Here is a 113633-nt window from a genome sequence, read left to right on the forward strand (position 1 = left end):
ATCGCCGTCGATTTCCTGATCGATGTCGGGCCGAAGCCGTTGCGGCAGGTCTTGACCATCGTCATCGCCATCGCCTCGCTGACGTTCCTCGCCATGCTGATCTGGTACGGCACGGCCATGGCCCTGCGCGTGCAGCGGCAGAACCTTGCCGGCCTTGAGATCAGCATCGCCTGGGTCTATGCGGCATTGCCGGCCGGTGCGCTGCTGGCCGTACCCGGAGTGATCGCCCGGACCATCGTCAGCTTCACCGGCCAGGACGATGTGCGCTCCGACGACCTGAAGGATGTGGAGGGCCAGGTATGAACGCGGCTCTGGCCTTTTCGCTGCTGATTCTCTTTGCCGCCGCCGTTCCCATCGGCGTGTCGCTGGTTCTGGCCAGCGCCTTCGGCATCCAGTTCTTCTCGACGGTGCCGCTGCTGCTTGCCGTGCAGCGCATCTTCGCCAGCCTCGACTCCTTCCCGCTGCTGGCTGTTCCGCTGTTCATCCTGTCGGGCAACCTGATGGCGGCCGCCGGCATATCCGAGCGTCTGGTGGAGCTGGCCAAGTCGATGGTCGGCGGCATCCAGGGCGGCCTTGCCTGCACCTGCGTCGTCACCTGCATGATCTTCGCCTCGGTCTCCGGCTCCTCGGTTGCCACGACCTTCGCGATCGGCGTCATTCTCATTCCGGCCATGGTGCGCCATGGCTATCCGGTCGGCACCGCTGCCGCCATCCAGGCCTCCTCGGCCGAGCTCGGCGTGCTGATCCCGCCGTCGATCCCGCTCATCCTCTATGGCGTTGCGACGGAAACCTCCATCGGCCAGCTGTTCCTGGCCGGCATCGGCCCCGGCATCCTGGTTGCCAGTGCTCTCTTCATCTACCTGATCATCCTGTGCCGGGTGAAGGGCTACGGCAAGATGGACGGCGACGGGCGCAAGCCCTTCTTCGAGGCCTTGGTGCATGCCTTCTGGGCGCTGCTCATGCCGGTGATCGTGCTCGGCGGCATCTATGGCGGCATCTTCACGCCGACCGAGGCGTCCTCCATCGCGGTCGTCTATGCGCTGTTCGTCGGCCTCTTCGTCTATCGCTCGCTGACATTCGCCAAGATCTACACGGCGTTGCGCACCTCGGCGATCTCCAGCACGGTGATCATGATCATCATCGCCGGCGCGGGCCTGTTCTCGTTCCTCGTCACCCGTTCGGGCCTGCCGGCGATCATCGCCGAATGGGTGCAGCAGGTGTTCACCGACCGCATCAGCTTCCTGATGGCAGTGAACGTCTTCCTCTTCATCGTCGGCATGTTTGTCGAGACCTCGGCAGCCATCCTGGTGCTCGCGCCGCTCCTGGCGCCGATCGCCATCGCCTATGGCGTCGATCCGGTGCATTTCGGCCTGATCATCGTGGTCAACCTGGCGCTTGGCATGTTCACGCCGCCGGTCGGGGTCAACCTCTTCGCCGCCTGTGCGGTGGCAAAGATATCCATCCAGAAGATCATCCCGGCCCTGGTGCCGATGGTTCTGGTGGTGATGGGCTGCGTGCTGCTGGTGACGTACGTGCCGTTCATCTCGCTCGGCCTCGTCGAGCTGTTCTACAGGTAGCGATGGCGCTGCCTTTTTTCGGGAGACTGCAATGAAACTGAAGGACAAGGTGGCAATCGTCACCGGCGCTGGCGGCGGCTATGGCGAGGGCATTGCCCATTACTTCGCCGAGCAGGGTGCCAAGGTCGTCGTCGCCGACATTCGCGGCGATGCGGCGGAAAAGGTCGCCGGCGACATCGGCGCGTCTGCCGTGGCCTGCACGGCCGATGTCACCAGCAGCGAGTCCACCAAGGCGATGGTGCAGACCGCGCTCGACGCGTTCGGCAAGCTCGACATCCTCATCAACAATGCCGGCACCACCCACAAGAACCAGTCGATGCTGCTCGTCGACGAGGCCACCTTCGACAAGGTCTACGCGGTCAACGTCAAGTCGATCTACCACGCGGCGATCCACGCGGTGCCGGTGCTGGAGAAGAACGGCGGCGGCGTCATCATCAACATCGCCTCGACCGCCGGCGTGCGCCCGCGTCCGGGCCTGACCTGGTACAACGGCTCCAAGGGCGCCGCCATCGCCATCACCCGCTCGATGGCCGTGGAACTCGCCGACCGCAAGATCCGCGTGTGCGGCATCAACCCGGTGATGGGCGAAACCGGCCTGACCGGCCAGTTCCTGCCGGGCGACGACACGCCGGAGACCCGCGCGAAGATCATCGCCGGCATCCCGCTCGGCCGCATGTCGCGTCCGCTCGACATTGCCAAGGCCTGCGGCTTCCTCGCCTCCGACGAGGCCGAGTTCGTGACCGGTGTGCTGCTGGAAGTCGACGGCGGCCGCTGCATCTAAGGCTCCCATGAAAGACATCCGGCGCCCGCCCCTTCCGGGTGCGGCGCCGGATATCGCGCCCGGCCCAGCCGCCCGCAAGGAGAGAGTGACAATGACGACCTGCCTCATCATCGGTGGCGGCGGCATGCTCGGCCAGGGGCTGGCCGGGGCGCTGACCGCGCGCGGGACCCTTGCCGGTGCCGCGCTTTCGCACATGACCCTTTTCGATGTCGTCCCGGCCCGCGCGCCGGAGGGCGGCATTCCCGTCTCGGTCGAGACCGGCGACCTGTGCGCGCCCGGCGAGGCCGAGCGCCTTGTCTCCTCCCGTCCCGACGTCATCTATCACCTTGCCGCGATCGTCTCCGGCGAGGCGGAGCGCGATTTCGAGAAGGGCTACCGGATCAATCTCGACGGCACCCGCAACCTGTTCGAGGCGATCCGCGCCGAGAACGGGCGCTCGGGCTACTGCCCTCGTGTCGTGTTTACTTCGTCGCTGGCGGTGTTCGGCATTCCGTTGCCCGATGTGATCGGCGACGACTACGTGGTCACGCCGCTGTCGAGCTACGGCACCCAGAAGGCCATCGGCGAGCTGCTGCTTGCCGACTACAGCCGCCGTGGCTTCTTCGACGGTATCGGCCTGCGGCTGCCGACCATCGTCATCCGGCCGGGCAAGCCCAATGCGGCGGCCTCCGGTTTCTTCTCCTCCATCCTGCGCGAGCCGCTTGCCGGCAAGGAAGCCGTGCTGCCGGTCGGCACCGACGTGCGCCACTGGCTGGCCAGCCCGCGCGCGGCCGTCGGCTATCTCGTCCATGCCGGCGATCTCGACACCGCCGCGATGGGCGGGCGTCGCAACATCACCCTGCCCGGCGTCTCCGTGACCGTCGGCGAGCAGATCGAGGCGCTGCGCAAGGTGGCGGGCGATGAGGCGGTCGCCTTGATCCGCCACCAGCCCGATCCTGCCGTCGAGGCGATCATCTCCACCTGGCCGAAGGCATTCGACACGCGCCGCGCGCTCGATCTCGGCTTTGCCGGCGATGCCTCCATCGACGCGATCATCACCGCCTATCTCGAGGATCACGCGGGAGCCGCATCATGACCACCGCCCCCGGTCCGCTCGTCGTCATCGGCCTCGGTGCCATGGGGCTCGGCATGGCGCGCTCGCTGCTGCGCGCCGGCCTCGATGTCACCGGCATCGACCGGGAGCAGGCGGCCATGGCTGCCTTCGAGGCGGATGGCGGGCGCATTGCCTCCGACCGCGCCGCGCGCGATGCCGCCCTTCGCAAGGCCTCGGCTGTCGTGCTCGTCGTCGTCAATGCGGCCCAGACCGAGGCCGTGCTCTTCGGCGAGGACGGCATCGCGCCGCATCTTGCCCGCGGTACCGTGGTCGTCTCCTGCGCCACGTTCGCCCCCGAACATGCCGTGCGCTTCGAGGCGAAGCTTGCCGAAACCGGCCTGCTCTATCTCGATGCACCGATTTCCGGCGGCGCGGTCCGTGCCGCCGAGGGGCGCCTGTCGATCATGGCCTCCGGCACGGCGGACGCCTTCGCTGCCGCCCGTCCCGCGCTCGATGCGATGGCCGAGACGGTGTTCGAGCTCGGCGACCGCGCCGGTCCCGGCTCGGCCATGAAGGTGGTCAACCAGCTGCTGGCCGGCGTCCACATTGCCGCCACCGCCGAGGCGCTGACCTTCGGCGTCGGCCAGGGCATCGAAGTGGCGCGCATGGTGGAGGTGATCTCCCGCTGCGCCGGCTCGTCCTGGATGTTCGAGAACCGAGGCCCCTTCATCGCCGACGGCGACTATCGTCCGCATTCGGCAGTCGATATCTTCGTCAAGGACCTCGGCATCGTCGCCGAGGCGGCCTCCGCCGGCGGGCTCTCCGTTCCGCTGACGGAAACGGCGCTCGCCCGCTTCCGGTCTGCTCATGACGCGGGCCTTGGCCGCGAGGGCGACGTGGCGGTCGCCAAGATCTACGCCCGCGAGGGCAACATCGCCCTGCCGGGCGTTCCGGCATCAGGCGCGGACGTTTTGGGCGGGACTTCCAGCGACAAGGATTGACCATGCTGCTCGGCTGCATCGGCGACGACTTCACCGGCTCCTCTGACCTTGCCAACACGCTGGTCAAGGGCGGCATGGCGGTCACCCAGTATTGCGGCCTGCCGGACGGCCCGGCCGCGCCCGGCGTCGAGGCCGGCGTCGTTGCGCTGAAGACCCGCAGCGTTCCGGTGGCCGAGGCGGTGGAGCAGTCGCTGGCAGCGCTCGACTGGTTGCTGGCGCAGGGCTGCCGGCAGATCTTCTTCAAATACTGCTCGACATTCGATTCGACGCCGCAAGGCAATATCGGCCCGGTGATCGACGCGCTGATGGACCGGCTCGGCGCGAAGACCGCCATCGTCTGCCCGGCCTTTCCCGGCACAGGCCGCACGCTCTACCAGGGTCATCTCTTCGTCGGCGACCGGCTGCTCAGCGAGTCCGGCATGCAGGATCACCCGCTGACGCCGATGACCGATCCGGACATCCGCCGCTGGCTCTCCCTGCAGACGCCGCGCAAGGTCGGCCATGTCGCCCATGCCGACGTCGCCAAGGGGGCGGAAGGCATCGCCGCGGGCCTGGCCCGCGAGCTTGCGGCCGGTGCCGGCCCGGTGGTCGTCGATGCGATCGCGGATGCGGATCTTCACGCCATCGGCGCAGCTGCGGAAGGGCTGGTGCTGATCACCGGCGGCTCCGGCGTTGCGCTCGGCCTGCCGGAGAACTTCCGCCGTGCGGGAGAGCTTGCCGGTGGCAGCGACAGCTTTGCCGGGGTCGACGGTCCTGGCGTCGTGCTGTCGGGCTCCTGCTCGCGCGCGACCCGCGCGCAGGTGGCGCGCTACAAGGCGAACCATCCTTCGCTGGAAGTGACGGCCGACGATGTCATGTCCGGCAAGACCACCGTCGCGACCTTGCACGCGTTCGTGCTGGAGAACCAGGACGCGGCGCCGCTCGTCTATTCCTCGGCCGATCCGGAGGAGGTGCGGCGCGCCCAGGGCGTCTATGGAACGGAGACGCTGGCGGGCGCCATCGAAACCCTGTTCGCCGATCTTGCCGGCGAACTCGCGCGCTCCGGCATCCGCCGCATCGTGTCGGCCGGCGGCGAGACCTCGGGCGCGGTGGTGCGCGGCCTCGGCTGCGAGGCGCTGCGCATCGGGCCGGAAATCGATCCCGGGGTGCCGGCCCTGCGCGTTGAAGGGGCAGAGCTGGTTCTGGCGCTGAAGTCCGGTAATTTCGGCGGCGAGGACTTCTTCGAGCGCGCGCTGGCGATCCTGTCCGAAAAGGGTGCTGCATGAGCGAGGAAGCGCGGCTTCGCGAGCTTCTGTGCACGCTCGCCCGCTCCATGTTCGACCGCGGCCTGACGGGCGGGGCCTCGGGAAACGTCTCGCTGCGCCTGCCTGACGGCGGGTTGCTGGTCACGCCCACCGGCACCTCGCTCGGCCGCCTCGATCCCGGCCGCCTGTCGCGCTTCGATGCGCAGGGCCGGCATGTCGACGGCGATGCTCCGACCAAGGAAATGCCGCTGCATTCGGCGTTCTACGAGACGCGCGGTGCCAAGGCCGGGGCCATTGTCCACCTGCATTCCAGCCATTCGGTCGCCCTGTCGATGCTGCCGGAGGTGGACCCGGACAATGTGCTGCCGCCGCTCACGCCCTATTCGATCATGCGGCTTGGCAAGGTAAAGCTGCTGCCCTTCTTCCGCCCGGGCGATGCTGCCATGGGCGAGGCGATCCGCGGGCTTGCCGGTCGCCGCAGCGCCGTGCTGCTGGCCAATCACGGCCCGGTGGTGGCGGCGAAGGACCTTGAGGCGGCGGTCTACGCCATGGAGGAGCTGGAGGAGACCGCCCGTCTGGCACTCTTGCTGCGCGGGATGAACCCGCGTCTCCTGAGCGAGGGCGAGATCCGCTCGATTGTCGATCACTTCGATGTGGAATGGGACTGAGGCGCGATGACCGTGAACAAGACCTCCCTGCCGCTTTCGGCCAATCTCGGCTTCCTGTGGACCGATCTGGCGCTCCCGCAAGCGGTGCATGCGGCCGCTGCTGCCGGCTTCGGCGCGGTCGAGTTGCACTGGCCCTACGAGGTGCCGGCAGCCGAGCTCGCCGCCGCCCTCAAGGAGACCGGCTTGCCGGTGCTCGGGCTCAACACCGTGCGCGGCGATGTGGCGAAGGGCGAGTTCGGGCTTGCGGCCCTTGCCGGGCGCGAGGATGAGGCGCTCGCCGCCTTCACGCAGGCGCTCGACTACGCGGCGGTTATTGGCGCGGGCAACATCCATGTCATGGCCGGAAAGACGGACGGGGAGGCCGCGCGCCGCACCTTCGTCGCCAACCTGTGCCGCTTCCGCGATCTGGCCGCGCCCAAGGGGGTTGGCCTGCTGGTGGAGCCGATCAACACCCGCGACGTGCCCGGCTACTTCCTGTCGGACTGCGAGAGCGCCGCTTCGATCATTTCGGACTGCGGCGGCGAGGGCATCCGCATCATGTACGACTGCTACCACATGCAGATCATGCGCGGCGACCTGCTGCGCCAGGCCGAGCGCTGGATGGACGTGATCGGCCATATCCAGTTCGCCGCCGTGCCGGACCGGGGCGAGCCCGGCCGGGGCGAGGTCGACTACAACTGGCTGCTGCCGGCCCTGCGCGATGCCGGCTATCGGGGCCATTTCGGCGCGGAATACCGGCCGCGCGGCACGACCGGTGAGGGTCTTGGCTGGATGAAGGCGTTTGTGAGCGCCTGAGGCGCTCGCGTATCCCTCAGCCGAGCTCCAGCGTCGTCGTCGCCAGCACGCGGGACGCATCGCCCGGCGGTACGCCGTTGCGGTACATGCGCGCGGTGGCGAACCCTTGCGTGAAGCCGGCCTGCTCCAGCCACCTACCGAAGCCGTGCCCCGTGTCGGGCACGTCGAGATGCAGCTCCTCGCTGCCGGTCGCTGCGCCGAGGGCGGCAAGAAGAGCCGTCCCGTCCGCCAGCGTGTCGGCGAAGAGCGGCCCGACCTTCCACCCTTGAAGGCATTTTCGCGCCGCGCCATAGCCGACGACGCGCCCATCCCTGATCGCCATGCGCGCGACGCGCGGGCCCGAAATCCAGGCCGAAAGGAAGGCCTCGCGTGGGGCCGGGAAGACAGCCGCGTCATAGGCGGCAACGCCGGGATCGGCCGGGGCGATGCGTGTGCCGGCCGGCGGTGCGGCCTCCGGCGCCTGTCCCGAAAAGCGCAAGGTGCGATAGGCGACGGCAAAGCCCATGCTGCGGTAGTTGTCTTCCTGAGCCGGCACGCCGTCGAGGCCGATGCAGCGCTCGCCGAGCCTTGCCATGCCGGCATCCCAGACCCGGCGCCCCAGCCCTTGGCCGCGCAGGTCCGGCCGGCAGATGTAGAGCCCGATGAAGCCGAAGTCCGGCCCATAGGAGACGGCGGAAATCCCCGCTGCCATTTCGGTGCCGAGGAAGAGCCCCAGAAAGCCGCCGGGATCGGCTGCATGGAAGGCCGGTGCATCGTCGAGGCCGGGGTTCCAGCCCTCGCCGGCGGCCCAGTCGATCAGGAGGGGCAGTTCATCGGGGGCAAGCGCGCGCAGTGTCTGTTCGGTCATTCGGTCCCTGCCGGCATCGGAGCGAAGGAGGCCATGGCGCCGCTGTAGCGCTTCGGCGAGGGGGCAGCATAGGCGCCTCGCTTGGAGGTGAACAGCCCGAGCGAGGCAAGCGCCTCCGCCTGTTTCACCGCGGCACTCACTCCGTCGATTACCGGAACGCCGAACTCCTCGGACAGGCGGCGCGCAAGGTCGGCCATGCCTGCGCAGCCGAGGACGATCGCCTCCGCATGGTCTTGTGTCAGCGCCGCGCGGATCTCTGCCCGCAGCAGCTCGCCGGAACCCGATGCCGGGTCCTCCAGCGACAACACTGACATGCCGGCGGCGCGCACTTTCGCCCGTCCCGCCATGCCGTAGCGCGCGACCAGATCCTCGACCGGCACGCGCGCGGCCTCGGCCGTCGTCACCACGGTGAAGCGGCGGGCGACGAAGGCGGCGAGCGACAGCGCCGCCTCGCAGATGCCGAGCACGGGAATGCGTGCCATCGCCCGCGCCGCATCGAGCCCGGTATCGTCGAAGCAGGCGATCACCGCGGCCCGGGCGCCGGCCCGTTCGCCCTCGCGGATTTCGGCGAGCAGCCCTGGCACGGAGAGCGCCTCGTCGTAATAGCCCTCGATGGAGGCGGGGCCTGCCTGCGAAGTAGCGGCGATGATCCGCGTACCAGGAGCCGCGACGGCCTTGGCTGCGGCCTCGATGGTGCGGGTCATCGATGCGGTGCTGTTCGGGTTGACGATCAGGAGGTCCATTGTCTGCCGTCCGTCACGCGGTGCCCTGGCCGCGGGCGCGGCGGCGGCCGAGCCAGAGGATGGCACCGAGCGTTGCCACGATGACGAGGAAGGAGAACAGCGTCGTCACGGTGCCGAGCGCGTAGAGCACCGGCGTCGTGACGTTGGTGGTCATGCCGTAGATCTCCAGCGGCAGGGTGTTGTAGGTGCCCGAGGTCATCAGCGAGCGGGCGAACTCGTCATAGGACAGGGTGAAGCCGAACAGGCCGACGCCGACCAGCATCGGCGCGATCATCGGCAGCAGCACGTGCAGGAAGGTTTGCCAGGCGCTTGCGCCAAGGTCCCGCGCGGCTTCCTCGTAGGCGGGCGAGAAGCGGTTGAACACGGCGAACATGATCAGCACGCCGAAGGGCAGGGTCCAGGTCAGGTGCGCGCCGAAGGCGGAGCTGTACCAGGCCGGGCGCAGGCCCACCTGATGATACATCACGCCGATGCCGAGCGAGACGATGATCGAGGGCACCACCAGGCTGGCAACCGAGAGGTAGAACAGCGGCGTTGCGCCGAAGAAGCGGCGGCGGAACGCAAGGCCGGCCAGCAGCGACACCACGACGGTGACCAGCATGACGCCGATACCCAGCGCCAGCGAGCGGCGGAAGCTGCCGCCGAAATCGCCGACCGCCTGGCGCTCCGTCAGGTTGCGGAACCAGTGCAGCGAGGTGCCGTTGAGCGGGAAGGTCAGCCCGCCGTCCGGTCCCTGGAAGGACAGGATGACGATGGCCGACAGCGGCCCGTAGAGGAACACCACGAACAGCGCGAAGAACAGCGCCAGGATCCAGAACTCGAGGCCGCGGGTCTCGCTCATTTCACAGCTCCTTGCGGATGTCGACGACGCGCAGGATCGCGGCGACGAGCAGGAGGACGATGGCCAGCAGCACCACCGCATTGGCGGCGGCGGCCGGATATTGCAGCAAGGACATCTGGTTGCGCATCATCAGGGCGACCGAGGCGCTCTGCCCGCCCGACATCACCTGGACAGTGATGAAGTCGGCCATCACCAGCGTCACGACGAAGATCGTGCCGATCGCCATGCCGGGCTTGGCCAGCGGCAGGATCACGTTGGTGAGCACCTGGAGGCTGGAGGCGCCGGCATCGTGCGCCGCCTCGATGAGCGAACGGTCGATGCGCATCAACGTGTTGAAGATCGGCGTCACCATGAACAGCGTGTAGAGATGCACCATGGCCAGCACCACGGCGAAATCGGAATAGAGCAGCCATTCGACCGGGGCCGGCACGATGCCGAGATCGACGAGCGCCGTGTTGACCAGCCCGTTGCGTCCGAGCACCGGAATCCAAGAGATCATCCGGATGATATTGGAGGTCAGGAACGGCACTGTGCAGACCAGGAACAGCACCATCTGCATGGTCTGGCTGCGCACGTGGAAGGCGAGGAAATAGGCGACCCAGAAGCCGATGAAGAGGGTCAGCGCCCACACCATCGCGGCATATTTGAACGTGTTGAGATAGGTCCGCCAGGTCACCGCCGAGCCCAGCGTCTCGATGTAGTTGGTCAGCACGAAGTCGGGATAGAGCCGGGCGAAGTCGTAGTCCCAGAAGCTCACCGCGACGATCATCGCCAGCGGCGCCAGCAGAAAGGCGCCGAGGATCAGCGCCAGCGGGGCCGCCTGCAGATAGGCGGCGGCAGCCTTGCCGAAGCGGGCGAGACGGCGGGCGGGCGGCGTCCCGTCCGGTTCGCTCATCGGGGCGGCAGGCGGATTGGCGGCAGCGGTCATGCCTCGGCTCCGGTGCGGGGTTCGTAAGGGGCGGGAAACCGCTCTCCCGGGCGGCAAGCCGTTCCGGGAGAGCGGAAAGGCGCGCGTCAGGCGGCGATGAACTCGTTCCAGCGGCGGACCATGTAGCGGTCCTCGTCCATGACCGAGTTCCAGCAGGCGACCTTGCCCATGCGCTCAGTGAAGGAGCCGCCGTCGCGTACGGCACCGGCCTTTTCCATAACCTTGCCGTCCGGCGACAGGATGTCGCCCTGCGCCGGCTTGCCCTCGACCCAGAAGCCCCACTCGTCCTCGGACATGTACTCCTTCGCCGTCTCCATGGCGGCGGAGTAGTAGCCTTGGCGGTTGAGATAGGCGCCGACCCAGCCGGACAGGTACCAGTCGATATATTCGTAGGCCGCGTCGAGCTTGGCGCCCGATAGGTGCTTGGCAAGGCCGATGCCGCCGCCCCAGGCGCGGTAGCCTTCCTTGAGGGGCTGATAGACGCAGGGGATGCCGCGCGAGCGCACGGCGGCGACTGCGGGCGACCACATCGACTGGATCACCACCTCGCCCGAGGCCATCAGGTTGACGCTCTCGTCGAACGACTTCCAGAAGGCGCGGAACTGGCCGTCCTTCTTGGCCTTGATGAGGAAGTCGATGGTCTTGTCGATCTCCTCCTGGGTCATGTTGCCCTTGTCGGCATACTGGATCTCGCCCAGTGCCTCCATGATCATCGCCGCGTCCATGATGCCGATGGAGGGGATGTTGAGGATCGAGGTCTTGCCCTTGAAGGCCGGGTCCATGATGTCGGCCCAGCTGGTGATCTCGCGGCCGACCAGATCGGGGCGGATGCCCAGCGTGTCGGCGTTGTAGATCGTCGGCACCATGGTCAGCCAGTCGGTCGGAGCGCTGGCGAAGGTGGTGGAGTCCTTGCCGTCGACGAAGCCGACGGTGTGCGGCGCCGTGCCTTGCGCGATGACGCTGTCCGGCGCCAGCTTGCCGTCGATGAACAGCGGCACGATCTTGTCGTAATACTTCAGCCGCGAGACCTCCATCGGCTGCATGACGCCGGCCGGGAACACCTTCTTGGCGATCCAGTACTCGATATCGGCGATGTCGTAGCTGTCCGGCTGGGTGACGGCGCGCTGGGCGGCGGCATCGGAATCGGTCGCCGTCATTTCCAGCGTGATGCCGAGGTCTTCCTTGCACTTCTCGGCGATGGCATTGAGGTTCGATACGCCGGTGCCGAACTGGCGCAGGGTGATCGGGTTCTGCGCCCAGATGGTCGGGAAGCCGGTGATGGCGCCGCTGCCCGCGACAAGGCCGGCGGCGGCCGCGCCGGTCTTCAGCAGCGTGCGGCGGGAGAGCCCGCCGGTACCGGCGGCGGTCTTGCTGGTCGGTGTCGTCGTCATTGTCATTTCCCCTCTTTGTGATGGTCGGCCTTGGTTTTTCAGGAAGCGAGACGGCCGAGGACGATGGCGTCCTCCCGGTTCCACGCGAGCGGCGCCGCATCGCCGACCTTCACGGGCGCGGCGAAGAAATCGGTGTCGCTGACGATTGCTGTGAAGTCGTCCACGCCGGCTCCGGCGACGGTGAGCTTCACCGACGAGCCGCGATATTCGACGTTCTCGACGACGCCGGTGAAGCCGAGGCCAGGCGCCGAGGCCGGGCCGATCCGCACCCGGTCGGTGCGCACGGCAATGTCGATGGGCGCGTCCGCGTCGTGCGGCGCGCCTATGGCGGAAAACAGCCCGCCGCCCGCCGGGGCGATGCTGACGCCGCGCTCGTCACGGCCCGCAAGGCGCCCGGAAATGACATTGTGATCGCCCATGAAGCGGGCGACGAAGGCAGTGGCGGGCCGCTCGAACACGTCACGCGGCGGGGCCGCCTGCTCGATCCGCCCGGCATTCATCACGACGATCACGTCGGCGAGCGCCATCGCCTCTTCCTGCGAGTGGGTGACATGCACGAAGGTGATGCCGAGCGAGGCCTGCAGCCGCTTCAGCTCGGCGCGCATCTTCACCTTCAGGAACGGGTCGAGCGCCGACAGCGGCTCGTCGAGCAGCAAGGCTTGCGGATCGGTGATCAAGGCACGGGCGAGCGCCACACGCTGCTGCTGGCCGCCCGACAGCTGCGCCGGCCGGCGCGAGGCGTAGGGCTCCATATGCACCAGCTGCAGCATCTCCAGCGCACGCCGCCGCCGCTCTTCCCTGGCCACGCCCTTCATCTTCAGGCTGAAGGCGACATTGTCGGTGACGTCGAGATGCGGAAACAGCGCGTAGGACTGGAACATCATCGAGGTGCCGCGCCGCGCCGGCGGCAGGTCGGTCACCACCTGGTTGCCGAGCCGCACATCGCCTCCTGAGATGCTTTCGTGGCCTGCGATCATCCGCAGCGTCGTGCTCTTGCCGCAGCCCGACGGCCCCAGCAGGCAGCAATAGCTGCCGGCCGGGATCTTCAGGCTGATCGCATGCACGGCCGTGGTCGACCCGTAGACCTTGGTGACGGAGGCAATGTCGATGGCGGCAGCCTTGCTCATATGCGGTCCCCTCTGACGTGCATGCTGCAATGCATCATGCGTGCCAGTCGCATCGCGCGGGCGCTTCGTCAGGAATCGCAAGGGTTTCGGGGGAGGTTGCGGCAGCCCGCTGAATGAGCGGCTTGCTGCGCTGCACAGATTCTGTGCGATTGTCTGCAAAGCATGAAAAGATTGTATGCAATCTAGTCAGTGGGTCGTGTGCGGTCCCTGTGCGCGGCGAGCGAAACGCGCTACAAGAACGGCAGGGAATCACATGCCATGACCGCTCACGATCATGCCGCCGCCGGCGGCCAGCTCTCCGACGACCGCGCCGGTGCGATCCGCGACCGGCTGCGCCTGGCCATTGTCGGGCGCAAGCTGGCACCCGGCACCAAGCTGTCGGAGGCCGAGGTCGGCGCCCTGTTCGACGTCAGCCGCACGGTCGTGCGCGCGGCGCTGCAGATGCTGGCCTTCGAGGGGCTGGTGCGCAGCGAGCGCAATCGTGGCGCCTTCGTCGCCAATCCCTCGCCCGACGAGGCGCGGCAGATCTTCGCCTCCCGCCGCCTGATCGAGCCGGGCATCGCCCGCGAGGCCTGCGCCCGCGTCGATGCGGCCACGCTGGAGCGTTTCGCCGCGCTGATCGCCGAGGAAGCGAGCCAGATCGCCGCTGCCGGACCGCAGGCGCGCCAGGCGGAGATCAAGGCATCCGGAGATTTCCACCTGCTGCTGGCCGAGGTGGCGGGCAACGCCATCCTGCACCGCTTCATGGAGGAGCTGGTGGCCCGCTCCTCGCTGGTGATTGCGCTGTACGGGCGCTCGGATGCTTCCAGCTGCGCCCATGCCGAGCATCGCGGCATCCTCGACGCGCTGGCCGCGGGCGATGCGGACCGGCTCGCCCGGCTGGTCGGCGAACATATCGACCATATCGAGGCCGATCTCGACCTTGCCCCGCAGGGGCGGGCGCCGGCGCTGAAGGATGCGCTCGGTCTCTAGGTCTTCGGTTTCGTCTCGCGCGCCTCGGCCGCCCGCTCCGCCTCGAACATGTAGTCCCGGGTGATCGGCACCGTGTCGATCCGCTTTGCCAGCTGCAGCTGGAACACCATGTTGGTGCGCCGCCGGAAGCCGACCTCGCACAGCGCCAGATAGAATTCCCACATCCTGAGGAAACGCGCGTCGTAGATCTTCAGAACCTCGTCGCTGCGGGCGAGGAACCGCTCACGCCAGTGGCGCAGCGTCTCCGCATAGTGCAGCCGCAGGATCTCGACATCGGTGGCATACAGCCCGGTCTTCTCCACTTCGGTGAACACTTCCGACATCGCCGGCAGGTCGGCGCCGGGAAAAATGTACTTGCGGATGAAAGGGTTGATCGGAGCAGGCACGTCCGAATAGCCGATGGCGTGGATCAGCGCGACGCCGTCCTCGGCAAGCAGCTCGCGCAGCTTGGAGAAGTATTCCAGGTAATGCCGCTTGCCGACATGCTCGAACATGCCGACCGAGACGATCCGGTCGAACGGGCCCTGCTGCTCGCGGTAGTCCTTGAGGTGAAACGAGACCCGCTCGCCAGCCGGCGAGCGGGCAGCGCGTGCGCTTGCGTGGGCATACTGCTCCTCGCTCAGCGTCACGCCGGTCACCTCGGCGCCGTGCTCCTCGGCAAGGTAGAGCGCCAGCCCGCCCCAGCCCGAGCCGATGTCGAGGACCTTCAGGCCCGGCCGGTCGAGCATCAGCTTGGCCGCGATATGCCGCTTCTTGTTGAGCTGCGCCTCTTCCAGCGTGTCGTCGGGCGAGCGGAAATAGGCGCAGGAATACTGGCGGTCGCTGTCGAGAAAGAGATCGTAGAGTGCCGGCGACAGGTCGTAGTGATGGGCGACGTTGCGCCGGGCCCGCCCCATCGGATTGGACTGTTTCAGCCGGGCGGTGGCGCGCTCCAGCAGCGACATCCAGGGATGGCTGGCCTCGGTACCGTAGTTGCGGGCAAGCAGGTCGAGAAACTCGTACAGCCTGCCGTCGTCGACCGACAGGCTGCCGTCCATATAGGCTTCGCCGATGCCGAGCACCGGGTTGCGGACCAACTGCCAGTCGGAGGCCTGCGGCGACAGGCGGACGGTTGCGACCGGCTCCGAGCCGTCACCGAGAAGATGGCGGCGGCCGGTCCTGTCGATCACGGCAAGGCTGCCGCGGCGAAGGATGGTGCGAAGGATGCGCAGGAAGATCATGGGTGGGGCTCGCGCTCATGTGGGTCCGGGTCGGGCCGCCGGGGAGGCGGTCCACATGCACAGGCGAGCGGCGGGAAGACCCGCCGCAGGGCGAGCCTAGCACGCTATCGTTGCCGAGCGAAAGGCGGCCGATGCAGGCCTAGAAACTGGGCGGCGTGCAGGCGCTGACCACGATGCAGGGCTCCGGCCCGACGGCGCGAAAGCGGTGCGGCTCGGTGCTGTCGAAGGCATAGGCATCGCCCGGCCCCAGGATCTTGCGCTGGTCGCCGACCGTCACCTCCAGCCGGCCGGAGATCACCACGCCGCCCTCCTCGCCATCATGCGACAGCGGCGCGCGCCCGGTATCGGCGCCGGGCTCGTAGCGTTCATGCAGGATCTGCAACCGCCGGCCGAACAGGTTACCCCCGACCTGGCGGTAGGAAATCCTCCCCTTGCCGATTTCCTTGAGCTCTTCCGCCTGGAAGAACACCTGCCGCTCGGCGCCGGGCTCGAAGGCGAAGAAGTCGGTGAGGCTGACGGGGATCCCGTCGAGCACCCGCTTCAGCGCGCCGACGGACGGGTTCATGCGGCCGGACTCGATCAGCGAGATCGTCGCGTTGGTGACGCCGGCCCGTTTGGCCAGCGTCCTCTGGGACAGGCCGTGCGCGGCGCGCAGCGTCCGCAACCTGCCGCCGATATCGAGTTCCGCATCGCCGCCGTTAGACATGTTTACGATCCCGAACGTTTTTCTGCTCGGGCTAGTAAAAACAATGGCTTGCGAAAATCAAGAAACAGACTGTTTCAGGATGGAAAAAGGGCGCAGGCTGCACGCTGACAAAAAACCGCCAGAGAGGCCGCCATGGACATGCTGGACGACACGCCCCGGGGCAAGAGCAATCGCAAGCTCGACGCCTACTGGATGCCCTTTACCGCCAACCGCCAGTTCAAGGCGTCGCCGCGCATGCTGGTCGGTGCCAAGGGGCTGCACTACACCAGCGACGACGGGCGCGAGATCCTCGACGGCACCGCCGGCCTGTGGTGCTGCAATGCCGGCCACGGCCACACCGAGATCGCCGATGCGGTGCATCGCCAGCTGCTGGAGATGGACTACGCGCCGTCCTTCCAGATGGGCCATCCGCTGGCGTTCGAATTCGCCGAGCGGCTCAAGGATCTGGCGCCGGACGGCTTCGAGCACGTCTTCTTCACCGGTTCGGGTTCCGAATCCGTCGACACGGCGCTGAAGATCGCGCTGGCCTGGCACCGGGCTCGCGGCGAGGGCTCGCGCACCCGCCTGATCGGCCGCGAGCGCGGCTATCACGGCGTCGGCTTCGGCGGCATCTCCGTCGGCGGCCTCGTCAACAACCGTCGTCATTTCGGCACGCTACTGACCGGCGTCGACCACCTGCCGCATACCCATGCGCCGGAGCACAACGCCTTCTCGCGCGGCCAGCCGGAATGGGGCGCGCATCTTGCCGATGATCTGGAGCGCCTCGTCGGCCTGCACGGCGCGGAGACCATCGCCGCCGTGATCGTCGAGCCGGTCGCCGGATCCACCGGCGTTCTGGTGCCGCCGAAGGGCTACCTGCAGCGCCTGCGCGAGATCTGCGACAAGCACGGCATCCTGTTGATCTTCGACGAGGTGATCACCGGGTTCGGCCGCCTCGGCACGCCCTTCGCCTCGCAGTTCTTCGGCGTCATGCCGGACATCTTCACCACGGCCAAGGGCCTGACCAACGGCGCGGTGCCGATGGGCGCGGTCTTCACCACCGACCGCATCCACGATGCCTTCATGAACGGGCCGGAAGGCACGATCGAGCTGTTCCACGGCTACACCTATTCGGGCCACCCGATCGCCTGTGCCGCCGGCCTTGCCACGCTCGACATCTACGAGCGCGACGGGCTGCTGACCCGCGCCGCCTCCATCGCTCCGGCCTGGGAAGAGGCGCTGCACGGGTTGAAGGACGCGCCGCATGTGATCGACATCCGCAATCTCGGCCTGATCGGCGGCATCGAGCTCGCCTCGCGCCCCGGCGCGCCGGGCGCGCGCGCCTACGACGTGTTCACGGCCTGCTTCCAGGAAGGCTGCATGATCCGCGTCACCGGCGATGTCATCGCCATGTCGCCGCCGCTCTCCATCGGCGAGGCGGAGATCGCTCAGCTGATCGGCACGCTGCGCAAGGTGCTCGAGCGCACGCAGTAAAGCGCAGGCGGGGCGTCAGCCCTAGGACACAGCAGTCGGCCCGGGCACCTCGTCCGGGCCGCCGGCCTCGGCCCATAGCCGCGCCAGCTTGTCCGGATTGCGGACCAGATAGATCGCCTGCACGCGGCCATCCGCGACCTCGACGGCTGTCGCCTGCCGGGTGCCGTCCGCTTCCAGGGCAAGTTCCCCGGGCAGTCCGTTGAGCTGCACCCGGCAGCGCCAGGCGGGCGGGCGGCCGAACTTGCGCGCCACGCCGGCAAAGAAACGGGCAATGCGCAGGGCGCCGCGGATCAGGTTGCGGGCCGCGATCTTCTGCCCGCCGCCGTCCGAATGCAGCACCGCGCCTTCGGCCAGCAAGCGGCTCAGCTCCTCGACATCGTTCTGCCGTGCCGCGTTCAGGAAGGCGGACGCCACGGCTTCGTGCTCCTGTTCATCGACGGAAAAACGCGGCCGCGCCTTGCGGATATTGTCGCGGGCCCGGCTGGCGAGCTGCCGGCAGGCGGCCTCGCTGCGCCCCAGCGAGGCGGCGATCTCGCCGAAGCCGATATCGAAGACGTCGTGGAGCAGGAAAGCCGCCCGTTCCAGCGGCGAAAGCCGCTCCAGCGCCAGCATCAGCGCGAAGGAAATGTCGGAGGCGAAGGTCTCTTCCGGCGGCTCGGCAGGTGCGCCGCCGGCCGCGCCGAGCATCGGTTCCGGCAACCAGGGGCCGTCATAGGCCGCCTGTTCGCGCCGGCGCCGCCGCAGCCGGTCGAGGCAAAGGCGGGTGACGACGGTGGACAGGAACGCCTCCGGCTCCTCGACCTTGCTGCGGTCCGTGCGCTGCCAGCGCAGCCAGGCGTCCTGGACCACGTCTTCGGCATCGGCGCGCAGGCCGGTCATCCGGTAGGCGAGGCCGGTAAGCCGGCCCCGCACCTTCTCGAACGTGTCTACCGCGTCGCTCGCGGCGTCATGCTGCATCGGCCTTGCTCGTTCCCTTCGGGTGTTCGCTGCGAAAACCCACCGCCAGCCGGTTCCAGGCGTTGATGGTGCAGATCAGCATCGACAGTTGTACCCGCTCCGCCTCGTCGAAATGCTCGGCGATGCCGGCGTAATCCTCGTCCGGCGCGCCGGTCTGCGCAAGCAGGGTCAGCGCCTCTGTCCACGCAAGCGCGGCCCGCTCGCGCGGCGAGTAGAGCGAGGATTCGCGCCAGGCCGGCAGCAGGTCGAGCCGGGTCTGGTCCATGCCGCCGGCCCGCGCGTCGCGCGAATGCATGTGGAGGCAGTAGGCGCAGCCGTTGATCTGCGAGGCGCGCAGCTTCACCAGCTCGACGAGCTCGCGTTCCAGCGTGCCGCCGCGCGCGGCCGCGTCGAGCGCGAGCATCTGTTTCAGCATGTCGGGGGCGATATTGTAGTAGTCGAGACGGGCAGTCATGGGAGGTCTCCAGTGCGTTGGTGTCACTCCTTAGACGCTCGGGCTCCGCCTGCTGTGACATGGCGCGTAAAAAAAATCTGCCCTCTCGTGCGGGGGCCGCTTCCCGCCGATTTCGAGCGCCTGTCCCCGTCCTTTGCCTTTTGCGGAAATCGAGACGGATTTTGCAAAATTCCGTCTCGAAATCGCGAAATTTCGAGAATGGCCTCTCGAAGTCGCTGAACCATCGCCTCCGGGCCGTCGATCCGAATTCGGGCCGAGTGAGGGGCGGTTCGGGCGCCCGCACGAGCGCGCCTCGGGTCAGCGATGGAAAAATGCGATGTCAGACAAGCGAAGATTTCGGTTGATCGGGATCCTGGGGGATTAGTTTCTGGCCCTGGCCATTTCCGCGCGCATCCAGCTGGAATCGCCCCAGGTCGAAAGCCAGATCATCAGGTCGGTCAGGCCACTGACGAGCGGCAGCAGCAGGGCGCGGGAAAGGCCGCGCGCCTGCTGGTTGTTCTCGGCCTCGCGCAGATGCGTCAGCTCCTCTTGCTGGATCGAGGCGATGAGGGCGTGCAGCTGCGGATCACGGTCGGCAAGGAAGGCGAGCTGGTCCTCCAGGTGGCGGTGGACGGTGCTTTCCACGGCCTCGGTGCAGATCCAGACCGTGTTGCGCCCGCCGAGCGCGGTCAGGGCGCCGAGCACATAGCCGCCGAGGCTCCAGAGCGACATGATCCGGCACGGCCGGGCGCCGCGCGCGGGCATCGCCTCACGAAACAGGCGGCAATGGTCGATCTCGTCGGCGCGCATCTCTTCCAGGGCCGGCACGATGTCGGGATAGAGGCGCCGGGCGACCGCGATCTGGGCACCGTAGATCCGGATCGCGCCGAACTCGCCCGCGTGGTTGACCTTGAGAATGCGGCGGATAGTGAGCTGCGGATCGCGGACGCGGGTGTCGGGCGCGACTGGCAGACTGGTCTTCATCGATGTCGCTCGCCCCTTGCCGCCGATCAACGCAGCGACCAGTACAGAAAGAGCGGCGGCAACTCGTCAAGAGGAGGGGAGCACGCTTTTCGGATGCGTGGACCGAAAACGGCGGCACCCGGCACCGCAGGCTGTGCTGCGGCGCCGGGTGCCATGTTGCGGCGATGGGGCGCCGTGCTCTGGCTTCCCGGTGCAGCCGGGAGCCCCGGCTTCCGGGCGCGGGGGTCTCCTTGCTGGCTTGGGTGCCAGTTTTGGGGTGGCGGGCATCAGCCCGGACGTCAGGCGAGCATTTTCGCGATGACGCGCTCGACCTCGGCGGCGATGCGCAGCAGCTGCTCGTCGCTGCCGAAGGCGCCGGCAAGCTGGACGCCGATGGGCAGGCCGGCCGAATTGACGCCGCAGGGCAGGGTGATCGCCGGCAGGCCGGACTGGTTGAACGGCGTTGTGAAGCGGGTCAGCGCCGGATGCAGCGGCCGCTCGGCGCCGTCGATGATCACACTGGTCGCGCCGATCTTCGGGGCGGTGGTCGCGATGGTCGGGGTGATCAGCACGTCGACATCGGCGAATGCGGCCTGCAGCGCCTCGCGCTGCACCGTGCGCAGGCGCTGGGCCTTGACGTAATCGACGGCGGCGAGGAACTGCCCGACCTCGAGCCGCACCCGCACATCCTCGCCGAGCAGCTCGGGATGCTCCGCCAGCGCTTGCCAATAGGCCTGCGAGGCCTCGGCGCTGACCGTCTGGACGTGGATCGGCAGGCAGTTCTCGACCGCGCTCAGGGGCGTGGGGACGATGGCATGGCCTTCGCCGGCAAGCAGGGTGATCAGGGTCTCCAGGCGCGCAAGGATCTCGCCGTCGACCTCGTCGTAGAAGTGGTTGGTCGGCTTGCCGAAGCGCAGGCGCCCGATCTTCAGGTCGGACGGGGGGACGCAGGTCTCCGGCGCACGCCCCGCCATGACGGCGAAGAGGAGCGCGGCATCGCGCACGTTGCCGGCAATCGGGCCGACATGGTCGAGCGACCAGGCGAGCGGCATCACGCCCTCGCGGCTGATGCTCTCGTAGCTCGGCTTGAAGCCGGTCGCCCCGCACAGCGCGGAGGGAAGGCGGATCGAGCCGGACGTGTCGGTGCCGACCGCTACCGGCGCAAGGCCGGCCACGACCGCACCGGCCGAGCCGGAGCTGGAGCCGCCGATGATGTGGCCGGGATGGCCGGGATTGGCGACGGCGCCGAAATGCGGGTTGATGCCGGTCGCGCCATAGGCGAGCTCGTGCAGGTTGGTCATGCCGCCGATCAGGGCGCCCGCCTTGCGCAGGTTGGCGACGACCGGCGCGTCGTCGTGGTCGAGGCTCGCCGGCATGGCCTTCGTGCCGCCGGTGCGCGGATAGCCGCGCACGAACATGTAATCCTTGACCGGCACCGGCACGCCGGCGAGCGGGCCGAGATCCTCGCCCTTCGCCGCGCGGTCGTCGAGATCGCGTGCCTCCTTGCGCACCAGGCCGGCGTCGAAGGCGGTGAAGAGGTTCATGTCGGCGACGGCTTCCGCGCGGGCGATATAGGCCTCGGCGATCTCCGACACCGAGACCTCGCCCCGCCGCACGCTGGCGGCAATGGCAAGGGCGGTGCCCGGCGCGCCGTCGCTCAAGGGCAGGGCGGCGGGCTTTTCGGCGGCGGCAGGAAGGCCGGCGGTAAACTGCGGCTGAGCGTCCTCATGCGGCAGGGCGGCGAACTGGCGCAGCTCCAGTTCGTTGACGCGCAGGCGCTCTTCCCACTGCGGGATGCGGTCCAGATGGCCGTAGTCGCGGTACTGCGCGACGGCGCGAAGCAGTTCCGGCAGGTCCTTGCTCTTCCACATGGGGCGGCTCCTCTCAGCTGGCGGCGGCGGCGGGGGACGTCATCCGGCCTTCGACCAGGAAGTCGTGCAGGTGACGATGGTAGAGGTCCGGCTGGGTCTGCGGGCAGAAATGCCCGCCGGTCGGCAGCGTGGTCAGGACCGCGTTCGGAATGTTCTGCGCCAGCTCGTTCCACAGGTAGCGCGGGGTGATCGCGTCATCCTCGGCGCCGATCACCAGGGTGCGCGAGGAAATGCGCGGCAGCTCTGCGCGGGAATCGAAGTCGAGCAGCACGCCGATGCGGCTGGCGATGATCTCCTCGCTGCCGCTTTCCCCGACCGTCGGGGTCAGGGCCTCGGGCTCCTCGCCGAAATACCAGGGCGGGTAGCGGAACAGCCGGCCGAACTGCTCGTACGCCTCGAGCCCCAGTCCCTTGAGGACGGCGAGGCGCAGGCCGAACAGGCTGCGGAAATAGGCATCGCCATGCGCCCAGGAGGCGCTGAGCACCAGGTCGCCGACCCGCTCGGGACGGGTGAGGGCCATGGTCTGGGCGATGATGCCGCCGGTCGAATGGCCGACGATGGACGCGCGCTCGACGCCGAGATGGTCCATCAGGGCCAGCACGTCGTTCGCCATCAGCTCGACCGTATAGTCGCTGGTCTGCGTCTCGCTGCGGCCGGTGCCGCGGTGATCATGCAGGACGACCTGGAAGTCGCGCGCCAGACGCTCGGCCTGGGCGCGCCAGAACTCGCCGACGCCGCCGAGACCGGAGACGAGGAACAGGGGGCGTCCGTGCCCGAGCACCTCGTAGTGGAGCCGCCCGTTTTCGATATCTGCAAAGGCCAATACACACTTCCCGGTCTTGAGATGCCGGGAGCAGCCCGGCGCAATGCTTGCAAGGAACGGCAGCCTCGCGGCCGGGGGTGCCGGCCGCGGGGAGCGCCTACCGAAGCAGGTTCGGCAGGAACAGCACGAGCGAGGGAAACAGGATCATCACGGCGATGCGGACGATGTCGGCGAGAATGAACGGCGCGACGCCCTTGTAGATTTCCCAGATGTCGGTGTTCTTCGATATGCCCTTGATGACGAAGACGTTCAGGCCGAAGGGCGGACTGATCATGCCGATCTCGACGGTCATGGTGACGATGACGCCGAACCAGATCGGGTCGAAGCCGAGCTGGGTGATGATCGGATAGACGATCGGCACGGTGAGGATGACGACGGCGGCCGAGTCCATCACGCAGCCGAGCACCAGCATCACGGCGAGGATGACCAGCAGCGTGCCATAGGCGCCGAGATCGGCATCCAGCAGCACCTGCGCCACCTTCTGCGGCGTCTGGGTGATCGTCAGGAAGTAGCCGAACAGCAGGGCGCCGGCGAGGATCGTCAGGATCGCGGCCGCCGTGCGCACGCTCTCGGTCAGCGAGATGAACAGGCGCTCGAAGGAGAAGCGGCGCGAGGCGAAGGCGATGACGATGGCGCCGGTGGCGCCGACCGCGCCCGCTTCGGTCGGCGTGAAGATGCCGCCGTAGATGCCGCCGATCACGGTGAGGCAGAGCAGAATGATCGGGCTGAGCCGGGTGAGGCTGACGACGCGCTCGCGCAAGGGCGGCACGATGCCGGCCGGCGCGTCCTCGGGACGGCGCATCAGCCACAGCCGCGCGGTCAGCATGTAGAAGGCGATGGCAATGATGCCCGGCACCACGCCGGCCATGAACAGCAGGCCGATGCTCTGCTGCGTCAGGAGCCCGTAGATGGCGAGCGCGATGGACGGCGGAATGAGCACGCCGAGCGTGCCGCCGGCGGCGATGACGCCGGTGGCCAGGCGCTCGGAATAGCCGTAGCGCTTCATCTCCGGCAGGGCGAGGCGGGTCATGGTGGCGGCGGTCGCAGCCGACGAGCCGCAGATCGCGGCAAAGCCGCCGCAGGAGGCGATGGTCGCCGCCGCGAGCCCGCCGCGGAATCCGCCGAACCACAGCTGGGCGGCGCGGAAGAGGTCGGCGCTGATGCCCGACGCGACCGCGACCGCACCCATCAGGATGAACAGCGGGATCAGGCCCATCGTGTAGTCGGAAAAGGTCGAGATGACCGAATGGGAGACGAGGCGGAAGGCCGGCTCGAACCCGGTCAGCAGTCCGAAGCCGATGATGCCCGAGCTGCCCATGGCAAGGCCGATGGGCACGCGCAGCGCGCACAGCAGCAAGGTCAGACCGAACCCGAGGAACATCACGAGGTTGGTGTCCAGCATGTCTTGTCTCTCAGGGTCTGAAGTCGGGATCCGAAGTCGGGGACGGCAGGTGGGCGCGGCCGCCGGATTACAGCGCCGGGTCGATGGGCTGTTCGTCGACGAGATGGGCGGGCGGCCAGATGGTCTGGGCGAGCAGCACGGCGACGGAGGCGAGCGTCCCGAGCCAGGCGGCGAACTGGAACCCCCAGACCGACAGGCCGAGGTCGATGGTCAGGAGTCCGGCCTTCATCGTGTCGAGCACCTTGAAGAACAGGGCGACCGAATAGATGCCGACGATCACGAGGCTGAGAACGGTGCCGGTGCGCGACAGGATCCTGCGGGCGAGCGGGCCGGCGCGGCCCCAGAACACGTCCAGGCGGATATGGTCGTTGTAGTAGAAGGCGGCGGCCATGCCCCAGCACACGACGATGCTGAGCAGCATGCGCGAGATCTCGAACTCGTCGGGAACCGGCGTGTTGATCAGGTAGCGCGTCGCGGCCGACACGGAGGTGAGAAGCGCCATGGCGAGCAGCAGAACCGCTGGCACAGCTTCCAGGATGGTCTTCAGAATTCGCATGGCGCTTCTCGTTTTTCAGGTAGAGCCCGAAGCGGGCAGGCGTCAGTAGGCGGCGTCGTACTTTTCGAGCAGCGCCTTCAGGTCGCCGAACACCTTCTCGCCGTCGACGCCCTTGACCGCGACATCGGCGGCCCACTTGGCCTGGACGCCCTTCGCCAGTTCCTTCCACTCGCCGAGCTGCTCGTCGGTGAGCTTGTAGACGTCATGCTCCGGCTTGCCGAGCAGGACCTCGCGGCCCTCGTTCTCGAAGTCGGTCCAGGCGACGGGCAGCTTTTCCGACCAGTCGGCGCTGCAATGGCTGTCGATCACGGCCTTCTGCGCGTCGGACAGGCGCTCGTAGGACGACTTGTTGATCAGGATCGCGGTCGCCAGCGAGTAGAGCGTCGTGTCCATGTGGTAGTGCAGGGTGCGGTCGGCGCCGAGCGCCTGGAGCAGCTTCCACGGGAAGGAGATCGCATCGACGACGCCGCGCTCGACGGCCTCGGCCGCATCGTTCGCCGACATCTGGATCGGCGAAGCACCGCCGAGACGGTAGAGCTCGGCCGCCATCACGTTGGGAGAGCGGATCTTCAGGCCAGCAAGGTCGGCCGGGCGCTCGATCTTCTTCTTGGCGTGGACGGTGCCGCCGCCGTCATAGAAGGTGTTGCAGACCTTGACGTCGGACATCTCGGTCTCGGCATAGGGCATGTACCACTCGTAGAGCGCACGCGAGCCGCGGTCGTTGGCCGAGACGAGGAACGGGATTTCCGCCGCCGAGACGATGGGGAAACGGCCCGGCTCGATGCCGACCAGGTAGAAGGCGATGTCGACGATGCCGTCGCGCGCCATGTTGTAGTGGTCCTTGGCCGGACCCATCTGCTGCGCCGGGAAAATGTCGATGGCGATGGAGCCGTTCGACGCCTCGCCGATGGACTTCGCCCAGGGCTCCAGCACGCCGTAATGCAGCGCATTGTTGGTCGGCAGGTTGTGCGACAGGCGCAGCCGGACCTGCGCGTCTTCCGCCATGCTCGACGTGGTCAGGGCGCAGGCCCCCATCAGCGCGACAGCCAGCGCGCCGGTGAACTTCTTGAACTTCCTCATAAGACCCACTTCCCTCTGGTTTGTTGGAAGGCACTCGAACCCTGGTTGTTCCACCCTTGGTTCCGCCAGGCGGGAGTTCCGTCAGGCGAAACAAGTTCCGTTTAGTGGAACTTTTGTATTGCAATGTGGAACAAATTTGTGATGATGAGAGTGCGGACGTCAAGCGCTTTTTGAACGGGCGCCTTGCCAGGGGGAGAAACAGGTGTCGGAGAAGACAGGCGAAGGTCGCGACCTTCTGGAGCGCCAGCTGCAGCTGCTGGAACTGGTCGCGCGCAATCCCGACGGGCTGGGCTTCAGCGGTCTGCAAAACGCGCTGGGCCTGCCGAAAGCCTCCGTGCACCGGCTGATCGCCGGGCTGGTGAAGGCCGACTGCATCGCCGTCGGCGGGCCCGACGGGGATGGCGAGGGCGAGAGCGGCGAGGGCACGGGGCGCGGGCGCAAGGTCTACATGCTCGGCAACCGCATCCGCCGCCTGCTCGGCAGCGCTGTCGACCCGCAGCAGATCGTCGCCCTGTCGCAGACGGTGCTGCATCGCCTTGCCGAGGAGTTCAAGGAATCCGCCTTCCTGTCGGTGCTGCGCGGCGACCGCGTGGAGACCGCGGTGCTTGTGACCCCGGCCAAGGACGCGCACGGCTTCGTCAATCCCGGACGGATCATGCCGGCCCATGCCGCTGCCTCCGCCAAGGCGATCTTCGCCTATCGCGACGAGGCCGAATGGGACCGCATCCTCAAGCAGGAGCTCACCCCCCTGACCGACCTGACGCTGACCTCGCCGGCGGCGGTGAAGAAGGAGTACCGGGCGGTGCGCGAGAGCGGCATCGCCTATTGCCGCGAGGAGATCGACCGCGGGCTGATGGGCATCGCCGCGCCGCTGCACCTGCCGCAGATCGGCGTGATCTACGCCGTCTCCATCGTCGGCCCGAGCAACCGCATCCGCGAACACGACGAAAAGCAGCTGGAAGCCTCGCTCATCAGGGCGGCCGGCGAGCTGTCAGAGATTTTCACCGCCAATTTGAGGATCGACAGGGCGTGACGGCAAACATTGCGATCATCGGTTTCGGGGGCATCACCCGGACGCTGCTGGCCTCGCTCGCCGGCAACAAGGCCGTGCGCGTCAAGAACATCGTGGTCCGCCCCGAGCGCATCGGCGCGCCGGACCACAGCTGGCAGGACGCCCGCTTCGTCGGCTCCATAGGGGAGCTGGATGCGGATGTGGACACGGTGATCGAGGCGGCCGGCCATGCCGGCCTGAGGCAGCATGCGGGCGACGTGGTGGCGAGCGGCGGCCGCCTGGTGCTGGCCTCGTCCGGTGCTCTGGCGGACGATGCGTTCCGAAAGGGGCTGGAGGCGACGGCGCGTGAAACCGGTGCGGAGATCCATGTGGTCAGCGGCGCCATCGGCGCGCTCGATGCCCTGGCGACGGCGCAGATCGCCGGCCGGCAGGCGGTCCGCTATACCGGCATCAAGCCGAGCCGCGCCTGGCGCGGTACGCCGGCCGAGCAGTGCGTCGATCTCGATGCGCTGTCCGCTCCGACGACCTTCTTCACCGGCTCGGCGCGCGAGGTGGCGCAGCTCTACCCGGCCAATGCCAATGTCGCCGCGACTGTCGCCCTTGCCGGCCCTGGTTTCGACGAAACGACCGTCTCGCTGATCGCCGACCCGGGCGCGGTGATCAACCGACACGTGGTGGAGGCGGACGGCGTGCTCGGCAGCTTCCGCTTCGAGACGACCGCAACCCCCTTGAGCATCAACCCGCGCACCTCCGGCACGACGGTCTTCAGCATCCTGTCGTTCCTGAACAGCGGCTCCAACTCGGTGCGGCTGGTGTAGGGGGGGCTTCTAAAGGACTAGACTATTTAGAAAATTACGAACACACTATTCTCGCATTAGAGCTTTGGTTCGATCATATTTTTAAGGTTTTGCAGATGCCCAAACACTTGATGATCGCTGTCGACTGGTTCGGCCCCTATGACTTGGACAGTGCTCGCGAAGCGGCCAAGTCCGACTATGGGCATGCCCTCTATATGTGCCTTGGGCGTAGGCCCTATCAGCGCTCAAGAACACTTCAGTATGTCGGTATTGGAAATGCTGTGCATACTCGCCTCACCGAAGAGCACCACAAGCTCCAACAAGTGACTCGTGAACGCCAGATCTGGCTGGGAGAGATCGTGACGGCCGAACCGTCTGGTAAGAAGCTGAAGGTCACCAGAGCAACCTTGGACTATGCTGAGTGGTTGCACGCTCGATTTCTTCAGCTTCCTTTAAATGAGAAAAAAACCAAGACCTTGCCTCCCCGCAGCGTTACGGTAATGAATCGCTGGTTCAAAACCGATTATGAGACAAAATATGAGAGGCGTCCCCATGCGGACTGGCCGGATCTTATAGATTATCCGGATTACGATCTTCCTGCTCGTCTTGTTTGGTTTGGGAATAGGCAGAGAATATTCCAGGCTCCAGGCTATGCAGATCCGTAATGTTATTTTTGTGTAGAGTTTACTGAAATATCGTCAGGAAACGATTAAGATTTATTTGTTATAGTCTAGGCAGGACTTTGCTGGTGAAAGATCCGCTTGGGCACGGCAGGCGGAATGCTCCTTCCGATGGTTGCACGCGTTGCATCAATATCGGCCGACGTTCGAGATCTTTTGGGAAAGACAACACGTCGCTTCCGCTCGGTATTAGAAATCGATGGTGACCGAGGGCACGTTGCGCTGGGCCTCGCCCTGGTAGACCGCCTCGATATTGTTCCCGTCCGGGTCGAGCAGGAAGGCGGCGTAGTAGCCTGGGTGATAGGCCCGCAGGCCGGGGGCGCCGTTGTCGCGGCCGCCATTCGCCAGCCCGGCGCGGTGGAAGGCGTCGACGCTCTCGCGGTCCTTCGCCTGGAAAGCGATGTGGTGCCGCCCGGTCAGGCTGCCCGATGCCGTGACGCTGTCGGGAGAGGAGACGACGAGTTCGTCCGCCATGAAGTAGCCGTTGCCCGTGCTGACCACAGGGATATCCAGCACCGACAGGACCGCCGTGTAGAAGGTTTCGCTCGCCTTCAGATCGTGCACCACAAGCTGGATGTGATCGATCAGGCGGCCGCGATGCAGTCGGGTGGTTTCCATGGGCGTTCCTTCTGTGGCGGTGGGCCGGGCGGTGCTGTGCCCCTCGCCGGATCTCGAGGAAACATCGGAGCGCGGCCCGGACGCAATGGCTCGCAACGTCGCGGGTGGGCGGGAAGGGCGCGTCTTTACCCGGCCCTCTGTCCAGCCGCTGCGCGATAGGCGGTCGCCAGCTTGCGGACCGCGGTCTCGATCTCGGCCGGCGTGTAGGCGGCAAAGCCCATCAGGACCCCCGTTTCGGGTTTGCCGAGGGCATGCAGGGCGGACAGTCCCAGAAGCTCGATCCCGACACGCCGCGCCGCGCCGATGGCGGCGCGTTCCGACAGGGCGCCAGTCAGGGCGCAGGGCATCTGCAATCCGCCGATGGGGACGCGCGGCTCGATGAACTCAGCCAGATGCGTGCGCACAAGGCGCGCCAGAACCTCGAGCCGTTCGGCATAGATGCCGCGCATGGTGCGCACATGGGCGCCGAAATGCCCGCCTTCCATGAAACGGGCCAGCGTCAGCTGCGGCAGCGGCGCGGAATGCCCGTCGAGCAGCGTGCGCGCCACCGTCATCGGCGTCACCAGCTGCGGCGGCAGCACGACATAGCCAATCCGCAGGCCCGGAAAGAGCGACTTGGTGAAGGTGCCGATATAGATGGTGCGCTCGTGCGGATCGAGCCCCTGCACGCAGGCGGTCGGCTTGCCGGCATAGCGGAACTCGCTGTCGTAATCGTCCTCGATGATCCACGCCCGGTGCCGGGCGGCCCACTCGATCAGCGCCAGGCGGCGGTCCAGCGCCAGCGTCGCGCCGGTCGGGAACTGATGGGACGGCGTCAGGAACACCGCCTTGACCTCGCGCGGCTCGGCCGTGATCTGCTCGACGGCAATGCCCTGCCGGTCGACGCGAACGGGCACGCAGTCGAGCCCCGCCGCGTCGAACGCCTTGCGCGCACCGTAATAGGCCGGGTCCTCGATGAAGATGCGGTCGCCGGGATCGAGCAGCATGGTGGCGCATAGCGACATGGCCTGCTGCGAGCTGGTGAGGACCAGTACCCGCTCGGCGGTGGCGCGCGCCCCGCGCTCCAGGTTCACATAGTCGGCGATGGCTCGGCGCAGCGGCTCGCACCCTTGCGGATCGCCATGGGCCAGGGCCTGCGTCCGGGCCTCCTTGACCACCTGCCGCTCCAGCCGCTCCCACAGCGCCAGGGGAAAGGTGCGGGTTTCCGGCACGCCGGGCGCGAAGGGGCGCGGGACCAGCATCTCGCGCACTCCGCCGCCGCGGAACATGGCAGCCCCGCGCTGGCTGAGGTTCGGCGCCCGCTGGCGTGCGCGCGCGTCGCGGCGGGACTGGCTGTGCCCGGGCGTGAACTCGCTCATCTGCGAGACGAAGCTGCCGCTGCCGACCCGGCGGTCGATGAAACCCTCCGCATGCAGCCGCCCGTAGGCCGCCTCCACCGTGTCGCGCGACACACCGAGCGAGGCGGCAAGCGCCCGAGAGGCCGGCAGCGGCTTGCCCGGACCCAGCGCGCCATCGACGATCAGTTGGCGGATCGCCCGCTGGATCCGCGCATGAAGCGGCATCGCCGCATGGGCGGGGTGGGCGATCCATGCCTTCACCGATTCCAGTTGGGAGTGCTTGAACAAATGGTCTGGTCCATTCGCGAAAAGTGGCGGGGTGTATCAGGCCATTGACCGGATATTTGTCAAGCCGGCCCGTCGGCCGCCCGTCCCAACGTCCGGAGACCATTGCAGATCATGTCGTCCCGCATCTCCCCGTCCTCCCTCCGTCTCAGCGATCTGACGCATCCGGTCGTGGCGGGCCTGATCTCCGTCATCGTCAACTATGGCGGCACGTTCATCCTGGTGTTCCAGGCCGCCAAGGTCGCGGGGCTGAGCCCCGAACTGACGGCCTCCTGGGTCTGGTCGGTCTCCATCGGCGTCGGCCTGACGGGGCTTTTCCTGAGCTGGCGCTACCGCGAGCCGATCATCACCGCCTGGTCGACGCCGGCGGCGGCCTTCCTCGTCGCGGCGCTGGCAACGACGCCCTATCCGCAAGCCATCGGCGCCTACATGATCTCGGCCGCGGCCTTCGTCGTGCTCGGGCTTTCGGGCTGCTTCGAGAAGGTCATCCGGCTGATCCCGCCGGGCATCGCCTCGGGCCTGCTCGCCGGCATCCTGCTGCAATTCGGCATCGGCGCCTTCGGCGGGGCGAATGTCGATCCGCTGCTGGTGGGTCTGCTGGTCGTCGCCTATGTGGTGCTGAAGCGCTTTTCCGCCCGCTATGCCGTGGTCGGCATCCTCGCCCTGGGGCTGGTCTTCCTGCTGACGCAGGGCCGGGTCGACCTGTCGGGGCTGAGGCTGGAGCTCGCAGCGCCCGTCTTCACCATGCCGGAATTCTCGCTGAACGCGCTGCTTTCGGTCGCGCTGCCGCTGTTCCTCATCACCTTGAGCGGCCAGTACATGCCGGGCATGCTGGTGCTGCGCAACGACGGCTTCAAGACCAGCGCCAACCCCATCGTCACCGTGACCGGGCTCGGCTCGCTCCTCATGGCCCCCTTCGGCTCGCATGCCTTCAACATCGCGGCGATCACGGCGGCGATCGCCACCGGCCGGGAAGCCCATGAGGACCCGGCCAAGCGGTGGATCGCCGGTATCGCGGCCGGCTGCTTCTATGTGCTGGTCGGCGTGTTCGGCGTGACGCTCGCCGCCGTCTTCATGGCCTTTCCGGCGAGCTTCATCACGACCCTTGCCGGCCTGGCGCTGCTCGGCACCATCGGCGGCAGCCTGGCCGGTGCGATGGCCGACCCGGCCTCGCGCGAGGCGGCGCTGATCACCTTCCTCGCTTCGGCGGCGAACATCACGCTGCTCGGCATCGGCGGGGCGTTCTGGGGTCTGGTGATCGGTCTTGTCGCCCACCTCGTCCTCAACGGCCGCCTGCCGCGCCGCGAAGGGGCGGGCCTCGCCGTGGGCAAGGGCGCTGCGAAGTGAGAAGGGCGGCCCGCGCCGGATGCGGGCCGCGCTACACAAACCGGCGGCGGGTGGTATAAGGCCGGATCTCATGCGTGCGGGCAATGGCTTGGCCGAAACGCAGAAGCTGGCGATCCGGGTTCACGATGCTCAACTTAACCGCCTGCCGCTATTTCCTGGAAGTCGTGCATCTGGGCTCCATCCGCCTGGCCGCCGATCGGCTGCACGTGTCGCCCTCGGCCATCAGCCGCCAGATCGCCAAGCTGGAACGGGAGTTCGGCGAGCCGCTGCTCGACCGGCGCGCCAACGGGGTGCAGCTGACCGAGGCGGGCACGCTTGCGGCCGAGCATTTCTCCTCGATCCTCGGCCAGATCGACCTGATCCGCGGGGAAATGTCCGATCTGCGGAAGCTGAAGTCGGGCAGCGTCTCCATTGCCACGGTGGACGGCATCACCGACCCCTATCTGTCGGAACAGATCCTTGCGTTCCGCAAGAAGTTCCCGGCCGTGGAATTCCGCATGCGGATCAAGGGGCGCGAGCGCGTCCTGGAGGTGCTGGAAAAGCGCATCTGCCAGGTCGGCTTCGTCTACGACCACTTCTCCCATCCGATGATCGAGATCGTCGGGCAATGGCGCCAGCCGCTGCTGGCCCTGGTGCCGCCCTCGCATCCCTTTGCCGACGGGCGGGCGGTGAAGCTGCCGGACATCGCCGAATGCGACTGCGTGCTGCCGGACGACAGCTACGGCATCCATCACCTGGTCCACAGGGCGTTTCGCAAGTTCGGCGGCAAGCCGAAGGCGATCATGGTCGCGGACCAGCTGCACTTCCTGATCCGCCACGCGATCCGGTCCAACGCGATCGTCTATGTGCCGCTGCAGGCGGCCCTGCGCGAGGTCGAGGCGGGCGAGCTCGTGCCGCTCAACCTCGCCTGCGGGGACTTCGAGCACCGCTTCATCTACGCGATCGTGCGCCGGGACCAGCGGCGGTCCCCGGCCTGCGACGCGTTCATCGCCATGTTGACGTCGAACTTCCCCAAATACGAGAAGAGCGACGCCAACATGCTACGGCGACTGAGGGCTGCTCAGGCGTGACGTTCAGGCGTGAAGCTCGACCGTGAGGTCGGCTTCGATGGGCGCGTTGAGGCCCAGTTCGTGCTGGGTGAGCGCGGCACGCGCGTGCATCCCGTTCTCCTTGCCCCACAGCTCGACGAAGAGATCCGAGGCGCCGTTCAGCACCAGGTGCGGCTCGGTGAAGCCCGGCGCGCAGGTGACGTAGCCGATCATCTTGACGATCCGCTTGACGCGGTCGAGATCGCCGAGGACCGCCTTCATCATGGCCAGGTGATTGATCGCCATCAGGCGGGCCGAGGCATAGCCTTCCTCGATGGTGAGGTCCGATCCCACCTTGCCGACATAGGGCAGGACGTCGTTGTCGTTCTCGTCGGGCTGGGTGCCCAGCGTGCCGGAGGTGTAGAGAATGTTTCCGACGACGACGCCGGGCAGATAATTGCCGACGGGCTTGGGCCTGCGGGGCAGGACGATTCCCATTTCCTTCAGACGGGCTTCGGTCTCATGCGGCATGAACGTGCTCCAGGATTAGGCATTGACGGATGGCAAACTAGGCAAAACCGATGCGGCTGAGTGTGCGTTGGCGGCAACGCAGTGTTGCCATATCGGCAACTCATGACCTAGGGTAAGGTTCGGTTTGGGGCTGAATTAATATTATAATACATATATTTAGTCGAATGTGAGCCGCCGCGACCCTGCACGGCGGTGCTGCGCCGCAGCGAAGAGGCGAGTGGTCGCGCCCCGGTTTTCTCGTAATGTCCGGCTTGAGTTTCACGAGCAGGGGCCAACAGGTGCAGTCACAATCTCTGGCAATGATCGCGGCGGATCTCCGCGCCGGAAAGGTGCGGTCCTCCGATCTCGTGAGCGCGGCCGCGCAGCGCCATGCGGCGAGCGAGCCGGTGCTGAACGCCTACCGCACATGGGCGGGCGAGCGCGCCAAGGCCCAGGCGGCCGCCCTCGACACGCTGATCTCCTCGGGCATCGATCTCGGCCCGCTGATGGGCATTCCCGTTTCGGTCAAGGACCTGTTCGGCGTTCCCGGCCTGTCGACCCATGCGGGCACCAATGCCGCCTTCCCGAAAGAGTGGCAGGCCGCCGGACCGGTGGTGAAGGCCCTGCTGGCGCAGATGGGCGTGGTGACCGGCAAGACCCATACGGTGGAGTTCGCGTTCGGCGGCCTCGGCACCAACCCGCATGCCGGCACGCCGATCAATCCGTGGTCGTCGCGCGAGACCCCTCGCGTCCCCGGCGGCTCGAGCTCGGGCGCCGGCGTGTCGCTGGCGCAAGGCTCGGCGCTGCTGGCGCTGGGCACCGACACGGCCGGTTCGGTCCGCATTCCCGCCTCCTTCACCGGACAGACGGCGCTGAAGATCACCCATGGCCGCTGGTCGCTGGAGGGCATCGTCCCGCTGTCGCCCTCGCTCGACACGCCCGGCCTGCTGGCCCGCACGGTTGCGGACCTTGCCTATGCCTTTGCCGCGCTGGACCCGCAGGCGTCAGAGCCGGTTGCGGCCGCGGATCTTTCGGGCCTGCGCATCGGCGTCGTCCGCAACACGGTCTGGGACGATATCGAGCCGTCGATCGCCGAGAACACCAGCCAGGCCCTGCGGGTCCTGGAAAATGCCGGCGCGCATATCGGCGACGTGACGCTGGCCTGCACCGAGGAGGCGCTCGCCATCTTCCGGGCCGGCGGCCTGGCGGCAGCGGAGCTGCGCGCGTTCCTCGACCGCAATTTCCCGGAGCGGATCGCCCAGCTCGACCCGGCGGTGATGGCGCGCGTCGAAGCGGTCAACGACCTGACCGCCTCCGACTACCTGCAGCGGGCGGCGAACCTTGCGCAGTACGGCCGGACCGCGGCGCAGGCCTTCGACACGTTCGACGTGCTGGTCTCGCCGACCATTCCGGTCACCGCGCCGACCATCGCCGAGGTCGCCGATCCCGACACCTATCGGAAGGCCAACATGCTGGCCCTCCGCAACACCGCGCTCGCCAACCTGTTTGGTTGGTGTGCGGCGACCCTGCCGACCGGGCTGGATGCCAACGGCATTCCCTCCGGCCTGCAGATCATGGCGCCGCCGATGGCGGAACGCCGCCTGCTGGCGGCGGCCCTGGCCATCGAGACTGCCATCGGCTCCGGGCCCGAAATGCTCGGCAAGGCACCGCTGGCCTGATCACTGTTTACGACCCCCCTTGGAGGAGAGACCATGAAAAACCTGAGCAGAGCGATCATCCTGGCCATTGGCGCCACGTTCGGCGGCGCAGCCCATGCCGCCGACTTCACCTTCACCTTCGCGCATGTCCTGACCGAAGACACGCCGAACGCCCGCGCCGCCGTGGTGTTCAAGGAAGAGGTCGAGAAGAACTCGAACGGCCGCATCGAGATCAACATCCGCCCGGCCGCGCAGCTCGGCGGCGACGTCGAGATCATCGAGCAGACGCAGATGGGCCTCGTCCACATCGCGATCCCGCCGACCGGCAACCTCGCCAACTTCAACGAGCAGATGTACCTGTTCGACCTGCCGTTCCTGCTGAACGACAACGCCGCGATGATGCGGGTGCTCGACGGCGAGGTCGGCACCGAGCTGCTGGGCACGCTCGACGCCAACAACCTGCACGGCATCGCCATGTGGGGTGCCGGCTTCCGCCACATGACCAACAACATCCGCCCGATCAACGGTCCGGCCGATCTCGCCGGCATCAAGATGCGGACCCTGCAGGCGCCGACCATCCTGTCGACCTACCGTGCCTATGGCGCGAACCCGACCGCGATGGCCTATGTGGAGGTCTATAACGGCCTGCAGCAGGGCGTCATCGAGGGCCAGGAGAACCCGCTCGCCAACATCGCCTCGATGAAGTTCTACGAGGTGCAGAAGTACATGACCCTGACCGGCCACGCCTACCACACCTATGCGGCCGTGATGAACAAGCAGGCCTGGGAAAGCCTGCCGGAAGACCTGCAGACCGTGATCGCGGAAGCGATGATCGTCGGCCGTGACGCTGCCCGCCAGTTCACCAACGAGGACGAGGCCAAGATCCTCGACGCGATCAAGGACCAGATCGAGATCCAGGAGCTGTCCGAGGAAGGCCGCAAGGCGTTCATCGAGGCCTCCAAGCCGATCTACGACGAGTTCCGCGACAAGGTGACGCCGGCCCTGATGGACAAGGCGATCGCGCTGGCCAAGGGCGAGTAAACCACGAAGAAAGAGGGTCGCGGCATGATCACCTGGTTGAACAAGCTGGTTGACGTCATCGAGAACACGCTGGTCAGCGGGTTGATACTGGTCGCGACCCTCGTCGCCATCGCGCAGGTTATCGCGCGCTACGTCTTCAACAATTCGCTCTACTGGTCGGAGGAGGTGGTTCTCTACGCCTTCATCACCATGAGCTTCCTGACGATGGGAATGGGCGTGCGCTACGCCTCCCACATCAGCGTCGAGGCGATCTACGCCTTCGTGCCGGAAAAGATGGTGCGGCCGCTGCAGATCGGCGCGGCCTGCCTCGGCCTGATCTTCGCCGGTGTCGTGCTGTGGTACGGCAGCAAGCTGGTGATCAACACCTCGCGCATGGGCCAGCTCTCGCCGGCCCTGCGCATTCCCGTCGGCTACATCTACATGGTCATCCCGTTTTCGGCGGGACTGATGATCACCCGCTATCTCCTGGTCCTGCAGGAGCTCGTGTTCGGGCGCGCCTACACGCCGCCTTCCGTCGACATCAAAACGAGCTGAGGACCCCATCCATGGTCGGTGCACTCGTCCCCGTCTTCTTCGGCCTGCTCGTCTTCGGCCTGCCCATCTTTGCCGCCCTGGCGCTGTCGGTGGCGGCCGCCCTCTATTTCTGGGGCGGCCTCGATCCCGTGCTCGTGCCGATGCGCATGTTCTCGGGCATGAACAACTTCTCGCTGATGTCGATCCCGTTCTTCATCCTGGCGGCCGAGCTGATGCGCATCGGCGGCCTGTCGGAACGGCTGATCAACCTGGCGCGCGCCATCGTCGGCTGGCTGCCGGGCGGCCTTGCCGCCGCCGCCGTCGTCGCCTGCCTGATGTTCGGATCGATCTCCGGCTCCAGCCCGGCGACGGTGATCGCCATCGGCTCGATCCTCTATCCGGCGATGGTCAAGGCGGGCTACGACAAGTACTTCTCCATCGGCCTGATCACCACCGCCGGCACGCTCGGCCCCATCGTGCCGCCGTCCATCGCGCTGATCATCTACGGCTCGGTCACCGGCACCTCGGTCGGCAAGCTGTTCGCCGCCGGCCTGCTGCCGGCGCTGCTGATCGGCGGCATCCTGATCGCCTATGCCAGCTGGTATTCGGCGCGCAAGGGATACCCGCGCGACGCGATGCCGACCATCGCCAGCATCTGGGCGGCCTTGAAGCAGGCGGCCTGGGGCCTCGGCCTGCCGTTCATCCTGCTCGGCGGCATCTATTCGGGCGTCTTCACCCCGACCGAGGCGGCGGCCGCCGCCTGTCTCTACGGCTGGCTGGTCGGCGCGGTGGTCTACCGGACCATCTCGCTCAAGGACACGCTGGTGGTGCTGCGCAACACCGGCCTGATCTCCGGCCCCTTGCTGCTGATCACCGCCGGCGCCTCGGCCTTCTCCTGGCTGCTGGCGAGCTCCGGCACCCCGGCCCAGCTGGCGAGCTTCATCCTCAGCGACACCAGCAATTCCATCGTGGTGATGCTGCTGTTCAACCTGATCCTGCTGGTGGCCGGCTGCTTCCTCGACAGCGCCTCGGCGATCATCATCCTCGGCCCGCTGATGATGCCCATCGCGGCGCAGGTCGGCGTCGACCCGATCCATTTCGGCATCATCATGCTGGTCAACCTGTCGGTCGGCATGCTGACCCCGCCTGTCGGGCTCAACCTGTTCGTGGCCATGGGCGTCGCCAACATGAAGCTGGGAGAGATCTTCCGCGCCGCCCTGCCGACGATCGCGCTGATGCTGGTGGCGCTGGTGATCCTGACCTACGTGCCGTTCTTCAGCATGCTGCTGCCGAACACGTTCTTCTGAGGAACACCCGCGCGGGTCCCGCGCACCGGCGAAGCGACTGCCCCCGACACCGACCAGCGCGCATGGGACCATGTGCGCTGGTTTTGTTTTGGGCGTGCTGCTGCGGCCCGTCGACAGGTCGGGGATGCAAGCGGATATCGAGCGCCCTCCTCTTTGTCGTTCAGCCTCGCATCGAGGCTCGTCACTCGAATATCTTGGCGATTGCGGCTTGTTCGGCCTCCTCCCATCGACGCACGTCCTTGGTCACCTTCTCGATCTCTGCGTCGCTGAGGTGGTGCGCACCGTCCTCGTCGATACGACACAGACTGAATGGCTTGCCGACGCTGGGGGAGGTAAGGTCGAGCGCTTCCAGGACACGCAGGACGGCCGCGCAACCGAAGCGCAGCGACCGCTCGGTCAAGTGGAAGTGGGACAGAAGCGAGCCGGCTTGCTGTGCCATGGCCGCACCGCTGCCGATCGCGTGGAAGCCGATATCGCCGTAGTGCCCGATCATGCCGGAGGGCGTTATCTCGACGATCCACGGCTCTCCCTTGCGCCATCCGGCCGCCATCACGTAGGCCGACGGCGAGCCGCCATCTTCTTCGCCCGGCACGTCCGGGATGAACGTGTCGTAGTGATGGCGCAGGATCGGGAGGACCTGTTCCTGCATCGCGCGGCCGATATCCGGGGCCTCCAGAATGGCCGCACTGTTTTCGTTGAAACAACTCTCAACCTCGACCAGCACCGATCGCGCACCGCTGCCGCCCCATGCCGCCAGCTCGCCCAAAGGGTGCAGCTTCTGGGCCGGATATGTCATGCCTCTCCCCTTGTCCGTGATCTGCGAGTCGGAGCCGAGCACGACTCCATCCTGGCAAACGGTGGCAAGCACGACGGTCATGATTTCGATCCTCTCAGGTCGTGTGGTCCGGAAAATCCCGCCGGATACGCATCAGCCGCAGCTCGCTTCCATGCGATGCAGACTGCAGTCGTAGGCGATTGGAACGATCCGTTTTCCTTCTCCGGTACGAGTGCAAGGAGAACGGGCGCGGAACCGGATCGTTCCCGCATTGCGTAATCCGAAGGGGGCGGAAGGTTCTCGCGCCCCGAGCGGTCGAGATGAAGTGTATATATGTGCCAGTATCAGGATCGGATCTTCGGCGACAAAATTGAACCAGTGCGCAAGACGGAGAGCGAACGGCAGGTTACAGGCCGTCTTGGCAATACATTTAGCTTTGGGGGCGAGGACAGACTAGCATCTCGGGTGGGCAGCAGAATGGCGGCTTTTGGTGGCAACGTGCACTAAGCTGGTCGTTGAGGTTGTCAGTGGCCGTGTCCTTCTGTCGATTTTGATCGTCCTGAGAGACGAAAGCGAAAAGGGCTATGCGGGCCGGCGGATGGGTCATGGCCAACACAGTTGTGCTCGATCAACTACGGGGATGCTTCTCAGCGCTTAAAGGGCACGTCTTTGTGCTGTAAGATGCTGGACACGACTCGCGACGTGAGAGCACAATGGATGACGGCGATTACAGCAATGGGGATGCGCCGCCAGCTAAGACGCCGGCGGTGATTGATCTCGACGCGTTTTCTAAGACGATGGACGCCGGGCAAGGTGCGGCCGAAGCGGCCGGTAGATTGCTGGCTATCAGTGAGCGGATATCGACAGCACAGGAGGTGCTTTGCCCGCATGGCGGTGTCGAAAGCCTCGCCGCGCAATCGGAGCGTGCGGCCCTCATCATTGAGCAGACGACCGCCAGCCTGACACTCCCGTCTCTGATGAGCAACAGCGCCGGGCTAAGCACATATCCTTCGACTTCCCGTATCTTTGAGGACATCGAGCGCCAGCAGCGCCAGCTCACCAGCGGCTTCCCCGAAAGCCTTGCCCGTATTGCGATGGGCTTACCGTCCTCAAGTCTGAGCACGCTAACCGAAAACCTTACTTTGGGCGGCACTTACGCAGACCTCTCCCGGACCGGGGAAATGGCGCGTATCACTACTGGCGTTTCCGTTTCCGCCGCCGACCTGCACCGCTTTGAGATACCGGACATGAGCGCCATTGGTGCGCTGTCACGGAGCGTCGAGGCCTTGATCAGGCCGTCATTCGATACTCCGGCATCAATCATCCAGGAAACGTTCGTCGGCTTGCATAGCCCTTGGCTTGATACTGCTAATGTACTCGGCTCGGCCGAAGCATTGGTGAGGGTGCAAAGCCTCGGGCTGCAACTTGGGCATCAGACGGCGTTCAATCCCGATTACAGCGCGTTGCTGCGCGAAACACTTGGCGACTGGCGGGACGTCACGGCGATCCCGGATGACCTTGAGGAGCAGGTTGCGCGCTCCGAATTCTACGTCGACCTCGGCTTCGATACGCGCGTTATCGACAGGCCGGATGAAGCGTTCGGTGAAACCCTGATCCTCGCGGGTATCGCTTTCGCGCCGGAAGACAATGAGGTCGAAGGCCGGCACGATGATCTAGGCCTTGCCCGGGCTCGGCAGTTGCAAGCCGCCGTGCAGAAGCTTGAGGCCGAGCTGCGGAGCTTCATCGTTGCGGTTTTGTCAGCAGAGTTCGGACCGCAGTGGGTTAAGCGCCTGCCAAACAGCCTCTATGATCAGTGGATTGAGAAACAACGGCGTGATCCGCGCGGAGACCAGCTTGAACCTATCGACTATGCTGACTTCATGGATTTTGAGCGTATCATCTGCAAGAGGGACCTGTTCGGGACGGTGTTCGCCACATACTTCGTGTCGCTTGAATCTGCCCGGGAGTCCTTGATGCGTCTTGTGGCGCCCCGGAACACGGCGATGCATTCGCGCCCGATCGGTAAGGACGACGCCGTACTGGCCGCATTTGAGATCCGGCGTTTAATGCTGCGCGTAACCCGCCATTGAGGCTGGCACATCGTGCTTAATAGATCAGGGAATTGGCGGCCCACCTCAGCGTCGGAAGCTGCTGTTGCGGCCTCGCAATATCGTCGGGCTGTAGCGTAAAGCTGCGATTTTGAGCGCCAAACGACGCGCGCCGCCCGTCGGCACTATCGCTCGATAACTGGCTGATCAGGGGAAAATGGCGGAGAGAGAGGGATTCGAACCCTCGATACGGTTTCCCGTATACACGCGTTCCAGGCGTGCGCCTTAAACCACTCGGCCACCTCTCCGCAGCCGGCCCGTCCGGTGGGCCTGCGGGGCAGGCCTTTCGTCGGTCCTCGTGCGGGAAGGCGATGGGTCCGGCGCTCGCACCAGGGCGGCGCGAAGCCGGGCCGACCCGGCCCGCAAGTCGCGCAATATACTGACGATGCGGCCAAGTTCAAGCACTCATCCATGCCCTGCTGCGCTTTTCAACACGGGCGGGCAAACGCAGCCGGCGACGGATGAGAAAGCCGGCGGAAACATTAGGTTCTGCCCGGTGAGGCCAGAGACCGGACGCTTGCGCGGGCGCCTGGCGCACGCAGCCGGGAGGGGCCGCGTGCGGGCGGATCGGCGGGCGGCGGCCGCCCCGCGCGGGGTCGCGGATTGCTCCCGCGGGTTCACGGATCGCTCCCGCGCTCTCACGCCTTGCGGAAGCGCCTTTCGTCCATCTTGCGCTTTTGCGAAAGCAAGCCTATCTGATGCGCCCGGCGGGAGAGGCAAGGCGATGGCGCGCCGTGCCCATTGTCGCCGTTTTCTCGCGTTTTGCTGTCGCCCGGAAGGTCGAGGCGGGCTATGGTCCGGCCCGCGGCCGCCCGCGTATGCAAATTTCGAGTGAACGAATTCCGCCGAGCGGAGTTCTGGCAGTTGCGGACCTTTGCAACAGATGTCTGCAGTCGATGTTTGCAGTCTGGCGCGGGCAGGCCCGATGCCTTCAGGCTTTGGTATTGGGTGGATCCGGGACGGAACGATGTTCAGACTTCTCCTGCGGCTTCTCGGTCTGTGGTTCGTGGCGCTGGCGCTGGTGGCGCTGGTGATCGACGCCACGTCGACGATCGCCGCCGGAAGCTGGTCGTCGACCTCCTTCGGCCAGTACTGGTTCGACTTCGCGCCCGAAAGTCTCGCCGCCGCCCAGGCCTTCGTCCAGGGCGAGGTCAATCCGGTCCTGTGGGATCCGGTTGCCCTCAAGCTCCTGGTGCAGCCGGCCTGGCTGATCGTCGGACCGCTCGGCTTCCTGCTCCTGTGGATCGGAGATCTCGGCCGCGGCCGTCGTCGCCGCAGGCTCGCCGAAACCGTCTGAATCCCTTGCCCGCCGGCCTCCCCCGGCGCGCATCCCTTTGGAGGCATCCATGTCGTTCATGACAATGCTCAGCAACAAATTCTCGCTGGTCGACCCGGCCATGGCGCTGCCCGGTCGCGGCGAGCCGATCATGACCCCGGGCATCCACACCGTGCTCGGCCGCCCGCTCGATCTTGCCCCGGGTGCGGGCGAGGAAGAGGTGCTGTTCGGCCTCGGCTGTTTCTGGGGCGCCGAGCGCCTGTTCTGGACCATGCCGGGCGTTCTCGTCACCGCAGTCGGCTATGCCGGCGGCTACACGCCGAACCCGACCTATCACGAGGTCTGCACGGGCCGCACCGGCCATACCGAGGTGGTGCGCGTCGTTTTCGACACCGCGCGCCTGCCGCGCGAGGAGCTGCTCAAGGCGTTCTGGGAAGGCCACGACCCGACGCAAGGGATGCGCCAGGGCAACGACACCGGCACCCAGTACCGCTCGGCGATCTATTTCGCCGAAGGCGGCGAGATGGCGGCGGCGGTGGCGGCCTCGCGCGCGACCTATGCGGCGGCGCTGAAGGCGGCCGGCCACTCGCGCACCATCACCACCGAGACGAAGCCGATGGGCGCGTTCTACTTCGCCGAGGACTATCACCAGCAGTATCTCGACAAGAACCCCGGCGGCTATTGCGGCCTCGGCGGCACAGGCGTTGCCTGCCCCGCCGGCCTTGCCGTGTAAGCGCACGCGAAGTCATGACTGAAAGAGGCGCGCGGGACGGCGGTTCCGCGCGCCTTTTCGTATCCGCGGGCGGGCGAGAATGCCGCAGGCCCGCGCGCCGTCTTGCCGCTTTGCAAGCAGCCCGGCCACAGCCCATATTCGGCGGATGAGCCCTGACGACATCAGACCTGCCATCACCATCGACCCGGCCGTGCGGGCAAGGCACCGCCGGCGCAACCGCCTGCACACGCTCGTGCTCGGCGCCGGGGCGGTGCTGCTGCTGTCGCTGACCGCGTGGACGCTGGCCGGGCCGCAGGGCGTCCTGTGGGCGGCAATCGGCGGCTCGCTGTCGGTGATGCTGGCGGCGCGCTTTTCCTCCTCCATGGTCCTGCAGCTCTACGGCGCGCGCGAGGTGACGCCCGCCGCCTTTCCCGAAGCGCATACGATCGTTCGGCTGCTGGCCGAGCGGGCGGGCCTGCCGCGCATGCCAAGGCTCTATCTGGTGCAAAGCCGGATGGTGAACGCCTTTTCCACCGGCACGCGCGAGGACAGCGCCATCTGCATCACGGAAGGGCTGCTCGCCCGCCTGACCCCGCGCGAGTTCGTCGGCGTGATGGCGCACGAGCTGGCCCATGTGGCGCATGGCGACATCCACGTCATGGCGATGGCCGACGTGGTGGCGCGCATGACCGGCATCATGTCGGTGTTCGGCCTGGTGCTGATGGTGATCAGCCTGCCGCAGGCGCTGGCCGGCGGTGCGCCGGTGCCCTGGGGCGCGGTGCTGCTGCTGGTCGTGGCGCCGACGATTGGAACGGCCGTGCAGCTGGCCCTGTCGCGCACCCGCGAGTTCGAGGCGGATCTGGGCGCGGCCTCGCTGACCGGCGACCCGGAGGGCCTTGCCAGCGCGCTCATGAAGCTGGAGCGCATCCAGGGGCGCATGTGGGAGGCGGCGCTGCCGCAAGGCGCGCGCATCCCCGAGCCGTCGGTGCTGCGCAGCCACCCGCAGACGGACGAGCGCGTGCGGCGGCTGCGCGAATTGCGGGCATCGCCTGAGCACTGGCTGGACACGGCCGCGATGCCGCATGTGGCGGGGCGCTCGCCCGTGCCAGATACGGGCGCTCCGCGCCGCCGGCTGACCCGCTTCGGCACCTGGTACTGACGCGCCCGGCAGCCCTGCCTATTCGGGCAGGCCGAGGAAGCGGAAGGGCTCGGCCTCGACGAAGGATGCTGTCGCATCGCCGGAATAGATGTGCTGCTGGTCGGGCCCGAGGTCGAGCTTGCGCACTGGCGCGCCTTGCGAGAAGTCCAGCTGCTTCAGGTCCACCCAGAACGTGTTCGGGGTGAGGGCCGATTCGAAGAAGTAGAGCAGCCGCTGGTGGTCGACGACCGTGCGCCAGCGGGTGGAGGAAATGTTGGGCTGGTCCGGCGTGGTGATGCCGAAGGGCACGGACACGTTGCGGATGACGCTGAAGACGCTGGCGATGGCCCGGTTGGGATCCTCCGGGCGCGGGATCGCCGCGACATAGAAGCTCGCCCGCGCGAAGCGGTCGGCAGCGCGGTTGGTGCCGGGCAGGAACACGGTGCCGCCGATGCCGCGCCAGTATTCGGCCAGCGCCAGCTGCTCTTCGAAGGTCGGCGAGTTGGTCATGACCGTGTAGCGGCGGTTGTGATGGATGACCTGCCGCCCGCCGATATACTCGACGATGGCGCTGTCGCCGCTGGCATCGGACATGGACAGGTGCAGCGTCGTCAGCCGGTCCTCGCCGGGCACGCTGTCGGTGACGATGGTGAAGGGCTCGGCCTCCAGCGCCGCGACGGCCTCCGCCACGCTGGCGAAATTGTCGAGCACATACTGGCCCCAGGCGGCGATGGTCAGGCCCGGACGGTCGCCGGTCATCTCTGGATATTCGGACTCGGCCAGCCACAGCAGGTTGACCGCAAGGCCCTCCTCGTTGACCCCGTCCGTGGTCGACACGTCGTAGCCCGAGGCGATGACGCTGCCGTATTTCGAGGTCCATTTCAGGGAGTTCGGCCCGGCTTCGCCGCTGCGCTCCATGCCGCGCGGCATCACCCAGAGATTGGTGGCGATCTCGCTCTTCCAGTCCATCGAACGGGCGGTGATCACCGTGTCGCCGGCGCCGTGATAGACGAGGCGGGTGCAGGCCTCGGCAAGGGCCGCGCCCCCGGTTGCAAGCAGCGCGGCGAGCGCCACGCGCGCGCCCAGGCCACGGGCTCGGGCGGAAAACGGCATGCTGGACATCGGGGGGACCTCTTGGCGTGCCACATCGCAAAAACAGACGGCCGCCTGCAAGAAAAGCGGCCGCCGCCATCGTAGAGGGCGGCGGCGAAGTCGGGCAAGTCGGTAAAACCTGCGGCTGCAGGCATTGCCCCGGCATTTGTCGCGGCCGGGCGGTCCGCCGGAGCGGCTGCCCCCTTACGGCGAGACGCAGGTCGCGGTCAGGCCGCCATCCACCACCAGCTCCTGCGCGGTGATGTAGCGGGCCTCGTCCGAGGCGAGGAACAGCGCCGCGTTGGCCGTATCCCAGGCATCGCCCATGTGCCCCATCGGGCACTGCGCGTCGCGCCGGGCGATCATCTCCTCCTCCCCGCCATAGGAGGCGGCGAGCGGCTTGCGGATCATCGGCGTGTTCATCAGGCCTGGCGACACGCAGTTCGCGCGGATGCCGAGCGGCGCGTATTGCAGGGCGATGTTGCGGGTGAGCCCGACGATCGCGGCCTTGGAGGCCGAATAGGCGGCATAGGGAAAGCCGATATAGCGCGAGGCGGCGATCGAGGCGACGTTGACGATGGCGCCGCTGCGCTGGCGCTCCATCACCGGCAGCACATGCTTGCAGGTGAGGAAGACGCTGGTCTGGTTGATGGCGATCACCCGGTTCCAGCTCTCCTCGGAGGCTTCCACCGGGCCGCCGGTTTCCGAGATGCCGACATTGTTGTGCAGGATGTCGATGCGGCCGAACTGCGCAAGGCAGGCCTCGACCATCGCCGCGACATCGGCGGAGTTCGAAACGTCCGCCCGCGCCGTCTCGCAGGTGCCGCCCTCGGAGCGGATGATGTCGCGCGTTTCGCCCGCCGCGCGCTCGTCGCGGTCGACGGCGAGGATGCGCGCGCCGTTCCGCGCAAAGAGAACCGCCGCCGCCTTGCCGTTGCCCCAGCCCTCTCCCGAGGAGCCGGCGCCGACGACGAGGGCGACCTTGCCGGCCAATCGGCCAGCCGAACTGTCTGTCATGTGGAAACCGTCCGTTCTGATGCCCTGACACGAAAAGACCGGGGCGGGCTCGGCCCGTCCCGGATCGCAAAGGAAAGGCCGGAGCGGATCGCGTCCGCTCCGGCCTGCCACGTTCGGCGGTTACTCGGCCGCTTCGCGCATGGACATCGCGTAGCGCTGCAGCGCGTCGTCCTCGACCGGCTCGATCGGCGTGAAATCGCGATGGGCGATATATTCCGGCCGGGTCGGCTTGCGGATCGCGTTGGAGACGGTGGAGAGCGTCAGATAGACGATCTTGCGCGGGTAGGGCGTGATGTTGCCCGACGAGCCGTGCACCAGGTTGCCGTGATGGATCAGCAACCCGCCCGCCTTGCCGGTCGGAGCGACGATGCCGCCCTTGGCGGCGAGCTCGGTCACGGTGTCGTTGTCGAGCGTCCACAGGCCGTAGCTGGTGGTTGTGGTGTCGTATTCCGACTTGAGCTGGCCGTGGGTGTGCGAACCGCCGATCAGCATGAGCGGACCGTTGATCGGCAGCACGTCGTCGAGGAACACCGAGATGTTCATCGCCCGCGGCTCGGGCATGCCGTCATCCTTGTGCCAGGTGGGGAAGTCCTGGTGCCACTGCCAGACGTCGCCGGTGAAGGCGGCCTTCGCGTTCACCTTGAACTGGTGCATGTACAGTTCTTCGCCGAAGATCTGGCGCACCGGCTCGATGAGGCGGGGATGACGCCCGAGCAGACGGAACGCCTCGTTGTAGGTATGGCAGGCAAAGGCCGTACGCGGCGTGCCGTCCTTCTCGCGCCAGATCTCCTTGCGGTCCTCGTCGAAGATGCCGGACGCCGCCTCCCGCAGCACCTCGACCTCTTCCGGCGAGAACGCCTCGGGCAGGAAAAGATAGCCGTGGCGGTTGAATTCGTCCTGTTGTTCCTGCGTCAGCTTCATGTGGCGTTCCTCCTCTTGGGTCACGGCCTTCAGGCCGTGTTCTTCAAAACCTGCCTGGCGGTGAGGCGAGCCTCCGTTTCCTTACCGGCATTTTCCGCATGGGCCCTTGCGGCGCCTTCCGCGGCTGCGTCGCCGGCCGCGATGAGCCGGGCGATCTCGTGATGGTGCTCCCAGGCGGATTCGCGGAAGCCGCCGATGTCGAGAACCAGCCGCATGGAGCGCATCATGTGCGAGAACTGCGGCTCGAGCGTTTCGGCGATCCGGCGGTTGCCGGACATGACGATGACCTGGTTGTGGAAGTCGACGTCGAGCGCGATGCGCTCCGCCACGGGCGTGTCGTCCCCGAAGCTCTCGGCCTGGCGCAGGATCGCGGCGAGCGTCTTCAGCTCGGCCTCCGGCATGCTGCCCTCCGCGACCCGCGCGGCCGCTAGGCCGGCGGCCAGCCCGTCGAGCGCGGCGCGAACCTGATAGATCTCGCGAAGATGCGCCGGATCGATCTCCGTGACCTTGAGCCCCTTGCGCCCGGTCTCCTCCACCAGCCCGTCGCGCTTGAGCAGCTGCAGCGCATGGCTGACCGGCTGGCGCGACACGCCGAGGCGGTCGGCAAGCTCGGCCTGGCGGATGCGCTCGCCCGGTGCCAGCTCGGCCAGCGCGATGGCCTGGCGCAGCCGCTCGTAGACGCGGTCCACCAGGATCGGGCTCTGGTCGATGAGTTCCATGGGCATGCCTAGCGTCCTTCCCCTTACGGTCCTTGCGGACATCGCAACGAAGCGCAGCCGGCGCGAAAGCACCCGGGCCGATCCCGGGGGCTGGTTGTGCGGCCTGTCCGGCGCGATGCCGGGACAAGCTGACGGAACGCGCGCACCGCCGCAATGCACCGCAGGTATGACATGGGAGGCCTGTTCGGCACACCCGGCGGCGCGACGTTCCGGGACGGACCTGTCCCTGTCCTGGCCGGGATGCGGCCAAGCTCTTCGTGACCTCCGCTGCGGCCGTTTCGGCTCCGCACCGTGCCGGATCCGTCCGGCGGGCAAGAAGCCGGACCGGCCGACGGTCTGGCGATGGGGCCAACGGAGCCCTGAGCGCCGGTGGTCCGGCGAAATCCGTGCGCCGCTCCTGCAGCGCGAGCCTTTCGTCCACTCCGGCGTCCGCTCCGGCACGTCGGTCTTCGCCCGGTCGGGAGCGGTGGTTCGATCAATCAGGAATTCGGAATTCCAAATTCCAATGATGCAACCCTGCCCGAGCGGATCGGCGCTGTCAACAGTTTGGAATTCCGAATTCCATTTCGAGTGGTTCGGCCGTGGGCGGGGTGGAGGCGGCGGTAGAAGAGGACGCGTGCGCTTCGGGGTATCGGTTCCAGTGCCTTGGGCTGCTGCTTGGGAGGGGTGGGCGGTTGGCGCGAAGGAATGTGCAACCCGCTGAAGTAATGTCCCGAAGACGCAAGGCAGGCGCGCCGCATGGCATGCGCGGAAGGCGGGATGAAGAGCGGGAGATCGGCCGGGACATGCTGCAGGGCGAGGCTCTCCCTCCAGGTGATTTGCCGGCTCATGTGCTGAGATACCGCAGAGGCAGCGAGCGGCGCCGGGCAGCGGGCGCCGTGCCGGCAAGTCGCCGGCGCTACGGGCTCGGCCGGCATCCTTGCAAGATTTCGCAGGAATTCCGCGCAAGGGGCGGCTCTCGCCCGGCTGCTGTTCAGCTTCTGGGGCGGCGGGAAGCGGCCGTGGATCAAGGAGGGGGGCGCCGGCTCTGCCTTAAAGGAAACTTCGCCGCCTCAAGGTCTTGACGCGGCTTGGTTTGTCATCCAGCCTTCACGCAGGACGCATAACAGACATCCGGTCCAGAACGGATGCAGATCGCGCCCCAGTGGAGGAACACAGATGACCATGCACATGACGAAGCTCGCCGGCGCTGCGAGCGTCGCCGCCTTGCTTGCCGGCCTCATCGCCGCAACGCCTGCGCAGGCCGAATTCAAGCTCGACAGCCGCTACACCGATGCCGATGGCGACCTGATCGCGGACATTCCGTCCGATCCGGCGCAGCAGATCGATCCCTCGACGCTGATCTTCGCCTATACCCCGGTCGAGGATCCGGCGGTCTATGCCGAGGCCTGGGCCGACTTCCTGGCCCATATGGAGAGCGTCACCGGCAAGAAGGTGCAGTTCTTCCCCGTCCAGTCGAACGCCGCCCAGATCGAGGCGATGCGCGCCGGCCGCCTGCACATCGCCGGCTTCAACACCGGCTCCAACCCGCTTGCCGTCGCCTGCGCGGGCTTCCGCCCGTTCACGATGATGGCCAAGGCCGACGGCAGCTTCGGCTACGAGATGGAAATCATCACCTATCCGGGCTCGGGCATCGAGAAGCCGGAAGACATCAAGGGCAAGACGCTTGCCTTCACCGCCGAGACCTCGAATTCCGGCTTCAAGGCGCCGTCCGCGCTGTTGAAGGCCGAATACGGCCTCGTCTCCGGCACCGACTACGAGCCGGCCTTCTCCGGCAAGCACGACAATTCGGTGCTCGGCGTCGCCAACAAGGACTATCCGGCGGCCGCGATCGCCAACTCCGTCATGCACCGCATGATCGAGCGCGAGGTGATCAAGCCCGAGCAGGTGGTCAGCATCTACAAGTCGCAGACCTTCCCGACCACTGGCTACGGCGTTGCCTACAACCTGAAACCGGAGCTGCAGGATAAGATCAAGGAAGGCTTCGCCACCTTCAAGTGGGAAGGCTCGTCGCTGGAGAAGGAGTTCTCCAAGTCGGGCGAGGCGCAGTTCATCCCGATCACCTTCAAGGACAACTGGTCCGTCATCCGTCAGATCGACGCGGCGAACGACGTTTCCTACAACTGCCAGTAAGATCGTGAGCGGGCGGACGGCGCGCGGGGGAGTGTCTTCCGCGTTGCCGTCCGTGTCCGCGCCCGCATCCCTGGCCGTTCCCTTGCGCGCGGCCCTTCGTGCGGCGCGCAGGGGCCGGCAGACCCGGCCGTGACGGCCCTCTCTCCCCCGGATCCCCGCATGCTGACAGTCGAAGCGCTTACCAAGACCTACAAGACCGGCGACAAGGCCCTCCGGTCAGTCAGTTTCACCGTGCCGAAGGGACAGGTCGTCGGCCTGATCGGGCCGTCCGGCGCCGGCAAGTCGACCCTCATCCGCTGCATCAACCGCTTGGTCGAGCCGACCGAGGGGCGGGTGCTGCTGAACGATCTCGACATCACCGGCCTGCCGGCGCGCGAACTGCGCCGCGCCCGCCGCCGCATCGGCATGATCTTCCAGGAATATGCCCTGGTGGAGCGTCTGACGGTGATGGAGAACGTGCTGTCGGGGCGCCTCGGCTATGTCGGTTTCTGGCGCTCCTTCCTGCGCCGGTTTCCCGGCGAGGACGTGGAGAACGCCTTCCGCCTGCTCGACCGGGTCGGCCTGATCGACCATGCGGACAAGCGCGCCGACGCCCTGTCGGGCGGCCAGCGCCAGCGCGTCGGCATCGCCCGCGCGCTCGCCCAGGATCCCGAGCTGCTGCTGATCGACGAGCCGACCGCCTCGCTCGATCCCAAGACCTCGCGTCAGATCATGCGGCTGATCGTCGAGATCTGCGCCGAGCGCGGCCTGCCGGCGATCATCAACATCCACGACGTCGTGCTGGCCCAGCAGTTCACCCAGCGCATCATCGGCCTGCGGGCGGGCGAGGTCGTCTTCGACGGCACGCCGGACCTGCTCGACGAAAGCGTGCTCACCCGCATCTATGGCGAGGAGGACTGGACCGCCATGCGACGCGCGGCGGAAGAGGACGACCACGCCGAGCGCGACGCCGCCGAACGCATGGCCGGGATGGTCTGAGCCATGAGCGCGACCGCAAAGGCCTATCCCCGTCGCTGGCGCCGGTCGGCGACGATGATCCCCGATCCGCGCTGGCGCTACGGGATCTACACTGTCATCCTCGTCTATCTGGTGCTGGCCATCGGCTCGATCGACGTCAACTGGGCCCGCGTCTGGGACGGGCTCGACCGGGGCTGGCGCTTCGTCCAGGGCTTCCTGCAGCCGGACTTCACCAGCCGCTGGAAGGACATCAGCAACGGCATGATCGAGAGCCTGACCATGACGGTCACGGCCACCGTCGCCGGCGTGCTGATCTCCGTGCCCATCGGCATCGGCGCGGCCCGCAACATCGCCCCGCGCGCGGTCTACTACGTCTGCCGCGGCATCATCGCGGTGAGCCGGTCGCTGCAGGAGATCATCATCGCCATCCTGCTGGTCGCCATGTTCGGCTTCGGACCCTTCGCCGGCTTCCTGACCCTGTCCTTCGCCACCATCGGCTTCCTGGCCAAGCTGCTGGCCGAGGACATCGAGGACATCGACGAGGCCCAGGCCGAGGCGGTGCGCGCCACCGGCGCGTCCTGGTGGCAGCTGGTCAACTACGCGGTGCAGCCGCAGGTGATGCCGCGCCTGATCGGCCTGACGCTCTACCGCTTCGACATCAATTTCCGCGAGAGCGCGGTGATCGGCATCGTCGGCGCGGGCGGCATCGGCGCGACGCTGAACACCGCCATCGACCGCTACGAATACGACAGCGCCGGAGCGATCCTGCTGATCATCATCGGCGTGGTGATGTTCGCGGAATACTCCTCCAGCTATATCCGCAAGTGGGTGCAGTGACATGCCGGTGATCAAAACCGAAAACGGCCCGGTCTGGCTCCGCCGCACCCCGCAAGCCTCCTTGCGCCTGTGGGCCGCATGGTTCGTGTTCGTCGCCCTCACCGTCTGGTGCTGGCAGGTGATGACGAAGGACACGATCTGGGCCTTCGTCTATGACGCGCCGCAACAGGCGGCCGACATCGGCTCGCGCATGTTCCCGCCGCGGCTGAGCTATATCGACAAGCTGCTCTGGCCCTTGTGGGACACGATCAACATGGCGACGCTCGGCACCATGCTCGGCGTCGCCATCGCGACGCCCATCGCCTTCCTGGCCGCGCGCAACACCACGCCGAGCCTGCTGATCGCCCGTCCGATCGCGCTGTTCATCATCGTCGCCTCGCGCTCGATCAATTCGCTGATCTGGGCGCTGCTGCTGGTCTCGATCCTCGGCCCCGGCCTGCTCGCCGGCATCATCGCCATCGCGCTGCGCTCCATCGGCTTCGTCGGCAAGCTGCTCTACGAGGCCATCGAGGAAACCGAGTTGACGCAGATCGAGGCGGTGCAGGCGACCGGCGCCAGCGGCGCGCAGCTGCTCAACTACGGCTACTGGCCGCAGATCGCGCCGGCCTTCTGGGGCATCTCGGTGTTCCGCTGGGACATCAACATCCGCGAGAGTGCGGTGCTCGGCCTTGTCGGTGCCGGCGGTCTCGGGCTGCAACTGCAGGCCTCGCTCAGCGTGCTGGCCTGGCCGCAGGTGACGACGATCCTGCTGGTCATCCTGGCGACCGTCGTGTTCAGCGAGTGGGTCTCGGCCAAGGTCCGCCACGCCATCATCTGAGGGGCAGGGCAACGGGCGGGCTTTTCGGCGGCTCCCTTGCGGGGCTATGCATGGGGACGGGGCGGAGAGCACTCCGCCCGCTCCATCGCACCCGGAGGATCGACCATGGCCGACACGCCCGTTCACATGCCCGTCCTGCGGCTCGCCGATCTCGATTGCGTCACCCAGGCCCATGGCGCGACGTTCGAGACGCGGTTCGCCGCCATCGCCGCGCCGCTCGGTGCGCGCCGTCTGGGCGCGCGCTATGTCGAGGTGCCGGCCGGCAAGAAGGCCTGGCCGTTCCACTGCCACCACGCCAACGACGAGATGTTCGTGATCCTGTCGGGCTCCGGCACGCTGCGCTATGGCGACAAGTGCCATTCCGTTGCCGGCGGCGATGTCGTCGTCTGCCCCGCCGGCGGGCCGGAAACCGCGCATCAGCTGATCGCCGGAGCGGACGAGCCGCTGCGCTATCTCGCGGTCAGCACGATGAACGAGCCCGACGTTATGGAATATCCCGACAGCGGCAAGGTCACGGTCTTTGCCGGGGCCGCTCCCGGCGGCGACAAGGCGGCGCGGCGGGTGGCGCTCACCCTGCGCAAGGACAGCGCCGTCGACTACTGGGACGGGGAAGAGTAAGCCGCGAGGCGGCGGCGGGTCAGTCCCGCCGCTCCAGCGCCAGACGCAGCCCGAAACCGATCAGCACCGCGCCGGTCAGCCCGTCGAGCGTGCGGGTGACCGCAGGGCGCCTGAGCATGCCGGCGACGGGGCGGGTCGCCAGCGTCAGCAGCGCGAACCAGGCGGTGCCCATCGTCGCGTGGATCGCGGCGAGGCCTACGCTGAAGGCGACGACCGGAACGCCCTCGGCGGTGAACTGCGGCAGGAAGCTGATGTAGAACACGCCGACCTTGGGATTGAGCAGGTTGGTCAGCAGCCCGCGCCAGAACCAGCCACGGCCGCTGATGGCGCCATTGCCTTTCGCGCTTGCCGCCGCCGCGACCTGTTGCGCCCGTGTGGTCGACAGGGCCGCGCGCAGCATGCCGAAGCCGAGCCACAGGAGATAGAGTGCGCCGGCGATCCGCAGCAAGGTGTAGGCGGTCTCCGAGACCGCCAGAACCGCGCCGAGGCCGAGCGCGGCCATCAGCCCCCAGGCGAGAACGCCGGTGGAGACCCCGGCCCCGGCCAGCATGGCACGGCGCGGCCCTTCCACGGCCGCTGTGCGCAGCACGAGTGCGGTGTCGAGGCCGGGCGTCAGGGTGAGAAGCGCGGCGGCAACCGAAAAGGCGAGAACGGCGGAAAGCGGATCCATCGGCAGCATCCTGGCGAAAGCGGCGCCCGCAAGGGTGCAGGCACGATCCGTAAAGGGATCGCACGGCCCTGCCGGCCGGCCAAGCGGTTTTCTTTCAGCCCGGAGTGAGGTCCGTTCGCTCCAGAGAGCACGTGTCTGATCCCGGCTCAGCAGTTCTGCGTATTGCATGGCCACAGTGCGAGGGCCGATGCTTGCGCACCAACCAGATGCCCGCATGCGGGCGGGCTCCCGACATATGAGATCCGCGATGACCGCCACCGGACAGGATGCGCGCAAGGGATCGGCGCATCGTTCCGCCTCCCGACCGGCCGCCCTCGACCCGGCCGCCCTGTTCACCCCCAAGCTCGTGACCGTCCTCAGGGAAGGCTACGGCCTTGCTGCCCTGCGCGCCGACGCGGTCGCCGGCCTTACGGTCGCCATCGTCGCGCTGCCGCTGTCGATGGCCATCGCCATCGCCTCCGGCGTCACCCCGGCGCAGGGCCTCTACACCGCCATCGTCGGCGGCTTCCTCGTCTCCGCGCTGGGCGGCAGCCGTTTCCAGATCGGCGGGCCGGCGGGCGCCTTCATCGTGCTTGTCGCCGCGACGGTGATGCAGCACGGCGTCGACGGGCTGATCCTGGCGACCTTCCTATCGGGCCTGATCCTGGTCGGCGTCGGGGCCTTGCGGCTCGGCACCTATATCAAGTTCATTCCCTGGCCGGTGACCGTCGGGTTCACCGCCGGCATCGCGGTGATCATCCTCGCCTCGCAGGTGAAGGACCTGCTGGGCCTGACGCTGGCCGGGCCCGAGCCCGGCCCCTTGCTGGAAAAGCTGCCGGTGCTGTGGCGGGCCCTGCCGGGTCTTGATCCGGCAGCGGCGCTGCTTGCCGGCGGCACCATCGCCGTGATCCTCGTGCTGAAGCGCTGGCGGCCGCACTGGCCGGGCCTGCTGATCGCCATCGTGCTCGCCTCCCTCGTCACCTGGGCAGCCGGTCTGCCGGTCGCCACCATCGGCTCGCGCTTCGGCGGCATCCCGAGCGGGCTGCCGGTGCCGGCCCTGCCGGATCTGTCGATGGAGAAGATCCTCGCCGTGCTGCCGGCGGCCGTTTCCTTCGCGCTGCTCGGCGCCATCGAATCGCTGCTGTCGGCGGTGGTTGCCGACGGCATGAGCGGGCGCCGCCACCGCTCCAATTGCGAGCTTGTCGGCCAGGGCGTTGCCAATATGGGCTCGGCGCTGTTCGGCGGCTTCTGCGTCACCGGCACCATCGCCCGCACCGCGACCAATGTGCGCGCCGGCGCCATCGGCCCGGTCGCCGGCATGCTGCATGCCCTGTTCCTGCTGGCCTTCATGCTGCTGGCCGCGCCGCTCGCCTCCTATATCCCGCTGGCCAGCCTTGCCGGCCTGCTTGCCGTGGTCGCCTGGAACATGGCCGAGCGCCACGCCATCGCCGTGCTGCTGCGCACCTCGCGGGGCGATGCCCTGGTCTTCGCGGTGACCTTCCTGCTGACGATCTTCCGCGACCTGACCGAGGCCATCGTCACCGGCTTCGCGCTCGGCTCGGTGCTGTTCATCCACCGCATGTCGCAGATCGCCGGCGTGCGCCGCCTGCCGCTGGTCTCGGAAGACCGGGCGGACACCAGCGCCGACGGCGGCCTGCCCTATGACGGCTCGGCGGCCGATCCGCAGGTCGTGGTCTATCGCATCACGGGGGTGTTCTTCTTCGGCGCGGCGTCGTCCATCGGGTCGGTGCTGGAGAGCATTTCCGACACGCACAGGGCGCTGGTGGTCGATTTCTCGGCCGTACCCTTCCTGGATTCAACCGGAGCGAACACGGTCGCAGGCCTTGTCGACAAGGCTTCGCGGCGCGGCGTTGCGGTGGTTCTGTGCGGTCTGGAGGAGAGCCTGCGCCGCCCGCTGGAGGCGCAGGGCGTGAGGGAGCCGAAAGTGACCTTCGCCGCCAGCGTGGAGGCGGCGCTTGCCGAACTGGAAGCGGGCGCGAAGAGCTGAGGCTGAAGGGGGGTCAGGAGGTCCGGCGGTAGACCCACACGCGTGCGGGCGGCAGGTTCTTGACGATCCAGCCCGTGCGCTGCACCGAGAAGGTCTCCGGCTCCGGAGCGATCGGCGGCACCAGGGCATAGGAGAACTGGATGAACGGGGCGCCGGGCTGCAGCAGCTCGAACGCCTGCATCAGGAGCGCGCGGCGCTCTTCCTTGGGGCGCGAGAACAGCGGCATGGAGGAGACGATGCTCGCCAGCGAGCCCGGCTCCACATCGGCCAGCGTGTCGCGCAGCCGGTAAGCGTCGCCCTGCACGATGGCCATGTCGCCGTAGCGGCGCGCCAGAAGGCGGCAGAAGTCGTCGCTGTATTCCAGCGCGATGACGCGGCTTTGCGGAATGCCGCGCTCGAGAATGGCATGGGTGACGACGCCGGTGCCCGGGCCGAGTTCCAGTACCGGGCCGGGGCGCTCGACTTCCACGAAGCTGGCCATGCGGCGGGACAGGTCGGGACCGGAGGGGCTTACCGCACCGGTGGTCAGCGGCTTTTCCGCCCAGTTGCGCAGGAAACGGAACTCGTCGGCAATCTTGGCCGAGAGGCCTTTGACCTTGCGGGCAGAAACGTCGTGCATGCTGAAATCCATCCCTTTTGAAACCCGGAGGCAGGCCCGTAGCATGCTCCGCTCGCGAAAGTGGTCCCCGGCCGTGGTGAAATCAAGGCAAGGCTGGTTGCGCGAGCGGTTTTAATCGCCGCTGACATTGTCCGGGCGCATGAAGACGAAGGCAAGCTTGTTGCCGTCGGGATCGCGCACATAGCCGCCGAAGAAGGCGGGGCCGTATTGCGGACGGGGGCCCGGAGCCCCCTCGTCGCTGCCGCCATTGGCAAGGGCCGCTGCGTGAAGCTGCCGGACCATCGCCTCGGAGGAGGCACGCAGGGCGAGCATCGCGCCATTGCCGACCGAGGCGGGGGCGCCGTCGAACGGCGCTCCGACGACCAGGGCGCCGCGTGCCGGATCGTCGAACGAGCCCCATGCCGCGCCGGTCTCGCCGCTCCAGCAGCGCGGCGCGCCGAGGATGTCCATCAGGGCGTCGTAGAAGCGGCTTGCCTGGGCAAGGTCGCTGGTGCCGAGTGTCGCATAACAGAACATCGTCAGCCCCTTGCCGTGTCAGGCTGTCCCTCTCGGGACGGCTCAGTTTCCGAGATTGTCGAGGAAGTCCTTCACCCTGGAGAAGAAGCCGCTCGATTCGGGATGGGTCTCGCCGGAGGATTCCTGCTCGAACTCTGCGAGCAGCTCGCGCTGGCGGCGGGTCAGGTTGGTCGGCGTCTCCACCGTTACCTGGATATAGGCGTCGCCGAACTGCTGCGAGCGCATGACCGGCATGCCCTTGCCCTTCAGGCGGAACTGCTTTCCGGTCTGGGTGCCTTCCGGCACCTTCACCCGCATGGTCTCGCCGCCGAGCGTCGGCACCTCGAACTGGCCGCCGAGCGCGGCGGTCGTCATCGACACCGGCACGCGGCAGTAAAGGTCCGCCCCGTCGCGCTGGAAGAAGGCGTGCGGGCGGATCGACAGGAAGATGTAGAGATCGCCGGAGGGGCCGCCGCGCAGGCCGGCCTCGCCCTCGCCGCCGAGACGGATGCGGGTGCCGTCCTCGATGCCGGCGGGAATGTTCACCGACAGGGTGCGGTTGACGGTGCGCCGGCCGGCGCCCTGGCAATCGGGGCAAGGATCGGAGATCACCTGGCCGCGCCCCTGACAGGCGGTGCAGGTACGCTCCAGCGTGAAGAAGCCCTGGGAGGCGCGCACCCGGCCCGAGCCGCCGCACATGCGGCAGATGGTCGGCGAGCTGCCGGGCTTGGCGCCGGAGCCGGTGCAGGTCTCGCAGGTGATCGAGGTGGGCACCTCGATTTCCACGGTCTTGCCCGCATAGGCTTCCTCGAGCGAGATCTCGAGATTGTAGCGCAGGTCCGCGCCGCGATCGCGCCCGCCGCGCCGTCCGCCGGACATGCCGAAGAACTCGTCGAAAATGTCCGACATGGCCGAGGCGAAGTCGCCGGGACCGCCGCCGCGCCCGCCGCCGAAGCCGCCGTTTTCGAAGGCGGCATGGCCGAAGCGGTCATAGGCGGCGCGCTTCTGCTCGTCCTTCAGCGTGTCGTAGGCTTCGCTGATTTCCTTGAAGCGGTTCTCCGCCTCCGCGTCGCCCGGATTGCGGTCCGGGTGATATTGCATGGCCAGCTTCCGGTAAGCGCTCTTGAGCACCGTTCCGTCCGCGTCGCGGGCAACGCCCAGGACCTCGTAGTAGTCACGCTTTTCCATCAGGATGTCCCATCGCTTCGCCCCGCGCGAAGGCGCAGCAGGGCGTTCAGCCGCGTGCGGCTGGCAAGTTCGTATCCGTTGTCGAGGCAAAGGCGCACGACGGGGGGCAGCTCCTCGCGCTTGCCGGCCTCCACCACGATCATCCGCGGCCACAGGCCGGCGGGAGCTGCAGTGAACAGGCCGCGCAGGGCCGCCTCGTCATGCCCCTCCAGATCCACCTTCATCGCGTCGATGCGGGCGATGCCGCGCCGGGCGCAGATCTCGTGGATCGGCAGGATCTCGAACGTGTCGGCTTCGCCCTCGCCGGCGGCGCGCACCTGGTGCTCGCCGCGATTGCCCTCATGCGCCAGCATGGCACCGCGCCCGGCATGCTCGCCGACGGCGCAGGCCGCGACCATGACGCTGTCGCCGGCATCCGAGGCCGCGATATTGGCTTCCAGCCGCGCCCGCGTGCCGACATCCGGCTCCACCGCCAGCACCACCACCTCGCGCGACAGCTCGCGTGCGACGCTGACCATCCACAGGCTGTAGAGGCCGACATTGGCGCCGAGATCGAGGAAGACGAAGGGGCTGGAGGGGGAGGCGGCGAAAGCCTCGCGCAGGGCCTCGCGCTCGGCCCGGTCGAACAGCTGCGGGCCGGCGACGGCGCGCTTTTCGCAGCGGTTGCCGGCCGGGTAGAGCCGTGCCCGGATCTGCGGGAAGACCTCGACGTCGAACGGGCCGGGCTTGCCGCCCGTCACGATCCGGCGCAGCAGCGACACGCCGATGCGGCCCAGCCGGTTGCCCGGCAATACGCCGGCAAGGCGGCGCGCCGCCCTTGCGAGCGGCGGCAGCGCATGGGTGCCGTAGGGCGGTTCGAGCGTCGGCTGCCTCATGCCCGGATGTCACTCTCCAGCGTCTTGGTCGCGCCGGCTCGTGCCGGCGGCGGAAGGTCCGCCGGGGGCGGCGGACCGGATCACAGTCCCTTGAATAACGGCAAGGGCAGCCGGACGAAAGGCCCGCTGCCCCTTGCGGCCGGACCTTTGGGCCCGGCAGGCCGGCGGCGCGGCGCGTCCCGAAAACAGGGAGGCTGCGCCGCCGGTCAGTCAGGTCAGGCGGACTTCTTGTCGTCCTCGTCGCGCACTTCCTCGAAGTCCGCGTCGACAACATCGTCATCCGCCTTGGAGGCGTCGTCGCCACCGGCAGCCTCGCCGGCTTCCTCGGCTGCCTGGGCCGACTTGTACATCGCCTCGCCGAGCTTCATCGAAGCTTCGGCCAGCGCCTGGGTCTTGGCCTGGATATCCTCCAGGTTTTCGCCCTCAAGCGCCGTCTTGAGGTCGGCAAGAGCCGTCTCGATTGCGCCCTTCTCGTCGGCCGAGACCTTGTCGCCGTAGTCCTTCAGCGACTTCTCGGTCGAGTGGAGGAGCGCCTCGCCCTGGTTCTTGGCCTCGACGAGCGACTTGCGCTTCTTGTCCTCGTCGGCATGCGCCTCGGCGTCCTTCACCATCTTCTCGATGTCGGCGTCGCTGAGGCCGCCCGAGGCCTGGATGCGGATCTGCTGCTCCTTGCCGGTGCCCTTGTCGCGCGCCGACACGTTGACGATGCCGTTGGCATCGATGTCGAAGGTCACCTCGACCTGCGGCACGCCGCGCGGCGCCGGCGGGATGCCGACCAGATCGAACTGGCCGAGCAGCTTGTTGTCCGCCGCCATCTCGCGCTCGCCCTGGAAGACCCGGATCGTCACCGCGGTCTGGTTGTCCTCGGCGGTGGAGAAGGTCTGGCTCTTCTTGGTCGGGATCGTCGTGTTGCGATCGATCAGACGGGTGAAGACGCCGCCCAGGGTCTCGATGCCGAGCGACAGCGGGGTCACGTCGAGCAGCAGCACGTCCTTGACGTCGCCCTGCAGCACGCCGGCCTGGATCGCCGCGCCCATGGCCACGACCTCGTCCGGGTTCACGCCCTTGTGCGGCTCCTTGCCGAAGAAGGTGGTCACGACCTCCTGGATCTTCGGCATGCGGGTCATGCCGCCGACGAGAACGACCTCATCGATCTGGCCCGCGGCGATGCCGGCATCCTTGAGCGCGGCCTTGCACGGCTCGATCGTGCGCTGGACGAGATCCTCCACGAGGCTCTCGAACTTGGCGCGGGTCAGCTTCATCGTCAGGTGCTTCGGCCCGGAGGCGTCGGCGGTGATGAAGGGCAGGTTGATCTCGGTCTGCGACGACGAGGACAGTTCGATCTTGGCCTTCTCGGCCGCCTCCTTGAGGCGCTGAAGCGCGAGCTTGTCGTTCTTCAGGTCGATGCCCTGGTCCTTCTTGAACTCCGAGGCGAAGTAGTCGACGAGGCGCATGTCGAAGTCCTCGCCGCCGAGGAACGTGTCGCCGTTGGTCGACTTCACCTCGAAGACGCCGTCGCCGATCTCCAGGATCGACACGTCGAACGTACCGCCGCCGAGGTCATAGACCGCGATGGTCTTGCCGTCGTTCTTGTCGAGACCGTAGGCGAGCGCTGCCGCCGTCGGCTCGTTGATGATGCGCAGCACCTCGAGACCGGCGATCTTGCCGGCGTCCTTGGTGGCCTGGCGCTGGGCGTCGTTGAAATAAGCCGGAACGGTGATGACCGCCTGCTCGACCTTCTCGCCGAGATAGCTTTCGGCGGTTTCCTTCATCTTCTGCAGGATGAAGGCGGACACCTGCGAGGGAGAATACTTCTCGCCGCTCGCCTCGACCCAGGCATCGCCGTTGTCGGCGCGCACGATGTTGTACGGGACGAGCTTCTTGTCCTTCTCGACGGTCGGGTCTTCGTAGCGGCGGCCGATCAGGCGCTTCACCGCGAAGAGCGTGCCGGTCGGGTTCGTGACCGCCTGGCGCTTTGCCGGCTGGCCGACGAGCCGCTCGCCGTCGTCGTTGAAGGCGACCATGGACGGGGTCGTCCGCGCGCCTTCGGAATTCTCGATGACCTTGGGAGTCTTGCCGTCCATGACGGCGATGCACGAGTTGGTCGTGCCGAGGTCGATACCAATGACCTTTGCCATATTACCCTCTCTTTCCAGCAAGCCGGTCGGACCCGTTACGGCATCGGACCGGCCCCTCTTTTCGGTTCATGGTGACGGACCGGCCGCGGGGCAGGCCCGCATGTCGGAACACGTCGGCAGAACGTGACCGCTATATATGTTGGGCGCTTGCGCATCGCAAGGCTGGCGCGCCGGGCAGATCCATCGCCCTCTCTGGCGCGCATGTGCGCCGGCAGCCGGCTCACGATAGCAGGAAATGGCGGCGGACTGCCCATGTTGCAATGCAGCGCAAACCTCCGTAGAAGTGCCGCTACGTAGTCCGCCGGAGGGCGGCCTTGCATTCCTTGCGCCCTCTCGCGCCCTGCCGCCCCGGGTGCCGGCCCTCCACGACCCGAACTCATCGCATGGCGGCGCTCCGGCGCTGCCCGGCACCAGACCGGATGGCCTGATGTTTTCCCTGTCCGCCTATGCGCAGGACTGGACCGGCAATGTCCGCAAGGACCTCTTGGCCGGCCTCGTCGTCGCGCTTGCCCTCATTCCCGAGGCGATCGCCTTTTCCATCATCGCCGGCGTCGACCCCAAGGTCGGCCTCTATGCCTCTTTCTCCATCGCGGTGATCACCGCCGTGGTCGGCGGCCGCCCCGGCATGATCTCCGCCGCCACCGCCGCCACCGCCGTGCTGATGGTCACGCTGGTGAAGGAGCACGGCCTGCAATACCTGCTCGCCGCAACCGTGCTGGCCGGCCTGTTGCAGATCATCGCCGGCCTCCTGCGGCTCGGTGCGGTGATGCGCTTCGTCTCGCGCTCGGTGATGACCGGTTTCGTCAACGCGCTCGCCATCCTGATCTTCATGGCGCAGCTGCCCGAGCTGATCGGCGTGACCTGGCTGACCTATGTGATGGTCGCAGCCGGCCTTGCCATCATCTACCTGTTTCCGCGCCTGACGACGGCGGTTCCCTCGCCGCTGGTCTGCATCCTGGTGCTGACCGCGCTTACCCTGGCGCTGGGGCTGGACGTGCGCACGGTCGGCGACATGGGCGCGCTGCCCGACACGCTGCCCGTCTTCCTGATCCCCGACATTCCGCTGACCCTCGAGACGCTGCTGATCATCCTGCCCTATTCGGCGGGCGTTGCCGCGGTCGGCCTGCTCGAATCGCTGATGACGGCGGCCATCGTCGACGATCTCACCGACACGCCGAGCGACAAGAACCAGGAATGCATCGGCCAGGGCATCGCCAATGCGGCGACCGGCTTCATCGGCGGCATGGCCGGCTGCGCCATGATCGGCCAGTCGATGATCAACGTGAAGTCGGGCGGGCGCGGGCGCCTGTCGACCTTCGCGGCCGGCGCGATCCTGCTGTTCCTGATCGTCGTGCTGGGCGAGTGGGTCGGCCGGATCCCGATGCCGGCGCTGGTGGCGATCATGATCATGGTGTCCGTCGGCACGTTCAGCTGGTCCTCGATCCGCAATCTGAAGGACCATCCGCGCTCCTCCTCCATCGTCATGGTGGCGACGGTGGCCGGCGTGGTGCTGACCCACAATCTCGCCATCGGCGTGCTGATCGGCGTGCTGCTGTCCGGCATCTTCTTCGCCTGGAAGATCGCGCAGATCTTCCGCGTCACCTCCAGCCTGTCGGCGGACGGGCGTACCCGCACCTATGTGGTCGAGGGGCAGGTGTTCTTCGCCTCGGCCGAAGCCTTCACCAAGGCTTTCGACTTCCGCGAGGTGCTGGAAAAGGTGATCATCGACGTCAGCCGGGCGCATATCTGGGACATCTCGGCGGTGGCCTCGCTCGACATGATCGTGCTGAAGTTCCGCCGCGAGGGCGCCGAGGTCGAGATCGTCGGCATCAACGAGGCGAGCGAGACCATCGTCGACCAGCTCGCCATCCACGACAAGCCGGGCGCGCTCGAACGCCTGATGGGCCATTGAGCCGAGCGGAGGACACCCCATGACGAAACTGATCGCGCTGGTGGACGGCTCCGTCTATTCCCGCAGCGTCTGCGAGCATGCCGCCTGGATTGCGGCGCGTGCCGGCGAGGGCGCGCGCGTCGAGCTGCTGCATGTGCTCGGCCGGCGCCAGGCCGAGGGCGGGGCGGCGAACCTGTCCGGCAACATCGCGCTCGGCGCCCGCACGGCGCTGCTCAACGAACTGGCCGAGCTCGACGAGCGGGCGGCGAAGCTTGCCAAGGCGCGCGGCCGTGCGATCCTCGACGACGCGGCGAAGGTACTGGACGAGGCCGGCGTTGCCGACGTGACGACGCGGTTGCGCTCCGGCGACCTGGTCGAGACGCTGGCCGAGGCGGAAGCGGATGCGGATTTCGTCATCGTCGGCAAGCGCGGCGAGGCGGCGGATTTCGCAAAGCTGCATCTCGGCTCCAACCTGGAGCGGATCGCCCGCAGTGCCCGCAAGCCGGTCTTCGTGGCCGCGCGCGCCTTCCGCCCGATCAAGCGCCTGATGATCGCCTATGACGGCGGCGCCAGCGCGCTGAAGGCCGTCGACCACATCGCCCGCAGCCCGATCCTTGCCGGTCTCGACTGCCATCTGCTGATGGTCGGCCAGGAGACCGCGGAAGCGCGCCGCAGCCTGGACGGGGCCACGGCGATGCTGCGGGGCGGCGGCTTCGCCGTCACCGCCGGCATCCGCTCCGGCCAGCCGGAGACGGTGATCTCGGACGCGGTGGAGAGCGAGGGCATCGACCTTCTGGTCATGGGCGCCTACGGCCATTCGCGGATCCGCTCGCTGATCATCGGCTCGACGACGACGGAGATGATCCGCTCCTGCAAGATCCCGATCCTGCTGTTCCGCTAGGTCAGTTGTCTCGTCGTGATCCGGTGTCCCTGCGATGCGCTGTCGCGCCCGCGGGGCGGGGCTCTTCGCACGACTGGAAAAGCCGCCGGGCTGCGATATAAGGCATCGAGGGCGGGACACATATGTCCCGCTGTCCGACTGGTCCTGACAGGGAGAGGCACGAGGCCATGAGCAGCGAGAGCGAGACGGCAGGGCGGGACGATCTGGACGCACAGGTCGCGGCGGGCGATCCCTTCGCTCTGTTCGGCGAGTGGCTGGAGCTTGCCAGCGCCAAGGAGCCGAACGACCCGAACGCCATGGCCCTGGCCACCACCGGCGCCGACGGCCTTCCGGACGTGCGCATGGTCCTGCTCAAGGGCTTCGACGAGAACGGCTTCGTTTTCTACACCAACACCCAGTCGCAAAAGGGCGGCGAGCTGGCCGAGAACATGCAGGCCGCCGGCGTGCTGCACTGGAAGTCACTGCGCCGCCAGGTCCGCTTTCGCGGGCCGGTCGAGATGGTGAGCGCCGAGGAGGCGGACGCCTATTTCGCCTCCCGTCCGCGCGACAGCCGGATCGGCGCCTGGGCGAGCCAGCAGTCGCGGCCGCTGGAAAGCCGCTTCGCGCTGGAAAAGGCCGTGGCGAAGCAGGCTGCCCGCTTTGCCATCGGCGAGGTGCCTCGTCCCGACTACTGGACCGGCTTCCGCATCCGCCCGGTCTATATCGAGTTCTGGATGGACCGCCCCTTCCGCCTGCATGACCGGCATGTCTTCCGCCGTGCGCGGCCCGAAGGCGGGTGGACGACCCAGCGTCTCTACCCGTAAGCGGAATTTTCTCTCTCTGCGCCAAGAGAGCACGGAACCTTTTCCAGGCCCGGCCGTTATCTCGCCAGCAACCCGATGCGGTCGCCGGGACGAGCGGCCGCGCCAAGACTGGAGAGACCCGTGCGCAGCATGATCCGCCTCACCGGAACCGCCCTTCTCACCCTGCTTGTCTCCACCCCGATGGCAGTCGCGCAGGACAGCGCGCCGGGTGTCGAGATCGGCAAGCTCACCTGCGATGTGCAGGGCACCAGCAGCTTCATCGTCGGCGGCACCAACGAGCTCAGCTGCGCCTACGAGCCGGCCGACGGCAGCGCGGCGACCTTCTATCGCGGCGAGAGCCGGGAGTTCGGTCTCAACATCGGCTCGCTGACCGACGCGACCCTGGTGTGGGGCGTGTTCGCACCGGCCGCCAACACCGATCCGGGCGCGCTGGCCGGCAGCTATGCCGGCGTGACGGCAGGCGCGAGCCTGGGCGCCGGCCTGAAGGCCAATGCGCTGCTCGGCGGCCTCGACGAGTCGATCGCCCTCAATCCCTTGAGCGTAGAAACCCAGACCGGCACGAACCTGACGCTCGGCGTCACCTCGCTGGTCCTCGAACCCGCCGGCTGACGGCCGGGGGCTGCCGGCGGAACCGGCACCGTTCATGGCGCGGTGGGCAGAAGATGCCCGCCGCGCCTCTTTTCGTTTTCCCCCAAGCTTGCCCCGCGCCCCGATTTCCTCCCTGTCGCAAAGCGTCTAGGCTTCCCTCATGAGCAAGGATGACCAGACGGTCGGGGTGCGCCTGCGCCTCGTCTTCGAACCCGATGCAGCCTTCGGACCCGGCAAGGCGGACCTGCTGGAAGGCATCGCCGCGACCGGTTCGATCGCCGCCGCCGGTCGTCGCATGGGCATGAGCTACAAGCGGGCCTGGATGCTGGTCGAGCAGCTCAACGCCATGTTCGCCGCGCCCCTGGTGGAAAGCTCGCGCGGCGGGGCGAGCGGCGGCGGCGCGCGGCTGACGGAGGCCGGGGAGGCGGTGCTCGACCTCTACCGGGCAATGGAGGCGAAGGCGCGCGCGGCGGGCAGTCAGGAGATCGCCGGCCTGCGGGCGCTGCTGCGCGAGGCCCCTGACAGCTAGCCCGCCTCCGGTATCGATATGTTTGAACGGAAATAACGCTTGCGCTACTGATGCCGCCAAGCGATATTGCCACTCGAACATAACGCTTGCCGCCGGGACGACACCCGCCGCCCCGTCCGGGAGAGGGAGACCTGCCGATGCCTTTCGCCTTTCGCCACATGGTTTCGTCGCGGCTGCGGCCTGCGGCCCTGCTGCTTGCCGCGACGCTGGCGCTGACGGCCGGCCAGGGCGCTGCCCGGGCCGAGGACATCCTGGTCTTCGCCGCCGCCAGCCTGAAGAACGCCATGGACGAGATCGCGCCGGGTTTCGAGGCGGCGACGGGCGACAGGCTGGTGGTGTCGCTGGCAGGCTCCTCTGCGCTGGCGCGCCAGATCCAGGCGGGCGCTCCGGCAGACCTCTTCATTTCCGCCAACAAGAACTGGATGGACACGCTCGAGGCCGACGGCCTCGTGCAGTCCGGGACCCGCGTCGACCTGCTCGCCAACTCCATCGTGCTCATCGCCCACGGCAAGGACACCTCCCCCGTCGAGATCTCCCCCGCTCTCGACCTCGGCGCCCTGGTCGGGGAGGGCAGGCTGGCCATGGCGCTGGTCGACGCGGTGCCCGCGGGCGTCTACGGCAAGGCCGCGCTGGAGGGGCTCGGCCTGTGGGAGAGCGTGTCGCCGAAGGTGGCACAGGCCGACAACGTGCGCGCAGCTCTCGCCCTCGTTGCCGCCGGAGAGGCGCCTTACGGCATCGTCTATGCAACGGATGCGGCCGCCGAGGACGATGTCGCGGTCGTCGGCACCTTTCCCGCCGACAGCCACCCGCCGATCGTCTATCCTGCAGCCGTGATGGCGCAGAGCGGCAAGCCCGCCGCGGCAGCAGCCCTTGCCTATCTGCGCGGACCGGAAGCCCGGGCCGCCTTCGAGAAGCAGGGCTTCGTCGTTCTGGGCGAGTGAGCCCGGAGCTCTGCGCGACGTATCGCCCGGGCCGGGTGCAAACACCGGCGCGGGCGCTTCGCTGACCGGGACACGATCGGGATCGGGGCCGCATGGAGTATCTCAGTCCAGAGGAATGGAGCGCCGTCGCGCTGTCCCTGCGCGTCTCCTTCTGGGCAACACTGGTCAGCCTGCCGCTCGGCATCCTCGTCGCCATGCTGCTCGCCCGCGGCGACTTTCCCGGCAAGCAGCTGCTCAACGGCATCGTCCATCTGCCCCTGATCCTGCCGCCCGTCGTCACAGGTTATCTTCTGCTTGCCACCTTCGGCCGCCGCGCTCCGGTCGGTAGTTTCCTGCATGACGCGTTCGGCCTCGTCTTCGCCTTCCGCTGGACCGGCGCGGCGCTTGCCGCCGGCGTCATGGCCTTTCCGCTGATGGTCCGTGCGATCCGCCTCGCCATCGAGGCGGTCGATCCCAAGCTGGAACAGGCCGCCGGAACGCTCGGCGCCTCGCGGACGATGGTCTTCGCCACCGTCACCCTGCCGCTGATCCTGCCCGGCATCATCGCCGGCTCGGTGCTGGCCTTCGCCAAGGCGATGGGCGAGTTCGGCGCCACCATCACCTTCGTCTCCAACATTCCCGGCGAGACCCAGACCCTGCCGTCGGCGATCTACGCCTTCCTGCAGGTGCCCGGCGGCGAGGCGTCGGCTGCCCGGCTGGTCATGGTCTCGGTCATCGTGGCGATGGCCGCGCTGTTGCTGTCGGAGTGGGTGAGCCGGCTCGTCGCCCGCAGGATTCGCGGCGCATGAGCCTATCCGTCGCCATCCGCCACGCCTTTTCCGGCTTCGCGCTCGACGTCGCCTTCGACGCGCCGGCCGGCGTCACCGCCCTGTTCGGCCGCTCCGGCTCGGGCAAGACCACGGTGGTCAACGCGCTGGCCGGACTGATCGCGGTCGATGCCGGCCATGCCAGGGTCAACGGCGACACGCTGTTCGATACGCGCGAGCGCGTGTTCTTGGCCCCGCATCGCCGCCGCATCGGCTATGTCTTCCAGGAGGCGCGGCTCTTCCCGCATATGACCGTGCGCCAGAACCTCGGCTATGGCCGCTGGTTCGCCCGCCGGAAAGGGGGCGAGGTCGCCGACATGGAGAGCGTGGTGGAGATGCTGGGCATCGGCGCGCTGCTGGCCCGCCGGCCGGGCACCCTGTCGGGCGGTGAGCGCCAGCGCGTCGCCATCGGCCGGGCGTTGCTGAGCGCGCCCCGCCTCTTACTGATGGACGAGCCGCTCGCCTCGCTCGACGAGGCCCGTAAGACCGAGATCCTGCCCTATCTGGAGCGGCTCAGCCGCGAGACGAAGGTGCCGATCCTCTATGTCAGCCATTCGGTCGCCGAGGTCGCGCGGCTCGCCACCACGGTGGTCGCCATCGCCGAGGGGCAGGTGGTGCGCTCGGGAACGCCCACCGAGGTTCTGAGCGATCCGCAGGCCGTGCCGACGCTGGGCGTCCGCGATGCCGGCGCGGTCATCGGTGCCGCGGTCACCGCCCATCATCCCGACGGGTTGAGCGAACTGGCGATTTCCGGCGGCCGGTTGCTGCTGCCGCAGGTGGCGGCGGCGCAGGGCGCCCGCGTGCGGGTGCGCATCCATGCGCATGACGTGATGCTGTCGTTGACGCCGCAGGAGGGCATCTCGGCGCTGAACCAGCTTCCCGTCGAGGTCGTCTCGCTGCGCCGGGGCGACGGGCCGGGCGTCATCGTCCAGCTGCGCTGCGGCAGCGACAGGCTGCTCGCCCGCATCACCCGCCGCTCCGCCGATGCGCTGGGCCTTGCGCCCGGCCTTGCCTGCCACGCCATCCTCAAGTCTGTCGCGGTGGCGCAGGAGGATGTGTGGATCGAGGGGAAGGACGGGCGCTAGAGCAACGCCGCGCGGATTACCCGCGCAGCTTCACCTCTTCGATCAGCCGGTTGACCATGTCCTGGACCATGCCGGCGGCGCGCTCGTTGGTGAGTTCGCCATGCTCGTCGAAGGCCGAACCGGCGCTGGGCACGGTCGCCATGTTAGGGATCACCAGCGCGCCGAGGCCGATCTCCATGATCGTGCGCAGGCCCATCAGGCCGCGCATGCCGCCGAGCGCTCCGGTGGAGGCGGCGCCGAGCGCGAAGACCCGGTTGCGGAAGGCGGCCGCCGGCGGCTCGCCCTCGCCCGACAGGCGCGAGACCCAGTCGAGCGTGTTCTTCAGCAGCGGCGTCACGGCGGTGTTGTATTCCGGCGAGGCGATGAAGACGCCGTTGTGCTGCTGGAACACCGCCTTCAGCTTGCGCGCGTTCTCCGGCACGCCCTTCTCGGCCTCCAGGTCGCCGTCGTAGATCGGCAGCGGATAGTCGGCGAGGGAGATCTGAGTCACCTTGGCATCGGCCATGGCGGCGTATTTGGCGACCAGCGCGGCGAGCTGCGTGTTGTAGGATCCGGTGCGAATCGAACCGGACAGCACGAGAATGCGGACGTCTTTCATCGGTACCCCTTGGCATGTTTCTTGTGATCGACCCGCGGCGGGCGTCGTGTCCCGCACGCGTGTCATCCTGTCGCCCGAGCATATATGGTTGCAGGCGCCGCTGGCCAGTGCAGCCCGGAAAGCGGGAGGCGAGGGATGATGGCACTGAGCAGGGCCGAGTTCGACGCGGCATGCGCCGCCTTGCCGGCCACGACCCATGTGGAGCAGTGGGGCGGGGCCTCGGTGTGGAAGGTCGGCGGCAAGATCTTCGCGATTTGCTCGTCCTGGGGCGAGGGGGCGAATGACGCCATCGCCTTCAAGTGCTCGGACCTGACCTATCGCATCCTGACCGAGCTGCCGGGCGTGGTGCCGGCGCCTTATCTCGCCCGTGCCTCCTGGGTGCAGGTGCGCGCCGGCGCCGAACTCGATGCGGAGGACATCCGCGCTCATCTCGCTGAAGCGCACCGGCTGGTCGCCGCGAAGCTGACCCGCGCGCTGCGCCGGGACCTGGGACTGGAGTGAGCCTGGGATCGGGGGCTACCCCGGCAGCACCTGCGAGTGCTTGACCGTGCCGAAGGCGAAGCTCGATTCCAGCGAGGCGATGCAGGGGATCTTGTGGATCCGCCGGCGCATGAAGCTTTCGTAGTCGGCGAGCGAGGCGACCACCACCTTGAGCAGGTAGTCGCGGTCGCCAGCCAGCAGGTAGCAGTCCATGATCTCCTCGATGCCGGCCACAGCCTGCTCGAAGGTCGCGACCGTTTCCTCGGTGTGCGGCGACAGCCTCACTTGCAAGAACACGGTCACCGGCAGCCCGTAGGCCTGCGGGTCGACCACCGCCGCATAGCCGGAAATGATGCCGGCCTTTTCCAGGTTGCGCACCCGCCGCAGGCAGGGCGAGGGCGACAGGCCCACCCTTTCGGACAGCTCCTGGTTCGTCAGGCGTCCGTCCTTCTGCAATTCGCGCAATATGCGACGGTCAATATCATCCATGTTCCGGCTCCGTAATGGCAGTATCTGCCAATCTGAATGCTTTAAGAGGCAAAATACGCCAGAAACAGCCTTTCACGAAATCATAGACTGCGCTCAGCAATTCGGGAAACGGCAGGCTAGGATACGGGGGCGATACCGCCCGCGCTCTCGCTGCCTGCACCCGGTAGAGGAGCCTTCGCCATGACCCGCAGCAACCGTCCGCTCGGCTTTGCCACCCGCGCCATCCATCACGGCTACGATCCGCACGCCAACGAGGGCGCGCTGACGCCGCCGGTGCACATGACCTCGACCTTCGCGTTCGAGACCGCGGAAGCGGGCGGCGAGATGTTTGCCGGCGAGCGGGCGGGTCATGTCTACACGCGCATCTCCAACCCGACCTTGGCGCTGCTGGAAGACCGCATGGCGGTGCTGGAAGGCGGCGAGGCGGCCATCGCCTTCGCCTCAGGCATGGGCGCAATCACCGCGGTGATGTGGACCTTCCTGTCGCCGGGCGACGAGATCCTGGTCGACAAGACGCTCTACGGCTGCACCTTCGCCTTCTTCCGCCATGGGCTGGCGAAGTTCGGCATCACCGTCACTCATGTGGACATGCGCGACCCGCAGAACGTCGCGGCCGCGATCTCGCCGCGCACCCGCATCGTTTATTTCGAGACGCCGGCCAACCCGAACATGCGCCTCGTCGACATCGCCGCCGTTTCGCGGATCGCCCGCGCGGCCGGTGCCCGCACCGTGGTCGACAACACCTATGCGACGCCGGTGCTGACCCGGCCGCTGGAACTGGGCGCCGACATCGTCGTTCATTCGGCCACCAAGTATCTGGGCGGCCATGGCGACCTGATCGCCGGCATCGCGGTGGGCGCGGCCGAGGACATGCATCAGGTGCGGCTTGTCGGACTGAAGGACATGACCGGCGCGGTGATGGCGCCCCTGACCGCGCATCTGATCATGCGCGGGCTGAAGACGCTGGAGCTGCGGATGGAGCGTCACTGTGCCAGCGCGCAGGCCGCCGCGCAGCTGCTGGAGGACCACCCCGCTGTCGCCGCCGTCCACTACCCGGGCCTGCCCGGCTTTGCCCAGCATGCGCTGGCCGCGCGCCAGATGCCGGGCTTCGGCGGCATGATCGCCTTCGAGCTGGTCGGCGGCATGCGGTCCGGCATCGAGTTTCTCGACGCGCTGGGCCTTGCCCGCCGCGCCGTCAGCCTCGGCGATGCGGAAACGCTGGTCCAGCACCCGGCCAGCATGACGCACTCGACCTACACGCCGCAGGAACGGCAGGAACACGGCATTTCCGACGGGCTGATCCGCCTGTCGGTCGGGCTGGAAACGCCGGAGGACATTCTTGCAGACCTCGCCCAGGCGCTCGACAAGGTCTGGCGCGTCGCCGCCTGAGCGGGCGATTCCGGGAGCCGAAGCTCCGGCAGGCTGGGCAATTTTTGCATCGGTTTTGGCCTGCCGGAGATCGATTTCGGAAAGATTTTGGCGCAAAAAAGAAAAAAGCGAACAAAATTCGCCCGATGCCGCCCTTATGGTTGTCGTCCCTGCGGCAAGACGCGCGCGAAGGCAAAGGCAGTGATGGACAGCACCCGCAAGGCCGAATTGAAGGCCATCGAGAAAAAACTCCTGTGGCTCGCCTGCTGGACGATCCACAACGCCAACCATTTGAGGGAAAAGGGAGACGGCCTGAAGGTCGGCGGCCATCAGGCCTCCTGCGCCTCGATGGTGTCGATCATGACGGCGCTCTATTTCGACTGCCTTCGCCCGCAGGACCGGGTGGCGGTGAAGCCGCACGCCTCGCCGGTCTTCCATGCCATGCAGTATCTGGCCGGCAACCAGACGCGCGAGAAGCTGGAGGCGTTCCGCGCCTATGGCGGCGCGCAGTCCTATCCCAGCCGCACCAAGGACATCGACGACGTCGATTTTTCCACCGGCTCGGTCGGCCTGGGTGTCGCCATCACTGCGTTCTCCTCAATGGTGCAGGATTATTTGGCCGCCAAGCCCTGGGCCGCGAAGCGCCCCGAGGGGCGGATGATCGCGCTGGTCGGCGATGCCGAGCTCGACGAGGGCAACATCTACGAGGCGCTGCAGGAAGGCTGGAAGCACGGCCTGCGCAATACCTGGTGGATCATCGACTACAACCGCCAGAGCCTCGACGGCGTCGTTCGCGAGGGGCTGGCCGGGCGGATCGAGGCGATCTTCGGCGCCTTCGGCTGGGACGTGGTGCGGCTGAAATACGGCGCGCTGCAGAAGGCGGCCTTCGAGGAGCCGGGCGGCGAGGCCCTGCGCAGCTGGATCGACGGCTGCCCCAATGCGCTCTACTCGGCGCTCGCCTTCCAGGGGGGCGCTGCCTGGCGCAAGCGCCTGCTCGACGATATCGGCGACCAGGGCGATGCGACGGCGCTGATCGAGCGGCGGAGCGATGCCGAGCTGCAGGAGCTGATGACCAATCTCGGCGGCCATTGCCTGGAGACGCTGGGCGAGACCTTCGCCGAACAGGCGCGCCATGACCGGCCGACCGCCTTCGTCGCCTACACGATCAAGGGCTGGAACACCCCGCTCGCCGGCCACAAGGACAACCATGCCGGCCTGATGACACCTGGCCAGATGGAAGAGTTCCGCGCCACCATGAAGGTGCGCGAGGGGCACGAATGGGACCTCGCCGAAGGCCTCGAAATGGACGAGGCGGCGCTGCGCGAGGCGGTGCTGTCGACGCCGTTCTTCGCCGCCGGCCGCCGCCGCCACCATGCCGAGCCGGTGGCGACCACCGGCCCGGTCGCGCTCGACGACAAGGTGCTGTCGACCCAGGCCGGTTTCGGCAAGATCCTCGACCAGATCGCCCGCTCGGATTCGAAACTTGCCGAGCGCATCGTCACGACCTCGCCGGACGTGACCGTTTCCACCAATCTCGGCCCCTGGGTGAACCGGCGCGGCCTGTTCGCCCGCGACGCGGTGGCCGACACGTTCCGCGACGAGCGCATCCCCTCGGCGCAGAAGTGGGCCTTCTCGCCGGAAGGCCAGCATATCGAGCTCGGCATCGCCGAGATGAACCTGTTCCTGCTCCTGGGCGCGGCGGGCCTGTCGCATTCGCTGTTCGGCGAGCGGCTGATCCCGGTCGGCACGCTCTACGATCCGTTCATCTCCCGCGGTCTCGATGCGCTGAACTATGCCTGCTACCAGGATGCCCGCTTCCTGCTGGTCGCAACGCCCTCGGGCGTGACGCTGGCGCCGGAGGGCGGCGCGCACCAGTCGGTCGCAACGCCGCTGATCGGCATGAGCCAGGACGGGCTTGCCTCGTTCGAGCCGGCCTGGCTGGACGAGCTGTCGACCATCATGGACTGGAGCTTCGACTACCTGCAGCGCGACGGCGAGGGCGATCCGGACGAGCGCACCTGGCTGCGCGACGAGACCGGCGGCTCGGTCTATCTGCGCCTGTCGACAAGGGCGCTGGAACAGCCGATGCGCCGCGACGACGAGGCGTTCCGCCGCGGTGTCATCGACGGTGCCTACTGGCTGCGCGAGCCGGGTCCCAATTGCGAGGTGGTGATCGCCTATCAGGGCGCGGTCGGGCCGGAAGCCATCGAGGCGGCGGGCCGCATCGGTGGCGACCGCCGCGACATCGGCGTGCTGGCGGTGACCTCGGCCGACCGGCTCAACGCCGGCTGGCATGCGGCGATGCGCATGCGCAAGCGCGGCCACCGGGGCGCCATGAGCCATATCGAGCGGCTGCTGTCGCCGCTGCCGGCCCATTGCACGATGATCACGGTCATCGACGGCCACCCGGCGACGCTGGCCTGGCTCGGCTCGGTCTGCGGCCATCGCACCGCGGCGCTGGGCGTCGAGCATTTCGGCCAGACCGGCACCATCGCCGACCTCTACCACCACTTCGGCATCGACGCGGATGCCATCGTCGCGGCCGCTTCCGAGCTTGCGCCGGGCCGCCCCGTGCGGCTGGTCAACCCGCTCTGAGGCGGGGCGGCACGCCCGCTGACATTCCTGTTGCCTGCAAGGCGCCTGTAGCGGGCGGGGGATTTGCATTCCCCGCCCGGCTGCTTACATAGGCACTCCGGGGACGACTCCGAGGGGCGGCCCGGCCGGGTCGCGCCTTGCTTCCCCGCGCCCCGAACGACCTGGCAGGAGACGACAGCGCATGCAGGCACAGCACGATCCCACGGGCTGGCACGGCACCACCATCCTCAGCGTCCGCAAGGGCGGCAAGGTGGTCATCGCCGGCGACGGGCAGGTCTCCCTCGGCCAGACCGTGATCAAGCATACGGCACGCAAGGTGCGCCCGCTCGCCAAGGGTGAGGTCATCGCCGGTTTCGCTGGCGCCACGGCCGACGCCTTCACGCTGTTCGAGCGCCTCGAAGCCAAGCTCGAGCAATATCCGGGACAGCTGATGCGTGCCTGTGTGGAGCTGGCCAAGGACTGGCGGACCGACCGCTACCTGCGCCGCCTCGAGGCGATGATGCTGGTGGCCGACAAGTCGGTGTCGCTGGTGCTGACGGGAACCGGCGACGTGCTGGAACCGGAAGGCGGCGTCATGGGCATCGGCTCTGGCGGCAATTATGCGCTGGCCGCGGCCCGCGCGCTGGCCGACACCGACATGGATGCCGAGACCATCGCCCGACGGGCCATGGCGATCGCCGCAGAGATCTGCGTCTACACGAACGGCAACCTCACCATCGAGACACTGGATGCCGATTGATCCGCAGCGCATCGGCTTCCGGCCGGTCGGGACTGCCGACCTGCCGCTGCTGGCCGGGTGGATGGAAACCCCGCACTGGCGCCGGTGGTGGGGCGAGCCGCAAACCGAGCTCGGCTACATCCGCGACATGATCGAGGGGCGGGACACGACCGAGCCCTGGCTGTTCACGCTGGATGGCCGCGAGGCCGGCTACATCCAGGTCTGGTACGTGGACGACAACAAGGGGCCCGAAATCGTTGCCGAACATCCCTGGCTCGGCGAGCTGCCCGCCGGGGCGGTCGGGGTCGACCTGTCCATCGGCCGCGAGGAAGATCTGTCCCGCGGCATCGGTTCGGCGGTGCTGATGGCTTTCGTCGCGCTGCTGCGCGCGCGGGGACACACGCAGATCGTGATCGACCCGGATGCGGAGAACGGCCGAGCCTGTCGTGCTTACGAGAAGGCCGGCTTCCGGCCGCTGGCGCATCTGGCCGGTCGCACGGGCGAGGCGCTGATCATGGAACATGTCGAAGGTGCCGGGGAGGTTCGCCCATGACCGCCCGGCTCGATCCGGCACGGCTGGAGGCCGCCGTCGGTCTCGGCATCGTGACCCGCCAGCAGGCCGACCGCCTCGCAGAGTTCTGGATCGTCCCGCTACCGCAGGCCGGTGCCGCGGAGACGGTGGATGCGGCCGCGGACATTCCCGACGGGGTCTCTCATGCGGATGCGGAGGAGGTCCGCTTCGCGCGCGGCTTCCACGACATCTTCATTTCCATCGGCATCCTCGTGTTCCTGTTCGGCCTCGTCTTCGGCCTGCGCGACCAGGAACCGCCCTATCTGGTGACGGGCGTCGCAGCCGCCGCGGTCTGGGGGCTGTCCGAGATTTTTGCCAAGCGACTGCGGCTCGCCCTGCCGTCCTTCCTGCTGACGGTGGCTTTCGCGCCGCTGCTGCTGATCGCCTGTACCGGCTTTGTCACCGGGGGACATCCGCTGTTCAGCCAGGCGATCGTCAACACCGATCTGCCGCTCTACATGATCGTCCCGACATTGCTCGGCATTGCCGGCGGCGTCCTCCACTACTGGCGCTTTCGGGTGCCGGTCGGGATTGCCATCGTTGCTTGTACCGTGCTGTTCCTGGCCGCCTTGACCATAGAAACGGCCGTGCCGGGTCTGCTGGAGGCGGGGGCCGCCTGGTTCACGCTCGCGGCCGGACTGGCGACCTTCGTGGTCGCCATGCGCTACGATGCGCGCGATCCGCGCCGGATCACGGTGGCGAGCGACAAGGCGTTCTGGCTGCACCTGCTCGCCGCGCCGCTGGTCGTCCATTCGGTCCTGCTGCTGGCGATCGACGGCGTGGAGGCGATGGAAGCGACCGACGCGCTGGTTGCCATCGCCCTGTTCCTGGCGCTCGCTTTCGTAGCTGTCGTCGTCGACCGGCGGGCGCTGCTGGTCTCCGGGCTCGGCTATTTCGGCATCGCCATCGGCCAGCTGATGACCGAGGCGCAGTTTTCCGGCGAGACCAGCCTTGCCATGACCCTGATCCTTTTGGGCTGCTTCATCCTGTTGCTGGGATCGGCCTGGCGGGTGGTGCGCCGGGTGCTTTGCCGCCCCTTGCGCGGCACCGCCCTTGCCCGCGCCGTCCCGGCCTTCGACTGAGCTTCATCGAGAGAAAGACACGGCTATGACCACTTTGTCCCCACGTGAGATCGTCTCCGAGCTGGACCGCCACATCGTCGGCCAGAAGGACGCCAAGCGCGCCGTCGCCATCGCCCTGCGCAACCGCTGGCGCCGGCAGCAGCTGGACGACAGCCTCCGCGAGGAGGTGATGCCGAAGAACATCCTGATGATCGGCCCCACCGGCGTCGGCAAGACGGAGATCTCGCGCCGGCTGGCCAAGCTGGCGAACGCACCCTTCGTCAAGGTCGAGGCGACCAAGTTCACGGAAGTGGGCTATGTCGGCCGCGATGTGGAGCAGATCGTCCGCGATCTGGTCGAGGCCGGCATCGCGTTGGTGCGCGTCGCCAAGCGCAAGGCGGTTGAGGCCAAGGCCCATCTGCAGGCCGAGGAGCGGGTGCTGGAGGCGCTGGTCGGCAAGGGCGCAAGCCCGGCCACCAAGGACAGCTTCCGAAAGAAGCTGCGCGAGGGCGAGCTGGACGACAAGGAAATCGAGATACAGGTGCGGGCGGCCCCGCAGATGCCGAGCTTCGAGATGCCCGGCATGCCCGGCGCGAGCGTCGGCGTGATGAACATCTCCGACATGCTCGGCAAGGCGTTCGGCGGCCAGACCAAGCCGCGCCGCGTCTCCGTGCGCGACAGCTACCAGATCCTGTTGGAGCAGGAGGCCGATGCGCTGCTCGACGAGGACAAGGTTGTCGAGGAAGCCATCCATCTGGTGGAAAATGCCGGCATCGTCTTCCTCGACGAGGTCGACAAGATCTGCGCGCGCGGCGAGCGCATGGGCGGCGACGTCTCCCGCGAGGGCGTGCAGCGCGATCTGCTGCCCTTGATCGAGGGTACGGTCGTCTCCACCAAGCACGGGCCGGTCAAGACCGACCACATCCTGTTCATCGCCTCCGGTGCCTTCCACGTCGCCAAACCGTCGGATCTCTTGCCGGAGCTGCAGGGTCGCCTGCCGATCCGCGTCGAACTGAGGGCGCTGACCAAGGACGATTTCCGCGCGATCCTGACCGACACCGAAGCCAGCCTGATCAAGCAGTATGTCGCACTGCTGGCGACGGAGGAGGTGGAGCTGACCTTCACCGAAGACGCGATCGAGGAGATCGCCTCCATCGCCGTCGACCTCAACTCGACGATCGAGAACATCGGCGCGCGGCGGCTGCAGACTGTGATGGAGCGGATCCTCGACGAGGTGTCCTTCGTCGCCCCGGACATGGCCGACCGCCAGGTGACCATCGACGCGGCCTATGTGCGCAAGAACATCGGCGAGCTGGCCAAGAACGTCGACCTGTCGAGGTTCATCCTGTGATCCTCGGCAAGGTTTCTGACGGGATCGCTTGGTGCTTGCCGCGCTGCGGCGGCAATGGCAGCATGCGCGCATGGTAGCGATCCGCAAGAGTTTCGAGGAAGGCCACAGGCGCAAGTTTCTCGTCGTCGTCGACGAGACGGCCGAGTGCGACCGGGCCATCGTCTATGCCGCCAAGCGCGCAGAGCGCACCGGGGGCGTCGCCACGCTGCTTTATGTGATCGCGCCCGGCGACTTCCAGCACTGGATCGGCGTGGAGGACATTATGCGCGCCGAGGCGCGCGAGGAGGCCGATGCCTGCCTGGCGCGGGCGGCCGACCGGGTGCGGGCCGTCGCCCGAACGACCCCGGAACTGGTGGTGCGCGAAGGCAACCGGTCCGACGAGATCCTGCAGCTGATCGAAGAGGATGCGGACATCGCCATCCTGGTGCTGGCGGCCGGCAGCGGCTCGGAAGGGCCGGGCCCGCTCGTCACCGCCATCGCCGGCAAGGGCGCGGGCAGCTTCCCCATCCCCGTGACCATCGTGCCGGGCACGCTGGACGACGAATCGATCGCGGCGCTCGCCTGAGCGCAACAAAAGAGCAGACTGGAACCATTCCAATCTGGAAACGCGATCCCCTCCGCTGTATATTGGGGTCAAGACCGCAGCTGATGCAGGCCATGGTGGCTCTGGCGACGCGACGCGAGACCGTGTGGAAGACCTCCGGCCGCGCACCCGCGCAAGGGCACGGTCGGCAGGGACAGGCCTGCGAGGGCGTGCCCAAGGGCCCGGCCCGCTAGACAAGGAAGACCGACATGTTCATTCAGACCGAGGCGACGCCGAACCCGGCGACCCTCAAGTTCCTCCCCGGCCGGATCGTCCTGCCGGAAGGCACCATGGACTTCCGCAAGAGCGAGGACGCCGGAACCTCGCCGCTGGCCCAGACGCTGTTCCAGGTCGATGGCGTGGAAGGCATTTTCTTTGGCCACGACTTCATCTCCGTGACCAAGGGCGACGTCGACTGGCAGCACATCAAGCCGGCGATCCTGGGTGCCATCATGGAGCATTTCATGTCCGGCGCGCCGGTCATGGCCAGCGAGATGTCCGACGAGAGCGACGAGGAGTTCTTCGAAAAGGGCGACGAGGAGACCGTCGACACCATCAAGGAACTGATCGAGACGCGCGTGCGTCCGGCCGTGGCGCAGGACGGTGGCGACATCACCTTCCGCGGTTTCCGCGACGGGATCGTCTACCTGTCGATGCGCGGCGCCTGCTCGGGTTGCCCGTCCTCGACCGCGACGCTGAAGCACGGCATCCAGAACCTGCTCCGGCATTTCGTTCCGGAAGTCGAGGAAGTGCGCGCGATCTGAGCCTGATGGCGTGATCAGGAGGGCGGTCCGGCTGCACGGCGGCCGGGCCGCCCTCGCGTTTTGGCGCAAGCGTTCGAGCCGGGTTCGAGATCCGGGTTGCCCGGCGTCTTAGCCTTTGGTTTTGTCGACTTCTCCCGCCGCCCACGGTTTAGTGATTCCATGCGACTGCTTGCCATTGATACCGCGCTCGACGCCTGCTCGGTCGCCGTCCATGACGGCAGCGGGGATGTGTTGCGCCTGACCTCGGCGAGCGAGGTGCTGGGGCGCGGGCATGCCGAGCGGCTGATGGGCATGATCGGTGAAGTGATGGCCGAGGCGAGCCTGCCCTTTGCCGCGCTCGACCGGATCGCGGTCACCGTCGGCCCCGGTTCCTTCACCGGCCTCAGGGTCGGCCTGTCCGCCGCCCGTGGCATCGCCCTGGTGGTCGGGGCGCCGGCGGTCGGTATCGGCACCCTGGAAGCGCTTGCGGCCACCCTGTCGGCCGGCGAGCCGGTCCGGGCGGTGCTGGCAGCCAAGGGCGGCGAGATCTACGCGCAAGGATTTGCCGCCGACGGGACGCCCCTGGATGCCCCGCAGGCCGTCGATGCCGCAGCCTACGGCGCCGCGCTGCCATCGGGGAGCGCGCTTTACGGCAGCGGCGCCCCCAAGCTGGTGGCGGCGAGCGGACGCGAGGATCTCAGGATCCTGGGCGAGGCCGGCTGGCCGGACATCGCAGCCGTGGCACGCCTTGGCGCCCTCGCCGAAATCGGCAGCCATCCTCCAGAGCCGCTCTATCTGCGCCCGCCCGATGCGGCGCCCGCGCGGCGCGATCTCCGGTTGCTGGCATGAGCTACTGGTGGTTTCTTCCCTCGCCGCCTGTGGTGGAGGAGGCCGTGCCCTCCGACCATGCGGTGCTGGCCGAAATCCATGAACGGTCCTTCCCCAGCGGCTGGAGCGAGGACGATCTTGCAGCGCTCGCCCGCCAGCCGGGCGTCACGATCCTGCAGGCCCGGCGCTCCAGCCTTCTCGGCAGCCGCTCCATCCTCGGTTTCGTGATCCTGCGGGTTGCCGCCGACGAGGCGGAAGTGCTCACGATCGCGGTGGATCCGCGCCAGCGCCAGCGCGGCGTCGGGGCGCTGCTGATGCGGCACGCCCTCTCGCGCCTTTATGCGGACAGGGTGGCCTCGCTGTTTCTCGAGGTCGATGCCGCCAATGCTCCGGCCTTGGCGCTTTACCGCCGTCTCGGCTTCCGCAAGGTGGGCGAACGGCGCGGCTATTATCGCGACAGCGCGGGCGATGGCGGTGCGCTTGTCATGCGTGTCGATCTGGCGTAATCGGCTTGGCGGTATGGCGACGGCCCGCTAGCCGGCCGGCGCACCGGTCGACGGGCGCGAGAAGGAGAGGCGAGATGACCGATTCCGGCAGCCGCAAGGGCGCCGAGACCACGGCCGAGCAGCCGCCTGCCTCGCTGGAGGATCAGTGCGTTGCCAAGGGCATGCGCATGACCGAGCAGCGGCGGATCATCGCCCGGGTGATCGAAGGCGCCAGCGACCATCCCGATGTCGAGGAGCTCTACCGCCGCGCCGTCGAGAACGACCCGCGCATCTCCATTTCCACCGTCTATCGCACGGTGAAGCTGTTCGAGGATGCCGGCATCATCGAGCGCCACGATTTCCGCGACGGGCGCGCCCGCTACGAGACCGTGCCGGAAGAGCATCACGACCACCTGATCGACCTGAAGACCGGCAGCGTCATCGAGTTCCGCAACGAGGAGATCGAGCGGCTGCAGGAGGCCATCGCCCGCAAGCTCGGCTACCGGCTGGTCGATCACCGGCTGGAGCTGTACGGCGTGCCGCTGTCGCCGAAGGACCGGGACTGATCCGATGATGCGCCTGCGCGCCGCGACCGTCCTGGCGACCCTGACGGTGGTGACGCTGCCGCTGATCCCGGTGCAATGGCTGGCGCTGCGCCTGAAGGGTGGGCTGAAGCGCTCCCTGCCCGTCGTCTGGCACCGCATCGCCTGCCGTACTGTGGGCATCCGCGTGCGCGAGATCGGCCGGCCGGCGCGCGAGCGGCCACTGCTGATCGTCGCCAATCACGTTTCCTGGCTCGATATCACCGTTCTCGGCAGCCGCATGCCGCTGTCCTTCGTCGCCAAGACGGAGGTCGCGTCCTGGCCGGTCTTCGGGCTTTTTGCCAAGCTGCAGCGCTCGGTCTTCGTCGACCGGCAGCGACGCAGCGCGACCGGGCGCACCGCCGAGGAACTGGGCACGCGCCTTGCCTCCGGCGATGCCATGGTTCTGTTCGCGGAAGGCACGTCGAACAGCGGCAACGAGGTGCTGCCGTTCCGCTCCGCGCTGATCGGCGCCGCGCGCCATGCGCTGGCCGGCGACGACGGCGAGATGTGGATCCAGCCGTTGGCGCTCGCCTATACCCATCTGCACGGGTTGCCGATGGGGCGGCAGTTCCGCCCGCATGTCGCCTGGTATGGCGACATGGAGATGATACCGCATTTCATGAACGTGGTCCGCCAGGGCGCGGTCGATGTCGCCGTGGTCTGGGGCGAGCCGATCCGCGTGCGGCCCGACATGGACCGCAAGACCCTGACGCGGCTGCTGGAGGACGAGGTGCGCCGCCTCGCCGGCAATGTGCGCGCGGGTCATCCCCCGGCGGGGCCCGAGTTGCCGCCCGCCGCCCCAGCGGCCGATGTGCCGGCCGAAGCGGACGAACCTGCTATTCTCAAGGCGGCCGAAAACGGCTAAAGCAGGCACGACAGGCGAGCGGCCGGGCGCGCGAGGCGCGCCGCCGTTATCGCACCCTTGACACAATCCGTCGGCAAGACTTCAGCCATTGGCTGCCGGACGGCATGCGGCGCGGCAAGACCCGCGCGGAGACAGGATGAGCGAAGAGATCAGCAACGCCCCGGCAGGGGATGGCATCGTCAGCGATCCGGCGGCCGGCCTCGGCGCCGGCACGGCTCCCGCGCGCCGGGTCTTCGTCAAGACCTATGGCTGCCAGATGAACGTTTATGACAGCGAGCGGATGACCGACGCGCTGGTGCCGCAGGGCTACAGCGCTACCGAAACGCTCGAGGATGCCGACCTGATCATCCTCAACACCTGCCATATCCGCGAAAAGGCCGCGGAGAAGGTCTATTCGGAGCTCGGACGGCTGCGCAAGCTGAAGGCCGAGCGTGCCGAACAGGGGCGCGAGACGATGATCGGCGTTGCCGGCTGCGTCGCCCAGGCAGAGGGCGAGGAGATTGCCCGCCGCGCGCCCGTCGTCGATCTGGTCTTCGGCCCGCAGACCTATCACCGGCTGCCGGAACTGGTCAGCCGCGCGGCGGCCGGCGAGAGCGTCGTCGAGACCGAGTTCGAGATCGAGGAAAAGTTCCGCCATCTGTCGAAGCCGCAGGCCGAGCCCAAGGCGACGGCAAGCGGACAGCCGCGCAGCTACACCGCCTTCCTGACCGTGCAGGAGGGTTGCGACAAGTTCTGCACCTTCTGCGTGGTGCCCTACACGCGCGGCGCCGAGGTGTCGCGTGACGTGGCGCAGATCGTCGCCGAGGCCGAACGGCTGGCCGCGCGCGGTATTCGCGAGGTCACGCTGCTCGGCCAGAACGTCAATGCCTGGCATGGTGCGGGGCCGGAGGGCGGCGCCTGGGGGCTCGGTCAGTTGCTGGAGCGGCTGGCGCGCATCGACGGGATCGACCGGCTGCGCTACACGACCAGCCACCCGCGCGACATGGACGATGCGCTGATCGCCGCCCATCGCGACCTGCCGCAGGTGATGCCCTACCTGCACCTGCCGGTGCAGTCGGGCTCGGACCGCATTCTCAAGGCGATGAACCGCAAGCACACGCGCGACGACTATTTCCGCCTGATCGACCGTATCCGCGCGGCCCAGCCGGACCTTGCCCTGTCCTGCGATTTCATCGTCGGCTTCCCGGGCGAGACGGATGCGGATTTCCGCGACACGATGGACCTGATCGAGCAGGTCGGCTTCGCCTCGGCGTTTTCCTTCAAGTACAGTCCTCGTCCCGGCACGCCGGGCGCGACCATGGCCGATCATGTGCCGGAAGCGGTCATGAACGAGCGGCTGCTGGAGCTGCAGGATCTGGTGGCGCGACAGCAGAAGGCCTTCAACGAAAGCCTCGTGGGGCGCACCTGCGAGGTGCTGGTCGAAAAGCACGGCCGCAATCCCGGACAGCTCAACGGGCGCTCGCCCTGGCTGCAGCCGGTACAGTTCGATGCGCACGAAAGCCTGATCGGCGAGATCGTGCCGGTGGAAATCGTCGGAACCGGCGCGAATTCCCTGTTCGCGGGTCTCGCGCCGGGGCACAATAAAGGGCAGGCAACTCCCTTGCGGGCCCAGGCGTGAGGCCCGGACACGGGGTTTCAGGAGGCATGATGCCAGGAGAAGCCGCTTGAACGGCGCCAGCCGGACACCCGGCCGGGGAGGGTACCGCGCCGCGGTCCCCGCTTCGGACATGACCCATGTGGTTCTGGCCTTCGACGACAATCGGCTCGTCGGCGATCTTTTCGGCCAGTTCGACCAGAATCTCGCGCTTATCGAGCAGCGCCTCGGCGTCGATGCGGTGGCGCGGGGCAATCAGGTGATCATCAAGGGGCGCCATTCCGGCTGCGAGCAGGCTCGCCGCGCGCTGGAATCGCTCTATGCGCGCCTGCAGCAAGGCTACGAGCTGCATCCGGGCGACGTGGAAGGGGCATTGCGCATGGCCGCTGCGGAAGAAGCGCAACTCGATCTGCCGACCATCGAGCCGCGCTCGCATCTGACCTATGCCCAGGTTTCGACCCGTCGCAAGACGGTGCTGGCCCGCACCCCGGCGCAGGATGCCTATATCCGCGCGATGGACCGGGCAGATCTTACCTTCGGCGTCGGGCCGGCCGGTACCGGCAAGACCTTCCTTGCCGTCGCCTATGCGGCGGCGTTGCTGGAGCGCGGCGACGTGGCCCGGCTGATCCTGTCGCGTCCGGCGGTGGAGGCGGGCGAACGGCTCGGCTTCCTGCCTGGCGACATGAAGGAGAAGGTCGATCCCTATCTGCGCCCGCTCTACGACGCGCTCTACGAGATGATGCCAGCGGAAAAGGTCGAGCGCGGCTTGCAGTCCGGCATGATCGAGGTCGCGCCGCTCGCCTTCATGCGCGGGCGCACGCTCTCCAACGCGGTTGTGATTCTGGACGAATCCCAGAACACCACCACGATGCAGATGAAGATGTTCCTGACCCGCCTTGGCGAGAATTCTCGGATGATCGTCACCGGCGACCCGAGCCAGGTCGACCTGCCGCCGGGCCAGAAGTCGGGCCTGCGCGAGGCTCTGGCCCTGCTGGAAGGCGTCGAGGGCGTGGCACAGGTGCGCTTCACCGAGGTCGACGTGGTGCGCCACGAGCTCGTCGCCCGTATCGTGCGCGCCTATGACGATGCGGGCCGCGAGGCGAGTGCCGAGCGCGATGCGGCCGAGGCTGCCGCCGAAGCCGCACGGCGGTCCCCACGGCGGGGCCCGGCGGCATGAGCCAGGGCGAAGCTGTGGTGCCGGAGATCGACGTTGCCGTCGAGGCCGACGGCTGGCCGGGCGAAGACGAGCTGGAAGCGCTTGTCGCGCGGGTCGTCGAGGTAGCCTGCCGCGAGGCGGAGCTGGAGCTGGTCGAGGGCGCGGAGCTCTCGGTCGTCTTTGCCGACGATGCGCGCGTGCGCGAGCTCAACCGAGACTGGCGCGACAAGGATGCGCCGACCAACGTCCTGTCCTTCCCGGGCGGAGACGAGGAAGAGCCGCCTTTCGGTCCGCTTCTCGGCGATATCATCCTGGCCCGCGAGACGGTTGTGCGCGAGGCCGGGGAGCTCGACATCGCATTTTCCGACCACGTGACACATCTTGTTGCGCATGGATTCCTTCACCTTTTCGGTTACGATCACCAAATGGAGGACGAAGCCGAGGAGATGGAGGCCCTGGAGCGGCGCATTTTGGCCGTTCTGGGTATTGCAGACCCTTACCGGGACCCTCTGGTGTCCGGAACCGAAACGGAGAGCGAGACGCCCGTGTGAGCGGGCGTGAAAACCGATATGAATGATACAGAGGTCCGAAGTACGACCGACACTCCGGCGTCGCAAAATGCGGCAGCAGGAGCGGCGGCAGAAGCCGCCCAGACCGACGGCGAACCGCAGCGATCGCTGCGCAGCGTGTGGTCCGATGCCCTGAAGCGGTTTGCCGGTCTGCGGCGACCGGGCAACGGTGCGGGCACGCTGCGCCAGAACCTCCAGGACGAACTGGCCCGCGAGGCCGACGACAGCGCGAGCTTCACGCCCGAAGAGCGCATCCTGTTGTCCAACATCCTGCGCCTGCGCGAGGTGCGGGTGGAGGACGTCATGGTGCCGCGCGCCGATATCGATGCGGTGGAGGACACCGTCACCGTTTCCCGGTTGATGGACGTGTTCCGCGAGAGCGGCCATTCCCGCATGCCGGTCTATCATGACGGCCTCGATGATCCGCGGGGCATGGTCCACATAAAGGACCTGATGGCCTATTTCGTCGGCCGCGCGGCCCCGGAAGAAAAGCGCGAGGGCCAGCGCAACGGCGAGGCCGGTACGACGGACGCCGGCGAGGCGCCGGCCAGCAACGAACCGCAGATCTTCGACCTGACCCGCGTCGACCTCTCGTTGCCGCTGGCCGAGGCCAACCTGATCCGTCCGGTTCTCTTCGTGCCGCCGTCCATGCCGGCGACCGACCTGATGGCGAAGATGCAGGCCGACCGCGTGCAGATGGCACTGGTCATCGACGAATATGGCGGCACCGAAGGTCTCGTCTCGCTGGAGGACATCGTCGAGACCGTCGTCGGCGACATCGAGGACGAACACGACGAGGACGAGGAGGCGATGATCCAGAAGGTCGCCGACGGCGTCTGGGTCGCCGATCCCCGCGTCCCGGTCGAGGAAGTCGAGGAAGCGGTGGGAACCGACTTCCAGCTCGGCGATCTTGCCGAGGAAGTCGACACGCTGGGTGGCCTGGTCTTTACCCTCGTCGGACGCGTGCCGGTGCGCGGCGAGCTGCTCGCCGCACGCGAGTTTCCCGGCTACGAGTTCGAGGTGCTCGACGCCGACCCGCGCCGTATCAAGCGGCTGCGGATCCGGGCGCGACGTCCCGAGGCCCGCCTCACGGAAACGCGCCGGCGCCTGCGCCGGCCGGAGTCGGCCAACTAGAGCGCAAACACGCAATCTTGATGGAAGCCGTGCCCGTGCGCCCGATGGCGCGCGGGCGCGGCTTTCGCTTCACTTGACCGGTGCCGGGGTGCCGGGAATGGTCCGGTGACGGGCGACTGATTCGCCCTTGTGTTGCACGCATCGCGGACGCGCGCCGGATGCGCAAAGCAGGAGCCGACACCGTGCTGCGCCTCGCACAGGTTTTCCTTCTCGCTCATGGCTGGCGACGCTGGCTGCTGGCGGCTCTGGCCGGTGCCATCGCTGCGCTCGCCATGCCGCCCTTCGGGCTTTTTCCGGTCCTTGCCCTGTCGATGCCGGCGTTGGTCTGGCTGCTCGACGGAGCGATCTCGGACGAGATGGGCTGGGCGCGCCGCCTGCGACCGGGCTTTGCGATCGGCTGGTGGTTCGGCTTCGGTTTTCATCTGGCGGGCCTGTGGTGGGTCGGCCGGGCGTTTCTCGTCGAGGCGGACGTCTTTGCCTGGATGATTCCCTTTGCCGTCGTGCTGCTGCCGGCGGGCCTGGCGCTGTTCACCGGCCTTGCGACCCTGGTCGCCGGTCTTGCCTGGCGCGACGGGCCGGACCGGCTGTTGCTGCTGGCACTCGTGCTGACGCTGGCCGATTGGCTGCGCGGCCATGTGCTTACCGGCTTTCCGTGGAACCTGTGGGGCTATGCCTTCGGCGACTACACGGTCTTGATGCAGCCGGCGGCACTGGTCGGGGTCTATGGGCTCGGTCTTCTTGTCGTGACCGTGTTCTGCGGGCTTGCCGGCTTTGCCGACGGCACGCGGGGCGGGCGGCGGATGGGGGGCGCCTCTCTGCTGCTGTTGGCCGTGGTCGCCGGCTATGGCGCCGCGCGCTTGTCGCTCGCGCCGGTGTCGGGCGGCGAGGAGATCGCGATCCGCGTCGTGCAACCCTCGATTCCGCAGGAAGAGAAGTGGCAGCCGGAAAACCGGGCGCGGGTGTTCCAGACCTATCTGGAGGCAAGCCGTGCGCCCTGGCAGGGCGCGGAGGGCGATGCCGAACTGCCGCGTCTGGTGATCTGGCCGGAATCCGCGCCGCCCTTCCTGCTGACGGAGGCGCCGGAGGCGCTTGCCGCCATCGCCGATCTGCTGCGCGACGAGGATACGCTGGTGACCGGGGCGATCCGCGCCAGCGTCGAGGATGCCGGGCGCCGGGTGTTCTACAACTCCGTCTTCGTCATCGACGGGGAAGGCACGATCCGCGACGCCTACGACAAGGTACGCCTCGTGCCCTTCGGAGAATACCTGCCCCTCGGCGATCTTCTGGAGGGGATCGGCCTGACGAAGCTGGTGGAACTGCCGGGAACCTTCCGCGCAGGCTTTCGCCACCGCACGCTGGAGCCGGTCGCCGGGCCGGCATTCCTGCCGTTGATCTGCTACGAGGCGATCTTCCCGCAGGCCGCTACAACCCGCGATGGCCGGCCGGGGTTTCTGCTGAACGTCACCAATGATGCCTGGTTCGGCGACACGCCGGGCCCCCGCCAGCATTTCGTCCAGTCACGCATGCGGGCGGTGGAACAGGGGTTGCCGGTTGTGCGCGCAGCCAACACGGGCATATCAGGAGTTGTGGATCCCTATGGGCGGGTGCTGGAGATGCGCCCCCTGATGGAGGCGGCAACGATCGACACGCGGCTTCCTTCTGCGATTTCCGCAGGGGCATTTGCGCGATATGGACAGACTGCCTTGTCAATTTTCCTGATAGTTTTTCTTGGCACCCTTCTGATAACGCGTTACTTAGGTTATGCGCGTAATGATTGACGGGCTGGCGGGCAGCACGGCATCATAACAACCGGGATATCCTGTTGCGTAGAACAGGTTGCAACCCTTTGAACCGGCGTCGGTTCTTCCTCGATGTTTTGATGTCCGGATACACGTATCCGGCGAGAACGTCTCGGGTCGAACAAAGAAACGCTGGGTAAGATAAGTATGGTCACAGCATTCGAAAGACCCGGAAAGAAGACGGACATGAGCAGCAAGAAGGCACCGAACCCCATCGACGTGCATGTCGGCAGCCGCGTGCGACTGCGTCGCATGATGCTTGGCATGAGCCAGGAAAAACTTGGCGAAAGCCTTGGTATCACGTTTCAGCAAATTCAGAAGTACGAAAAAGGCACCAACCGCATCGGCGCAAGCCGGCTGCAGCACATCGCCACGATCCTGAAGGTCCCGGTTGCCTTCTTCTTCGAGGATGCGCCCGGCACGCCGGAGGACGCCAGCGGCTTCGGCGAAGCCAAGCCGGCATCCTACGTGGTCGATTTCCTCTCCTCTTCCGAGGGCCTGTCGCTCAACAAGGCCTTCGTGCGGATCGAGGACGCCAAGGTGCGTCGCCGCGTCGTGGATCTGGTTCGCGCGCTGGCTGGCGAAGAAGTCTGATACCAGGATTTGATGGTGCGGACGGGTGGTGACGGCAGCGCTGTCGCCCCCCGTCCGCAGGGCCCGATGCTCCGCGGCGCGAATGCGCTGGCGCGGGTTGCGGTCCCGCATGGCTTGACGAGCCGTCGTCTTCGCTGGCATGTGTCGTGCGTGGCGGCGGGGTTCCCTGCCGCTTCTTTCTATTCTTCCCAGAAGGACGGTTGAACGTGGCTCGTCAAGATTATCTCTTCACTTCCGAATCCGTGTCGGAAGGCCATCCGGACAAGGTCTGCGATCGCATCTCCGATACGGTCGTCGATGCCTTCATCTCCGAGATGCCCGAGGCGCGCGTTGCCTGCGAAACGCTGGCAACCACCAATCGCGTCGTGATTGCGGGTGAGACCCGCGGTCCCGCGTCGATCACCAACGAGTACATCGCGCATCTGGCCCGCATGGCCATCCGCGACATCGGTTACGAGCAGGAAGGCTTCCACTGGGAGACCTGCGACGTCGCCGTCCATCTGCACGCCCAGTCGGCCCACATCGCCCAGGGCGTTGACGCGGCCGACAACAAGGACGAAGGCGCCGGCGACCAGGGCATCATGTTCGGTTACGCCTGCCGCGAGACGCCGGAGCTGATGCCGGCCCCGATCTATTACTCGCACAAGATCCTCCGCCTGCTGGCCGAGGCCCGCAAGTCCGGCAAGGAGCCGGCGCTCGGGCCGGATGCCAAGAGCCAGGTCACCGTGCGCTACGAGAACGGTCTGCCGGTCGGCGTGACCTCGATCGTGCTGTCGACCCAGCACCTCGACCCCAAGCTGACCTCGCATGACATCCGCGCCATCGTCGAGCCCTACATCGTCACGGCGCTGCCGGGCGGCTGGGTCACCAAGGACACGGCCTGGCACGTCAACCCGACCGGTGCCTTCGTCATCGGCGGTCCCGACGGCGATGCCGGCCTGACCGGCCGCAAGATCATCGTCGACACCTATGGTGGTGCTGCCCCGCATGGCGGCGGCGCCTTCTCGGGCAAGGACCCGACCAAGGTCGACCGCTCGGCCGCCTACGCGGCCCGCTATCTCGCGAAGAACGTGGTCGCGGCCAACCTCGCCGACCGCTGCACGATCCAGCTGTCCTACGCCATCGGCGTTGCCGAGCCGCTGTCGGTCTATGTCGACCTGCACGGCACCGGCAATGTCGAGGAAGCGAAGCTGGAGAAGGCCCTGCGCGAGGTGATGCACCTGACCCCGCGCGGCATCCGCCAGCACCTCGGCCTGAACCGGCCGATCTACGCCCGCACGGCCGCCTATGGTCACTTCGGCCGCGAGCCGGAGGAGGACGGTGGCTTCTCCTGGGAGAAGATCGACCTCGTGCACGCGCTGCGCGACGCCGTCGCTTGACACTGCGCCGGGCCGCAAGGCCCCGGCCTGCCCTCCCGCCCGGCACCCAGGTGCCGGGCGGACTTCGTTTTCGCCGCTCCCATGTGCGCCGTGATGCGCCGGCCGGGGCGGCTGTTGCCGGACCTGCACGTACATGACCGACCACAGCAAGGGCTCCTTCTTCGGCCGCCGCGTCGGCAAGCCGCTGCGCGCACAGCGCCGCGAGGCCTTCGAGGCCGCGCTCCAGCGCTTGCAGCCGGATCTGGCGCAAGCTGCGCCGCAGGACCTGCGCGAGCTGTTTTCCGGCAAGGTCGATGCGGTCTGGATGGAGATCGGCTTCGGCGGCGGCGAGCATCTGCTGCATGAGGCGCAGCGGTTGCCGGACACCGGCTTCATCGGCGTCGAGCCCTTTGTCAGCAGTCTGGCCAAGGCTGTCGTCGAGGTCGATACGCAGGAACTGTCCAACGTTCGGGTCTATGGCGACGATGCGATCAAGCTACTGGACTGGCTGCCCGACGCCTCGCTCGACGGCATCTATCAGCTCTATCCCGACCCCTGGCCCAAGCGCCGCCACTGGAAGCGCCGCTTCGTCAACCCGGTCAATCTCGACCGCATGGCGCGTGTCCTGAAGCCTGGCGCGCTCTACCGGTTCGCCAGCGATATCGACACCTATGTCGACTGGACGCTGGCCCGTCTGCTGGCCCACCCCGCCTTCGAATGGACGGCGGAAGGTGCTTCCGACTGGCTTGTTCCCTGGCAGCCCTGGTCGGGCACGCGCTACGAGGCGAAGGCCTATCGCGAGGGCCGAAAAGGCCACTATCTCGACTTCCGGAAGCTGTAGCGCGGGGCGGCCGTATCCGGGCGGCGGGCGAATTTTCTTGCGTTTGACCGCTATCCGCGTATAGTCGTGTCACTTAAATTCTCTAGCGGCTCGCATGAGCAGTATGAGAGTGGGTCCTCCCGGGGACCCGCTCTTTTTGTTTTGGCGAACGCCCTTCGGCCCCACGGGGAGGCACACTTGCAGGACCAGGAAACGCGGATCGTCCGGGAAAACGGACTGGAAGCCCGTATCGCGGCCATGCTCGAGCCGGCGATCGTCGATCTCGGCTTCCGCCTCGTGCGTGTCAAACTGTCCGGCGTCAACGGACTGACCTTGCAGATCATGGCCGAACGCCCCGACGGCACGATGACCGTCGACGATTGCGAGGCGGTGAGCCGCGCGATTACGCCGGTCCTCGATGTCGAGGACCCGATCGACCGCGAGTACAATCTTGAGATTTCCTCGCCCGGCATCGACCGGCCGCTGGTGCGCGCCGTTGATTTCGAGCGCTGGCGCGGACATCTCGCCAAGCTGGAACTTGCCGTGCCGCGCGACGGCCGCAAGCGGTTCCGCGGCGAGATCCGTGCCGTCGAGGGCGGCGATCTCGTGCTGCGCCTCGAGGACTTGCCGGACGACGGTGAGCCGGATGTGCGCCTGCCGCTCGCCGACATCGCCGAAGCTCGTCTGGTGCTGACCGACGATCTCGTGGAGGCGGCACTGAAGGCCGACAAGGCGGCGCGCCGCAAGGCGTCCGCCAACGGGGCCGACAAGGACTGATCCGCTGTTGCGGGCGAGAGGAAACGGAATTCCGAGGGAAGCGGCTTTGCCCTTCCAGATGACAGGAAGCGCCGGCGAGACCGGCGCGAGAGGAGTGGACTGAGATGGCAATCAGTGCGAACCGGCTGGAGCTGCTGCAGATCGCGGATGCGGTCGCGCGCGAAAAGACGATCGATCGCGGCATCGTGATCGCCGCGATGGAAGATGCGATCCAGAAGGCGGCGCGCTCGCGCTACGGCTCCGAAACCGAAGTGCGTGCCGAGATCAATCCGCGCACCGGCGAGATCAAGCTGCAGCGCCTGCTGCTGGTCGTCGACAAGGTCGAGAATTCCTCGACCGAGATCGACAAGGAAGAGGCGCTTCGCCGCAATCCGATGGCGCAGATCGGCGACTACATCGCCGAGCCGCTGCCGCCGCTGGACTTCGGCCGTATCGCCGCCCAGTCGGCCAAGCAGGTGATCGTGCAGAAGGTGCGCGAGGCCGAGCGTGACCGCCAGTACGACGAGTTCAAGGACCGCATCGGCGAGATCGTCAATGGCGTGGTCAAGCGCGTCGAATACGGCAACGTGATCGTCGATCTCGGCCGCGGCGAGGCCATCGTGCGTCGCGACGAACTGATCCCGCGCGAGCTGTTCCGCAATGGCGACCGCATCCGTGCGTATGTCTATGACGTGCGGCGCGAGCAGCGCGGCCCGCAGATTTTTCTCTCGCGTACCCATCCGCAGTTCATGGCGAAGCTCTTCGCCCAGGAAGTGCCGGAGATCTATGACGGCGTCATCGAGATCAGGGCGGTTGCCCGCGATCCGGGCTCGCGCGCCAAGATCGCCGTCATCTCCAAGGACAGCTCCATCGACCCGGTCGGCGCCTGCGTCGGCATGCGCGGCAGCCGCGTCCAGGCGGTCGTCGGCGAGCTGCAGGGCGAGAAGATCGACATCATTCCGTGGAACCCGGATAACGCGACCTTCATCGTCAATGCGCTGCAGCCGGCCGAGGTGGCCAAGGTTGTCCTCGACGAGGATGCCGAGCGCATCGAGGTGGTGGTGCCGGACGAGCAGCTGTCGCTGGCCATCGGCCGCCGCGGCCAGAATGTGCGTCTTGCGTCCCAGCTGACCGGCTGGGCGATCGACATCATGACCGAGCATGACGAGTCGGAGCGTCGACAGAAGGAATTCACTGATCGCACGCAGCTCTTCATGGAAGCGCTGAACGTCGACGAGGTCGTCGGTCAGCTTCTCGCCTCCGAAGGATTTGCCTCGGTGGAAGAAGTGGCGTATGTCGAGCGCGAAGAGGTTGCCACGATCGAGGGCTTCGACGAGGAAACCGCCGACGAGATTCAGGCGCGTGCCCGCGAATATCTCGAGGAAATCGAGGCGAAGCTCGACGAGGAGCGCCGCGAACTTGGTGTTTCCGACGACCTCAGAAACATTAATGGCCTGACGACGGCTATGCTGGTCGCGCTCGGCAAGGACGGCGTAAAGTCCGTCGAGGACCTGGCGGGTTGCGCCACCGACGATCTCGTCGGCTGGACAGAGCGCGCCAACGGCGAGGTGACCCGTCACGAAGGCGCGCTGACCGGCTTCGATGTCAGCCGTGCCGAGGCCGAGGAAATGATCATGGCCGCGCGCATCGAGGCGGGCTGGATCACCGAGGCGGATCTTGCCGCGGATGAAGAGACTGCCGAGGTCGAGGCCGAGGCGGACGAAAACGAGACGGGCATCGTTGCGACCGGTGTGGTGCACGAGGTCTGATCCGGCAGGGTCCTGATCTGGCAGGGTCGGGGCCGACACGACCGGCGGAGCGATAAGGGTGCCGAAACGAAACGAGCCATTGGAACGAAGCTGCGCGCTTACCCGCGCGGTGCGTCCGGTGGATGATCTGATCCGTTTCGTGACGGGCCCGGATGGCATCATCGTCCCCGACCTGCGGCGCAGGCTGCCGGGCCGGGGCGTCTGGATCACGGCGAGCCGCCAGTCGGTCGCCGAGGCCCAGAAGAAGAAAGTGTTTTCGCGCGCGCTCAAGGATGGGTCCGTGCGGGTGGAGGGTGACCTGGCAGATCAGGTCGATACCCTCATCGAGCGGTCCGCGCTCAACGCGTTGTCGCTGGCCCGAAAGGCCGGCGAGATCGTCAGCGGTTTCTCCAAGGTGGAGGCTGCTGTGCGCGGGCAGGATGTCATTGGTCTCGTCCAGGCGCGCGATGGCGGCGACGATGGGGCCAGAAAGCTCGCGGCAATCGCGCGGGCGCGCTTTGCCGATACCGGCGGTTGCCGGATCATCGGCTGTTTTACATCGGCTCAATTGGATTTGGCATTGGGTCGGTCAAATGTGATACATGCTGCACTGCTTGCAGGCCGGGCAGGCGAGAACGCTCTCGTCCGGGTTGAGGAACTGGAGCGTTTCCGTACCGGTTCCAGCAGCGACCCGGTTGCCGGAACGCTCGACGATCCGGTTGCGAATGACGGTGCGGGCAGTGCGGTGATCCAGGACTGAAGGCGATATGAGCGAAACGAAAAACCCCGGCGACAAGACGATCAGCATGGAGCGCAAGACACTGGGCCTGAAACGCTCCGGCGTTGAACAGGGCACGGTCCGTCAGAGCTTCTCCCATGGCCGCACCAAGGCGGTCGTGGTGGAGAAGAAGAAGCGCCGCGTCGTCCTGCCGGGCGAAGGCGGCAAGCCTGAGGTCGAAGTCGAGGCGCCGCGCGCCGCGGCTCCTCAGCAGCGTCGACCCGATATCGAGCCGCAGCAGGTCCCGCGGCGTCGTGCCGAGCCGGCACCGCAGCGTCCGCGCGGCGGCAACATCCTGCGCACGCTGACCGAAGATGAAGCTGCTGCCCGTCAGCAGGCTCTCATTGAGGCACAGCGGCGGGATGCCGAGGACCGCAAGCGCCGTGAGGAAGAAGAGCGCCTGCGTGCCATCGAGGAAGAGCGCCGCAAGGTCGAGGAGGCGGAGCGCGCCAAGCAGGAGGCCGAAGAGGCTGCCCGCCGCGCCGCCGAGGAGGCCGAGCGCAAGAAGAGCGACGATGGCCGCGAGAAGGTCTCGGCCTCGGACGCGGCCGACGCGATCGCTGCCGCAGTCGGCGAGGCTGCGCCTGCAGCCTCCGCACCGGCGCCGGCTGCCCGCGACGATGCGGCCCGCAAGCCCGCCGCCGCGCCTGCCGCTGCTCCCGCACGCCGTGCCGGCGAAGAGGACGACGACGCCCGCAAGGGCGGCGCGAAGGCTGTCAAGCGCGCCAAGGTCGCGCCGGCGCGCCCGCCGGCAAAGACCCCCGGCGCCGACGACCGCCGCCGGTCGAAGCTGACCATCTCCTCCGCCACCGGAGACGACGAGGGGCGCAGCCGTTCGCTCGCCTCGCTGCGTCGCCGTCGTGAAAAGGAGCGTCGGGCCGGCCAGCAGGTGGTGCGCGAGAAGATCTCCCGCGAGGTGGTTCTGCCCGAGGCGATCACCATCCAGGAACTCGCAAACCGCATGGCCGAGCGTGCCGTCGACGTGATCAAGCTGCTGATGAAGCAGGGGCAGATGCTCAAGATCAACGACGTGATCGACGCCGACACGGCGGAACTGATTGCCTCCGAGATGGGCCATACGGTCAAGCGCGTATCGGAATCCGACGTCGAGGAAGGCTTGTTCTCGGCCGCCGACTCGGACGATGCGCTCGAGTCGCGTCCGCCGGTCGTTACGATCATGGGCCATGTCGACCACGGCAAGACGTCGCTGCTCGATGCGCTGCGCCGCTCCAACGTGGTGCAGGGCGAGGCCGGTGGCATTACCCAGCATATCGGCGCCTACCAGGTCGAGCAGGGCGGTCACAAGATCACCTTCATCGACACGCCGGGCCACGCCGCCTTTACCCAGATGCGTGCCCGCGGCGCCAAGGCCACGGATATCGTCATCCTGGTGGTGGCTGCCGATGACGGCGTCATGCCGCAGACGAAGGAAGCCATCGCCCATGCGAAAGCGGCGGGCGTCCCGATCATCGTGGCGATCAACAAGATCGACAAGCCGTCGGCCGATCCGAGCCGCGTGCGCACCGACCTTCTTCGCGAGGATATCGTGGTGGAGTCGATGGGCGGCGACGTGATCGACGTCGAGGTTTCGGCGCTGAAGCAGCTCAATCTCGACAAGCTGCTCGAGATGATCCTGCTGCAGTCCGAGGTTCTGGAGCTCAAGGCCAACCCGAGCCGCACCGCCGAAGGCATCGTCATCGAGGCGCAGCTCGACAAGGGCCGTGGCCCGGTCGCGACCGTGCTTGTCCAGAAGGGGACGCTCAAGGTGGGCGACATCCTGGTGGCCGGATCCGAGTGGGGCCGCGTGCGCGCCATGCTCGACGAGAATGGCCAGCAGGTGAAGGAGGCTCCGCCCTCCAAGCCGGTCGAGGTCCTCGGCTTCAACGGCACTCCCGCTGCCGGCGACATGGTCGCCGTCGTCGAGAACGAGGCGCGTGCCCGTGAGATCGTCGACTACCGCCAGCGCCAGAAGCGCGACAAGGCGTCGGTCCTGGCCAGCGGTGCCCGTGGTTCGCTCGAGCAGATGATGAACCGTCTGCAGCAGAGCGGCCACAAGGAGTTCCCGCTGGTCATCAAGGGCGACGTGCAGGGCTCGGTCGAGGCCATTGCCGGTGCGCTGGATCAGCTGGGCACCGACGAGGTCAAGGCGCGCATTCTGCATGCAGGCGTCGGCGGCATCACCGAAAGCGACGTGACGCTGGCGACTGCCTCCAGCGCGCCGATCATCGGCTTCAACGTCCGTGCCAACAAGCAGGCGCGCGATGCGGCCGAGCGCGAGGGCATCGAGATCCGCTACTACAACATCATCTACAACCTGGTGGATGACGTTAAGGCGGCAATGTCGGGCCTGCTGTCGCCGGAGCGCCGCGAGACCTTCCTTGGCAATGCGGAGATCCTCGAGATCTTCAACATCACCAAGGTCGGCAAGGTGGCCGGTTGCCGCGTGACCGAGGGCATCGTCGAGCGCGGCGCCCAGGTCCGCCTGATCCGCGACAACGTCGTGATCCACGAAGGCAAGCTCGGTACGCTGAAGCGCTTCAAGGACGAAGTGAAGGAAGTGAATGCCGGCCAGGAATGCGGCATGAACTTCGAGAACTACCAGGACATGCGCCCGGGCGACATCATCGAGTGTTACCGGGTCGAGGAAGTGGCCCGTACCCTCTGACGGGAGCGGCCGCACCGTTTACGCGCCGGCGGGACTGTCCCGCCGGCGTTTGCCGTTTGGCCCGGATAAAGGGGGCCGGGCGCGCCGGGAAACCGCCGTCCGGCATCCCGTGTGATCCGGCAAGATGTGGACCTGTCCCATGGCCCCGAACAACAGACATCCCGTCGGTATGCCGTCGCAGCGGCAGCTGCGCGTCGGTGAGCTTGTGCGCAAGGAAGTCTCCGACATCCTGGCGCGCGGCACGCTGGCCGATCCGGTACTCGACGGAACGATCATCTCCGTGCCGGAAGTGCGCATGACGCCGGACCTGCGTCTCGCCAGTTGCCTGGTGATGCCGCTTGGCGGGCGCGATGCCGACCGGGTGGTCGAGGCGCTCAATCGCAGCGCCCGCACGATCCGCCGCGAGCTTGCGCGCCGGATGACCATGAAATTCCTTCCCGATCTGCGCTTCGTTCTCGACACTCGTTTCGACGACGACGACCGGATCACCGCCCTTCTGTCCCGTGACGACGTGCGCCGAGACCTGTCGGAGGAAGACGCGGACGAGGACGGCGACCGTACTGACGACACCCCTGATGGGGGTGGACGCTAGGGGCATGGGACGCCGCAGGAAAGCGAACCGCAACCGCATCGACGGTTGGCTGGTGCTCGACAAGCCCGTCGGGATCACCTCCAACGATGCGTTGACGCGGTTGAAGAAGATCTTCCATCCCGAAAAGGTCGGTCATGCCGGCACGCTCGACCCCCTGGCCTCCGGCCTGTTGCCGGTGGCTTTCGGCGAGGCGACCAAGACCGTGTCCTTCGCGATGGACGGGCGCAAGGTCTACCGTTTCACGGTGCGCTGGGGCGAGGCGACGGAGACCGACGATACGGAAGGCGCGGTCATCGCCACCAGCGACGGGCGCCCCGATGCGGGCGAGATCGCGGCCGTGCTGCCGGCCTTTACCGGGACGATCAGCCAGGTCCCGCCGAAATACTCCGCCATCAAGGTGGACGGCGCGCGCGCCTATGACCTTGCCCGCGGCGGCGACGAGGTCGAGCTTGCCGCGCGCGAAATCGATGTCCACCGGCTCGATCTGGTGGAATGCCCCGACCGTGACCACGCGGTCTTCGAGGCGGAATGCGGCAAGGGCACCTATGTGCGCGCGCTCGCCCGCGACATCGCTGAGCGGCTCGGTACATGCGGTCATGTTGCCGCCTTGCGGCGCCTTGTCGTCGGTCCTTTCGACGAGGAGGACATGATTCCGCTGGAAACTCTTGAGGAGTTGGGGCAATGTGCGCCCGGCACGGGCCTGACCGAGGCCCATGCCGACTTCATTCTGCCTGTAGAGACCGCGCTGGACGACATCCCGGCGCTGGCCGTCAGCCGGCAGGATGCCGCCCGCCTCCGAAGGGGGCAGGGCGTTTTGCTGCGCGGGCGGGATGCCCCGGCGTTTTCGGGCCTCGTGTCAGTGACCACTCAGGGAGAACTGGTGGCGATCGGCGAGATCGAACGCGGGGAACTCTTGCCGCGGCGCGTCTTCAATCTCGCTCCGGACACGTCCGGGGCGATTATCGTTGAAAGGACATGACCGATGTCGATTACCGCTGAACGCAAGGCGGAACTGATCAAGGAATACGCGATCAAGGAAGGTGATACGGGCTCTGCCGATGTGCAGGTCGCCATTCTCTCCGAGCGGATCGCCAACCTGACCGAACACTTCAAGAGCCATGGCAAGGACAACCATTCCCGCCGCGGCCTTCTGAAGATGGTGAGCCAGCGCCGGTCTCTTCTCGACTACCTGAAGAAGACCGAAGAAGGCCGCTATCAGGACCTGATCAAGCGCCTCGGCCTGCGCCGCTAACCGGCACGGGCAACGCGGCGTCCGCAAGGGCGCCGCGTTTGCGCATCTGCCGCCCGAATGGCGGCGAAAGACGGTCATGGGGCAGGATAGCAGGTGGCTTGAACACAACGGCTGCATGCCGGGCGGGAACGAGCCACCTGCTGTCTTGCCCATGGCGCGTCACTTCATGGCGCAGATGGCACAATGCCGCCTGCGCCTGCCCATGGGAGCAACCCGGGCCGCGTGTCTGATGCGGGCCGGGAGACCGAAATAGGATAACAACATGTTCGATATTCATCGCGTGGAAGTCGATTGGGGCGGTCGTCCGCTGGTGCTGGAGACGGGCAAGGTCGCCCGCCAGGCCGACGGCGCCGTGCTCGCCACCTATGGCGAGACCAAGGTGCTGGCCACCATCGTTTCGGCCCGTGAGCCGAAGCCGGGCCAGGACTTCTTCCCGCTGACCGTGAACTACCAGGAAAAGGCCTTCGCGGCCGGCAAGATCCCGGGCGGCTACTTCAAGCGTGAGGGTCGTCCGTCCGAGCACGAGACGCTGACCTCGCGCCTGATCGACCGCCCGATCCGCCCGCTCTTCGTCGACGGCTTCAAGTGCGATACCCAGGTGATCATCACAGTCCTGTCGCACGACATGGAGAACGCCCCGGACATCGTCGGCATGGTTGCCGCCTCCGCGGCGCTGACCATCTCCGGCGTGCCGTTCATGGGCCCGATCGGCGGCGCTCGCGTCGGCTACATCAACGGCGAGTACGTTCTCAACCCGGCGGTCGACGACATGTCGGAATCGGCTCTCGACCTGATCGTGGCCGGCACGGGCGAAGCCGTGCTGATGGTCGAATCCGAGGCCAAGGAGCTGAGCGAAGACCTCATGCTCGGCGCCGTGATGTTCGGCTTCAAGGGCTTCCAGCCGGTGATCGAGGCGATCATCAAGCTGGCCGAGACCGCGGCCCGCGAGCCGCGTGCGCTCAACCTGCCGGATCACTCCGCGCTTGCCGGTCGGATCAAGGAGCTGGCTGCCGGCGACCTGACGGCCGCCTATGCCATCCGCGAGAAGACCGAACGCCGCAACGCCATCGACGCCGCCAAGGCCAAGACGATCGAGACGCTGGCGGCCGAGGCCGGTGACGCCGGCATCGACAAGGTCGTCGTCGGCGGCCTGTTCAAGGAGCTGGAGGCGGAGATCGTCCGCGGCGCCATCCTCGACAAGGGCGAGCGCATCGACGGCCGCGACCTGAAGACGGTCCGTCCGATCGTCTCCGAGGCCGGCATCCTGCCGCGCACCCACGGTTCGGCCCTGTTCACCCGTGGTGAGACCCAGGCGCTCGTGGTCGCGACGCTCGGCACCAACGAGGACGAACAGTTCGTCGACGCGCTGGAGGGGACCTACAAGTCCACCTTCATGCTGCACTACAACTTCCCGCCCTACTCGGTCGGCGAGACCGGCCGCATGGGTTCGCCCGGCCGCCGCGAGATCGGCCACGGCAAGCTCGCTTGGCGCGCGGTTCATCCGCTCCTGCCGGCGCATCACGAGTTCCCGTACACGCTGCGTGTCGTGTCCGAGATCACCGAGTCCAACGGCTCCTCGTCGATGGCGACCGTTTGCGGCACCTCGCTGGCGCTGATGGATGCCGGTGTGCCGCTCAAGGCGCCGGTGGCCGGTATCGCCATGGGCCTGATCAAGGAAGGCGACCGTTTCGCGGTGCTCTCCGACATTCTCGGCGACGAGGATCACCTCGGCGACATGGACTTCAAGGTGGCCGGTACCGCCAATGGCGTGACCTCGCTGCAGATGGACATCAAGATCGATGGCATCACCGAGGAGATCATGCGTGTCGCGCTCGACCAGGCGCGCGACGGCCGTATCCACATCCTCGGCGAGATGTCTCAGGCCCTGTCCGAGGCGCGCGCCGAGCTCGGCGAGCATGCCCCGCGCATCGAGGTCCTGAAGATCCCGGTCGACAAGATCCGCGAAGTCATCGGCTCCGGCGGCAAGGTCATCCGTGAGATCGTCGAGAAGACCGGCGCCAAGGTCAACATCGAGGACGACGGCACCGTCAAGGTCGCCTCCTCCGACGGCAAGGCGATCAAGGCTGCGATCAACTGGATCAACTCCATCGCTGCCGAGCCGGAAGTGGGCGTGATCTACGAGGGCCGCGTCGTCAAGACCGTGGACTTCGGTGCTTTCGTCAACTTCTTCGGTGCGAAGGACGGTCTCGTCCACATCTCGCAGCTGGCTCCGCAGAAGGTTGCCAAGACCACCGACGTGGTCAAGGAAGGCGACAAGGTCTGGGTGAAGCTGATGGGCTTCGACGAGCGCGGCAAGGTTCGCCTGTCGATGAAGGTCGTCGACCAGGAGACCGGCAAGGAGATCGCTGCGGAGGCCTGAGGCCTTCCGGCGAAAGCCTTCGACTGCAAGACATGAGGAAACGGGCCGGATCATTCCGGCCCGTTTTCGTTTGACCAAGGGGAAGAGGAGGTGTGCGCGGCGAAGAACCGGTGTCAGGCCGTGCCGGTCTTGCGCGGCCGGGACGATCCGTCATAGGCCTCGAGATACTCGCGGAAGCGGTCGTCGGGCATCGGCCGGCCGAGATGGAAACCCTGGATGCGGGTGCAGCCGAGCCGGCCCAGCAGCGTGCACTGGCCCTCGGTCTCCACGCCTTCCGCAACGACGGTGATCCCCAGGCTGCCAGCCATCGCCACGATCGCCTCGACCAGCGCGCGGTCGTCCCGGTCGGTCTCCAGATCGCGGATGAACGAACGGTCGATCTTCAGGACGTCGATCGGGAACCGCTTCAGGTTGCTCAGCGACGAAAAACCGGTACCGAAGTCATCCAGCGACAGGCCTATGCCAAGCCGGCGGATCGCGTTGAGCGTCTCCACCGGGTCGCTGCCGGTCTCGTCGAACATGACGCTTTCGGTGATCTCCAGATGCAGGCGCTCCGCCGGCATGCCGGTGCGCTCGAGCGTTCCATGGACGAGCTCGACGAATTTCTCGTCCCGGCACTGGCGCGGCGAGACGTTGACGCTGATGCCGGGCAGGTCCAAGCCCTGTTCGGCGCAGTTCTGGTAGAACAGGCAGGCTTCCTCCAGCACGAACGCCCCGAGCTGGACAATCAGTCCCGTGGTCTCGGCGATGGGAATGAATTCCGCCGGAGAGATCGGCCCGCGTTCGGGGTCGGTCCAGCGGACCAGGGCCTCGCAACCTGCGATCCGGTTGTGAGCGATGTCGATCACCGGCTGATAGTTCAACGTGAACTGGCGCCGTTCCAGCGCCTTGCGCAGGGCGCTTTCCGTGTCCAGCGCCCGTGCCACCTGCTCGTTCATGTGGGCGGAGAAGAAGCGCAGCTTGTTACCGCCGTCGGCCTTGGCGTGATACATCGCCGTATCGGCCTGACGCAGCAGCAATTCGTCGTCGCGCCCGTCGCTGGGAAACACGGTGATGCCGATGCTGGCGGTGGCAAACACCTCGACGTCGTCGCCGACGGTCAGCGGGCGCGCCAGATGGGCGAGCAAGCGGGCCGCTTTCATCTCGACGTCCATCACACTGCGGACATTGCTGAGAATGACGGCGAATTCGTCGCCGCCCAGGCGCGCGACCGTGTCATGGTCGTCCAGCACCGCGCCGATGCGTTTGGCTGTCTCCTGGATCAACTGGTCGCCGACACTGTGCCCGAGGCTGTCGTTGATGTTCTTGAACCGGTCGAGGTCGAGGAACAGCAGCGCGACGATGTTGCCGTCCCACTGGGCGCGGGACATCGCCTGCACCAGTCGGTCACGGAACAAGGTGCGGTTCGGGAGGCCGGTCAGCCCGTCGAAATTGGCCTGGCGGACGATCAACTCTTCCTGGCGCTTGCGCTCTGAAATATCCGACACCGTGACGTGATAGGCGCTGGCGCCGTTCCAGCGGGTCTGGCGCAGGTGCAGCTCCACCCAGACCCGGTCTCCCGTTTGCGACAGCGCGCGCGCCTCGTAGACCTCGGGTGCGCTCGCGCCCGACTCGCGGGCCCTGGCATAGGACTTCAGCCGCTCGTGTTCTTCTGGCGCGAACAGGTCCAGCACCGACAGGCCGATCACCTTGTGCCGGTCTTCACTCTCGCGGCCGAGCAGCCGCAGCAGCGCGTCATTGATGTAGAGAACCCGCTGGTTGGAATGGATGCACACGCCCTGCAGGGACTCGTCGATGAGTGCCCGGAACTGCGCATCCGACTCCTTGAGGTCGCGAAACGCCTCCTGCAATGCGACGCCGAGGGCATTGAACTCGCGGATCTTGCCGGGCCGGTAGGTCAGGTCGGACGTGTCCTGTCGGATCCGGGCGGCATATTTGACGAGCCGCTCCAGCGCCGGGCTGGTGAATCTGTGCAGCACATAGGCCCCGAGCAGGGCGCCCGCCAGCCCATAGAGCAGGAACGGCGTGAACAGGGTCTGGTAGGTCGCATCGATATTCTCGATGGTCTCGCCCGGCCGATCGCTGACAAGGTATAGCGGCCGGCTGGCCGGTGCCTGCTCCAGAAGGGAGCGGATCAGCAGCCGGTCGTTCGCCAGCGCATGGTCGAGTTCTCCGAGACTGCCGAGCTGCTTCACAACCGCTGTGTCGCTGCGGATCGCGTCTCGCAGATCGCCGCTGGCCGAGATCACCCGATCGTCGAGAAACAGCGCAAGACTGTCCGTGTCGAGTGCCTTGGCCAGATCGTCCAGCAGGTACTTGCTGTCGTTGAAGACATATCCGCCGGTCAACTGACCGAGCACTCGGCCGTCATTGTCGTCCACGAGCGGAATGGAGAGGGCGCCAAGCAGCACCGGGGCGCTTTGGGCACTGGTGGCGTCGCCGCCGGTAAACAGATGCCATTGGCCGCCCGGCATGCGCGACCGCAGGTGCGCTGTCAGGATCTGGTCGAGGTCGTAGAGCGAGGCGCTGGCATCCACCCAGTCCGGGGCGTCGGGCAGGTCGATCCTGAGCAACTCGAATTGCGCTCCGATCGGCTGGCGGACGCCCTCGGAGAGGATCTGCAGCACCAGCCGTTCGTCTCGCGCCCTGACGGCGCGCCTGAGTGCGGCATTTTCCGACAGCGCGCGCAGATAGGTGTCGAGCCGGCTGAATGTCTGATCGAAGACGAGGCGGGCGAGCGTCGCCTCCTTGCGGGCGAAGCGTTTCAGTTCCTTGTCTGCGATGGTCAGGCTGCTGACATAGCTGATCGCGAAAAGCACGGCCGACGTCGTCAGGAGCGCGACTGCAAACAGGCCGAGCACGAAGCGATTGAAGCGGAAGTCGGCCCTGCGTGTCATTGTGAGTAGCGGAACGCCCTCCGTTTCAGCTCTTCGATTCGCGGCATTGCGTCATCCGAGGATACGAGGGCGAAAGAGCCGGAGAAGACGAGAGGGATCTCGTCCTCGCGGTCCTGGAGATCGAGCGAGATCGCCTCGGCCATCGCAACGCCGTTGTCGTCGTTGATGCGCATGACCGTCGCCTCGAGGCGCCCCTCGATCAGGTAATCAAGTTCCGCACTGCCGCCGCCCCACCCGTTGGTGGCAACCTTTCCGGTCAGGCCGGCGGCTTCTATCGCATCGGCGACACCAAGGGCGATATCGGTCGAGCAGGAGTAGATGAAACCGAGATTCGGGTATCTTTTCAACAACTCGGTCGCCGATGCGCGTGCTTTCTCGCGGTTGAAGCCGACATAGTAGGAGGCGACGAGCCGCTTCTCGGAGCGCTCTGCCATGGCAAGCCGGAACGGCTCGCCGCGGGCACGGCTGACATAGCCTTTCAGCCCGTAGAAGATGGCAAAGGTTTCCGGCTGAGGCCGGGTTTCCAGAACATGCTCGGCGATCAGGCGTGCGCCGGTGGCGTGATCGAAGCCGACATAGAAGAACGGCTGGTCCCGGCCCCAGTCGCGCACGGGCGTCGTGATGTTCTGGAGGATGATCTTCGGCCGGCCGCGCGCAATGAGACGCTCCACGAGCACCTTGTGGCGCAGGACGTCCAGCGTGAAGATCAGGTAGTCGGGGTCGGACTTCAGCACCTCTGCAAGCTGCTGGGTCTGTTCGCGGACTTCCTGACCGGGAAGCGTGAACTGGGACGTCACCTCGTAGCGGATGCCGAGTTCATCCAGTCGGCGTTCCAGCGCCACGATGCTTCGTCGCCAGTAGTCCGAGACCTGCATGGCTGGATAGATGACGGCAATGCGCGCTGGGGGCAGCGAGGGCGCTTCAACGGGAACCGCGCCGCCCTGCACGCGTTGGGTGAACTCCGCGCTCAGTTCGCGCTGTAGGGGAAATTCCTTAAAAAAATCAGGAAGTTCCCAGAATTCGGCAAGAGAGGTGCGGCCGAACTCTGATCTGGCGATGCCTGGCGGGAGCATTGCCAAGAAAAGCAGGAAAAGAAATGGAAAGAGCAGTCGCATTCTTCTCACGGTAGCATTCCGCTGCGGCAGCCATTTCCAGAAGTCTGTCTGATTGGCCAGACACATGCAAGAGATCACCATACAATTGAGAAAATGTGAAAAATCCGCCTCGATTGTGGATGGGAGCAATGGGTGCCGTGTCCTGCGGATGCCGCGCGCGCGGCTTCGGGCTTGCGCCGACATTCCGGTGGGCTGCGCCGTTGCGCAAGCCGGTCAACCTGCTATACCCCGCGCAGGGGCCGGACAGCGGCCGGTTGATCACGAGCGGAGTTGCGGAATGAGCGAAATGCGCCTGACGGTGGTGGGGGCTGCCGGACGCATGGGCGGTGCGCTGATCCGTGCGATTTCGCAGATTGACGGCGTCAAGCTTTCGGCTGCGGTCGAGCGGCCGGGTTCTCCCGCGATCGGGCAGGACTGCGGCATTCTTGCCGGTCTGCAGGCGAATGGCATCACCGTCACCGACGATGCGCTCGCGGCCTTTGCCGCAACCGACGGCGTCCTGGATTTTACCGCACCGGCCGCCTCGCGGCACTTTGCCGAACTGGCCGCGCAGGCGCGGATTGTCCACGTGATCGGAACGACCGGTCTTGGCGAGGACGACCTTGCGGCGATCCGTCCCGCTGCTCGCCATGCGCGCGTTGTCCAGTCGGGCAACATGAGCCTTGGCGTCAATCTGCTCGCCGCGCTGGTCCGCCGCGCGGCCGCGGCGCTGGACGAAGACTTCGACATCGAGGTGCTGGAGATGCACCATCGGCACAAGGTCGATGCGCCGTCCGGCACAGCCTACCTGCTGGGCGAGGCTGCAGCGAAGGGGCGAGGCATCGACCTTGCCGAGCGCAGCGTGCGCAGCCGCGACGGCATTACAGGCGAACGTCCGCGCGGCGATATCGGTTTCGCGACGCTGCGCGGCGGCACGGTCATCGGCGATCACAGCGTGCTCTTCGCCGGTCCGCTGGAGACCATCACTCTGTCCCACCACGCCCAGGACCGGCAGATCTTTGCCCGGGGCGCGGTGAAGGCGGCCCTGTGGGCCCGCGACAGGAAGCCCGGCTTCTACACAATGGAGGATGTACTCGGTCTGCGCGACTGAGCTTCATCCTCCGCCATCCGACCTGGAGACAGTCTCGCAATGGAACATCTTCTTGTGCTCGTGCGCCACGGGCAGAGCGAATGGAACCTGAAAAACCTTTTCACCGGCTGGAAGGATCCCGGCCTGACCGAGAAGGGCATCGCCGAGGCGCGGTCTGCCGGCGGCAAGCTGCGCGATCTGAAGCTCGCCTTCGACATCGCCTTCACGTCGGATCTCTCGCGTGCCCAGAACACCCTCAAGCTGATCCTCGAGGAGCTGGGCCAGGACGGTCTGGAGACGATCCGCGACCAAGCGCTGAACGAGCGCGACTATGGCGACCTGACGGGCATGAACAAGGACGAGGCGCGCGAGAAGTTCGGCGAGGAGCAGGTGCATGTGTGGCGCCGTTCCTTCGACGTTCCCCCTCCGGGCGGCGAAAGCCTCAAGATGACCGCCGAGCGCGTTCTGCCCTACTACCGCTCCGAGATCCTGCCGCAGGTGCTTGCCGGCAAGCGTGTGATCGTTGCCGCGCACGGCAATTCGCTTCGGGCGCTGGTGATGGAGCTGGAAGGCCTTTCGCCGGACGAGATCCTCAAGCGCGAGCTCGCGACCGGCGCGCCGATCGTCTACCGGCTGACGGACGAGGGCAAGGTTTCCTCGGTTCAGGACCTGTCCGACTGAGACGGCACGGCGCCTTGCACGTGTCATGAACAGGAACGGCCGCGCCCAGGGCGCGGCCGTTTTCTTTTGCCTTGCGGCGAATTGGGTCTCAGGCGGTCAGAGACCGAAGCCCTGCTGCTCCGCAAGCTGCTTCAGCGACCGCTCCGGGCGGGCGCCGACATGGCCGATGACTTCCGCGGCGCACAGGCAGCCGAGCTCGGCGGATGTCGTGAAGTCGTAATTGCGTGCCTGACCGAGCAGGAAACCGGAGGCGAACAGATCGCCGGCACCGGTCAGGTCGACCACATCGGTGACGGCAGAGGCCGGAACGCGCACCGTCTCCTCGCGCGAAATCGCCATGGCTCCGTGGGCGCCGAGGGTCAGTGCCGTGGTCGGGCAGTCCTGGCGAACGGCCGCGATCGCGGTGTCGAGGTCCGCCGTTTCGTACAGCGCCTTCAATTCGTGCTCGTTGGCGAACAGCAGATCGATGGTGCCGTCGCGCAGCATGCCGAGGAACTCGGACCGGTAGCGGTCGACACAGAAGCTGTCGGACAGCGTCAGGCTGACCTTGCGGCCGTTGGCATGGGCGATTTCGGCCGCCTTCAGGAAGGCGGTCTTGGCTGCCGGCGGATCCCACAGGTAGCCTTCCATGTAGGTGATCGCCGAGGCGGCGACCGTCTCTGCATCGATGTCCTTTTCCGACAGTTCGACACACGCGCCGAGATAGGTGTTCATGGTCCGCTCGCCATCCGGCGTGATCAGGATCATCGAGCGCGCGGTGGGCGGGCCGTCGACGAGGACGGGGGTCTCGAAGTGCACGCCGGTGCCGCGCATGTCATGGCGGAAGGCAGCGCCCAGTTCGTCCTCGGCAACCTTGCCGAAATAGGCCGAGGCACCGCCGAGGGCAGCAACGCCGGCGGCCGTATTGCCGGCGCTGCCGCCAGAAATACGCGTGGTCTGTCCCATCCGGCCGTAGAGGCGCACCGCCTCCTCGGTGTCGATCAGGCGCATCGAGCCCTTCACGAGCTTTTCCTGAACGAGGAAATCCTCTTCCACATGGGCGAAGACATCGCAGATGGCATTGCCGATGCACAAGGTATCGAAGCGCTGGCTGGTCATGGTCGTGTAAATGTCCCTTCTGGTGTCGGGCGAGAACGGCTCTCAGATGCCGGGCGTCGGACGCAAGGCGCGGTTGGCCTCGGGCTCGCGGATCTTGTCGCGGAACGTGCTGGCCGGATAGATGCCGAGCAGCTTGAGCTCGGCGGAGAAGAACTCCAGTTCCTCCAGCGCCAGCGAGACGCTGCGGTCGTCCGGATGGCCTTCCACGTCGGCATAGAACATGGAGGCGAAGAACTGACCCTCAAGCTGGTAGGATTCCAGCTTGGTCATGTTGACGCCGTTGGTGGCGAAGCCGCCGAGCGCTTTGTAAAGGGCGGCCGGGACGTTGCGCACACGGAAGATGAAGGTGGTGATGACGGGCTGGCCGTTGTTTTCCGCACGCACCGCATCGCGCGACAGGATGAGGAAGCGCGTGGTGTTGTGGGCTTCGTCCTCCACGTCCCGGCGCAGGATCTCCAGGCCATAGGCCTCGGCAGCCATCTGCGGCGCCAGGGCGGACGCGGTGGGATCGCCCGCCTCGGCGATCTGGCGGGCGGAGCCGGCAGTGTCGGCCCCCACGATCGCACGGAGCCCGAGTTCGCGGATGATCTTGCGGCACTGGCCGAGAGCCATGACATGGCTCTGGACGCTCTTGAGCTGCTCGATCCGGGCGCCGGGCAGGCCCATCAGCTGGAAGCGGATGGGCAGGAAATATTCGCCGATGATCTGCAGCGAGGACTGCGGCAGCAGGTGGTGGATGTCCGCCACGCGGCCGGCGACGGAATTCTCGACCGGGATCATTCCGAGGTCGGCATCGCCGCTTTCAAGCGCGGTAAAGCAGTCCTCGAAGGTGGAGCATGGCACGGCTTCATAGTCGGGATAGACATTGTGGCAGGCCATGTGCGAGTTGGCCCCGTACTCGCCCTGGAAGACGATGCGCTTCTTGTTCGTCATGTTCGACCGGTTGTCAGCTGGGGTTTGAGACGCGGGATGCGAAGACGGCCCGCACGGCTTCGAGGTCGCGGGGCGTATTGACGTCCATCGGCACGCTGTCGATGAGACCGACATCGATGCGCATGCCGGCCTCGAGCGCCCGCAGCTGCTCGAGACTCTCACGGATTTCAAGCGGCGAGGGCGGCAGCGACACGAAGCGGTCGAGCGCGGAGCGCCGATAGGCATAAAGGCCGATATGCTGGTAGAGCGGACCGGGACCTGTCGGTGCCGTTGCGCGCGTGAAATAAAGCGCGCGCAGCCGACGCTCGCCGACCGGCGTTCCCACCGCCTTGACGTAGCTGGGGTCCGTCTTGCCGCTCTCGCTGCGGATCTCCGTTGCGATGGTCCCGATGTCGACGGACGGATCGGCCAGGGGATCGAAGGCGGCGCGGATCGCGTCCGGGTCGATCAGCGGCACGTCGCCCTGCAGGTTGAGCACGATGCCGTGCTGGCGCTGCGGGTCGACCGCTTCGGCAGCGGCCCGCACCCGGTCGGAGCCACTCGGCAGGTCGGGATCGGTCATTATCGCGGTGCCGCCGAAGGCCTCGACCGCCGCCTTGATGTCCGGATGGTCGCAGGCAACGACGACGGGACCGATCTCGGCGGCCAGCCCACGCTCGATCACATGCGCGATCATCGGCTTGCCGGCAATGAGCGCCAAAGGCTTGTCGGGCAGGCGCGTGGACGCCATCCGCGCCGGAATCACCACCAAAGCGGACAGGTCTGCAGGGGTCGTCACGGGCGGCCTTTCGGGCGCCGGAAGGGTGCGGGGCACGCCCGGCGGCAACATGCGATGATTTGTATCATGGACTGCCCTTTTAAACCTATGGACACGAGCGTCAAAAACTTTGTAGTTTCCGGCGACTTTTTCACCACGCGCCGCGTTGCGCGGGGCCTTCTCGCGTTGGCCTTGCAGCAACCGAGGGAGTTGGAGCCAGCGGGAATGAATTCTGCCAAGCTAAATATGATCGCCGGTGCGATCTTGTCCGTCCTCCTCCTCACGATGGGACTCGGCATCGTGTCGGAAATCATTTTCCATCAGGACGAACCTGAGAAGCCGGGCTACGAGATCGTCGTGGCCGAGGCAGATACCGGTTCGGCTCCGGCCGAAGAAGCCCCGCAGGTCGAGCCGATCGCGGCTCGCCTCCAGACTGCATCGGCGGAAGACGGCGAGAAGCTCACCCGCGCCTGTGCGTCGTGCCACGACTTCTCCAGCGCCAGCGCCAACAAGGTTGGCCCGGGCCTGTGGCAGGTGGTGGGCCGTGCTCCGGCTGCGCATGACGGGTTCCGTTATTCCAGCGGCATGCAGGCTTACGCCCAGGAGCATGAGGCCTGGACCTACGAGAACCTCGATCACTTCCTGGCTGCCCCGAAGCAGGAAGTTTCCGGTACCTCGATGGGCTATGCCGGCATGCGCAAGCCCGAGGATCGCGCCAACCTGATCGCCTATCTGCGCACGCTGTCGGACAATCCGCTGCCGTTGCCGGAGGCGCCTGCAGCTGAGGCCCCGGCGGCGGAGACTCCGGCCACCGAGGCTCCTGCAGCTGAAGCGCCGGCCGCTGAAGCGCCCGCGACCGAGGCTCCGGCCACCGAGGCTCCGGCGAGCGAAGCGCCTGCAACTGAGGCCCCGGCTACCGAGGCTCCGGCGGAAGGCACGCAGGCTCAGTAATGCCTGTTCGGCGCCTTGCGCCACCGACTTGGAACGAAGATCAAGAGGCCGGGCGTCAGCCCGGCCTTTTCCGTTTCCGGCCGCCGCTGCCCTTCAGTCAGGAAAGATCTCCGGCGCAAATTTACGCTGCGTTCCTTCTGGGATGACGCCCGACTTTCCATTATAACCCTTGCCGGTTGCGGGGTATCGAGGCGCTGCCCCTTGGGGGACGGCCGCCATTCGTCTGCAAATACCTCTTTAACCGGTACGTGATACGCAGTTTTATCAGGGGTGGGGACGCCGGGCCTGAGCGACACGCTCGCGGGTCGGGAAGTTCGTTTCCACGCGCGTATCGTTGGCAAGAGAGGGGCCATGACGCAGGCGTCCGGCGGCAAGGAATTGGCGCTCATCCGATGGAAGCATCGGACGATGGCCTTTGTCGTTGTCATGGCAATCTGCGTCCTCGGCGTTGCCCTCACGAGCTACATCTCGGCGCTGCTGACGGAAAACGCCCAGAAGCGCCTGCAGAACGAAACGCTATCCCGTCTGTCGGAGGCGAGAGCCCGGCTGGAGGGGACAATCGGCGCGACGATCTACATCTCGCAAGGGCTCGTCAGCTTCACTGCCATCAACAGCGATCTCACCCAGCGCCAGTTCCGCCGGTTCGCGGAGGAGATTTCCTCGCTCAACAACCATGTGAAGCTCGTCGCGCTGGCTCCGGACAACGTGGTTCGCTACGTCTATCCGCTGCTCGGAAACCTGAGGGTCCTGGGTCTCGATTATTCAAAGAACGAGGCGCAGTGGGCAGTGGTGAAGCGGGTGATGGAGGAAAGGCGCACCGTGGTCGCTGGGCCGGTCGATCTGGTCCAGGGCGGGCGGTCCCTGATCGCGCGCTCGCCGGTTCTGATCCCCGTCGATGACGACGAGGCCAACACCGAACGCCGCTATTGGGGTATAGCCTCCGTCGTGATCGACATGGATGCCTTGTTCGAGGACGCCGGCATCCGGCCGGAGATGAACGGTTATCAGTTCGCCATCCGCGGCGCAGATGGCCTCGGGTCTGCCGGCGGAATGGTCATGGGCGATCCGAACCTGTTCGACGGGGGAGCGGTGGTGCTGCCGGTCAGCCTGCCGAACGGCACCTGGCAGATGGCAAGCCGGCCGGTCTCCGGCTGGCCGACGAGCTTCCCCGAGGTTCGCATCGCCCAGATGGTCGGTCTCGGCGTGACCTTCGCAATCGCCTTCCTCTCGGCGATGTTGGTGATCGCGCAGCAACGGGCGCGGTCCATGGCTCTGCATGACGCGCTGACCGGCCTGCCCAATCGCCGCCTTCTGGAAGACCGGCTGGAGCAACTGGCCGCCCTCAGCGAACGTACGGGTCTCGGTTTCCAGGTGTTCTTCGTCGATCTCAATGCGTTCAAGCCGATCAACGACACTTTCGGTCATGCGGTCGGCGACATGGTTTTGCGCGAGGTCGGCAAGCGGTTGCGCGAGGAGACGCGGGAATCCGATACGATCGCGCGGATCGGCGGCGACGAGTTCGTTGTCGTGGTTCCGGGCATGACCCATCTCCAGAGCACCGCCCATATTGCGGCGCGGCTGCGCGATGCGGTCAGCGAGCCGGTACGGACCGGCGACCATGTGATCGCTATCCGGGCCAGTGTCGGCTGGGCGGTCTATCCCGACGACGCAACTACGATCCCCGAGATTCTCGAGCTTGCGGACCAGCGCATGTACCGCGAAAAACTCGCCGCCGCCTGACCCCGGCTCGGCCCGCCGGCGGGTTCCATCACGATTAAACTTTCGTCATGAAGCGTTTCACGTCTGTCGGCGGGCGGCACAACTCCCTAATATGACCTCAGGGCAACCACGCCGGCGCAGCCGCGCGGCCATGAGGGCGCGTGCCGCGCCAAAACAGACGGATCCGTTCAATCGCCATGATGCAGACAGATCGCCAGAGCGCTTTCCTTCACTCATCCAGCCGGGGCCGCGCCGACGTCAGGCGGCAGGCCGTCCTCCCCTGGATCATCGCCCTCCCGCTGGTTGCGCTGTGCCTTTTGTTGGCCGGCCTGTCGGTCGCGGACGCGCAGGAAGAGCCTGAATGGCGGCATGCCTCGTCTCTGAGCGGTGAGCCGAAATACCCCGCGGATTTCAAGCATTTCGACTACGTCAATCCGGATGCGCCCAAGGGAGGCATCGTCCGCCTTGGCGAAAGCCGCGGCTTCGATACGCTCAATCCGGTCCTGTCGAAGGGCAACCCGGCCCCAGGTCTCGGGCTCATGTACGATTCGCTGTTGGAGCCGGCGCTCGACGAGATCAACATCAACTCCGAATACGGACTGATCGCCGAGGCGATGCGCTATCCGGCCGATTATTCCTGGGTTGAGTATCGGCTGAACCCGCAAGCACGCTGGCACGACGGAACGCCGATCAGCGTCGACGACGTGATCTGGAGCTTCGGGAAGATCAAGGAGGTCAACCCGAGCCAGGCCTTCTACTACCGTCATGTCGAAAAGGCGGAGGCCGTCGGCGAGCGCGTCATCCGTTTCACCTTCGATGCCGCCGGCAACCGCGAGCTTCCCAAGATCGTCGGACAGCTGATCATCCTGCCCAAGCACTGGTGGGAAGGAAAGGATGCGAGCGGGAAGTCGCGCGACATCGCACGCGGGACGTTGGAGCCGCCGCTCGGGTCCGGTCCCTATCGCATCCGTTCTTTCGAGCCCGGCCGCAACATCGTCTACGAGCGTGTCGAGGACTACTGGGCGAAAGAGCATCCGGTGCGCATCGGATCCTATAATTTCGACGTCGTGCGATACGATGTGTTCCTGGATTCCGCCGTCGAGTTGGAGGCCTTCAAGGGCGATCAGTACGATTTTCGGGAAGAGCTGAGCGCCAACGTTTGGTCCAAGGCCTATGATTTCCCCGCTGTGCGCGAGGGGCGCGTGGTGCTGGAGGAATTTCCGAACAAGGCCAGCGGCCGCATGCAGGCCTATGTCCCCAACCTGCGCCGCGAGAAGTTTCAGGATCCCCGGATTCGTGAAGCGCTCAACTATGCCTATGATTTCGAGACGACCAATGCGGTCGTCTCCGCGGGCTTGCACAAGCGGATCGGTTCCTATTTCGCCGGCACGGAGCTCGCCTCTTCAGGGCTGCCGACCGGCAAGGAGCTGGAAATCCTGGAGACCGTGCGCGACGAGGTTCCGCCCGAGGTATTCACCAAGCCCTTTGAGAATCCGGTCGGCGGCAATCCGCAGAATGTGCGCGAGAACCTGCGTCAGGCCGTGAGGCTCTTCCGCGAGGCTGGGTATAAGCTCGACGGTGGGCGCATGGTCGACGCGAAGACCGGCGAGCAGTTCAGCATCGAGTTCATCTACTTTGACCGCTCGGCCGAGCGCGGGCTTCTTCCCTACACGAAGAACCTGGAGAATATCGGCGTCA

Annotated in this window: 108 protein-coding genes and 1 tRNA gene (2 of these 109 cut by a window edge); 71 read left to right on the top strand and 38 right to left on the bottom strand. The window is 67.0% G+C overall.

Annotated features, from left to right (window positions below; translation table 11 throughout):
- The 8 genes from H7H34_RS00510 to H7H34_RS00545 form a co-directional block, all read left to right on the top strand.
- On the top strand, nt 1-303 hold the 3' portion of the coding sequence (locus H7H34_RS00510) for a TRAP transporter small permease (RefSeq protein WP_097175321.1). The gene continues 216 nt to the left of window position 1, outside the view; the window shows 303 of its 519 coding nt (coding positions 217-519); its start codon lies beyond the left edge, outside the window; the stop codon is at nt 301-303.
- Complete coding sequence (locus H7H34_RS00515) at nt 300-1577, top strand: TRAP transporter large permease (RefSeq protein ID WP_185923918.1); 1278 nt, start codon at nt 300-302, stop codon at nt 1575-1577. The genes H7H34_RS00510 and H7H34_RS00515 overlap by 4 nt, the downstream gene beginning before the upstream one ends.
- 31 nt (nt 1578-1608) lie before the next feature.
- A complete protein-coding gene (locus H7H34_RS00520; protein ID WP_067223023.1) occupies nt 1609-2358 on the top strand; it encodes a glucose 1-dehydrogenase in 750 nt (249 codons plus the stop codon).
- A 91-nt stretch (nt 2359-2449) separates the two neighbouring features.
- Complete coding sequence (gene denD, locus H7H34_RS00525; RefSeq protein ID WP_185923919.1) at nt 2450-3433, top strand: D-erythronate dehydrogenase; 984 nt, start codon at nt 2450-2452, stop codon at nt 3431-3433.
- Nucleotides 3430-4392: an L-threonate dehydrogenase gene (ltnD, locus tag H7H34_RS00530; RefSeq protein WP_120270627.1), complete on the top strand. Its 963-nt coding sequence runs from the start codon at nt 3430-3432 to the stop codon at nt 4390-4392. Before denD ends, ltnD begins: the two co-directional genes overlap by 4 nt.
- 2 nt (nt 4393-4394) lie before the next feature.
- The gene (gene otnK, locus H7H34_RS00535; RefSeq protein ID WP_185923920.1) at nt 4395-5657 is read left to right on the top strand and encodes a 3-oxo-tetronate kinase; all 1263 of its coding nucleotides are present in this window, start codon (nt 4395-4397) and stop codon (nt 5655-5657) included.
- A complete protein-coding gene (gene otnC / locus H7H34_RS00540; protein ID WP_185923921.1) occupies nt 5654-6304 on the top strand; it encodes a 3-oxo-tetronate 4-phosphate decarboxylase in 651 nt (216 codons plus the stop codon). Before otnK ends, otnC begins: the two co-directional genes overlap by 4 nt.
- 6 nt (nt 6305-6310) lie before the next feature.
- Nucleotides 6311-7099, top strand: a complete 789-nt coding sequence (locus H7H34_RS00545; RefSeq protein ID WP_209006122.1) for a hydroxypyruvate isomerase family protein — start codon at nt 6311-6313, stop codon at nt 7097-7099.
- A gap of 16 nt (nt 7100-7115) precedes the next feature.
- Here the strand turns inward: H7H34_RS00545 and H7H34_RS00550 are convergent, their stop codons facing one another.
- The 6 genes from H7H34_RS00550 to H7H34_RS00575 all read right to left on the bottom strand — a co-directional run bounded on the left by H7H34_RS00550 (nt 7116) and on the right by H7H34_RS00575 (nt 12976).
- Complete coding sequence (locus tag H7H34_RS00550) at nt 7116-7946, bottom strand: GNAT family N-acetyltransferase (protein WP_185923922.1); 831 nt, start codon at nt 7944-7946, stop codon at nt 7116-7118.
- Entirely contained in the window at nt 7943-8689 is a 747-nt protein-coding gene (locus tag H7H34_RS00555; RefSeq protein ID WP_185923923.1) for an aspartate/glutamate racemase family protein, read from the bottom strand. The genes H7H34_RS00550 and H7H34_RS00555 overlap by 4 nt, the downstream gene beginning before the upstream one ends.
- Nucleotides 8690-8702: 13 nt before the next feature.
- The gene (locus tag H7H34_RS00560) at nt 8703-9530 is read right to left on the bottom strand and encodes an ABC transporter permease (protein WP_185923924.1); all 828 of its coding nucleotides are present in this window, start codon (nt 9528-9530) and stop codon (nt 8703-8705) included.
- 1 nt (nt 9531) lies between these two features.
- Nucleotides 9532-10425, bottom strand: a complete 894-nt coding sequence (locus H7H34_RS00565; protein ID WP_185926378.1) for an ABC transporter permease — start codon at nt 10423-10425, stop codon at nt 9532-9534.
- 119 nt (nt 10426-10544) lie between these two features.
- The gene (locus tag H7H34_RS00570) at nt 10545-11849 is read right to left on the bottom strand and encodes an ABC transporter substrate-binding protein (RefSeq protein ID WP_120270620.1); all 1305 of its coding nucleotides are present in this window, start codon (nt 11847-11849) and stop codon (nt 10545-10547) included.
- Nucleotides 11850-11887: 38 nt separating this feature from the next.
- Nucleotides 11888-12976 carry an ABC transporter ATP-binding protein gene (locus tag H7H34_RS00575; RefSeq protein WP_185923925.1) on the bottom strand — a complete coding sequence of 363 codons (1089 nt, stop codon included), beginning with the start codon at nt 12974-12976 and terminating at the stop codon, nt 11888-11890.
- Between the two features lie 258 nt (nt 12977-13234).
- Between H7H34_RS00575 and H7H34_RS00580 the strand changes: the two genes are divergently transcribed.
- Entirely contained in the window at nt 13235-13948 is a 714-nt protein-coding gene (locus H7H34_RS00580) for a GntR family transcriptional regulator (protein WP_185923926.1), read from the top strand.
- Here H7H34_RS00580 and H7H34_RS00585 read toward each other — a convergent pair.
- Both H7H34_RS00585 and H7H34_RS00590 read right to left on the bottom strand, forming a co-directional pair.
- Nucleotides 13945-15168, bottom strand: coding sequence for an SAM-dependent methyltransferase (locus tag H7H34_RS00585; RefSeq protein ID WP_185923927.1), 1224 nt, complete (start codon nt 15166-15168; stop codon nt 13945-13947). The genes H7H34_RS00580 and H7H34_RS00585 overlap by 4 nt on opposite strands.
- A 139-nt stretch (nt 15169-15307) precedes the next feature.
- Nucleotides 15308-15874 (bottom strand): cupin domain-containing protein, encoded by a 567-nt coding sequence (locus H7H34_RS00590; RefSeq protein ID WP_067223052.1) that lies wholly within the window; start codon nt 15872-15874, stop codon nt 15308-15310.
- 138 nt (nt 15875-16012) lie between these two features.
- Between H7H34_RS00590 and aptA the strand changes: the two genes are divergently transcribed.
- Nucleotides 16013-17347, top strand: a complete 1335-nt coding sequence (gene aptA, locus H7H34_RS00595; protein ID WP_208996889.1) for an omega-aminotransferase AptA — start codon at nt 16013-16015, stop codon at nt 17345-17347.
- Nucleotides 17348-17368: 21 nt separating this feature from the next.
- On the opposite strand, the gene sigJ is transcribed toward aptA, so the two are convergent.
- From sigJ to H7H34_RS00635, 8 genes are all read right to left on the bottom strand, one after another.
- Nucleotides 17369-18304 (bottom strand): RNA polymerase sigma factor SigJ, encoded by a 936-nt coding sequence (gene sigJ / locus H7H34_RS00600; RefSeq protein ID WP_185923928.1) that lies wholly within the window; start codon nt 18302-18304, stop codon nt 17369-17371.
- A complete protein-coding gene (locus tag H7H34_RS00605) occupies nt 18294-18758 on the bottom strand; it encodes a carboxymuconolactone decarboxylase family protein (RefSeq protein ID WP_185923929.1) in 465 nt (154 codons plus the stop codon). The genes sigJ and H7H34_RS00605 overlap by 11 nt, the downstream gene beginning before the upstream one ends.
- 360 nt (nt 18759-19118) lie before the next feature.
- Entirely contained in the window at nt 19119-19721 is a 603-nt protein-coding gene (locus H7H34_RS00610) for a demethoxyubiquinone hydroxylase family protein (protein ID WP_185923930.1), read from the bottom strand.
- Between the two features lie 278 nt (nt 19722-19999).
- On the bottom strand, nt 20000-21571 hold the full coding sequence (locus H7H34_RS00615) for an amidase (RefSeq protein ID WP_185923931.1): 1572 nt from the start codon (nt 21569-21571) through the stop codon (nt 20000-20002).
- A gap of 13 nt (nt 21572-21584) precedes the next feature.
- A complete protein-coding gene (locus tag H7H34_RS00620; RefSeq protein WP_097175338.1) occupies nt 21585-22394 on the bottom strand; it encodes an alpha/beta fold hydrolase in 810 nt (269 codons plus the stop codon).
- A 97-nt stretch (nt 22395-22491) separates the two neighbouring features.
- The gene (locus H7H34_RS00625) at nt 22492-23793 is read right to left on the bottom strand and encodes a TRAP transporter large permease (protein ID WP_410176329.1); all 1302 of its coding nucleotides are present in this window, start codon (nt 23791-23793) and stop codon (nt 22492-22494) included.
- A gap of 70 nt (nt 23794-23863) precedes the next feature.
- Nucleotides 23864-24352, bottom strand: a complete 489-nt coding sequence (locus H7H34_RS00630) for a TRAP transporter small permease (RefSeq protein ID WP_245164922.1) — start codon at nt 24350-24352, stop codon at nt 23864-23866.
- A gap of 42 nt (nt 24353-24394) precedes the next feature.
- Nucleotides 24395-25432: a TRAP transporter substrate-binding protein gene (locus H7H34_RS00635; protein WP_185923932.1), complete on the bottom strand. Its 1038-nt coding sequence runs from the start codon at nt 25430-25432 to the stop codon at nt 24395-24397.
- Between the two features lie 202 nt (nt 25433-25634).
- Between H7H34_RS00635 and H7H34_RS00640 the strand changes: the two genes are divergently transcribed.
- The 3 genes from H7H34_RS00640 to H7H34_RS00650 all read left to right on the top strand — a co-directional run bounded on the left by H7H34_RS00640 (nt 25635) and on the right by H7H34_RS00650 (nt 27906).
- Nucleotides 25635-26465: an IclR family transcriptional regulator gene (locus tag H7H34_RS00640; RefSeq protein ID WP_185923933.1), complete on the top strand. Its 831-nt coding sequence runs from the start codon at nt 25635-25637 to the stop codon at nt 26463-26465.
- The gene (locus H7H34_RS00645) at nt 26462-27262 is read left to right on the top strand and encodes an aspartate dehydrogenase (RefSeq protein WP_185923934.1); all 801 of its coding nucleotides are present in this window, start codon (nt 26462-26464) and stop codon (nt 27260-27262) included. The genes H7H34_RS00640 and H7H34_RS00645 overlap by 4 nt, the downstream gene beginning before the upstream one ends.
- A 110-nt stretch (nt 27263-27372) precedes the next feature.
- Nucleotides 27373-27906, top strand: coding sequence for a hypothetical protein (locus tag H7H34_RS00650; protein ID WP_147421914.1), 534 nt, complete (start codon nt 27373-27375; stop codon nt 27904-27906).
- A gap of 204 nt (nt 27907-28110) precedes the next feature.
- On the opposite strand, the gene H7H34_RS00655 is transcribed toward H7H34_RS00650, so the two are convergent.
- Both H7H34_RS00655 and pdxR read right to left on the bottom strand, forming a co-directional pair.
- Nucleotides 28111-28539, bottom strand: coding sequence for a VOC family protein (locus H7H34_RS00655; protein ID WP_185923935.1), 429 nt, complete (start codon nt 28537-28539; stop codon nt 28111-28113).
- A gap of 125 nt (nt 28540-28664) precedes the next feature.
- Nucleotides 28665-30164 (bottom strand): MocR-like pyridoxine biosynthesis transcription factor PdxR, encoded by a 1500-nt coding sequence (gene pdxR, locus H7H34_RS00660; RefSeq protein WP_185923936.1) that lies wholly within the window; start codon nt 30162-30164, stop codon nt 28665-28667.
- Between the two features lie 111 nt (nt 30165-30275).
- On the opposite strand from pdxR, the gene H7H34_RS00665 reads away from it, so the two are divergent.
- Both H7H34_RS00665 and H7H34_RS00670 read left to right on the top strand, forming a co-directional pair.
- Nucleotides 30276-31508 carry a benzoate/H(+) symporter BenE family transporter gene (locus H7H34_RS00665; RefSeq protein ID WP_185923937.1) on the top strand — a complete coding sequence of 411 codons (1233 nt, stop codon included), beginning with the start codon at nt 30276-30278 and terminating at the stop codon, nt 31506-31508.
- A gap of 125 nt (nt 31509-31633) precedes the next feature.
- The gene (locus H7H34_RS00670; protein ID WP_158592751.1) at nt 31634-32578 is read left to right on the top strand and encodes a LysR family transcriptional regulator; all 945 of its coding nucleotides are present in this window, start codon (nt 31634-31636) and stop codon (nt 32576-32578) included.
- Nucleotides 32579-32581: 3 nt separating this feature from the next.
- Here H7H34_RS00670 and H7H34_RS00675 read toward each other — a convergent pair whose 3' ends face one another.
- A complete protein-coding gene (locus tag H7H34_RS00675; RefSeq protein WP_120270603.1) occupies nt 32582-33067 on the bottom strand; it encodes a RidA family protein in 486 nt (161 codons plus the stop codon).
- A gap of 278 nt (nt 33068-33345) precedes the next feature.
- Here H7H34_RS00675 and H7H34_RS00680 point away from each other — a divergent pair, with 278 nt between their 5' ends.
- Genes H7H34_RS00680 through H7H34_RS00695 form a run of 4 tightly spaced genes read left to right on the top strand, consistent with a single transcriptional unit; the run spans nt 33346 to nt 37565 of the window.
- Nucleotides 33346-34725 carry an amidase gene (locus H7H34_RS00680; protein WP_209006123.1) on the top strand — a complete coding sequence of 460 codons (1380 nt, stop codon included), beginning with the start codon at nt 33346-33348 and terminating at the stop codon, nt 34723-34725.
- Between the two features lie 33 nt (nt 34726-34758).
- Nucleotides 34759-35745, top strand: a complete 987-nt coding sequence (locus tag H7H34_RS00685) for a TRAP transporter substrate-binding protein (RefSeq protein ID WP_185923939.1) — start codon at nt 34759-34761, stop codon at nt 35743-35745.
- 24 nt (nt 35746-35769) lie between these two features.
- Nucleotides 35770-36279, top strand: coding sequence for a TRAP transporter small permease (locus tag H7H34_RS00690; RefSeq protein ID WP_120270600.1), 510 nt, complete (start codon nt 35770-35772; stop codon nt 36277-36279).
- 11 nt (nt 36280-36290) lie between these two features.
- Nucleotides 36291-37565, top strand: a complete 1275-nt coding sequence (locus tag H7H34_RS00695; RefSeq protein ID WP_185923940.1) for a TRAP transporter large permease — start codon at nt 36291-36293, stop codon at nt 37563-37565.
- Between the two features lie 181 nt (nt 37566-37746).
- Here the strand turns inward: H7H34_RS00695 and H7H34_RS00700 are convergent, their stop codons facing one another.
- On the bottom strand, nt 37747-38442 hold the full coding sequence (locus tag H7H34_RS00700) for an Ntn hydrolase family protein (protein ID WP_185923941.1): 696 nt from the start codon (nt 38440-38442) through the stop codon (nt 37747-37749).
- Between the two features lie 611 nt (nt 38443-39053).
- Between H7H34_RS00700 and H7H34_RS00705 the strand changes: the two genes are divergently transcribed.
- Nucleotides 39054-40430, top strand: coding sequence for a Swt1 family HEPN domain-containing protein (locus H7H34_RS00705; protein WP_185923942.1), 1377 nt, complete (start codon nt 39054-39056; stop codon nt 40428-40430).
- A 176-nt stretch (nt 40431-40606) separates the two neighbouring features.
- Here the strand turns inward: H7H34_RS00705 and H7H34_RS00710 are convergent.
- Nucleotides 40607-40696: transfer RNA gene (locus H7H34_RS00710), tRNA-Ser, on the bottom strand.
- Nucleotides 40697-41415: 719 nt separating this feature from the next.
- On the opposite strand from H7H34_RS00710, the gene H7H34_RS00715 reads away from it, so the two are divergent.
- The 3 genes from H7H34_RS00715 to H7H34_RS00725 all read left to right on the top strand — a co-directional run bounded on the left by H7H34_RS00715 (nt 41416) and on the right by H7H34_RS00725 (nt 43595).
- Nucleotides 41416-41745, top strand: a complete 330-nt coding sequence (locus H7H34_RS00715) for a hypothetical protein (protein ID WP_209006124.1) — start codon at nt 41416-41418, stop codon at nt 41743-41745.
- Nucleotides 41746-41794: 49 nt separating this feature from the next.
- A complete protein-coding gene (gene msrA, locus H7H34_RS00720) occupies nt 41795-42457 on the top strand; it encodes a peptide-methionine (S)-S-oxide reductase MsrA (protein ID WP_185923943.1) in 663 nt (220 codons plus the stop codon).
- Between the two features lie 145 nt (nt 42458-42602).
- The gene (locus H7H34_RS00725) at nt 42603-43595 is read left to right on the top strand and encodes a zinc metalloprotease HtpX (protein ID WP_185923944.1); all 993 of its coding nucleotides are present in this window, start codon (nt 42603-42605) and stop codon (nt 43593-43595) included.
- An 18-nt stretch (nt 43596-43613) separates the two neighbouring features.
- On the opposite strand, the gene H7H34_RS00730 is transcribed toward H7H34_RS00725, so the two are convergent.
- The 4 genes from H7H34_RS00730 to H7H34_RS00745 form a co-directional block, all read right to left on the bottom strand.
- Nucleotides 43614-44687 carry a linear amide C-N hydrolase gene (locus H7H34_RS00730; RefSeq protein ID WP_185926381.1) on the bottom strand — a complete coding sequence of 358 codons (1074 nt, stop codon included), beginning with the start codon at nt 44685-44687 and terminating at the stop codon, nt 43614-43616.
- Nucleotides 44688-44870: 183 nt separating this feature from the next.
- Nucleotides 44871-45683 carry an SDR family NAD(P)-dependent oxidoreductase gene (locus tag H7H34_RS00735; RefSeq protein ID WP_185923945.1) on the bottom strand — a complete coding sequence of 271 codons (813 nt, stop codon included), beginning with the start codon at nt 45681-45683 and terminating at the stop codon, nt 44871-44873.
- Nucleotides 45684-45803: 120 nt separating this feature from the next.
- The gene (locus tag H7H34_RS00740; RefSeq protein ID WP_185923946.1) at nt 45804-46604 is read right to left on the bottom strand and encodes a phytanoyl-CoA dioxygenase family protein; all 801 of its coding nucleotides are present in this window, start codon (nt 46602-46604) and stop codon (nt 45804-45806) included.
- 29 nt (nt 46605-46633) lie between these two features.
- Nucleotides 46634-47329, bottom strand: coding sequence for a GntR family transcriptional regulator (locus H7H34_RS00745; RefSeq protein WP_245164924.1), 696 nt, complete (start codon nt 47327-47329; stop codon nt 46634-46636).
- Between the two features lie 1164 nt (nt 47330-48493).
- Here H7H34_RS00745 and phnD point away from each other — a divergent pair.
- From phnD to H7H34_RS00770, 5 genes are all read left to right on the top strand, one after another.
- A complete protein-coding gene (gene phnD / locus H7H34_RS00750; RefSeq protein ID WP_185926383.1) occupies nt 48494-49456 on the top strand; it encodes a phosphate/phosphite/phosphonate ABC transporter substrate-binding protein in 963 nt (320 codons plus the stop codon).
- Nucleotides 49457-49615: 159 nt separating this feature from the next.
- Nucleotides 49616-50434, top strand: coding sequence for a phosphonate ABC transporter ATP-binding protein (phnC, locus tag H7H34_RS00755; protein ID WP_185923947.1), 819 nt, complete (start codon nt 49616-49618; stop codon nt 50432-50434).
- A 3-nt stretch (nt 50435-50437) separates the two neighbouring features.
- Complete coding sequence (gene phnE / locus H7H34_RS00760; protein ID WP_185923948.1) at nt 50438-51250, top strand: phosphonate ABC transporter, permease protein PhnE; 813 nt, start codon at nt 50438-50440, stop codon at nt 51248-51250.
- A 1-nt stretch (nt 51251) separates the two neighbouring features.
- Nucleotides 51252-52067, top strand: a complete 816-nt coding sequence (gene phnE, locus H7H34_RS00765) for a phosphonate ABC transporter, permease protein PhnE (RefSeq protein ID WP_120270589.1) — start codon at nt 51252-51254, stop codon at nt 52065-52067.
- A gap of 105 nt (nt 52068-52172) precedes the next feature.
- Nucleotides 52173-52685, top strand: coding sequence for a cupin domain-containing protein (locus tag H7H34_RS00770; RefSeq protein ID WP_245164927.1), 513 nt, complete (start codon nt 52173-52175; stop codon nt 52683-52685).
- A 19-nt stretch (nt 52686-52704) separates the two neighbouring features.
- Here H7H34_RS00770 and H7H34_RS00775 read toward each other — a convergent pair whose 3' ends face one another.
- Nucleotides 52705-53355, bottom strand: coding sequence for a LysE family translocator (locus H7H34_RS00775; RefSeq protein WP_185923949.1), 651 nt, complete (start codon nt 53353-53355; stop codon nt 52705-52707).
- A 247-nt stretch (nt 53356-53602) separates the two neighbouring features.
- Between H7H34_RS00775 and H7H34_RS00780 the strand changes: the two genes are divergently transcribed.
- Nucleotides 53603-55342: a SulP family inorganic anion transporter gene (locus tag H7H34_RS00780; RefSeq protein WP_185923950.1), complete on the top strand. Its 1740-nt coding sequence runs from the start codon at nt 53603-53605 to the stop codon at nt 55340-55342.
- A 13-nt stretch (nt 55343-55355) separates the two neighbouring features.
- Here H7H34_RS00780 and H7H34_RS00785 read toward each other — a convergent pair whose 3' ends face one another.
- From H7H34_RS00785 to dnaK, 5 genes are all read right to left on the bottom strand, one after another.
- The gene (locus H7H34_RS00785) at nt 55356-55961 is read right to left on the bottom strand and encodes a class I SAM-dependent methyltransferase (protein WP_120270749.1); all 606 of its coding nucleotides are present in this window, start codon (nt 55959-55961) and stop codon (nt 55356-55358) included.
- Nucleotides 55962-56072: 111 nt separating this feature from the next.
- Nucleotides 56073-56477: a VOC family protein gene (locus tag H7H34_RS00790; RefSeq protein ID WP_185923951.1), complete on the bottom strand. Its 405-nt coding sequence runs from the start codon at nt 56475-56477 to the stop codon at nt 56073-56075.
- Between the two features lie 42 nt (nt 56478-56519).
- Nucleotides 56520-57644, bottom strand: coding sequence for a molecular chaperone DnaJ (dnaJ, locus tag H7H34_RS00795; protein WP_120270586.1), 1125 nt, complete (start codon nt 57642-57644; stop codon nt 56520-56522).
- Nucleotides 57644-58519 carry an FkbM family methyltransferase gene (locus H7H34_RS00800; RefSeq protein ID WP_185923952.1) on the bottom strand — a complete coding sequence of 292 codons (876 nt, stop codon included), beginning with the start codon at nt 58517-58519 and terminating at the stop codon, nt 57644-57646. The genes dnaJ and H7H34_RS00800 overlap by 1 nt, the downstream gene beginning before the upstream one ends.
- 215 nt (nt 58520-58734) lie before the next feature.
- Nucleotides 58735-60657, bottom strand: a complete 1923-nt coding sequence (dnaK, locus tag H7H34_RS00805; RefSeq protein WP_120270584.1) for a molecular chaperone DnaK — start codon at nt 60655-60657, stop codon at nt 58735-58737.
- 427 nt (nt 60658-61084) lie between these two features.
- Between dnaK and H7H34_RS00810 the strand changes: the two genes are divergently transcribed.
- The 8 genes from H7H34_RS00810 to modC all read left to right on the top strand — a co-directional run bounded on the left by H7H34_RS00810 (nt 61085) and on the right by modC (nt 68201).
- Nucleotides 61085-62569 carry a SulP family inorganic anion transporter gene (locus H7H34_RS00810; protein ID WP_120270583.1) on the top strand — a complete coding sequence of 495 codons (1485 nt, stop codon included), beginning with the start codon at nt 61085-61087 and terminating at the stop codon, nt 62567-62569.
- A gap of 19 nt (nt 62570-62588) precedes the next feature.
- The gene (locus H7H34_RS00815) at nt 62589-63449 is read left to right on the top strand and encodes a universal stress protein (protein WP_185923953.1); all 861 of its coding nucleotides are present in this window, start codon (nt 62589-62591) and stop codon (nt 63447-63449) included.
- 167 nt (nt 63450-63616) lie between these two features.
- A complete protein-coding gene (gene pdxH, locus H7H34_RS00820) occupies nt 63617-64252 on the top strand; it encodes a pyridoxamine 5'-phosphate oxidase (protein WP_185923954.1) in 636 nt (211 codons plus the stop codon).
- 129 nt (nt 64253-64381) lie between these two features.
- Nucleotides 64382-64861, top strand: coding sequence for a DUF992 domain-containing protein (locus tag H7H34_RS00825; RefSeq protein ID WP_120270580.1), 480 nt, complete (start codon nt 64382-64384; stop codon nt 64859-64861).
- 139 nt (nt 64862-65000) lie between these two features.
- Entirely contained in the window at nt 65001-65369 is a 369-nt protein-coding gene (locus H7H34_RS00830; RefSeq protein ID WP_185923955.1) for a winged helix-turn-helix domain-containing protein, read from the top strand.
- Nucleotides 65370-65506: 137 nt separating this feature from the next.
- Nucleotides 65507-66310, top strand: a complete 804-nt coding sequence (gene modA / locus H7H34_RS00835) for a molybdate ABC transporter substrate-binding protein (RefSeq protein ID WP_245164929.1) — start codon at nt 65507-65509, stop codon at nt 66308-66310.
- A 92-nt stretch (nt 66311-66402) separates the two neighbouring features.
- Nucleotides 66403-67098 (top strand): molybdate ABC transporter permease subunit, encoded by a 696-nt coding sequence (gene modB, locus H7H34_RS00840; RefSeq protein ID WP_185923956.1) that lies wholly within the window; start codon nt 66403-66405, stop codon nt 67096-67098.
- On the top strand, nt 67095-68201 hold the full coding sequence (gene modC / locus H7H34_RS00845) for a molybdenum ABC transporter ATP-binding protein (protein ID WP_120270577.1): 1107 nt from the start codon (nt 67095-67097) through the stop codon (nt 68199-68201). Before modB ends, modC begins: the two co-directional genes overlap by 4 nt.
- A 16-nt stretch (nt 68202-68217) precedes the next feature.
- On the opposite strand, the gene H7H34_RS00850 is transcribed toward modC, so the two are convergent.
- Nucleotides 68218-68799 carry an NADPH-dependent FMN reductase gene (locus tag H7H34_RS00850; protein WP_185923957.1) on the bottom strand — a complete coding sequence of 194 codons (582 nt, stop codon included), beginning with the start codon at nt 68797-68799 and terminating at the stop codon, nt 68218-68220.
- A gap of 138 nt (nt 68800-68937) precedes the next feature.
- Between H7H34_RS00850 and H7H34_RS00855 the strand changes: the two genes are divergently transcribed.
- A complete protein-coding gene (locus H7H34_RS00855) occupies nt 68938-69300 on the top strand; it encodes an MmcQ/YjbR family DNA-binding protein (protein ID WP_371811332.1) in 363 nt (120 codons plus the stop codon).
- 15 nt (nt 69301-69315) lie between these two features.
- Here H7H34_RS00855 and H7H34_RS00860 read toward each other — a convergent pair whose 3' ends face one another.
- Nucleotides 69316-69768 carry an Lrp/AsnC family transcriptional regulator gene (locus tag H7H34_RS00860; protein ID WP_120270575.1) on the bottom strand — a complete coding sequence of 151 codons (453 nt, stop codon included), beginning with the start codon at nt 69766-69768 and terminating at the stop codon, nt 69316-69318.
- 180 nt (nt 69769-69948) lie between these two features.
- Here H7H34_RS00860 and H7H34_RS00865 point away from each other — a divergent pair, with 180 nt between their 5' ends.
- The 28 genes from H7H34_RS00865 (at nt 69949) to pnp (ending at nt 100715) form a co-directional block, all read left to right on the top strand.
- Complete coding sequence (locus H7H34_RS00865) at nt 69949-71157, top strand: methionine gamma-lyase (RefSeq protein WP_185923958.1); 1209 nt, start codon at nt 69949-69951, stop codon at nt 71155-71157.
- A 183-nt stretch (nt 71158-71340) separates the two neighbouring features.
- Nucleotides 71341-73731 carry a 1-deoxy-D-xylulose-5-phosphate synthase N-terminal domain-containing protein gene (locus H7H34_RS00870; RefSeq protein WP_185926386.1) on the top strand — a complete coding sequence of 797 codons (2391 nt, stop codon included), beginning with the start codon at nt 71341-71343 and terminating at the stop codon, nt 73729-73731.
- 181 nt (nt 73732-73912) lie between these two features.
- Entirely contained in the window at nt 73913-74470 is a 558-nt protein-coding gene (hslV, locus tag H7H34_RS00875) for an ATP-dependent protease subunit HslV (RefSeq protein WP_120270573.1), read from the top strand.
- Nucleotides 74460-75002, top strand: coding sequence for a GNAT family N-acetyltransferase (locus H7H34_RS00880; RefSeq protein WP_185923959.1), 543 nt, complete (start codon nt 74460-74462; stop codon nt 75000-75002). Before hslV ends, H7H34_RS00880 begins: the two co-directional genes overlap by 11 nt.
- Nucleotides 74999-76102 (top strand): hypothetical protein, encoded by a 1104-nt coding sequence (locus H7H34_RS00885; protein ID WP_185923960.1) that lies wholly within the window; start codon nt 74999-75001, stop codon nt 76100-76102. Before H7H34_RS00880 ends, H7H34_RS00885 begins: the two co-directional genes overlap by 4 nt.
- A 25-nt stretch (nt 76103-76127) precedes the next feature.
- Nucleotides 76128-77432, top strand: a complete 1305-nt coding sequence (gene hslU, locus H7H34_RS00890) for an ATP-dependent protease ATPase subunit HslU (protein WP_120270570.1) — start codon at nt 76128-76130, stop codon at nt 77430-77432.
- Nucleotides 77433-77502: 70 nt separating this feature from the next.
- Nucleotides 77503-77997, top strand: coding sequence for a universal stress protein (locus tag H7H34_RS00895; protein ID WP_120270745.1), 495 nt, complete (start codon nt 77503-77505; stop codon nt 77995-77997).
- 227 nt (nt 77998-78224) lie between these two features.
- Nucleotides 78225-78779: a NifU family protein gene (locus H7H34_RS00900; RefSeq protein WP_120270569.1), complete on the top strand. Its 555-nt coding sequence runs from the start codon at nt 78225-78227 to the stop codon at nt 78777-78779.
- Nucleotides 78780-78938: 159 nt separating this feature from the next.
- A complete protein-coding gene (gene tsaB, locus H7H34_RS00905; protein ID WP_185923961.1) occupies nt 78939-79607 on the top strand; it encodes a tRNA (adenosine(37)-N6)-threonylcarbamoyltransferase complex dimerization subunit type 1 TsaB in 669 nt (222 codons plus the stop codon).
- A complete protein-coding gene (gene rimI, locus H7H34_RS00910; RefSeq protein ID WP_120270567.1) occupies nt 79604-80092 on the top strand; it encodes a ribosomal protein S18-alanine N-acetyltransferase in 489 nt (162 codons plus the stop codon). Before tsaB ends, rimI begins: the two co-directional genes overlap by 4 nt.
- 161 nt (nt 80093-80253) lie before the next feature.
- The gene (locus H7H34_RS00915; protein ID WP_371811446.1) at nt 80254-80637 is read left to right on the top strand and encodes a Fur family transcriptional regulator; all 384 of its coding nucleotides are present in this window, start codon (nt 80254-80256) and stop codon (nt 80635-80637) included.
- Between the two features lie 4 nt (nt 80638-80641).
- Nucleotides 80642-81520: a lyso-ornithine lipid O-acyltransferase gene (gene olsA / locus H7H34_RS00920; RefSeq protein WP_245164931.1), complete on the top strand. Its 879-nt coding sequence runs from the start codon at nt 80642-80644 to the stop codon at nt 81518-81520.
- Nucleotides 81521-81656: 136 nt separating this feature from the next.
- The gene (miaB, locus tag H7H34_RS00925; protein ID WP_185923963.1) at nt 81657-83138 is read left to right on the top strand and encodes a tRNA (N6-isopentenyl adenosine(37)-C2)-methylthiotransferase MiaB; all 1482 of its coding nucleotides are present in this window, start codon (nt 81657-81659) and stop codon (nt 83136-83138) included.
- Between the two features lie 109 nt (nt 83139-83247).
- Nucleotides 83248-84291, top strand: coding sequence for a PhoH family protein (locus tag H7H34_RS00930; protein WP_120270564.1), 1044 nt, complete (start codon nt 83248-83250; stop codon nt 84289-84291).
- Entirely contained in the window at nt 84288-84821 is a 534-nt protein-coding gene (ybeY, locus tag H7H34_RS00935) for an rRNA maturation RNase YbeY (RefSeq protein WP_120270563.1), read from the top strand. Before H7H34_RS00930 ends, ybeY begins: the two co-directional genes overlap by 4 nt.
- A gap of 18 nt (nt 84822-84839) precedes the next feature.
- Nucleotides 84840-85973 carry a hemolysin family protein gene (locus H7H34_RS00940; protein WP_120270743.1) on the top strand — a complete coding sequence of 378 codons (1134 nt, stop codon included), beginning with the start codon at nt 84840-84842 and terminating at the stop codon, nt 85971-85973.
- Nucleotides 85974-86131: 158 nt separating this feature from the next.
- A complete protein-coding gene (lnt, locus tag H7H34_RS00945; RefSeq protein ID WP_185923964.1) occupies nt 86132-87751 on the top strand; it encodes an apolipoprotein N-acyltransferase in 1620 nt (539 codons plus the stop codon).
- Between the two features lie 207 nt (nt 87752-87958).
- Nucleotides 87959-88366: a helix-turn-helix domain-containing protein gene (locus tag H7H34_RS00950; RefSeq protein ID WP_067223230.1), complete on the top strand. Its 408-nt coding sequence runs from the start codon at nt 87959-87961 to the stop codon at nt 88364-88366.
- 206 nt (nt 88367-88572) lie between these two features.
- Nucleotides 88573-89745 (top strand): methionine adenosyltransferase, encoded by a 1173-nt coding sequence (gene metK / locus H7H34_RS00955; protein ID WP_120270561.1) that lies wholly within the window; start codon nt 88573-88575, stop codon nt 89743-89745.
- Between the two features lie 133 nt (nt 89746-89878).
- Nucleotides 89879-90565 (top strand): tRNA (guanine(46)-N(7))-methyltransferase TrmB, encoded by a 687-nt coding sequence (gene trmB / locus H7H34_RS00960; RefSeq protein ID WP_185923965.1) that lies wholly within the window; start codon nt 89879-89881, stop codon nt 90563-90565.
- 177 nt (nt 90566-90742) lie between these two features.
- Entirely contained in the window at nt 90743-91321 is a 579-nt protein-coding gene (gene rimP / locus H7H34_RS00965; RefSeq protein ID WP_185923966.1) for a ribosome maturation factor RimP, read from the top strand.
- A gap of 104 nt (nt 91322-91425) precedes the next feature.
- Nucleotides 91426-93069, top strand: a complete 1644-nt coding sequence (gene nusA / locus H7H34_RS00970; RefSeq protein WP_120270558.1) for a transcription termination factor NusA — start codon at nt 91426-91428, stop codon at nt 93067-93069.
- Between the two features lie 58 nt (nt 93070-93127).
- Complete coding sequence (locus tag H7H34_RS00975) at nt 93128-93808, top strand: RNA-binding protein (RefSeq protein ID WP_120270557.1); 681 nt, start codon at nt 93128-93130, stop codon at nt 93806-93808.
- A 7-nt stretch (nt 93809-93815) separates the two neighbouring features.
- The gene (infB, locus tag H7H34_RS00980; RefSeq protein ID WP_185923967.1) at nt 93816-96491 is read left to right on the top strand and encodes a translation initiation factor IF-2; all 2676 of its coding nucleotides are present in this window, start codon (nt 93816-93818) and stop codon (nt 96489-96491) included.
- A 139-nt stretch (nt 96492-96630) separates the two neighbouring features.
- Nucleotides 96631-97083, top strand: coding sequence for a 30S ribosome-binding factor RbfA (gene rbfA / locus H7H34_RS00985; protein ID WP_185923968.1), 453 nt, complete (start codon nt 96631-96633; stop codon nt 97081-97083).
- 4 nt (nt 97084-97087) lie between these two features.
- The gene (truB, locus tag H7H34_RS00990; protein WP_120270554.1) at nt 97088-98062 is read left to right on the top strand and encodes a tRNA pseudouridine(55) synthase TruB; all 975 of its coding nucleotides are present in this window, start codon (nt 97088-97090) and stop codon (nt 98060-98062) included.
- A 3-nt stretch (nt 98063-98065) separates the two neighbouring features.
- The gene (gene rpsO / locus H7H34_RS00995; protein ID WP_120270553.1) at nt 98066-98335 is read left to right on the top strand and encodes a 30S ribosomal protein S15; all 270 of its coding nucleotides are present in this window, start codon (nt 98066-98068) and stop codon (nt 98333-98335) included.
- Nucleotides 98336-98597: 262 nt separating this feature from the next.
- Nucleotides 98598-100715 (top strand): polyribonucleotide nucleotidyltransferase, encoded by a 2118-nt coding sequence (gene pnp / locus H7H34_RS01000; RefSeq protein WP_120270552.1) that lies wholly within the window; start codon nt 98598-98600, stop codon nt 100713-100715.
- Between the two features lie 113 nt (nt 100716-100828).
- Here pnp and H7H34_RS01005 read toward each other — a convergent pair whose 3' ends face one another.
- Both H7H34_RS01005 and H7H34_RS01010 read right to left on the bottom strand, forming a co-directional pair.
- A complete protein-coding gene (locus H7H34_RS01005) occupies nt 100829-103612 on the bottom strand; it encodes an EAL domain-containing protein (RefSeq protein ID WP_185923969.1) in 2784 nt (927 codons plus the stop codon).
- Nucleotides 103609-104727 carry an autoinducer 2-binding periplasmic protein LuxP gene (locus H7H34_RS01010; protein ID WP_185923970.1) on the bottom strand — a complete coding sequence of 373 codons (1119 nt, stop codon included), beginning with the start codon at nt 104725-104727 and terminating at the stop codon, nt 103609-103611. The genes H7H34_RS01005 and H7H34_RS01010 overlap by 4 nt, the downstream gene beginning before the upstream one ends.
- A gap of 286 nt (nt 104728-105013) precedes the next feature.
- Between H7H34_RS01010 and dapB the strand changes: the two genes are divergently transcribed.
- Both dapB and H7H34_RS01020 read left to right on the top strand, forming a co-directional pair.
- Entirely contained in the window at nt 105014-105817 is an 804-nt protein-coding gene (gene dapB / locus H7H34_RS01015) for a 4-hydroxy-tetrahydrodipicolinate reductase (protein ID WP_185926388.1), read from the top strand.
- Between the two features lie 39 nt (nt 105818-105856).
- Entirely contained in the window at nt 105857-106477 is a 621-nt protein-coding gene (locus H7H34_RS01020; RefSeq protein WP_120270549.1) for a 2,3-bisphosphoglycerate-dependent phosphoglycerate mutase, read from the top strand.
- Nucleotides 106478-106573: 96 nt separating this feature from the next.
- Here H7H34_RS01020 and H7H34_RS01025 read toward each other — a convergent pair whose 3' ends face one another.
- The 3 genes from H7H34_RS01025 to H7H34_RS01035 are packed head-to-tail and all read right to left on the bottom strand — an operon-like array spanning nt 106574 to nt 109286.
- On the bottom strand, nt 106574-107575 hold the full coding sequence (locus H7H34_RS01025) for an adenosine kinase (RefSeq protein ID WP_185923971.1): 1002 nt from the start codon (nt 107573-107575) through the stop codon (nt 106574-106576).
- Between the two features lie 42 nt (nt 107576-107617).
- Nucleotides 107618-108508 carry a prephenate dehydratase gene (locus H7H34_RS01030; protein WP_120270547.1) on the bottom strand — a complete coding sequence of 297 codons (891 nt, stop codon included), beginning with the start codon at nt 108506-108508 and terminating at the stop codon, nt 107618-107620.
- 13 nt (nt 108509-108521) lie between these two features.
- Nucleotides 108522-109286, bottom strand: a complete 765-nt coding sequence (locus H7H34_RS01035; protein WP_371811333.1) for a 3-deoxy-manno-octulosonate cytidylyltransferase — start codon at nt 109284-109286, stop codon at nt 108522-108524.
- An 87-nt stretch (nt 109287-109373) separates the two neighbouring features.
- Between H7H34_RS01035 and H7H34_RS01040 the strand changes: the two genes are divergently transcribed.
- From H7H34_RS01040 to H7H34_RS01050, 3 genes are all read left to right on the top strand, one after another.
- Nucleotides 109374-110216, top strand: coding sequence for a c-type cytochrome (locus H7H34_RS01040; RefSeq protein ID WP_371811334.1), 843 nt, complete (start codon nt 109374-109376; stop codon nt 110214-110216).
- 351 nt (nt 110217-110567) lie between these two features.
- Nucleotides 110568-111956 (top strand): diguanylate cyclase, encoded by a 1389-nt coding sequence (locus H7H34_RS01045; RefSeq protein ID WP_185923973.1) that lies wholly within the window; start codon nt 110568-110570, stop codon nt 111954-111956.
- A 179-nt stretch (nt 111957-112135) separates the two neighbouring features.
- A protein-coding gene (locus tag H7H34_RS01050) for an extracellular solute-binding protein (RefSeq protein WP_185926390.1) crosses the window boundary here: on the top strand, nt 112136-113633 show its 5' portion. Its footprint extends 434 nt past the window's final position; 1498 of the gene's 1932 nt are visible here — the first part of the coding sequence; the start codon lies at nt 112136-112138; the stop codon falls past the right edge of the window.

It is taken from the genome of Stappia sp. 28M-7 (genome assembly GCF_014252955.1).
Lineage (GTDB): Bacteria > Pseudomonadota > Alphaproteobacteria > Rhizobiales > Stappiaceae > Stappia.

Coding starts and splice junctions, on each gene's coding strand:
- H7H34_RS00825 (WP_120270580.1), top strand. CDS start 64,382: ATGATCCGCCTCACCGGAACCGCCCTTCTCACCCTGCTTGTCTCCACC.
- H7H34_RS00860 (WP_120270575.1), bottom strand. CDS start 69,768: ATGGATGATATTGACCGTCGCATATTGCGCGAATTGCAGAAGGACGGA.
- H7H34_RS00850 (WP_185923957.1), bottom strand. CDS start 68,799: ATGAAAGACGTCCGCATTCTCGTGCTGTCCGGTTCGATTCGCACCGGA.
- aptA (WP_208996889.1), top strand. CDS start 16,013: ATGCTGGACGACACGCCCCGGGGCAAGAGCAATCGCAAGCTCGACGCC.
- H7H34_RS00585 (WP_185923927.1), bottom strand. CDS start 15,168: ATGATCTTCCTGCGCATCCTTCGCACCATCCTTCGCCGCGGCAGCCTT.
- H7H34_RS00855 (WP_371811332.1), top strand. CDS start 68,938: ATGGCACTGAGCAGGGCCGAGTTCGACGCGGCATGCGCCGCCTTGCCG.
- H7H34_RS00900 (WP_120270569.1), top strand. CDS start 78,225: ATGTTCATTCAGACCGAGGCGACGCCGAACCCGGCGACCCTCAAGTTC.
- H7H34_RS01010 (WP_185923970.1), bottom strand. CDS start 104,727: ATGCGACTGCTCTTTCCATTTCTTTTCCTGCTTTTCTTGGCAATGCTC.
- H7H34_RS01005 (WP_185923969.1), bottom strand. CDS start 103,612: ATGACACGCAGGGCCGACTTCCGCTTCAATCGCTTCGTGCTCGGCCTG.
- H7H34_RS00885 (WP_185923960.1), top strand. CDS start 74,999: ATGACCGCCCGGCTCGATCCGGCACGGCTGGAGGCCGCCGTCGGTCTC.
- H7H34_RS00830 (WP_185923955.1), top strand. CDS start 65,001: ATGAGCAAGGATGACCAGACGGTCGGGGTGCGCCTGCGCCTCGTCTTC.
- ybeY (WP_120270563.1), top strand. CDS start 84,288: ATGAGCCAGGGCGAAGCTGTGGTGCCGGAGATCGACGTTGCCGTCGAG.
- H7H34_RS00770 (WP_245164927.1), top strand. CDS start 52,173: ATGGCCGACACGCCCGTTCACATGCCCGTCCTGCGGCTCGCCGATCTC.
- dapB (WP_185926388.1), top strand. CDS start 105,014: ATGCGCCTGACGGTGGTGGGGGCTGCCGGACGCATGGGCGGTGCGCTG.
- denD (WP_185923919.1), top strand. CDS start 2,450: ATGACGACCTGCCTCATCATCGGTGGCGGCGGCATGCTCGGCCAGGGG.
- otnC (WP_185923921.1), top strand. CDS start 5,654: ATGAGCGAGGAAGCGCGGCTTCGCGAGCTTCTGTGCACGCTCGCCCGC.
- rbfA (WP_185923968.1), top strand. CDS start 96,631: ATGGCCCCGAACAACAGACATCCCGTCGGTATGCCGTCGCAGCGGCAG.
- H7H34_RS00775 (WP_185923949.1), bottom strand. CDS start 53,355: ATGGATCCGCTTTCCGCCGTTCTCGCCTTTTCGGTTGCCGCCGCGCTT.
- modA (WP_245164929.1), top strand. CDS start 65,507: ATGCCTTTCGCCTTTCGCCACATGGTTTCGTCGCGGCTGCGGCCTGCG.
- H7H34_RS00580 (WP_185923926.1), top strand. CDS start 13,235: ATGACCGCTCACGATCATGCCGCCGCCGGCGGCCAGCTCTCCGACGAC.
- H7H34_RS00700 (WP_185923941.1), bottom strand. CDS start 38,442: ATGACCGTCGTGCTTGCCACCGTTTGCCAGGATGGAGTCGTGCTCGGC.
- H7H34_RS00780 (WP_185923950.1), top strand. CDS start 53,603: ATGACCGCCACCGGACAGGATGCGCGCAAGGGATCGGCGCATCGTTCC.
- H7H34_RS00725 (WP_185923944.1), top strand. CDS start 42,603: ATGAGCCCTGACGACATCAGACCTGCCATCACCATCGACCCGGCCGTG.
- H7H34_RS00670 (WP_158592751.1), top strand. CDS start 31,634: ATGCTCAACTTAACCGCCTGCCGCTATTTCCTGGAAGTCGTGCATCTG.
- phnC (WP_185923947.1), top strand. CDS start 49,616: ATGCTGACAGTCGAAGCGCTTACCAAGACCTACAAGACCGGCGACAAG.
- ltnD (WP_120270627.1), top strand. CDS start 3,430: ATGACCACCGCCCCCGGTCCGCTCGTCGTCATCGGCCTCGGTGCCATG.
- H7H34_RS01030 (WP_120270547.1), bottom strand. CDS start 108,508: ATGACGAACAAGAAGCGCATCGTCTTCCAGGGCGAGTACGGGGCCAAC.
- otnK (WP_185923920.1), top strand. CDS start 4,395: ATGCTGCTCGGCTGCATCGGCGACGACTTCACCGGCTCCTCTGACCTT.
- dnaJ (WP_120270586.1), bottom strand. CDS start 57,644: ATGGAAAAGCGTGACTACTACGAGGTCCTGGGCGTTGCCCGCGACGCG.
- trmB (WP_185923965.1), top strand. CDS start 89,879: ATGACCGACCACAGCAAGGGCTCCTTCTTCGGCCGCCGCGTCGGCAAG.
- hslV (WP_120270573.1), top strand. CDS start 73,913: ATGCAGGCACAGCACGATCCCACGGGCTGGCACGGCACCACCATCCTC.
- H7H34_RS00930 (WP_120270564.1), top strand. CDS start 83,248: ATGACCCATGTGGTTCTGGCCTTCGACGACAATCGGCTCGTCGGCGAT.
- dnaK (WP_120270584.1), bottom strand. CDS start 60,657: ATGGCAAAGGTCATTGGTATCGACCTCGGCACGACCAACTCGTGCATC.
- H7H34_RS00730 (WP_185926381.1), bottom strand. CDS start 44,687: ATGCCGTTTTCCGCCCGAGCCCGTGGCCTGGGCGCGCGCGTGGCGCTC.
- nusA (WP_120270558.1), top strand. CDS start 91,426: ATGGCAATCAGTGCGAACCGGCTGGAGCTGCTGCAGATCGCGGATGCG.
- H7H34_RS00915 (WP_371811446.1), top strand. CDS start 80,254: ATGCGCATGACCGAGCAGCGGCGGATCATCGCCCGGGTGATCGAAGGC.
- H7H34_RS00800 (WP_185923952.1), bottom strand. CDS start 58,519: ATGAGGCAGCCGACGCTCGAACCGCCCTACGGCACCCATGCGCTGCCG.
- msrA (WP_185923943.1), top strand. CDS start 41,795: ATGTCGTTCATGACAATGCTCAGCAACAAATTCTCGCTGGTCGACCCG.
- H7H34_RS00650 (WP_147421914.1), top strand. CDS start 27,373: ATGATCGCTGTCGACTGGTTCGGCCCCTATGACTTGGACAGTGCTCGC.
- H7H34_RS00610 (WP_185923930.1), bottom strand. CDS start 19,721: ATGAAGACCAGTCTGCCAGTCGCGCCCGACACCCGCGTCCGCGATCCG.
- H7H34_RS00715 (WP_209006124.1), top strand. CDS start 41,416: ATGTTCAGACTTCTCCTGCGGCTTCTCGGTCTGTGGTTCGTGGCGCTG.
- H7H34_RS00570 (WP_120270620.1), bottom strand. CDS start 11,849: ATGACGACGACACCGACCAGCAAGACCGCCGCCGGTACCGGCGGGCTC.
- H7H34_RS00545 (WP_209006122.1), top strand. CDS start 6,311: ATGACCGTGAACAAGACCTCCCTGCCGCTTTCGGCCAATCTCGGCTTC.
- H7H34_RS01040 (WP_371811334.1), top strand. CDS start 109,374: ATGGACACGAGCGTCAAAAACTTTGTAGTTTCCGGCGACTTTTTCACC.
- hslU (WP_120270570.1), top strand. CDS start 76,128: ATGACCACTTTGTCCCCACGTGAGATCGTCTCCGAGCTGGACCGCCAC.
- H7H34_RS00745 (WP_245164924.1), bottom strand. CDS start 47,329: ATGCCCATGGAACTCATCGACCAGAGCCCGATCCTGGTGGACCGCGTC.
- H7H34_RS00740 (WP_185923946.1), bottom strand. CDS start 46,604: ATGAAGCTGACGCAGGAACAACAGGACGAATTCAACCGCCACGGCTAT.
- H7H34_RS00705 (WP_185923942.1), top strand. CDS start 39,054: ATGGATGACGGCGATTACAGCAATGGGGATGCGCCGCCAGCTAAGACG.
- H7H34_RS00665 (WP_185923937.1), top strand. CDS start 30,276: ATGTCGTCCCGCATCTCCCCGTCCTCCCTCCGTCTCAGCGATCTGACG.
- H7H34_RS00515 (WP_185923918.1), top strand. CDS start 300: ATGAACGCGGCTCTGGCCTTTTCGCTGCTGATTCTCTTTGCCGCCGCC.
- tsaB (WP_185923961.1), top strand. CDS start 78,939: ATGCGACTGCTTGCCATTGATACCGCGCTCGACGCCTGCTCGGTCGCC.
- H7H34_RS00880 (WP_185923959.1), top strand. CDS start 74,460: ATGCCGATTGATCCGCAGCGCATCGGCTTCCGGCCGGTCGGGACTGCC.
- H7H34_RS00555 (WP_185923923.1), bottom strand. CDS start 8,689: ATGGACCTCCTGATCGTCAACCCGAACAGCACCGCATCGATGACCCGC.
- sigJ (WP_185923928.1), bottom strand. CDS start 18,304: ATGCAGCATGACGCCGCGAGCGACGCGGTAGACACGTTCGAGAAGGTG.
- olsA (WP_245164931.1), top strand. CDS start 80,642: ATGATGCGCCTGCGCGCCGCGACCGTCCTGGCGACCCTGACGGTGGTG.
- H7H34_RS00870 (WP_185926386.1), top strand. CDS start 71,341: ATGGACAGCACCCGCAAGGCCGAATTGAAGGCCATCGAGAAAAAACTC.
- truB (WP_120270554.1), top strand. CDS start 97,088: ATGGGACGCCGCAGGAAAGCGAACCGCAACCGCATCGACGGTTGGCTG.
- H7H34_RS00865 (WP_185923958.1), top strand. CDS start 69,949: ATGACCCGCAGCAACCGTCCGCTCGGCTTTGCCACCCGCGCCATCCAT.
- H7H34_RS00635 (WP_185923932.1), bottom strand. CDS start 25,432: ATGAGGAAGTTCAAGAAGTTCACCGGCGCGCTGGCTGTCGCGCTGATG.
- H7H34_RS00520 (WP_067223023.1), top strand. CDS start 1,609: ATGAAACTGAAGGACAAGGTGGCAATCGTCACCGGCGCTGGCGGCGGC.
- H7H34_RS00575 (WP_185923925.1), bottom strand. CDS start 12,976: ATGAGCAAGGCTGCCGCCATCGACATTGCCTCCGTCACCAAGGTCTAC.
- phnD (WP_185926383.1), top strand. CDS start 48,494: ATGACGAAGCTCGCCGGCGCTGCGAGCGTCGCCGCCTTGCTTGCCGGC.
- H7H34_RS00695 (WP_185923940.1), top strand. CDS start 36,291: ATGGTCGGTGCACTCGTCCCCGTCTTCTTCGGCCTGCTCGTCTTCGGC.
- lnt (WP_185923964.1), top strand. CDS start 86,132: ATGCGCAAAGCAGGAGCCGACACCGTGCTGCGCCTCGCACAGGTTTTC.
- H7H34_RS01045 (WP_185923973.1), top strand. CDS start 110,568: ATGACGCAGGCGTCCGGCGGCAAGGAATTGGCGCTCATCCGATGGAAG.
- H7H34_RS00895 (WP_120270745.1), top strand. CDS start 77,503: ATGGTAGCGATCCGCAAGAGTTTCGAGGAAGGCCACAGGCGCAAGTTT.
- H7H34_RS00565 (WP_185926378.1), bottom strand. CDS start 10,425: ATGAGCGAACCGGACGGGACGCCGCCCGCCCGCCGTCTCGCCCGCTTC.
- H7H34_RS00550 (WP_185923922.1), bottom strand. CDS start 7,946: ATGACCGAACAGACACTGCGCGCGCTTGCCCCCGATGAACTGCCCCTC.
- modC (WP_120270577.1), top strand. CDS start 67,095: ATGAGCCTATCCGTCGCCATCCGCCACGCCTTTTCCGGCTTCGCGCTC.
- H7H34_RS00785 (WP_120270749.1), bottom strand. CDS start 55,961: ATGCACGACGTTTCTGCCCGCAAGGTCAAAGGCCTCTCGGCCAAGATT.
- infB (WP_185923967.1), top strand. CDS start 93,816: ATGAGCGAAACGAAAAACCCCGGCGACAAGACGATCAGCATGGAGCGC.
- phnE (WP_120270589.1), top strand. CDS start 51,252: ATGCCGGTGATCAAAACCGAAAACGGCCCGGTCTGGCTCCGCCGCACC.
- modB (WP_185923956.1), top strand. CDS start 66,403: ATGGAGTATCTCAGTCCAGAGGAATGGAGCGCCGTCGCGCTGTCCCTG.
- H7H34_RS00590 (WP_067223052.1), bottom strand. CDS start 15,874: ATGTCTAACGGCGGCGATGCGGAACTCGATATCGGCGGCAGGTTGCGG.
- H7H34_RS00630 (WP_245164922.1), bottom strand. CDS start 24,352: ATGCGAATTCTGAAGACCATCCTGGAAGCTGTGCCAGCGGTTCTGCTG.
- H7H34_RS01025 (WP_185923971.1), bottom strand. CDS start 107,575: ATGACCAGCCAGCGCTTCGATACCTTGTGCATCGGCAATGCCATCTGC.
- H7H34_RS00560 (WP_185923924.1), bottom strand. CDS start 9,530: ATGAGCGAGACCCGCGGCCTCGAGTTCTGGATCCTGGCGCTGTTCTTC.
- H7H34_RS00615 (WP_185923931.1), bottom strand. CDS start 21,571: ATGTGGAAGAGCAAGGACCTGCCGGAACTGCTTCGCGCCGTCGCGCAG.
- H7H34_RS00655 (WP_185923935.1), bottom strand. CDS start 28,539: ATGGAAACCACCCGACTGCATCGCGGCCGCCTGATCGATCACATCCAG.
- H7H34_RS01020 (WP_120270549.1), top strand. CDS start 105,857: ATGGAACATCTTCTTGTGCTCGTGCGCCACGGGCAGAGCGAATGGAAC.
- rimI (WP_120270567.1), top strand. CDS start 79,604: ATGAGCTACTGGTGGTTTCTTCCCTCGCCGCCTGTGGTGGAGGAGGCC.
- H7H34_RS00810 (WP_120270583.1), top strand. CDS start 61,085: ATGTTTTCCCTGTCCGCCTATGCGCAGGACTGGACCGGCAATGTCCGC.
- H7H34_RS00735 (WP_185923945.1), bottom strand. CDS start 45,683: ATGACAGACAGTTCGGCTGGCCGATTGGCCGGCAAGGTCGCCCTCGTC.
- H7H34_RS00685 (WP_185923939.1), top strand. CDS start 34,759: ATGAAAAACCTGAGCAGAGCGATCATCCTGGCCATTGGCGCCACGTTC.
- H7H34_RS00690 (WP_120270600.1), top strand. CDS start 35,770: ATGATCACCTGGTTGAACAAGCTGGTTGACGTCATCGAGAACACGCTG.
- H7H34_RS00790 (WP_185923951.1), bottom strand. CDS start 56,477: ATGTTCTGTTATGCGACACTCGGCACCAGCGACCTTGCCCAGGCAAGC.
- miaB (WP_185923963.1), top strand. CDS start 81,657: ATGAGCGAAGAGATCAGCAACGCCCCGGCAGGGGATGGCATCGTCAGC.
- H7H34_RS00675 (WP_120270603.1), bottom strand. CDS start 33,067: ATGCCGCATGAGACCGAAGCCCGTCTGAAGGAAATGGGAATCGTCCTG.
- H7H34_RS00950 (WP_067223230.1), top strand. CDS start 87,959: ATGAGCAGCAAGAAGGCACCGAACCCCATCGACGTGCATGTCGGCAGC.
- H7H34_RS00605 (WP_185923929.1), bottom strand. CDS start 18,758: ATGACTGCCCGTCTCGACTACTACAATATCGCCCCCGACATGCTGAAA.
- H7H34_RS00815 (WP_185923953.1), top strand. CDS start 62,589: ATGACGAAACTGATCGCGCTGGTGGACGGCTCCGTCTATTCCCGCAGC.
- rpsO (WP_120270553.1), top strand. CDS start 98,066: ATGTCGATTACCGCTGAACGCAAGGCGGAACTGATCAAGGAATACGCG.
- pdxH (WP_185923954.1), top strand. CDS start 63,617: ATGAGCAGCGAGAGCGAGACGGCAGGGCGGGACGATCTGGACGCACAG.
- phnE (WP_185923948.1), top strand. CDS start 50,438: ATGAGCGCGACCGCAAAGGCCTATCCCCGTCGCTGGCGCCGGTCGGCG.
- pnp (WP_120270552.1), top strand. CDS start 98,598: ATGTTCGATATTCATCGCGTGGAAGTCGATTGGGGCGGTCGTCCGCTG.
- H7H34_RS00940 (WP_120270743.1), top strand. CDS start 84,840: ATGAATGATACAGAGGTCCGAAGTACGACCGACACTCCGGCGTCGCAA.